The organism is Roseobacter litoralis Och 149, assembly GCF_000154785.2.
GTDB lineage: Bacteria > Pseudomonadota > Alphaproteobacteria > Rhodobacterales > Rhodobacteraceae > Roseobacter > Roseobacter litoralis.
The window spans coordinates 1,493,946-1,607,383 of sequence record NC_015730.1 but is presented as its reverse complement, the minus strand read 5'-3'; the positions used below and the strand labels follow the sequence as shown (position 1 = coordinate 1,607,383).

Here is a 113,438-nt window from a genome sequence, read left to right as displayed (position 1 = left end):
GCTGGCCGCTTTCGCGAGGCCTTCAATGCTCGCCCAGTCGTTTTGCGCAACCAAATTTGCGGGCGCGACCCAACTGCCACCAGCACAAAAGACATTCGGCAACGCCAAATAACTTTCCGCATTTGCCGGGCTGACACCGCCCGTCGGGCAAAATGAAATCTGCGGCAAGGGCGCGCCGATGGCCTTGAGCGCGGGTGCGCCACCCGATGCCTCCGCCGGGAAAAACTTGAGCATGTCGTAGCCCCGCGCCAACAGGCGCATCGCTTCGGTCGCCGTGGCAGCCCCTGCCAAAAGTGGTAGATCCAGCGCCTCACAGGCATCAATCAGGTCGTCCGTCGCCCCCGGCGAAACACCAAAGGTTGCCCCGGCCTCTTTCGCGGCGCGCACGTCATCCGGCGTGACAAGGGTACCTGCCCCGACCACACCGCCTTTGACCTGCGCCATTTCGGCGATCACCTCAAGGGCTGCGGGCGTTCTCAGCGTGACCTCAAGGGCAGGCAATCCGCCAGCGACCAGCGCTTCGGCCAATGGCCTCGCTTTGCTTGCATCCTCCACGACCAGAACGGGCACGATGGGTGCAAGGCTGCAGATTTCGCGGGCGCGTCTGCTTGCTTCCTGAGGGGTCATCAACGTCTTCCTTTCTTAGAACAATGTGCAGGCACCGGTATCGGCTGAGCCCACCTGACGGCGGAAATTGGCGAATAGCTCGCGCCCCAGACCGAAGTAGTTACCCGACATATCAGCCTGCGCAACTGCACGCTCCAACACGCCATCCGTCAGGATTTCTAGCACACCAGCAACCGCATCCACGCGCACAATGTCACCATCCTGCAGTTTCGCAATTGCCCCGCCATCCAGCGCTTCGGGGCTGACATGGATGGCAGCAGGCACGGAGCCCGAGGCACCGGACATCCGCCCATCCGTGACGAGGGCCACGTTAAGCCCTTTGGCCTGAAGGTTTTTCAAGGCGGGCGTCAGGCTGTGTAGTTCCGGCATCCCGTTGGCTTTGGGTCCCTGAAAGCGCACGACAATAATGGTGTCTTGCGTGATTTCACCGGCCCGACAGGCGTTTTTGACCGAGTCCTGATCATGAAAGACGCGCACCGGCGCCTCAACGATCTGATGTTCCGGTTTGACCGCCGAGGCCTTGATCACCGCGTTGCCCAAAGAGCCAGACAGCCGCTTGAGGCCCCCTGTTGCCTGAAACGGATCCGCTGCAGGGCGCACGATTTTCATGTTGAGGCTTTCTTCGGTCCCCTGTTCCCAGACGACCTCGCCCGCGATCAACTTTGGTTCCTGCGTGTAAAGCTCCAGCCCCCCGCCCGCGACCGTTTTTGTGTCCGCATGCAGCAGCCCCGCCCCAAGAAGTTCCCGGATCATATAGCCGAGACCACCCGCCGCGTGGAAATGGTTCACATCGGCCAGACCGTTCGGATAGACCCGCGCCAGGAGAGGCGTGACGTCCGAGATATCCGAGAAATCCTGCCAGTCCAGAATGATCCCTCCCGCACGGGCCATCGCAACAAGGTGGATCAGCAGATTTGTCGACCCACCGGTCGCGTTCAGCCCGACAATCCCGTTCACAAAGGCCTTTTCGGTCAGGATATCGCACACAGGTGTGTAGCTGTCGCCCAGATCGGAAATGGCCAAGGCACGTTTTGCCCCCGCTTTGGTCAGCGCGTCCCGCAGGCCGGTATTCGGCGTTACAAAACTGGTGCCGGGAAGGTGCAGCCCCATGAATTCCATCAGCATCTGGTTGGTGTTTGCGGTGCCGTAAAAGGTGCAGGTCCCCGGCCCATGGTAGGCGCCCATCTCGGCCTGCATCAATTCCGCGCGGCCCACTTCCCCGGCAGCGAACTTCTGGCGCACCATGCTTTTTTCGTCATTGGACAGACCCGAGGTCATGGGACCCGCGGGCAGAAAGAGCGTCGGCACATGGCCGAATGTTTGTGCTGCGATCACCAGCCCCGGCACGATTTTGTCACAAACGCCAAGATAGACGGCCGCATCAAATGTGTTGTGGCTCATCGCGACAGCAGTCGCCATGGCAATGACGTCGCGCGAAAACAGGCTGAGTTCCATGCCCGGTTCGCCCTGCGTCACCCCGTCACACATCGCCGGAACGCCGCCTGCGACCTGTGCCGTGCCGCCAGCTTCGCGCGCCGCTTCCCGGATCAGATCGGGGAAGCGTTCGAACGGCTGATGCGCGGACAGCATGTCGTTATACGTGGTGACGATGCCAAGATTGCCGGCACTCTGGTGAGCCAGCTTGCCCTGATCCTCACCCGCACCCGCGTAGGCATGCGCCTGCCCGCTGCAGCTCAGATGTGCCCGCGCCGGACCCTTGACCCGCGCCGCGTTCATACGCTCCAGATAGTCGCCCCGCGGGCCCTGACTGCGTTCGATTATACGCTGGGTAACGCGATCAATCGTATCGTTCAGTGACATTTCGCTTTCTCCAATGGCTGTGTCGTTCACACGACCGGCACGCGTCAGCTTTTGGCCAAGGCCGCCAGTTTGCGTCCGGTATCAATCATGCGATTGGCAAAGCCCCATTCGTTGTCATACCAGGTGACCACCCGTACCAGCCCGTCGCGCGTCACTTTGGTTTGCGGCGCGGCAAAGCAGGATGAGTGCGGGTCATGGTTGAAATCAATCGATACCATCGGGTCCGTTTCATAGGATAGAATTCCCTGCATGGGTCCATCAGCCGCGGCCTTGATCGCGGCGTTGATTTCTTCGACGGTTGTGTCTTTTTCCGGCATGAAGCTCAGGTCCACCAAGGATACATTCGGTGTCGGCACCCGCACGGCGGACCCTTCAAGACGCCCTTCGAGGCGCGGCAGAACCAGCGCGATGGCCTTGGCCGCACCCGTAGAAGTCGGCACCATCGACAAGGCCGCCGCCCGGCCCCGGTAGGGATCCTCATGGGCTGAATCGTGGGAGGGCTGATCGCCGGTATAGGCGTGGATCGTGGTCATATAACCGGTTTTGATGCCAACCGCCTTGTCCAGAACCGCCGCCACAGGAGCCAGACAGTTTGTCGTGCAGGAGGCGTTGGAGACGATCACATCATCCATGGTCAACTCGTGGTCGTTGACGCCAAAGACCACGGTGCGATCCGCATCCGCCCCGGGCGCCGAGATCAAAACCCGGCCCGATCCGTTCTTGAGATGCAGCGCGGCTTTGTCGCGCGCCGTGAAAAAGCCCGTGCATTCCATCGCGACATCGACATCGCCCCATGGCAGTTCCGCCGGGTCGCGCAATGCGCTCACCCTGATCGGCTTGCCATTCACGATGAGCGCGTCATCGCGCACCTCGACGTCACCCTGAAAACGGCCGTGCACACTGTCGTATTTCAACAGATGCGCCAGTGTTTCGGGGCTGGAAAGATCGTTTATGGCGACGACCTCCACATCAGAAACCTTGTTTTCGACCAATGCGCGCAGCACACCGCGCCCAATTCGTCCAAAGCCGTTGATACCTACCGTATGGGACATCCTATCCTCCTGAGACTGCATCTGCATTTGCTGGCAACCAGCATCGTATACTTGTTAGCGCTAACGATCACAAAACCAGCGGAATTTCAATGGCTATTTTGCAGGGGCCGCTTTGCCCCGTGAACATAGCTTGCCGCGTACGCCGTCAACAAACAAGGCGCGCCTACATAGCCGCTTGAACGACGCGCACCAAAACGGCTTGTGACAGGAGGCAGGGATTGGCCCGCATTGACGAGCTGGCAGCCGCATCCTGAGCAATCGTTTTCAGGCAAATATCAGGGGTAATCCAGCGCCCCAACCGCGCAAGGCCCCAGGCATCGAGCATACCTGCCCATGCGGTTGCATCGATTGGCGTCGTTACTCCCAAAGCACTGGACAGATGGTCCGTCACCTCTGAAAACCGGGCAGTCTCATGGTTCAACCGTGTCAACTCATCCCGGTTGGCTTGCAAGACACCGCCCAACAGCCTGCCGCAGATCAGACCATGTGGCGCACCAGTGCGCCCGCCTATCGCACCTGCGAGGCCATGCACCGCCCCCAGACCCGCGTTTGCAAGTGCTATGCCTCCACACAGGCTTGCGAAGGCCATGTCATCCCGCGCCTGCCGATCTTCGCCCTCAACAAGGCGCGCCAGTGCATGCGCGGCATTGGGAATCGCATCGCGGCACAAGGCATCGGTTATCAGATTGCTGCGATTGCTCAGATAGGGTTCGATGACCTGCACAAGCGCGTCCAAGCCAGAGGCCAGAGTGACCGATTGCGGCGCGCCGTCCATCAGGTCGGGATCAACAATTGCCAGACGCGGCAGCATCCTGTCATCGCGCAAACTGACTTTGCGGCCAGACTGAGGCACACCAATCACGGCGTTCTTGGTAACTTCTGATCCCGTTCCCGCCGTCGTTGGGACCGCTACAAAAGGCAGTGGCGGTGCTTGCAACGGCAGACCTTTGCCCACGCCTTCGAGGTGATCCATGAGGGGGCCTTTTCCCGGTGCAAGCGCTGCGAGCGCTTTGCCTAGATCAATGACGGACCCGCCACCGACCGCGACGACGACTTCAACCCGTGTCGCACGGATCTTGGCCAACGCAGCCTCCACAACAGAAATATCCGGCTCCGCCCGACACATGATTTGCGTCGTTGTGCAGCCCAATGCGGATAGCTCCTCCGCGAGGACCTCCACCCATGGCACGGACTGCCCGCGCACCAAACACACCTTGCTGCCTAAGGACGAAATATCATGTGCCGCTGAAGCACGCACACCGCGGCCGAAGGATATCCGACCTGCAGTTTGAAATGTGAAAGCTGGCTCTCCCATGCGCTGGATTAAAACCGTAAAGTGGCGTCCACCGCCCGTTTCCAGGCCGCGTATTTTTGATCACGATCCTCCGCGTTCATCTGAGGCTCAAAGGTCTTTTCCAGTGCCCAGTTTGCCGCAAACCCGGCCTGATCCGGGTAAAGTCCGGCGCGCTGCCCTGCCAGCCAAGCAGCCCCCAATGCGGTGGTTTCAAGCACTTTGGGCCGGTCCACAGGGGCATCTATGATATCTGACAAAAATTGCATCGCCCAATCCGAGGCCGACATTCCCCCATCCACACGCAATGTTGCGCGCGCACCGCTGCCCTGCCAATCGGCTGTCATCGCATCCAACAGATCGCGGGTTTGGTACCCCACGCTTTCCAGCGCGGCCTTGGCGAATTCATCAGGCCCGGAATTGCGCGTCAGCCCAAAAACCGCACCCCGACACTCAGCATCCCAATAAGGCGCGCCCAAGCCCACAAAAGCAGGCACCAGCACCACATTCTGGGTGGGGTCTGCGCGCTCTGCCATCGCTTGGGTTTCGCTCGCATTACGGATGGTTTGCAGCCCATCACGCAGCCATTGTACCACAGCCCCGGCGACGAAAATCGACCCCTCAAGCGCATAGGTCGGTTTGCCGTCAAACTGATAGGCAATCGTAGTCAGCAGCCGATTGCTGGAGGCCACTGCCGTGTCGCCCGTATTCAGCAAGGCGAAACACCCCGTGCCATAGGTCGATTTCAACATGCCCGGTTCAAAACACGCCTGCCCGATTGTCGCCGCCTGCTGATCACCCGCAACGCCGAGGATCAGCACCGGCCTGCCGAACAGATCAGAGCGCGTCACGCCAAAGTCCGCGGCGCAGTCTTTCACTTCAGGCAACATCTGTTGCGGAATATCAAACAGCGCGCAGATCGTCTGGCTCCAGCGTCCTTTGTGGATGTCATAAAGGGACGTGCGCGCGGCATTCGTGGCGTCCGTGACATGCGCCGCCCCGCCGGTTAGTTTCCAGATCAGAAAGGTATCAACCGTGCCGAACAGCAATTCACCCCGCATCGCGCGGTCCCTTGCACCTTCCACATTGTCCAATATCCACTTCAGCTTGGTCGCCGAGAAATACGGATCCGCCAGCAGCCCGGTGCGCGCCGTGATCATCTTGTCATGACCTTCATCGCGCAGCGTCTTGCAATAGGCCGCTGTGCGCCGGTCCTGCCAAACGATCGCATTGTAAACGGGCTGGCCTGTGGTTTTATCCCAAACCACCACCGTTTCGCGTTGATTTGTGATCCCGATGGCGGCGATGTCCTCAGGCTTCAGGCCTGCTTTTTCGATGGCCGCGCGACACGTTCCTGCCGTTGTCGCCCATAAATCACCGGGATCATGCTCAACCCAGCCGCTGTCGGGATAATGTTGCGTGAACTCTTCCTGTGCGGATGCGGTGATGTTCATCGCCCCATCAAAAATGATCGCACGTGACGACGTGGTTCCCTGATCAATGGCCAGAATATGGGTCATGCACCCCTCCCCGAAGTTATTGTGCAGCGTCAGAGCCTTCTTTTACCCTTTGTGCCTGCATAAAGTCATCCAGAACCGAAACCTCCTGCGGGCTCAAGCGCAACCCCAATTTGTTGCGCCGCCACACGATATCTTCGGCTGTTTGCGCATATTCATGGGTCATCAGCCAGAGCACTTCGCGCGCGCGCAACCCATGGCCGAAGTGTTCCCCCAATTCTTCAACCTTCTGCGCACCCGCCATGATGTCCCAGCTTTCGGTGCCATAGGCGCGCATAAGTCTGCGCGCGCAAAAATGCGAAAGGAAAGGAAAATCATCACGCAGTCGTGTGACAAGCATGTCGAAATCACCGACGGCGAAATCACCGCCCGGCAAGGGTACGCCCGCCGTCCAATGCCCTGAGGTGCCGGGAAAGAACGGCACGATCCGATCCATCGCATCCTCCGCCAGCTTGCGGTAGGTCGTGATCTTGCCGCCAAAGACATTCAGGATCGGCGCGCCACCTGCCTCATCCACTTTGAGGGTATAGTCCCGCGTGGCCGCCGTCGCACTGCTGGCCCCGTCGTCGTAAAGCGGTCGCACCCCCGAATAGGTCCAGACCACATCGTCGCGCGTGATCTCTTGAGCAAAGTACTGGTTGGCGAAATCAATCAGATAGTCACACTCCTGAGGCGTACATTCAGGCGACACCGACGGGTCAGGATGTTCTGCATCCGTCGTCCCGATCAACGTGAAATCCGTCTCATAGGGAATGGCAAAGATGATGCGCCCGTCCATGCCCTGAAAAAAGTAACACTTGTCATGATCATAGAGTTTGCGCGTTACGATATGGCTCCCACGCACCAATCGCACGCCTTCGGTGGAGTTTATCCGCACCTTCTGCTGGATGATATCGCCGACCCAAGGCCCGCCTGCATTGACCAACATGCGCGCCCGCAGCTTGCGCGTCTGCCCCGTTGTTACGTCCTGCAGGCTCACCTCCCACAGATCGTCGACCCGCGCGGCAGAAACCACTTTGGTGCGCACCATCACCGATGCCCCCCGCGCGGCAGCATCGCGCGCATTAAGCACTACGAGGCGGGAATCTTCGACCCAGCAATCTGAATATTCAAACGCCTTTTCGAACTTTTTCACCAAAGGCGCGCCCTCGGGAGAAGCCCGCAAATCCAACGTTTTTGTGCCCGGCAAGATGTCCCGCCCACCCAGATTGTCATATAAGAAAAGACCAAACCGGATCAGCCATGACGGGCGTCGCCCCTTCATCCAAGGCATGACGACGTTTAGAATGCGCGAGGTTGGGGTGCTGCCCTCAAACCGCATGTCGCGGTGATAGGGCAACACAAACCGCATGGGCCAGCTGATATGTGGCATCGCTTTCAACAGAACTTCACGCTCTGCCAAGGCATGTTTGACAAGATTGATCTCGAAATACTCAAGATAGCGCAGCCCGCCATGAAACAGTTTGGTCGATGCAGAGGATGTGGCCGAGGCCAGATCATTCATTTCGGCGAGTGCGACATGCAACCCGCGCCCGGCCGCATCGCGCGCGATGCCGCAGCCGTTTATGCCACCACCGATGATGAACAGATCATAAGGTTTCTCTGAATCCTGTGGCACAATAGTGTCTTTCCCGTCACCCAATAGGATTGCGCGTACCGCAGCCGTCATTCGCATTCAAGCATTTATCTTCGAAATTTTTCGTTTACTGTTCAAAAGAGGGAAAACGAACAATTTCAACCGCGCTCATTCCTGTTTCCTCGCCGGCAAATCCGCCTGAGGTTTCCGCAACACAGTTAAAGCAAGACACCCATGACACAGAACTTTCGGCACGCAGACATCCTGAACATCGCCCACAGAGAGGGTAAGGTAACCGTCGATGACCTCGCGGACCGCTTCGGCGTCACCCTCCAGACAATCCGCCGCGACCTGACCGAACTGGCGGCAGACAACAAGCTTGAACGCGTGCACGGGGGCGCGGTCTTGCCATCAGGCACCACGAATATCGAATATGACGAAAGACGGCGACTGAATGCCTATGCCAAAACGTCGATTGCACGCGCCTGTGCGGCCTGTATCGACGATGGCAGTTCGGTCTTTCTGAACATTGGCACCACGACCGAAGCCGTGGCCCAACATCTGCTGCATCACCAAAACCTCATGGTGGTGACAAACAATATGAACGTAGCCGGCATCATGGGTCACAACACCTCCAGCCAGACGATTGTGACTGGCGGGGCGTTGCGGCGCAGCGATGGCGGTCTGATTGGCCATGTGGCGGTCGAAACCATACGCCATTTCAAATTTGACGTCGCGGTAATTGGGTGCTCGGCATTGGATGTTTCCGGCGACCTTCTGGATTTCGACGTGGAAGAAGTCAGTGTCAGCCGTGCAATAATTGCGCAATCGCGCAAATGCTATCTTGTCGCCGACCACTCGAAACTCAGCCGGTCAGCGCCTGTGCGCATAGCTTCGCTGCGGTCGCTGACGGGTGTGTTCACCGATGCGCCGTTCCCGCCCACATTGGCGCAGCGCTGCGAGGACTGGGGGGTTGAAACAGTCTTAACCGGTTGACACTCCGCCTAAAACCTCACGCTCTGCCACAAACAGCTTTCGCCATGTCAGGAACAGCCCCATCGCGTGATCCATTGAACACAGGGCCACGATGGTTCGCCCCTCGTAATGCCCCAACACGACTGTGTTTTCTCCCAACGCCCCCCCTTGCCACAGGGTCACGCCGTGCTGCGGGCCGCTCGCGCCCGCAGTGATAGCGATGTGGCGCAACTGTTTTTCGCATCCGCGCGCGCCCCACTCCATTAACACGCCATTTGCAGCACTCAGAAGAACCGCAATCGCCTGTGATTTGCCAGCCTCGAACCCATCAACCAACGCCGCCGGCAGGCTTGTCGAGATACGTGCCGCGGCAAGTGCTTGATGCAACGCATGCGATGACAGCCCGCCAGACGCTGCACGTTCCGCCCCCTCGGGCAAGCGTGCTGCAACGAAAAGCGGCTGTCCCGAGGCGCAATAGGCCGCAATCAGGCTGGCCACGGCTGAGGCGTCCCGGTCTGCCAGTTTTCTGTTCAGTAGGTCATGGTGGTCCTGCATAAGAGCAGACGGCACCGCCAAAATTTCAGAGATACGCCTTTCAGCAACATCAAGTGACAAACTTTCACCGGGCTTTGTGGAAAAAACCAAATGACGTCGAAGGACGGTTTCATCTATTTCTCTCAGCAGCGCATGATCGGTTGATGCGCATGCCCCCTCAAGCGCACGGCCTTGCGGCGTCATTTTTTCCGGTGCTGCCGACAGCGATGCGACGGCCTGCAAGAGGCGTTCAGTATCTGCAGCGTTGTCCATCGTCACGCTCAACCCTCCGATACAAGTCGGGTGAGCAGGCCTTTGGCGGCATTCAACAAATCGTCGAACGCGGTGTTCTCGCCTGCGACAAAGCACAACATCTCAGGTGCAGGCAGCGGTGCCCTGACAAAGCACTTGATCCCACCCGCATCGGCATGCATTGCAACGCCAATCAAGCTTTGCGCACTGGTTGCAAAATGTGCCGAAACGGCCTGCGCCAGTTGCCCGCTCACCGCATCACGCCCCTCAAGACAAAGCGCATCAAGGGTTTCCTGAGTTGTTCTCACCGCAGCGCTGGCCCCCAAAACCATGCCGGTCGACGCATCAGCAAAGGTCATGACACTGCAGCCCGGGAACTGGCTGCGAAAAGCCGTCAACTCCTCATTGATCGTCATGCGATTCACCCGGTTGCGCGCGCATGGCTCACCTTGCCTTTTTCACAGATGCTTCTGCCTTAGACCCGGAAGGTGTTTGTCCGGTTAACGGGTCACGAGAATTTTGGCATGAATGCAAGCGATTGCGCTGTTGATGCATCCGACGCCGGGCGTTCGACCTTAACGCTGAGACGCAATTTAGGACGCCTTGGCACAATGGCATCCGCGGAGACATGGCCCGTGGCGCACTCGCCATCGATACTGGCCGCACGAGGCGTTTCAAGCACGGTGTCTGAACGCTCAACGCGCGCATCCTCAAGGCTGCTTGCCAAACCTTCCACCAGCGACAAGAACGCGAGCACAAACTCATCCGCGCCGCTTTCGTGCCATAACTCCTCATTGTCCATCGCGTCACGCGCTTGCGTTAACGACATCATGAGAATGTCCCGAAAGGCCGCATCAGCTTCTGATTTTACGCGCGTGATGACCCGCGCCTTGTCCCGTGCAGTCAGCAGCATATCAGCGCGCGTCAGCAGAAGGATGGAGTTTGCCTGAATTTTTGCGTCGACCCCTTCCCACACTGCCGCCTCGCTCTGACGCCAGGCTTGGGTTGCGGGACTGCACCACACCACGCCATCTGCAAATGGCATCATACGTTCCCAAATAATACTCGCCATGTTTGGGTCAGAAATTCCGGGCATATCAATCAGTTCACAGCGTTTGAGGATTTCCTCCTCGCAATAGAACTTGATAAAGGCCACGTCATCGAGGGACATGCCATTGAGCTCGTCCAGACGACAAGGCACTTCATTGCCCGCCAAATCGACGATCACTGACGGTTGCGATCCATATGCCATCCAGACCGGTGGCAGTTGCGTTGCGACCACCTGAACCGGCAAGGGATTTGCCCCAACCATCAAATTGACAAGTGTGCTTTTGCCCGCACTGAATTCGCCCATCAGCGCAATGCGCGGCAACCGCGGACCATGTGTACAGGGCCAAAAATCAGGTATCTCTGTGGGGGGGGCCTCTGTCATGATTCTGCATACTCGTTCAATGTTGCCATCACCCTTTCCAACAGCGCGCGTTTTTCCTGTGGGGCATGTCGGGCAATGTAGTCCGTAAGCTCTGCCGGGCTGGCAGTCTGCATACAGTCCAATCTCTCGAATACGGCCAGTTGTTCAGATAAGAACGCATCAAAAACCGCGATCGCCTCATCCCGAACCGATTGGGCAAGATCGTCCCGCAACTCTTTGATGACAGGGCTGGTTTCCGACTTGATCAGATCAAAAAAGCTCTCGGCATAGGCTTTATGACCCCGGCGCTGAAGCCACCAGCGCTTCCACCATCTGCCACTCAAATCCAGCGCGATCGTACGCCCCAAAGTGACGGGCGGCGGCACCAGCGGTGGCCGAGGGCGCGCGATGTCAAACGTATTGCCGCCCAGGTCAAAGGCCTGCGCATAGACGTCCATCACGTCCGCTGCTGCGGCCTTGGTTGCCTTGTCGAACGCGGACTGGCTGTTGCGCGCCAGCACTTTGTGTGACGCACTCAATAACGCGCGCAAGCCTGCCGGATCATAGTTCCAGATCGTCTGATCGCCGTGATGTTCGAGATGTTCAACAAGCGATGCGGTTGCACGGTCCAGAAAGCTGGCCTGCACCCGCTCCATACGCGCGTCAAAGGTCGACAGGATTGCGTCAAACTCTGCGCGCAACTCTGTTTTCCGGGTCTTGATGAGCGACGCCATTCGCGCTTGGGCCTCACAACTTTGGATGCGCGCCACAACGCGGCTTTCCTCAGGTTGGGCACCGATCTGGTTGGCTGCAGCAAGCCCAGATGCGAGGTTTTTGGCACTTGCTCCAATCCGCTGTAACAATGCGGTACCAATGCCCTGTGCAACGCGTTGCGAAATCGCATCCTGCAAAACGGGCAGTCCGGATAGGCGCCAGGCGGTTGTTTCATCCAGCACGCCAGTGCATGCATCATCATCGCACAGGGCCGCCCAATTGGCCAATGATGCCGCACTTGAGGCAGGCAGATCATCCAGCCGCATTTGCAAGGCGTAAGAGGCCCACAATGCGCTGCCAAAGATGATCTTGGCTTCTTTTGGGCCATTGTGCTTTTTTAACGTCGCGACAATGCTTTCCCGGATCTGCGGGATCTGAGCCGCCGGATCGGATAACTCATCCACGCGGTTGACAAAGATGATGATATCTCGGGATTTTACGAGAGATATCAACCGGATCAGCGCCATATCCGTCGATGACAATGCCTGATGCGCCGACAGGACGACGACACAAATTCGGCTGTCCCGGATGGCGCGGATCGTGATTTGTTCGCGCATCATGAACGTGTCGTTCACGCCGGGCGTGTCCCGTATGCAAAGCGGCATCGGCAGTGCCGCGCGCGTCATATGCAGATCTGCGGCCTTGGTAATATCAGCAAAATGCCCTTGCATGTTGCCGGATGTCTCATCGGCCTCATCTACCGCGTCACCGAGGCACACATAGCGTTCAATCAGGTCTTTATCAAAGTAGCCGTAATCGCGTTGCTGACCTAGCAGCATTTCGAAATTACGCCCCAATCGCAGCCGGGATTTCTCGCGCATCTGCGAAACTTGCAGCTTGATTTTCTCCAGCTCATCTTCAGCCCCTGCCCTGCTGGCAAGTTCACCAATGCGCCCTCCGCCAGAGATCAGGCGGTCCCACTCATCCTTGTCAAAAAACCGAAAAGTCGCGCGCTGCGTAAAACCGGGTTTTTCGGGGTGCAGATGCAGCGAAGTAACAACGGAGGTCCACGGGTTAACGTCCGAAGGTAACAGGTCGGGCGCCCCGATCAGCGCATTGACCAGTGAGGTTTTCCCGGATTTGATCTGCCCGATCATCGTGACGGAAGGCTCAAGCGCTTCGAGTTCGCGGGACATCCGTTCTACCCGCCGCGCGGCAGCTTCGTCGCCAAGGTCAGCCAACCCTCGCAATGCGGTTTGAACGCGATCAAATGACACTGCAAATGTACGCAACGCATCGAGGCCGCTGCCCAAGAGCTCGGCCTGTTTCGCCTCGACAAACCCGGCCTCGTTTGACGCATTGAGCGCGTTCATATTGGCCGCCCCGTCGCCGCGACGCAGCGGGGGCGTCGTTTCTCGCAGCCATATCTGTCAGAGTGTTGTGTCATTTTCCCGCCCAAGGTCCCAATACCCCAAAAGCTATCATGCGCGGGAATTGTGCCGTTGGTATGGCTTGATACGGGCGTAAAGGCTGCGCGTCGTTAAAGGTTTAACGAGCGCCCATATATTCGAGATCGCGGCGCAACTGTAACAGGATCGTCACCGCATCCGCAGCCGATCGAGTGTCATTCTCCGTTGTCATCAGCATAATCTTATCACTTGCGTCTTCGAAAATGGACGTCCATTCGTTCATGTCAGGGCTGACCTCAGACGACGCGCGCATGACATCCGCAAGCTCTTCACAGATCGCGCCACACTCTCCCAGCACGTCGGATATAGCGTCATCGGCGTCCCCAAGGCCAACCTCGGCAAGGTCAACGGCCCGCGCCATCACCGTATCATGCACCATCTGAAACGCAGTATGTGTCCTGTCCGCTTCTTGCGCAGGCAGGGCGACCGGATCGCAGGGCTTCAGACCCTGACGCTCAAGAAACAGTTGGGCGCTGTCCAAATCAGCGCGGTGACCAGCGGTTACAATTCCCGCCACCCTATCGATCAGCGCTTTCAGACCACTGGCCGCCAAATGCTGCTCGGTGACCTTTAAGCCCTGCGCACGCAGGGCGGAAATCTGTGACGTGGTGGTGGCAAAGAGGCTGTGGAATTCATCCATGACGGTGACTTGCAGCGCCGCAACACGCGCTTGCAAAACACCCGCCTCCGCCAGAAGGTCAGCTTTCGTCAGGACCAGAAAACTGCGGTCTTTCAACACGTCGGACGCGTGCGACCAAAGCAGCGCTTCGTCAGCCGAAAAGGACTGCGTGCACCATAAAACGATGTCAGCCGCATCAATCGCTTCAGCAGTGGTGGCCGCAAAACCGCTTGCGCTGCTTGAAAGCGATACATCAAAAACCAAGGCATGACCAAACGGGCCTTGGGGGATCTCATGCAGGGTTTTGTCACCGCTCAGCGGCACGGAGTCCGCAGCTGCCCCTGGCGGCGCGAAAACCCTTGTTGTCTTGGGTCTGGACCCGTCGTCGACACATCCCAGAATCGCGTTGCACAGCTCTGATTTGCCGACGCCATCCGGCCCAAGCAGTACAATGCGTGCGCCTTGCTCCAGCCGCGTGGCAAGCGTGTCCGCGCGTGATCGTGCGACCTCGCAAATCCGCCCGTCCACAGCCGCCGCGCGCAGGCGCGCCACGGTGTCTCGTGTCGACATGTCATCCAACACGGCGCATTTCCGGTCGTCGCTCTTGCTCTTTCAGCACCGCTGGTGCGCTCACGTCTTGAAAACACACCACGGAAAAGGAAACGTTGTCGAGATCCGGATCGTGAAGGCTGTCCACTTCATGAAGCAACACTTCCACGATATCAGCGCTGGGGCGATGCTGGTTCTGCCGCAGACATTCTTCGATCTGATCATATGTCAGGAACTGCAAACCGTCACTGGCCACAATCAGAATATCCCCCGCCCGCAGCGCCAAGGGTTCTTGGGGAGAGTCAATCATCGCCACGTCCCCCCCGAACAGAACCGACGTCAACGTATTGCGATCCGGGTGGTTCTCACCTTCATCCGCCCCAATCAGACCAGTCTTGACCATAAAATCGATCTGAGAGGCCATTGAGTGATCTTCGTTCAACTGCCGCAGTTTACCGTCGCGGAACAACAGGAGCGGCGAATCCCCGATGGAAATCCAATAGAGGTTGCGATTGATGATCACGGAGGCAACAAGGGTCGCCCCCATACCACGCGTGTCAGGATAGGCGGCCACATGCTCTTTCAGGCAGGTGTTTGCTTCCATCGCAGCGGTATGGAGCAGATCGGTGACATGCGGCTCCAACCCCGCTCCCTCGCCACGTTGAAACACCAGGGCGCTGTAGACTTCGGTGAGTACAATCTTGCTCGCCACATCCCCCGCTGCGTGCCCGCCCATGCCATCGGCAAGCACGATGAGGCCGACATCGCTCCCCCTTGCGAAATCTGCAATCACCGCGTCTTCCTGATAGCTGCGCTGCCCTTTGCTCAGCGCGCTGGCAGCATCGGCGTGAAGCCCGGGTTGCATTATTGCCCCCCTGCACCGTGCCATTGAAAGTCAGACCCGCAGAGCGCTACGAAGCGCATGGTCGTCTCTCCGATGCGAATAAGGTCCGCATGGTGCAGCTCTTCAGTGCTCAGAACAGGGCGCGCGTTGCGTCGAATGATATTCGATTTGCCACCGTGGCCGATGTAGAACTTGTTTTGCTCCTCGTCGTAGGCGACAGCGGCGTGATGGTGGCGCGAGATGGCATTGTCGCCAAAATCAAGGCGGATGACCTGATCCTCCCCCCGCCCAATCATGGAAGCGCCGGCAAAGATACTGAACGCGTGACCCAGCCCGGGACCCTCAACGATCACGAGCCACCCCACCGGAAACTTTTCGCGTTGCGCTGTCGCGGTCGCTGACTGTGCCTGTTCAAACGGATCAGTTTGATCTTCGGGTGCGTGGTTGAACCCCAAAAGCCGCGTCTTGACACGCCCTGCACGGCGGCCGCGTCCGGTTGCAGGGGATGCAAGGGCACCGCCTGACAAATCCAGTGGCTCAGACACCGTTTTGTCGGCATCCGCCTTGCGCTCCGTTTGCTGTTCAGCATCCCCCAAGGTGGCCATCTGACGCTGTGCAAAGGCTGCGGTGTCAAGCCCCTCTTCCTTGGTCCAGTTGGCAGCGTCAGTGCCGGTTTCAACACACACATCTGGTGCAAGGTGATCTGTTGACTCGTCAGAAACAACAGTATCGTCTGCGTCTTCCTTCACCTTGTGCGAAACCGGGGGTTCTGCAGCCAGCGCACGGTCGAGACGCGCGACGATATTCTCATCACACAGCGTATCGGGCGCATCCATGTCATGCTCCAGTGGATCGACCTCTTCGATGGCATCTGCGTCGAGCACATCCGCGTCCCACGCCATGTTTCGCCCTGCGTGAGCGTCCTCTGCCTCTGATGTATCGGTGATGTCATGCACCACGGCTTCCGGTGCGACGCCCGGTGCAACGTCGCCATCGTCCGATGGCAACCCATGCTGAAACGGATCGAGCACGAGCGGTTGCGCAGGCTTTGCCGTCTCCACAAATACACTGCGCAAAGCGGCCTCATCCAGCGCCTCATCTGCGGTGGCCGGGCGCGATTGGTTCTGAAAAACTTTCTTGAAGAGCGTCATTGGTCTGCCTTTCGATTGCGTCTTTGAAATTTGGGTCAGGCACAACCGCCCCCGCCCGCTGGGTATGAAACCTCTGTAAATGCCTTGCCCGTTCAATCCCCGAGCCCGCGTCGCACTGTGACCGGTGCCGGCTCGGAGGCTTTCCATCCCCCCAAGCCCTGCCCCCACATCAGCAGCGGTTGCAGCGTTGCGGCCTGCACCTGTTCATTCTTCAGAACCGTTTGGCCGTAGAGCAGAAAGGCGCAGAAAATCACCGGTGCCGTCACGGCGCGAATGATGCGTTCTCGCGTGAAAATTGGCGGCGCGGGCGGTTTGGGCATGTTCGCCGCTTCGACCGCTTTTGATGTCACGCGCGCATAGGGCGTTGGCTTTTCCGCCTCGGGGGCTGGCAGGTGCACCACATGGGCCGCGTCCTGCGCATCTGGCAATTCGCAACACGCCAAACCCGCCTCACTGTCCGCAGGGTCCGCCGGCATCGCATCCTCACCCAGATCGCGCAGGGTGTCGGGTTCGCCCGCTTCGGAAGCCGGCGCCGGGGCGGGGCCTTGTGCGGTGCGCCGCTCAACCGCGCCCTGTGCCCGCCGCTCGATCTGGACCGATGCCACGAGGTTCATGATCGTCTCATCAATCGACTTGTCCTGATCCGCCTGCGCGCGCGCACGCTCGACCCGCTTTCTGCGATCTATCTTCAGGGCCCAGTCTTCGGCTGATTGCAGCCGTTCAGCGGGAATGATGCGCATGGCTTGGTCTATGGACGCCAAAAATGCATCTTCATAAGCCGGAAAGCGCCCGAACAACGGCTGATAGGGATCGGGCTGATTGTTCGCCAGCGCCGCCAGCCGCGCCTGACTGTTGGGCGGCGCCTCGCCCGAGATCAGGTGCGACAAGGTTGCAGCCAGCGCATAAAGATCGCTGCTTGGCGACTGCTGGCTGCCTGCAACATAAAACTCCTGCGGCGAGTATCCATCCTTAACGACCAGCACCGCGGATAGAATGCGGCTTTTGCGGCTGGCTTCTTCGCGCGCGGCACCAAAATCGATCAGCACAGGGTGACCCCGTTGATCGAGCAGAATATTGTCAGGCGATATGTCCCGGTGTAACAGGTCCTGACTGTGCACGTGACCAATTGCATCCAGCAGTTTCAGCGTGATGCCATGGATTTCATCCGCTGAGAGTTTTGGCGTGCCGCTGTCAATGATGTCCAGCAGGTCTTTGCCCTTGATCAGATCCAGCGCCATATAGGCCGTCTCATTGTCCTCGAACACCTGATGCACACCGACAACGCCGGGGTGATCAAGGCGCGACATCGCATGCGCTTCGCGAATGAACAGCTTAACCGTGGCGCGGAATTCTTCTGCATAGCTTTGTGTCCGCGCCCGGACCGTTTTGTTCACGCGGCTGCAAAAGGCTTCGGGAAAGCACTCCTTGATGACGACGGTGCGGTTCAGGCTGTCGCGCGCCGTGTAGGTGATGCCAAAGCCGCCGCTGCTCAGATACTGCAATATCTCATATTGACCGCTCAGCAAGGTACTGCCAGGGGTCAGCGCGCCGCTGTTTGCGGGCTCAATCTGATGTGCATCGTCATCGCTCACGGCTCATCCACTCACTTCAAAAGCACTGTTCTGCAGTGTTCGCAAATGCAACGCACCGGCGAACGCAGGACAAGTCTTGAAGCAAGTGAACCGAAACCCTGTGTTCAAATCATGGCAAACAGGCGGAGCGGCCGTGTATTTCGCGTCAGCTTTTAAAGTAATTTTACGGAAGGATAAGAGAAACCTAACTCTACGGGTCAGACAACAACAGAGGCTTGCGTGACAAGCCCCTGTTGTGACGCAAGATCAAGACCCCGAAGGGTTCACAACGCGATACGCGTGGCTTTGCCCCGGCTTTCGGCTTCGCGTGCCGCAACGGATGCCACGGCAAGATCTTGCAAACCGACGCCTGTGCCGTCAAACAACGTAATCTCCTGATCACTGCTGCGCCCGGCGTGTGTGCCATTGATCACCGCCCCGATTGGCGTGATATCACTCTCTGACAGATGGCCCGATGCAACCGCGTGCTGCGCCTCACCGATGGTGATGGACTGCGCGATTTCGTCGGCAAATACGGTTGCGGATGCGAGCAGCTCCGGATCAACCTCCTGCTTGCCCTTGGTGTCTGTGCCCATACAGGCGATATGCGTTCCCGGCTTGATCCAGTCTTTCATCAAGAGCGGCTCAAAGGCCGAAGTGATGGTGATGATAACATCCGCCTGCGCGCCCAACTCTTCCTGAGTGACGGCCTCAAATTCCAGCCCAAGTTCCTCGGCGACAGCGCCGAGGCGCGGTAGCATATCGGGATGCGGGTTCCATGCGACGACTTTCTCGAAACTGCGTTGCTCTGCGGCGGCACGCAACTGAAACGTGGATTGGTGCCCTGCCCCGACCATACCCAGAACTTTAGCGTCTTTGCGCGCCAGATGCGCGATGGACACCGACGATGATGCCGCCGTTCGTACAGCCGTCAGATAGTTGCCCCCGACCAGCGCCTCAAGCATCCCAGTGTCCGGGTCAAACAGGAAAATCGTGGACTGGTGGTTGGTCAGACCCTTGTCCATGTTGCCCGGCCAGTATCCGCCGGATTTCACACCCAGCGTTTTGCCCGCCTTGTCGAACCCGGATTTGAATCCATAAAGTGCATCGGCATATCCGATCGCTTCGCGGATGACCGGGAAGTTATAGGCGTCTCCCTTCGCCATGGCCCCGAAAACGGCCTCGACGGCGGTGAAGGCATCGGCACTGCTGACGACCTCGGCACACATATCTTCGCCTACGATCAAAAGTCCTTTGGACATCGGGTATTCCTGTCTTTGTCTTTATTGTAAATCACGCCCGGGAGTGCCGGGCGTGCTGTTATTGCTGATGCCGGGTGCGGCTCAGTAGGCCTTGCCACGCGCCGATACCGGCCAAAGCGTTTCGACCTTGCCGCCGCGCACACCCACATACCAGTCGTGCACGTTGCAGGTCGGATCACAGTGGCCCGGGACCAGTTTCAGCTTATCGTTGACCTTGAGCACCCCATCGGGGTCGGCAACAACGCCATGCTCATCCGAGCATTTGACGTATTCAACGTCGGTGCGGCCATAGATCGTCGGCAGGCCGCTATCTACAGATTGCGCCTTGAGGCCCGCATCCACGATGGCCTTGTCAGCCTTGGCGTGGCTCATCACAGAGGTCAGGATAAACAACGCGTTTTCCCACTCGCCCTGATCGATGCGCTTGCCGTCTTTGTCGAGGATACGACCGTAATCCGCATCCATGAACGCATAGGACCCGCACTGCAGTTCGTTGAACACGCCCGAAGCGCTTTCGAAATAATATGACCCTGTGCCGCCGCCCCCGACGATGTCACATTCCAGACCAGCCGCCTTGAGCAGATCAACGCTTTCGCGCACCTGATCGATGGCAACCTGTGTCTTGCCCTTGCGGTCCTCATAGGAATCCATGTGCTGCATCGCGCCCTGATAGGCTTGGATACCTGCAAACTTCAGACCTTCTGCCGCGTCAATCGCAAGTGCGAGATCAACGACTGGCTGGCCGTATTGCACACCGCAACGGCCCGCGCCCACGTCAATCTCGACAAGGCATTCGATTTCCGTGCCGTGGCGCATGGCGGCCTCTGACAGGTCGGATACATTGTCGATGTCATCTACACAGCAAATCGCACGGGCGCCCAGTTTTGGCAGGCGCGCAAGGCGGTCGATCTTTTCGGGCTGGCGCACTTGATTGGAGACCAGCACGTCCTTGATGCCACCGCGGGCGAAAACTTCAGCCTCGGAGACCTTCTGACAGCACACACCGACAGACCCGCCAAGCTCTTCCTGCAGGAGCGCCACATCGACGGATTTGTGCATCTTGCCGTGGACCCGGTGCCGCATGCCATGACTTTTGGCAAAGTCGCCCATCTTTTTGATGTTCCGCTCCAGCGCGTCGAGGTCCAGCACGAGGCAGGGCGTCTGAATGTCGGCCTCATCCATGCCTATCGCTGCTGGAATGTCATAGCCGACCTCAAAGTCTTCAAAGTTTACTTGTTTGTTCATGTCAGTCTCTCCTCAGCCCAAGGTCCAGGGCAGTTTATCCAAATCCACATTGCCGCCTGTGATGACCACGCCCACACGCTTGCCCCGAAATACCTCAGGGTTGCGCAGGATCGTGGCCATGGGAACCGCACAGCTCGGTTCAATCACGATCTTCATCCGTTCCCACGTCAGCTTCATCGCGTCGATGATCTCTTGCTCGGAGGCGGTCAGCACGTCCGTGACAAAGCTGGATACAAAATGCCAAGTGTTCTCTTTGAGCGGCACTTTCAACCCGTCGGCAACGGTTACCGGCGCATCATCGGCAATTATATGCCCTGCCCGGAACGAACGTGCCGCATCATCAGCCTGATCGGGCTCGGCTGCATAAATTTCGATCTTGGGCGCAAGATTTGACAGGGTCAGACAAGTGCCCGAAATCATACCACCGCCCCCGATTGGGGCGATAACCGCATCCATGTTCTCAACCTGCGACAACATCTCAAGCGAACAGGTCGCCTGCCCTGCGATCACACGCGGGTCATTGTAGGGATGCACGAATTCTGCACCCGTGGCCGCTTGCACTTCGGCGAAAACCGCCTCACGGCTGGTAGTGGAAGGCTCGCATTCCGTGATGATCCCGCCGTATCCGCGCACGGCTGCTTTTTTTGCTTCTGGTGCCGTGCGTGGCATTACCACATGACAGGGAATGCCGCGCCGCCCTGCCGCATAGGACAAAGACAAGGCGTGGTTGCCCGACGAATGCGTCGCCACACCCTTTTCAGCCATCTCATCGCTCAGGCCAAAAACTGCATTGGAGGCACCGCGCACCTTGAAGGCACCGGCCTTTTGGAAGTTCTCGCATTTGAAAAACAGCTCCGCCCCCGTCAGCGCATTGAAATACGACGACGTCAGGATGGGTGTTTCGTGAATATAGGGTTTGATCCGATCATGTGCGGCGCGCACATCATCAATTGTCAAATCAGAACCGATCATGGAATCCAACATCTCGCCCTCCTTACGCTGCCGACTTGATAGCAGCACCGGTCTTTGAGCGAAAATGCTCTTGCGCTGCCGCAACACCGCTGCCGAGCTCAATTGGGTAATCAAGGTCAGCCATCGCCATTTCGATCGTCGCCAAGCCAGACAGGACCATCACATCCGTCAGGCTGCCAAGGTGACCAATGCGGAACGCCTTGCCATTCATTTCACCAAGACCTACGCCAAAGGACACGCCGTATTGATTGAACGCCTGATCCGTCAAAGCGTTGCTGTCAAATCCCGATGGCACATAGATTGCGCTGACAGTGTCGGAATAGAGATCCGGCGTCTGGGCAACCAGTTCAAGACCCCAGGCACCAACGGCACGCCGCACGCCCTCGGCAAGTCGGGTATGGCGTGCATAGACGTTGTCCAACCCTTCCTCGAGCAACATCTTGAGGCTTTCGCGCATCCCGTAGATCAGTTGCAACGGCGGCGTATACGGAAAACCACCCGACGCATTGGCCCCCATCATGTCTTTGAAGTCAAAGAACGTACGCGGCAGAGTGGCCGCTTCCATCGCAGCAAGTGCTTTGTCGCTTACGCCCAGAATGGCCATGCCCGTCGCCAGCATGAAGCCTTTCTGCGAACCCGACACAGCGATATCGACACCCCATGAGTCCATTTCAAAAGGCATGGAGGCGAGCGAACTTACACAATCCACAAACAAAAGCGCAGGGTGCGCGGCGGCATCCATCGCGCCACGTACCGCAGCCACATCGGACTTAACCCCGGTTGCGGTTTCGTTGTGCGTCACCAATACGGCCTTGATGCTATGTGACTTGTCCGCGCTCAACGCCGCTTCAAACTTGTCGGCAGGCGCGCCGGTGCCCCACGGACATTCGATCAGCTGAACATCCAGACCGTGCCGTTCACACATGTCGATCCAGCGGTGGCTGAACATACCGTAGCGGGCCACGAGTACCTTGTCGCCGGGGCTCAGCGTATTGCACAACGCCGCCTCCCAGCCGCCGGTTCCGCTGGCGGGGAAAGTGATGACCCGGCCCGATGTTGTGCCGAACACTTTCTTGGTATCCTCCAGAACAGGCGCGAAGGTCTCCACGAAGTCAGGAGCGCGGTGGTCGCGCGTCTGGACATGCATTGCGGCCCGCAAGCGGTCTGGTATATTTGTTGGCCCCGGAATAAACACTGGATTTTGGTCTGACATGGCTAAGTCCTCCTGATCTAGGGAGTCTTTTACACGACAAACCCTCCTTTTTCAATTTTCTCGAAATTGTTTTTCATTATGAACTGTAATTACTTATTTCACTGATATTGTTATATTTTATTCTTTTCAATTTTCACCTTAAACGTAAATTGAAAAATATTTTTATTTCACGTACTATATATTAACGAATAACCGAGGTCCCACAGATGAATACCCAGAAAAGACAGCGCGGGCGCCCCAAATCGCAGTTCAAGGAGAGCTCAGCGGGAACGATGCAGTCGTTGGATCGTGCCTTGGGCGTTCTCGTGGCGGTTGCGAAATCAGAACAGTCGACCCTGACCGATCTGTCACTTTCCCTCGGGGTGCCAACGGCAACCACGCACCGCATTTTGACAACTTTGCAAAAGCATCGATTTGTCATCTTCAACGAAGAACACCAAAGTTGGAGCATCGGGATCGAAGCCTATCGCACAGGTGCGTCTTTCATGAACCGGACCAGCCTGACCGAAGTGAGCCGCCCGATCATGCGCTTCCTGATGGAGAAAACAGGTGAGACGGCCAATCTTGCAATCCCCGATGGGGCCGAAGTCGTGTTCGTTGAACAAATCGAAACGCCCCACCCAATCCGCGCGTTTTTCGCACGCGGCGCGCGCACGTCTATGCACGCCTCTGGCATCGGCAAGGCCATTCTGTCGACGATGAGCGAGGATCATGTCAGGCGGCTGCTGATGTCATCAGGATTACAGGCTTTTACCGATAATACACTCACATCCCCGGCAACGCTTTTTGCAGACCTCGCCGAGACCAAAACGCGCGGCTATTCCTATGACCGCGAAGAGCGTTACCTCGGCATGTCCTGCATCGGCAGTGCTGTTTTTGACGAACGCGGCGAAGCCTGTGGCGGCGTATCCATTTCAGGGCCAAGCACACGGTTTGACAGTATGCGCGTTCCTGAACTGGGTGCCATCGTCGCAGAAGCGGCTGGTCAGATTTCGCAGTTGATCGGGGGACGCAGGCGCGAACCTCACGCAGACGATATTGCGCCAAACCCGACGGCAGATCCCGCGGGCTGATCGGTGCTCGCGGTGAAAATTCTGCGCCTTTGCACGTCTCAACCTCTTGTTTGCAAATAACGAATACCTAAATTGTATACAAACAAGCCTGTCACCAAAAAAACAAATGTAAGTCAGGGCGCAACATGGGAACCAAGCAAGCCAACCGGATTGCAGATGCTTTGGAGGAAATGGTTTTCACAGGCCAGTTCCAAGAAGGCGAGCGTCTGGACGAGATGCGTCTGGCGAAGAAGTTTGGCGTATCCCGCACCCCTGTGCGCGAGGCATTGCAGCGCCTTGTCGCGACGGACCTTGCAGAACAATTGCCCAGACGCGGCGTGTTTGTGCGCCAACCCAATTCGATCACGCTGATAGAGATGTTCGAGACCATGGCCGAGGTCGAAGGCGTCTGCGGTCGCCTTGCCGCGCAGCGCATGACAGCCGAAGGGCTTGCCACGCTTGAGACCCTCAATGGCTTATGTCTTGATGCAATCGAACAGGACGACACAGACGGCTATTCGCGCCACAACGAGAGCTTTCATCATTTGATTTACCGCTCTGCCGGAAATGCCTTTTTGGAAGGCGAAGCCCTGCGTCTGTATCGCCGTCTGAAGCCGTTCAGGCGCGTGCAATTCCAGATGCGCGGGCGCATGCAGGAATCTGTCAAGGAGCACGAAGCCCTGGTAGAAGCCTTCGCTGGTGGCCATGCGGAACGCGCCTGCGACATTCTGCGATCACATGTCGGAACCCAGGGCGAGCGGTTTTTTCACCAGATGGCGCAGCTGCGTCGCAACCCGGACATCCGGATCGCGAGCTAAAGCGTTTCGGGTTAGTCCTGAATAACTTGTTCGCGGCCTCTCCATGTGGTCGAACGCGAAACGTGATATGCAATACCTCAAGTTAAACTCGAAATGCTATAGATCACGCATCTTCAGTCCAGACGGACGGAGTCGCCTGTTGTCTGGGCCTGCGAAGAAAACCCCAATTCCGGCAAAACGTAGCTGGCCGTGAACGCGATCACGCCCATCGTCGCAAAGGCGAGGAAAATCTCTCTCATGACGACCTCCCCGCTTGCGCTTCCTTGGCTTTGACTTCTTCGACCCACAGGCTGTGGTGCTCACGTGCCCATTGCTCTTCTACTTCGCCGGACCCCATGGCGTCATAGGCACCTTCCATGCCGACCGACCCGATGTAGATATGTGCAATCACAATCGCAAAGAGGATGAAGCTGATGATAGAATGCCAGAGCTGCGCGTATTGCATTTCTGTATGCGGCGCGAGGTTTGTGTTCAATTCGCCCAACCCGATCAACTGAGGGATGCCAAAGTCATTCAGCTTGGCAAAAGTCGCGGCAAACATTGGCAACTCGAACGGGAACAACAAAGACAAACCGGAGGCTGAGATAGAGCCACCCAAGACGATCACTGACCAGAAAATGAACTTCTGGCCGGCGTTGAACTTTTTGGCCGGCGGATGCCCACCACCAAATATACCGCCACCCTTGCGCAGCCAGTAGATGTCTGAGCGGTGCGGCAGATTGTGCACGACCCAGAGGAAAAAGATCATCACGATGGCCAGCATAAAGGCCCATGACACGTTATTATGGATCCATTTCGCGCCGATCGCGATGGTCGAAAACGCCTCTGGCCCCAAGGCCGGGATGAGAAATTTGCGCCCCAAAAGCGATATCACTCCTGTAAGACCCAGGAGAATGAACGACCCGGCCAGAAGCCAATGGGCAAAACGCTCAATCGACTTGAAGCGCAGGATCGTTCTGCCCGTTTTTTCCCCGTCAATGCGGATGCGCCCACGGATCAGGTAGAACAACACCAGCGACGCCATGGTGACCAGTATCAGGCCAAAGCCGTAGGTCGACAGCGGCCCCTCACGAAACTGCAACCACCACATGCCGGTGTCCTGAATGAGAACCGTCGCTGCGGGGTGTTGCACCTGCGTGGTGATATCGGCGCTGTCAAAGCGCAACGCGCGCCACAGGTCAGGATCAGACGCGCCGCCAAGCGTGCCGAGCTGGTCCGTCGTCGGTTTTGCCGCAGCGGGGTTCCCGGTCAGACCGCTGCGGAATTCATTCCCGACTTTCTGGCCTTCCTGACGCTTCATGATGTCTTCGAGCGTTGTTGCCCCCCCGGTCGCAGAGCGGTCGGTTTCAGCAACAGGCGCTTCCTGTGCGAACGCAGGCAGGCAAAGGGAAAAAGTGATCAGCAAAGCGTAGATCAAACGCAGCATGTGTTTATCCTATCCAAGATAGCGAGGGGCGGCCCTCAAAAGAACCGCCCCCTGTAAGTTAGTGCGACAAAGGGGCCTATCAGCCGCCTTTTTGGTCGTATGCTGTTCCCCAGCCCCATGCGCCGGAGCCAAAGCCACGCGCCACGACACGCTCGCGGTAGATGCCCGCGACCACATCGCCGTCACCGGCCAGAAGCGCTTTGGTGGCGCACATCTCGGCGCAGATCGGCAGTTTGCCTTCCGCGATCCGGTTGCGGCCATACTTCTGGAATTCGGCGGTGGAGTGGTTTTCTTCGGGGCCACCGGCGCAGAAGGTACATTTGTCCATCTTGCCACGGGATCCGAAGTTGCCCGCCTGCGGGAACTGAGGTGCGCCGAAGGGGCATGCGTAAAAGCAGTACCCGCAACCGATGCAGAGGTCCTTTGAGTGCAGGACCACGCCCTCTTCGTTCTGGTAGAAACAATCCACCGGACAGACGGCCATGCAGGGCGCGTCCGAACAGTGCATGCAGGCAACGGAGATCGACCGTTCACCCGGCTTGCCGTCATTCAGGGTGACGACCTTCCGGCGGTTGATGCCCCACGGCACTTCGTGCTCGTTCTTACAGGCGGTAACGCAGGCGTTGCATTCAATGCAGCGTTCAGCGTCGACGAGAAATTTTGCTCTAGCGGCCATTGTTCATGTCCTCCTTATGCTGCCCAGATTTTGCAAAGAGTGGCTTTCGTCTCTTGCATCTGGGTTACGCTGTCATAGCCATAGGTCTGTGCTGTGTTGGTGGATTCACCCAATACATAGGGGTCGGCACCTTCGGGGTATTTGTCCCGCAGATCCACACCTTCCATATGTCCGCCAAAGTGGAATGGCATGAAGGCCACGCCGGATTCGACCCGTTCGGTGATCAGGGCCTTCACTTTGACCTTGCCCCCTTCGGGCCCCTCGACCCAAACGTCTGAGCCATCACGAATGCCAAGGTTGTTGGCATCACGCGTGTTGACCTCAACGAACATGTCCTGCTGAAGCTCAGCCAGCCATGGGTTGGAACGTGTCTCATCCCCGCCCCCTTCATATTCGACCAATCGACCGGAGGTCAGCACCATTGGATACTCCTTGGAGAAATCCTGATCCTGAATGGACTTGTACATGGTCGGCAGGCGCCAGAACTTTTTATCCTCATAGGTCGGATAATCAGCCACCAGATCGCGACGGTTGGTATAAAGCGCTTCGCGGTGGATTGGCACCGGATCGGGGAAGGTCCAGACGACCGCGCGGGCCTTGGCATTCCCGAAGGGCGCACAGCCATGCTTGATCGCAACCCGCTGGATGCCGCCCGAAAGGTCGGTTTTCCAGTTGGTTTTAGGCCCTGCCACGGCGTCGATGGCCGCACGTTCGTCTGCCGTGAGATCACCGTCCCAGCCAAGATCCATCAACATCTGCATGGTGAATTCGGGATATCCGTCCTGAATTTCCGCACCGGGGTTGGACACCCCTTCTGCCAGCAGGTTGTCACCGTCCCGCTCCACGCCAAAGCGCGCACGGAAGGCAAGACCGCCTTCGGCCACCGGAATGGACATATCATAGAGGTTCGCCGTTCCGGGGTGGTTCATCTCGGGCGTGCCCCAGCAAGGCCATGGCATGCCGTAGAAATCGCCATCTGCCGGTCCACCAACCGCACGCAGTGTTGTGCGGTCAAAGGTATGCTGGTTCGCCATGTGCAGTTTCAGGCGCTCCGGGCTTTGGCCGGTATAGCCGATGGTCCACATGCCGCTGTTGAACTCGCGGGTGATGTCTTCGATGATCGGTTCATTGCCTTCAAAACCGATGTTGCGGAAGATGCGGTCCTTGAACCCGAACTTTTCCGAGAACATCGCGATGATCTCGTGATCCGTCTTGGATTCAAACAGCGGTTCCATGATCTTCTCGCGCCACTGCAAGGACCGGTTGGACGCCGTGACAGAGCCGCGCGTTTCAAACTGCGTGGCCGCAGGCAGCAGATAGACGCCATCCTGACGGTCCTGCAAAACCGCAGACACGGTCGGGAATGGATCGACCACGACCAGCATGTCGAGCTTCTCCATCGCCGTCTTCATCTCTTTCATGCGGGTCTGGGAGTTTGGCGCATGGCCCCACAGAACCATGGCGCGGGTGTTGTCCGGCTGATCCATGTTCTCAGCATCTTCAAGCACGCCATCAATCCAGCGTGACACCGGGATACCGGTCTGGTTCATCATCTTCTTGCCGTCAAACTCGGCGTCCGAAAAACGACCCTTGAGCCAGTCCAGATCCTCATCCCAGACCCGTGCCCAATGCGCCCAGGACCCATCGGACAGACCATAGTAGCCCGGCAGTGTATTCGCCAGAACACCGAGGTCCGTGGCACCCTGAACGTTGTCGTGGCCGCGGAAGATGTTCGTACCGCCACCCGCTGTGCCCATGTTGCCAAGCGCAAGCTGCAGGATGCAATACGCACGCGTATTGTTATTCCCATTAGTGTGCTGCGTACCACCCATGCACCAGATCACGGTGCCGGGACGGTTGTTCGCGAGCGTCCGCGCAACGCGCTTGAGCTGGCTGCCGGGGGCACCGGTGACGCGCTCAACCTCTTCAGGGTTCCACTTGGCGACTTCTTTCTTGATCTCATCCATGCCCCAAACGCGGGTGCGGATGAATTCTTTGTCTTCCCAACCGTTTTCAAAGATGTGGTACAGGATACCCCAGACCAGAGCCACGTCAGATCCCGGACGGAAACGGACATATTCATCCGCATGGGCCGCCGTGCGCGTAAAGCGCGGATCGCACACGATCAACGGCGCGTTGTTCTGCTCTTTGGCTTTCAGCATGTGCAACAGCGACACAGGGTGCGCTTCGGCAGGATTGCCACCAATAAGGAACATAGCCCGCGAATTATGCATGTCGTTGTAGCTGTTGGTCATGGCGCCGTAGCCCCATGTGTTCGCCACACCTGCAACGGTCGTCGAGTGACAAATCCGCGCCTGGTGGTCGACGTTATTCGTGCCCCAATAGGCGGCAAATTTGCGGAACAGATAGGCCTGTTCGTTGTTGTGCTTGGCGGAGCCCAGCCAGTAGACAGAATCCGGTCCGCTTTCCTCGCGGATTTTCATCATGCCGTCGCCGATCTCGTTGATCGCCTGCTCCCAAGAGATTTTGACCCACTCGCCATTCTCTTTCTTCATCGGGTACTTCAGGCGACGCTCACCGTGGGCGTGCTCGCGTACCGCGGCCCCTTTGGCGCAATGCGCACCAAGGTTGAAAGGGCTGTCCCAGCCGGGCTCCTGCCCTGTCCAGACACCATTGGCGACTTCGGCGATGACCGTGCATCCGACGGAGCAGTGCGTGCATACCGATTTCTTCAGCTCAACAGCGCCTGTGACACTTGCTGCGGCGGAGGCCTGAGTGACAGATCCGCCCGTTGCGGATATGGCAGCCAGACCACCGATGGCGAGGCCTGAGCCGCGCAGAAACGCACGACGGTCTACAGATGATGAGGTTCCTTCAGCGAGGATGCTTGTGCGTCCCGCCCGCTGTCTGACCGAATTGGTCTTTTTCCTGAGCATTTTTCTCTCCCTTGCTGCCCCAAATAGGTGGCTGGGTTACTAGGTTTGTCGTGCATCCCGATGTGCGTGAAACTCACGCCGCACCGGAAAGCGCGATTTCAAAAGCGCGTGCTGTCGAGGTAAGCGCGCGTGTGTGCGGTGTCCTGAATTCTGTTCAGGTCAAGATCGGGCTCGGCGGCCTCGGCGGATGTTGCGCCGACCGCAGCCGCAGCAACTGCTGCCGGTGCTGCTGTCCCAGCCAGTTTCAGAAAATCGCGACGACTTGCCTCGCCTTCCGTTTTCTTAGCCATGTTTCACTTCCTTTCGTTTGTCTCGGGCAGCGTCCTGCCCAGTGGTGCAGGTTATCCTGCCGTCATGCGAAATGCTTCGCGTTCAATACTCATGAATTCACGCCCGACCGCGCCGACAGATGCGTAGAAAACCGACGACTTCGCGGCCTCCAGATCGGTAAAGAAATGCGTCGCCCAAGGGCCCAGATGGTTGTTATAAAACGTCTTTTGCTGATCCAAAGAGACCTTTGAACCAAAACGGCCGACGATCAAGCCACCCATGGTTTCCATCAAGGATGCGATACTATCCTCGGGCTCAAAGACATTGTCTGCGCGCGTCACCTGCAAAGACGCCATATCCTGACGCAACCGCGCCAGCGGCTTTTCATTCAGGAACCCGGTCAGATAGTAACTTGCGTAGGGCAGCAATTCGCCGCGCCCCAAACCGATGAACAGCGCATTGAATTCACGCTCAACACTCTTTGGCTTGCTTGCCTTTGCCACACGAGACAGCCCCGCAATCGCCTCGCCCAGCGGGCTTTCATCGCCACTCAATGCGGCCGTTTGTTCCAGCAGCATCTCATCCGCGGGACGTGCGAGCAGCAGACCGAGGAAGTTGTACAAATCCGCACGCAGGCGATCTTCGGCATCGACTTCAATGGGTTGGGCGGAAGCGGTCATGCGCTCGCCTCCTCAAACTGAAACCGCATGCGTCTTGGCGTGGGTGCCGCAGCTTCCGGTTCTGTAGGTTGCTCTTCTTGCACGCTTGATACTGGCGTGGCTTCTTCGCTGTCCACGATTGTCACGTCTGGTTCGCGCGCCTCGGCAATCAGTTCTTCTTCTTCTATTTCTGTTTCTTCTTCGGCAGAGTCCTTGGCGAGCTTGGCATCTGCCTGACGTTGCATTTCCTCGATATGCTTCGTCATGCCCTTGCCCACCTGATAGGCCGTCTTGATCGGTTCGTTCAAAAGCATCGCAGCACGGTAGTCGTCGTCGTATTCGTTCAGACCATCGACACAGGCCAGCACGGGGTTGCTGCGCCAAAGGGTGCGCAGCGCCTGACGGCGCAGATGTTCGGGCACATCACGGGCCATGAAAGCTGAAAAGTCATCGCCTTTTTGCATCCCGGCGGGATCGGGCAAGCCCATTTCCTCCAGAACCTCGGCGTCATCTCTCTCCGCCAAAGCTTCATCATGGGTTAGAACTTCGGCTTCCTCAACAGCGCGCAGTTCCGCATCTGCCTCGGCCTGAACGGCGGCGCGGCGGCGCGCCCAGAACGTTGTCTTGCCGCTCATTCTGCGGCCTCACGGGGTTGCGTGACGGGCGCTCGGTATACATCCGTTGCCTGCGCAATCCGTCGATCACCGATACCATCGTCTTTGCGATCCACCCGCTGCTTGTTGCGCCGCCGTTTCACAAAGGGCTCTTCGACATGGTATTTCTCAACGAAATCCTGAACCCACGCATGGACCGCTGGTGGCATCGCCACCTTCTCGACAATCTCCTCGCCCGAATCGCAGTAGTCCTGCGCCTCGTAGGGCGAAACGGTGACATGCATCACGTCCAACTGCCCGTCACCGGACGCCTTCGACGGGCGCAGCACAATGTAAATTGACGGCGTCTCTGTTCCGAACTCATGCGCGTAGGCCTCCGTGTCGGACACGTAAAGCCAAAGCTCCTTGGTTGCGGCATGATACTCGGTCACGTCCCCATCAGAGCGCAAACGCTTCCAATCGGCGTCTGCCGCACCCGGCAAGACCGCGATGGCCTTCCAAGACCACTTTACCCAGCGGGTCACGCCGGGCGCTTTTCTCATGACAACTCCCAGTCGCATTGACTGAGCGTTCGGATAGTTTACAAACAAAAGGGTACCTCGCACTGTTCCCTTGCCCTTACACCTTATCAAATCACGCCGCTGTTCCTAGGAAAATTTTGCATACGCGGGTACACAGAGGGTGATTTACCAAAGTCGGCCGTTTTTTGTTTTCAGCCAACAAATTGAAAACATTACGGTTTATAAATATTGCATTGAATCAAGTATTTTTGACGTACCCTGATTTTGCACAGCACCCCTCTTAAGTTCGTCAAAACACTTGGAATTCCGGTTTGCGCGCGGGGGTAATCCTGAGTAATCATGCCGCAGCGCGCGTCCAAAACAGCAATAATCAGCGCCCTGCGGAGGAAGACATGACCAAAACGCTTGTCGTATGCGACTGCCTTGGCAGCCAGTCTATTGATGTCACGGCTCTCGAAGCAGGGACCGGTTTTTCCTGCTCCAGAGTTTTTTCCGACGCATGCGGCAGCCAGATTGAACAGACCGCAAAGCTGATCACGTCCGGGGATGCTGTCATAGCGTGCCAGCAGCAGGCGCGGCTTTTTACGGAACTGGCCGAAGAATTGGAGGCAGAGACGCCGGGTTTTGTCGACATTCGCGATCGCGCGGGCTGGACCGCACCGGGTGAGAACCCTACCCCAAAGATGGCCGCTCTCGTAGCAGAGGCCCTCGTGCCGGTGCCGTCAGAAAAAACATTGGATATCGTATCTCACGGCACCTGTCTGGTGATCGGGGACAGCGAGGCGGCCTGGAGCGCAGCGCGCGATCTGAGCGCAACACTGGCGGTCACCCTTCTGACACCAACGGCAGGCGACGCCGAGCATGCGTCCGTCTTTGAGATTGTATCAGGGCGATTGGCACGGGCGCAGGGCAGTCTGGGCCAGTTTGATCTGCGGATCGACAGCTTTCAACAGATGATCGCGGGAGGGCGCGGCAGCCCGACCTGGACAGACCCCAGGGACGCCGCACGATCATCCTGCGATGTCGTTCTGGATTTGTCTGGTGGCACATCCCTTTTCCCCGCCCCCGCGAAACGGGACGGATACCTGCGTGCAGACCCCGGCAGCGCACCCGCCGTCGCCAAGGCTGTTTTTGCCGCAGCGCAACTTGTCGGGACCTTTGAAAAACCGCTTTACGTTCGACTGGAAGAACCAATCTGCGCCCACTCCCGGGCCGGTCAGTCAGCTTGTACAAAATGCCTTGATGTTTGCCCAACCGGGGCAATCACATCTGCGGGTGATCATGTCGCGATCGACCCGTTGATCTGTGCGGGCTGCGGTGCTTGTTCAGCACTCTGCCCGTCGGGTGCGATCACGTATGACGCGCCGCCCGTCGGATCGGTCTTCAGCAGACTGCACACGCTTGCCACCACCTATCGAAATGCTGGCGGACATGCACCGCGCTTGCTGGTGCATGATGATGAGTTCGGAACTGAGATGATATCCCTCAGCGCGCGCCATGGACGCGGGCTCCCTGCGGATGTGATCCCGTTGAACGTCTCAGCACTGGCAGGTTTCGGACACGCGGAAATGCTCGCGGCCCTCGCCACCGGCTTTACATCGGTGAATGTGCTTGTGGCCCCCACAACCGAAGGCGACGTGATCACCAGCGAAGCGGCCCTCGCCAATGCGGTTTCGGGTCAAGACAGCGTCCGTGTCCTCGACCTGTCGGACCCCGACGCATTGTCAGACACATTATACGCCGCCGAAAACGGCGTTGCCGTTGCGGACCCGATTTTGCCACTGGGCAGCCGCCGCCAGGTCGCGCGGCTTGCCGCCAAGGCCCTCAGACCAGAGGCGGAGGTGTTGGAACTGCCGGACGCGGCCCCCTATGGCGCGATACTGGTCGATACCGACGCGTGCACGCTGTGTCTGTCCTGTGTTTCTTTGTGCCCCTCTGGTGCGTTGGGCGACAACCCTGACAATCCGCAGCTACGGTTTCAGGAAGATGCCTGCCTGCAGTGCGGTCTATGCAGCAACATCTGCCCCGAACAGGCGATCACCCTCAAGCCGCAGTTTGACCTGACGGACGCTGCCTTCACCCAAAAGGTGGTGCACGAGGAAGAACCCTTTGCCTGTGTCGATTGCGGCAGCCTCTTCGGTGTGAAATCCACGGTTGAGCGGATCACGGAGAAACTGGCAGGCAATCACGCGATGTTTTCCAGCCCCGAGACGATCCGGATGATCCAGATGTGCGACAACTGCCGTATTCAGGCACAGTTTCACGCAACGGATAATCCCTTCGCAGGCAAAGAGCGCCCGCGCGTGCGCACCTCAGAAGACTATCTGAGCAAGCGCAAGGATCACTGATGCTTCAGAGGGGCCCCAAGATCAGCCGGCGCAATGCCGGACACATAGGCGAGGATTGCGTCCAGCTCCTCCGTTGTCATCGACATCGGCACCATGGGCGACGGGCGGCTTTCGTCAAAGGGCGCTGTGACGCCTTCGATCTGGGTAAAGCTGGGATGTGGCTTGAGCAGATGGAATGTCGCGAAACGGGTGTGCCAGTCTGTGAACGACCGCATCAGCGCAAAGGACGGGGTCGAACCCATACCCTTCATCCGGTTCGTTTCATTGACCACATGGCACCGACCACAAAGCGACAACGACAGTGCTTCACCAGCCAATACATCCCCGTCGAGAACAACCGCCTCAACCACTGCCACCTCTTCTTTGGGCACGGTGAACCCATCGCCCTGCGGGCTGGCGTAGCTTTCGATCGTGCGGATACCCACATCCGACTGAAGCCATGCAAGAAACCTTTCGGCCCGCCCGTCGCCTGCATGCGACAGATGCCACGTCTGGCCAAGCCCCTCAAAGACCGCAGTGCCTTGCGTCCCGAACTGCATGTCCGCATCATCCACAGCGGCATCGCGATCAATCCGAACGCCTGTCTTGAGCGAAAACCGCGGCAGCAGAAACTGCATGAAACCAGAGGCTTCCAGCACTTCTGGCACAGCCAGTCGCAGGTTGCTTTCCTGTGCAACCGCACCGAAGGCCAACATCATACTGACACAAAACGACCCAAGAATGGCTTTCAAATGGCTGTTCCTTTGGCTTTCCCTCTGGGTTCCATCTAAAAGCCCCCTTACACAACCGTCAAGCATTCCAGCCCGACCAAGGAGAGATAGAATGAACGAAGATTTCAACATGTCCATGCGCAAATTCCTCAAACAAGTTGGCGTGACCTCGCAGCAGGCCATTGAAGAAGCCATGCGAAATGCGGGCGAAACTGCCGGAAAAACCTATGAAGCCAAAGTTGTGCTGACGGTTGATGGTCTGGACATTGAGCATGTGGTGAGCGGTCAGATCACGGGCGCTTCAGACTGATGAGCCTGACACGTGATGCGGTGCTGGCCGCTTTGAAAACAGTGTCGGACCCCATATCCGACAGCGATATCGTGGCCGCAGGTCTGGTCAAGGCGCTCACCGTTGATGACAAGGGGGCAGTACGCTTTGTGATGGAGGTCTCCCCCTCACAGGTAAAGACTTACGAAGCGGTAAAGGATGCGGCCGAGAAAGCCGTGCAGGACCTCGGTGCATCCGCTGTTCAGGTCTTGATGACCGCACATAGCACGCCCGCAGCCCCGCCCGACCTCAAACCGCAACGGTCTTCTGAACCGTCCGGGCCACAGAAGATTCCGGGTATCGACCGCATTCTTGCCATCGCGTCGGGCAAGGGCGGCGTTGGTAAATCCACGCTGTCGGCGAATATCGCCTGCGCGCTGGCGGCAGAGGGTCGCCGCGTGGGCTTGCTGGACGCCGATGTCTATGGGCCATCCCAGCCGCGCATGCTGGGTGTGTCGGGCAGACCCGCCTCACCCGATGGCAAAATTATCCTGCCCATGCGCAACTATGGCGTCACGATGATGTCCATTGGCCTGATGCAGAACGAAGACCAAGCGGTCGTCTGGCGCGGGCCGATGCTGATGGGCGCGTTGCAGCAGATGATGAATCAGGTGCAATGGGGTGCGCTTGACGTGCTGATCGTGGACCTGCCGCCGGGCACCGGTGATGTGCAGATGACGCTGACGCAAAAGTTTCAGGTGGATGGCGCAATCGTCGTCTCAACCCCGCAGGACGTGGCTTTGCTGGATGCGCGCAAGGGCATTGACATGTTCAACCAGTTGGGCACGCCGATACTGGGCATGATCGAAAACATGTCGACACATATCTGCTCGAACTGCGGTCACGAAGAACATGTGTTCGGGCATGGCGGTGTCGCCAGAGAAGCCGAAAAAATTGGCGTGCCGCTCTTGGCTGAGATACCGCTGCACCTTGATATCAGACTGGCGGCAGATGGCGGCGCGCCCATCGTCGTCTCGAAACCCGACAGCCCGCAGGCCACTGCCTTTCGCGACGTTGCCAAGCGGCTTATTGCTGACGGAAAAGCATGACACCTCTTTCATTTCCACCCCTGTTTACCGGCGAGGACACCCGGGGCGAAGATCCGCTGCACTTTGCCTGCGCCCGCGCACAGGCCGGGTGCGACGCCGGGTTGGTCGCTTATGATTTGCGCGCCGATGTCCTGCACGCAGCGCTTGTGTTTGCCCCTGAGGTCCCCCTGCGAAAGGCTGCGATCATGCTGCCGATTTGCGGTATCGGGTTTCAGAATGCACTCGGCGCGCTGGCCCCCCCGGAGATCGCTGTGCATCTGGACTGGACCGGCGGCATAAGGATCAACGGTGGCACGGCGGGACTGCTCAAGATGGTTGCCTCGCCCGCCAGTCCTGATCAGGTGCCGGACTGGATGGTGGTTGGCCTTGATCTGGCCATCTGGCCCGCCAGCGCCGAAACCGGCAATACGCCCGACGTGACGGCGCTCATTTCCGAAGGGTGCGGCGATGTGGAGGCCCCTGCCCTGCTCGAAGCATGGGTGCGCCACACATTGGTCTGGATCAACCGCTGGAGCGAGGATGGCCCGCGCGCTATCCACAGCGAATGGTCCGGACTTGTTCACGGTCTGGAAAAAGAAGCACAAGTGCGTGACATCGCGGGTGTTTTCAAAGGCGTTGACGAAGACTTCGGGATGATCTTGCACAATGACGACGGCAATCAGATCATTGCGATCACTGATATTCTGACGGAGGTTCCATGAAACTCGCACGCGCCATCCATTTTGACGAAAGCGATACCCGCGTCTTTCACAGCCCGGCCCGAACCGGCGAGTGGTGCCTGTCCGGCGGCTTTGAATTCTCCAACTGGTCGGATGGGGATATGGTGGGCAAGGCCCGCCAAGCCTTTACCAATGGCTGGATGGGGCTTGAGACCTTCGGGCGCACGACCTTTGTGGCCGTCGCACCGCTCGAGCCTTTTGAACGCGACGCGCTGGCCAAATCGCTGGCACAGCACTTTGTCAGTATTTACGGCGCGCCCTCAGTCGAGGCCGCGATGGGCACAGCCTTTGATGAAATCGATCAGATGATCGAGCTTTGCGAAGATCAACCGCCCAACACGTTGCTCACCATCACGCGCGAACTGACCCCCGCAGGGGTCAAGGAAAGCTATGGGATGATCGAGCCGCAAGATGCCGGCATAGACCAGTTTGCCGTGCACGGCTCCCTCGATGAAGAGCCGCACCAGCACTAAAGCCTATTTCGCTCGCGCGTTGAATGTGAACAGCGTTTCACCGTTGATCATATAGCCGTTGATCAGGTCCGCTGCGCGCGGGCTGGTCAGCCAGCCCTCAAGCGCCATAGCAAGATCGTTGCGTATGTGGGCGTGTTTCTCAGGGTTCACAGGCAGATAGGCATATTGGTTGAACAACACCGGATCGCCTGCATAAAGCAATGCCAGATCCGCCTTGTTGCCAAAGTTCAGCCAACTGGCGCGATCCGCAAGAATATACGCCCCGAGACCGGCAGAAGTGTTCAGGCTCGCGCCCATACCGGCACCCACTTCGCGGTACCAATCACCGAAGGTTTCAGCGTCAAACCCGGCATCACGCCACAGGGCGAGTTCCTTTTTATGCGTCCCGCTGTCATCGCCCCGGCTGACGAAGGCAGGTTCGGTGGTGGCGATGTTCTGCAGCGCCTCAACGGCCGAAGCCGCATTGCTGATCGCCGCCGGATCGTCAGAGGGGCCGATCATCACAAAATCATTATACATGATTTCCCGGCGATGCGTGCCATAGCCATCCGCGACAAAAACCTCTTCGGCAGAGCGAGAATGCACCAGTATCGCATCCACATCCCCGGCCTCTCCCAGCCGCAATGCCTGCCCGGTGCCAACCACCAGCAATTGCACGTCCAGATCAAGATCTTCCTTGATCGCGGGCAACAAAACATCCGACAATCCTGAATTTTCAAAGGAGGTCGTGACGGCCAGTTTCATCTCTTCTGCCATGCTGGTGCTGGCCATCATCACGACGCTTATTGCACATAAGACCCGATGTATCATCCGATGATATCCCCTCTGAAAAATGCTTGTAATTCAGGCGTCTGCGGCGTTTCGAAAAATGCCTGCGCCTTCCCGGATTCTCTTACGGTGCCATTCAGCATAAAAATCGCATCACTCGCAAGCCTCTTTGCCTGACCAAAGTTATGCGTCGTCATGATGACCCGCGTGCCCGCCTCCTGCGCCTCCAGCAACAGGGTTTCGATGTCGCGGGTGGAAGGGCCATCAAGGTTGGCACAAGGCTCATCCAGAAACAGAACTTCGGGGCGGCGGATCAGGGCCCGACCCAAGGCGAGCCTTTGCTTTTCACCACCAGAAAGCCGCGTCGCGGGAAGCGTCAGCCGATCCTCCAGCCCGGTCCTGCGCGCCCAGTCGCTGACCTGTTCTTCGATCACGGCGCGTGGGGTTTTGCGCAATTGCAACGGATAGCGCAGATTGTCCCCCACGGAGCGACGCAGCATGATGGGTGTCTGAAACACATAGCCCTGATGGTGCTGCGCTTCGCGGTCCGGCACCGCCCATGCGACCGCGCCGCTGCTGATGCGTTCCACGCCGTGCATGACTTTCAACAGGGTGGTTTTGCCACTTCCATTGGGACCCAGAATGATCGTGCAACCCCCCGGTGCAAGCGACAGACTAACTGGCCCAAGCAGCCGCTTTCCACGGCGCCGCACGCAGACCTCTTTGAGCACAAGTGGCAGGATCGTATTTACCATTGGCCCTCACGCTCCGTCCGGGACAGCCAGTGAATGCTGATGTTGATGCCAATCGCCAGCGCAATCAGCACGAACCCAAGCGCCAGCGCGAGGGCAAAATCACCCTTGCCCGTCTCAAGTGCGATAGCCGTGGTCAGCACCCGCGTGGCATGATCGATGTTGCCCCCAACGATCATGATCGCACCCACCTCTCCGATCCCGCGCCCGAAACCTGCAAGGGACGCCGTCAACAGATTGCGTCGACCATCCCAGATCAGCGTCTTGATACGTTGCCATTGCGACGTATCGAGCGAAATCAGCAGATCGTGGTACTGCGCCCATAACTCGCGCATCGCCTGATGGGTGATCGAGGCGATCAGGGGCGTGATGATGATCACCTGAGCAATCACCATCGCCGTGGGTGTGAACAACAAGCCCAAAACGCCAAACGGACCGGAACGCGACAACAGAATATACACGATCAACCCGACCACGACCGGCGGCAAGCCCATCAGCGCATTCAACACCGAAATCACCAGACGCCGATACCGAAACCGGCGGATCGCCAGAAATGTCCCCAGCGGCAACGCAATGACAGAGCCGATCACCAGAGCGGTCAACGTCACTTCCAAAGAGCGCAAACTGATTTCAATGAGATCCGGGTCAAGCGTCACAACAAGCCAGAAAGCGGCGGACAAGCCCTCGAAAATATCGTTCATCTTACGCGTAATGCCCATGCTCGCTTCGGTTTGCCGAGACTATGGTATGCGCCGCGCGACTGCAATCATTCGCCCCTGCACTGCCGCCAGTTTTTACAAATGCGCTTTCGCTGACTCCACAGTTCTGCCAAGGAGACTGAGCCCTACACCAAGTTTGGAAACCCATTGAACCCTGCATCGCCCTATGTGTCTGCGCGCCCGCCCGCGACCCATATCCGCAGTATGAAAACGCACCCCGATGATGCGTCCGCGCTTTTGAGTCATGCCGGGGCGATAAAACACCATGACAGGTGAACAGGTCTTTTACATCGTTCTTGGGGCTGCTGCGGGCGGCTTTATCAATGGGCTTGCCGCTTTTGGTACGGCCCTGTTTGCCCTTGGCTTCTTCCTGACGGTGATGACACCTGTTCAGGCTGTGACCGTCACCGTAACGCTCACTATTTTCAGCGGGTTGCAAGGTGCCTGGGTCGTGCGCCATGCAATGCTGGAAAACACCGCCCGTCTGGCGCGTTTCATTGTACCGGGATGTTTCGGCGTACCGTTGGGTGTTTGGTCCCTGCACCTGATCGACGTGAGCGTGCTCAAACTGGTCATTGCCTTCTTCTTGATCCTCTATGGGGGATACTTCACATGGCGCAGTAACCTGCCAAAAATTCGCGAAAAAACACCAATCATTGATGCGACGGTGGGGTTTTGTGGCGGTGTTCTGGGCGGCGCGGCGTCGCTTTCAGGTGCATTGCCGACGATGTGGTGTTCGGTCCGGGGTTGGCCAAAAATGGAAACGCGCGCGGTGCTGCAACCCTTTAATCTGGTCATCCTTGCAGGCACTGCGGTCATGCTTGGCCTGCGCGGGGCCTTCACTGCGCAAACGCTTGCGTTCCTGCTATTGGCAATTCCTGTTTCAGTAATCGCAGCACAGATCGGTATTCAGGTTTTCCGCCGCATAAGCGATGTTTTTTTCCGACAACTGCTGATCAGCCTCACACTCGTATCCGGATGTGTCCTGCTGATCCGCGAAATCCTGTAGATCACGGCACAACGCACCGAAGCCTCTTGCACCTCGCACCCTGCTGCGGGAAGACTGGCACATGTCTGACATTTTGCGGCGCATCTCTTTGGTATTGGTGACCTTACTGTGGTCTGCAGCGAGCCTGCCTGCCGCCGCAGAGCAAATCACGGTTTTTGCGGCCGCGAGCCTGAAGGAAGCGATTGACGAGATTTCATCCGACTTCACACGCGCCACAGGTATCGATGTGGCGGCGTCCTATGCCGGGTCTTCCGCGCTGGCGCGGCAGATCGGGTTTGGTGCCCCGGCTGATGTTTTTATATCCGCCAGCACCGACTGGATGAACCATCTTGAGGAAAATAACTGGATACAACCGGCCACACGCTTTGATCTTGTGGGTAACCGGCTGGTTTTGATTGGCCCGTCGTCAGATGCAGCAGCCTTTGACATCGCCGCCGATACCGATCTGATCGCAATGCTGGCAGGTGGCAGACTGGCGATGGCGCTGACCGATGCGGTCCCGGCGGGGATATACGGAAAGGCTGCGTTACAAGCGCTGGACCTGTGGGACGACGTCGCCCCCATGGTCGCGCAAACCGACAACGTGCGCGCTGCCTTGTCGTTGGTGTCGCTTGGCGCAGCTCCGCTGGGCATTGTCTATGCCACGGATGCGCTGGCCGATGACAAAGTGAGCGTGCGCGCCATTTTCCCGTCCCACGCGCATCCACCGATCATCTACCCTGTTGCGCTCACAAAAAGGGCGACATCCCCGCAGGCCGAGGCTTTTCTTGACTATCTCAACGGTGACGCGGCAGATAAGGTATTCAGGGAATTGGGTTTTCTATTGGAGGCAGACTAGAGCGTGCAATGGACTGGTTAAGCCCGCAGGAATGGAGCGCCGTGGCACTGTCGCTGCGTGTCGCTTTCTGGGCCACGCTGTGCAGCCTGCCCTTTGCCCTGCTCACGGCCCATCTGCTGGCGCGCGGCAGTTTTCCCGGCAAACAGCTCTTTAATGGCATCGTACATCTGCCCTTGATCCTGCCACCCGTCGTGACAGGATATCTTTTACTGCTCACATTCAGCATTCAGGCCCCTGTCGGCCATGCGCTGTCCCAGATCGGAATCGTCTTTGCGTTTCGCTGGACGGGTGCGGCGCTCGCGGCGGCAATCATGGCGTTTCCGCTGATGGTGCGCGCCATCCGCCTGTCCATCGAGGCCGTGGACCCCAAGCTCGAAGAAGCCGCAGCAACCCTTGGGGCCTCGCGGATGTGGGTCTATCTGACCGTCACATTGCCCCTGATCCTGCCCGGTGTTCTGGCGGGTAGCATTCTCGCCTTTGCCAAGGCCATAGGAGAGTTCGGCGCTACGATTACTTTCGTGTCCAACATTCCCGGCCAGACACAAACCCTGCCCTCAGCCGTCTATGCCTTCTTGCAGGTTCCGGGGGCTGAAGGATCAGCGTTTCGGCTGGTCGTGATTTCGATCGTCATCGCAATGGGCGCTCTTTTGCTGTCGGAAATCCTGTCACGCAGGGTCGCCGCCCGGATCGGCGCATCATGAGCTTGGCTGTCTCGCTCAAGCATGCCTTTGCGGGGTTTACCCTTGATGCATCCTTCGAGGCACCCAACGGAATCACCGTGTTGTACGGGCGATCAGGATCAGGAAAAACGACCATTGTCAACGCATTGGCAGGCCTTCTTCATCCAAATCAAGGCCATATTTCCATCGGGGCGCAAACCCTGTTTGACAGCCAGACCGGGCAGCATTTGCCCGCCAGCAAGCGGCGCATCGGCTATATCTTTCAGGAGGGACGGTTGTTTCCGCATCTCTCCGTGAGGCAAAACCTGAAATACGGCCAGTGGTTTGCGCCGAAATCAGCCCCAAAAAGCGATTTTGATCAGATTGTCGAAATGCTGGGGATCGCCGCTCTTCTCGACCGGCGCCCAGTCCGGCTCTCCGGCGGTGAAAAACAACGCGTTGCCATTGGCCGCGCCCTGCTGTCCAGCCCGCAGATGATCCTCGCGGATGAGCCTTTGGCGGCGCTGGATGACGCCAGAAAAGAAGAAATCATGCCCTATTTCGAGCGTCTGCGCGACGCGTTGGGCATCCCGATCCTATACGTCAGCCATGCAGGCACCGAAGTTGCCCGGCTCGCCACCACAATCGTGGTGCTGCAAGACGGGCGTGTCGTGCGGCAAGGGCCCGCCGGCGAGGTTCTCAGCGATCCCGACGTCACTCCTTTGGGGGCAACAGCGGCGGGGGTCATGGTGCAGGCGCGTGTGACGGCCCAGCACAGTGACGGGCTGACGGAGGTGTTAACCGGTGGCCTGCCCTTGCTGGTGCCTGCCGCCGCCTATCCTGTCGGCAGCACCTTGCGCCTCAGGATCGAAGCGCAGGACGTGATGCTGGCCACGGAAAAGCCCAATGCCATATCCGCCCTCAACATTCTGCCCGCCACGGTTGCCACGCTGCGTCTTGGCGATGGTCCCGGCGCGCTTGTGCAGATCAAGGCGGGCGAAAACCTGCTTTTGGCGCGGATTACGCGCAGGTCCGTCGAGGCGCTGAACCTAAAAGTGGGCACGCCCGTCTATGCAGTTCTGAAGGCGGTCTCTATTCCGCGCGGCGCGATCGGCGATCAACATCCGACCCTATAGGAACGCCCCCTACAGGTAATCTGAAACCAGCAGGTGCAACGGTTCTTCGTCCTCCTCCACGTTGGAAAACCGACCAATTGGCATCTCAAACACATTGTCTGTGCGGTCATCATTCACAGTTGAGACCTCACCGATGAGACAATCGCCTTTCTCCGCCCAGAATGCGTGCCAGATGCCAGGCATCAGCGTCACGCTCTCTCCCGGTTTGAGGCGCAAATGCGCGCCCGGTAAAAAGCTGCGCGATATGCCATCGCAGGGCACGGTGAAGGGGCTATCGCGGTCAATGCCGCCCTCTGGGTCAGACTGGAAAAGCTCGATCACCAGATCACCCCCGCCGCGGTTGATGATATCTTCGGCCTTGATGTTATGGCGATGCATCGGCGACAGCTGCCTGTCGCGCGAAATCATGATCTTTTCGGCGTATAGCATGCCGCTGCCCTGCGCCAAATCCGCTGCCGTACCGTTCCGGGTGGTAAACAGAAACAACCCCAGTTCGTCAAAACGGCCCTGACCGTAATCGGTGATGTCCCACCCGAGCCCCCGCGCGCGCAGGATTTGTGCCGCGTCACTGCGCATCTGCTCCGGCGTCCAATAGGCAAAGGGTGGCAGGGTATAGCCAAAACTGCGGATGAAGGCATCACTGTATTTCACGATTTCATTGACATCAGAGCGTTTCATCACCGGGGTCTCCGTTCAGGGCGTAAACATGCAAAAGCTGCAGGCGCGTCATACACCCTGCATAAACCCGGTTTCCAGCAAAAGCTGCGCTTAGGGGGTATCAATCAGTTCAAGCAGCTTGCGGCGCTGAATTTTCCCGGACGGGCCTTTGGGCAAATCATCCAGAAAATGCACATGATCCGGTGATTTGAACGGTCCAAGACGCGCTTGGCACAACTGTATCAGATCCTCAGACGACAGCTGCGATCCTGCACGCACTTTGACCGCAGCCTCCACCGTTTCACCATAGCTTTGACACGGACGGCCAAACGCCGCTGCCTCAATAACATCGCCATGCGCGTAAAGCGCTTCATCTATTTCGCGCGGCGCAATGTTTTCCCCGCCCTTGATGATCAATTCCTTGAGGCGACCCGTCACGAAAAAATACCCATCCGCGTCCATGCGGCCCAAATCACCAGTGCGCAGCCAATCGCCCGCAAAGGTTTCCTGTGTTGCCTGCGGGTTCTTCAGGTATTCCAGCATGACATTTGGGCCTCGCACCGCGATCTCACCTTCGACACCGGGGGCGCAGGGTTTGTGCGCAGAATCCAGAACAGCAACCTGATTTCCATAAGCGCACCCCGGTGAGCCGATTTTGCGCACCCCCGGCGGCAAGGGGTTCGACAGAATTTGCGCCGCCGTTTCGGTGAGCCCCATCGTCTCGATGATCGGCACCTCAAAGCGCTGTTCAAAAGCCGTCTGCACTTCCGGCGCCAGCGCTGAGGAGGCGGAGCGTCCGAACCTCAGGCGCGTTTTGGTATCCGCATCCGGTTCGGCCGGGCTGTGCAGCAAATGGCTTATGATGGTCGGCACCACGGAAAACCATGTCGCCTCGGCGCGCGCGGCGTCCTCCCAGAAACTGCGCGCCGAGAAACGGGGGCACACCGCCAGTGACCCGCCAGATACCAACGCACCCATCACGCTGACGCACAGACCATTGATATGATAAATCGGCAAAACACAAAGGCCCCGGTCATGCGGGCTGAGGTCATGGGCCACGGTGGCCGTCCAGCCCCCGGCCAAAAGGCTTGCATGGGTGTGCACAACCCCCTTGGGCTGGCCCGTCGTCCCGGAGGTGTACATCAAAAGCGCATGATCGCTCGCGCAGATGCTGTGAAGCTGTGTACCAGGCGGATCCGCGTTCAAATCAACCTGTTCAATCCCGTCAGGGCGGGCGAGGTCAAACAGCGCTTGTGCCTCCTCGTGAACCAAGGCGAAACGCGCTTCAGAATGCTCAAGCGCATAGGAGATGGCATCGCGGCCAGCCACAAGATTGACCATGGTCGCGCGAAACCCGCCATATAAAGCGCCATAAAGAGCGATCAGCCCCGTGCGCCCGTTCGGATGCAGGATCGCGATGCTTTCCCCTTTGCGCGCCCCTTTGCGCGTCAAAACCCATGCCACCCGCAAGGCTTCTGCCCGCAACGCGCGCCACGACAGAACCGTTTCATCCTGTGAAAACACCAAGGCAGTGCCTGCCTGCGTCGCGCGATGATCAAGCCAGTTGCGCACCGTCCCGGCAGGCGGCGCTTCGAGGTCCGTTTTCATGCGCCAGCGGCTTTCCAATACTCGCCAAAAATTTCCGCCACGCTGGGTTCCCGCGCGGGGATTTCGCGGATGACTTTTGCCGTCTGCATGAAGTGCTTCCAGTGCAGATTGTCGTCAATGGAATTGCCGCCCCAAGACCCGCATCCCATCGAGAGGGAAAAAGGCATGCCGTTGTTAAAAGCGCCCCCGGTTGCAAAGCAATGCGCCTGATTGACGATCACCCGACAGGTCGGCAAGGTTGTTGCCAATTCAATCGCGCGGGCATCCTGCGCCGAATGCAACCCAACCGAATGCCCTGCCCCCTGATGCGCCAGAATTTGTGCCGTTATTTCGCAAGCCGACGCAAAGTCGTCAGCCCGATAAAGCGCCGCGACGCGTGACAGCTTTTCCCCGGACAACGGGTGCTCAGGGCCAATGCCAGTGGTTTCGACCAGAATGAACTGCGTGTCTGCTGGCACATCTCCCTCAAGACCCAAAGCGGCGATTGTTTGTGCCGCATCCTGCGCAATCACCGCGCGGTTGAGATGACCGTCGGGCCAGAGCTTTTGCACAATGCGGTCTTCGTCACGGATCAGCGCGCCGCCAACTTTTGCAAGTTCGATCATGAAGGCGTCATAGATGGCATCGACCACCACAAGCGCATTTTCAGAGCTGCAGGAGGTGGCATTGTCAAAGGTCTTTGAGCCCGCGATTTTTCGCGCTGCCGCCGTTAAATCTGCGGTTTCATCGACAATGACCGGAACGTTGCCCGCACCAACGGCCAATGCAGGCGTGCCGCTGGTATAGGCGCGCCTGACGTTGTTTTGCGATCCCGTCACCACGATCAGATCGCTGATCTCCAGCAGCCGTTGGGTTTTTTCCTTGGATCCCGGTGCTGAGACCATCTGCACCAAATCCGAATTTTCACCGATCTTTGCGAATTCTGCATGGACGTATTCAAGCAGCGTTTCACAGGCGGGCACCCCTTTGGGCGACGGCGACAACACAATCGCGTTTCCGCATTTCAGCGCATTGATGATGTTGTTTGCAGGCGTTGCAGCAGGGTTCGTCGACGGCACCACCGCCCCCACCACTCCAATTGCGCGGGCGATCTCAGTGATCCCCGTTTCCGGACTGTGTGTAACCGCGCCAAACGTCTTTACACCCGCAATGTCCCGCATCAAACCCAACGTTTTGCGATGGTTCTTGGTGATCTTGTCGGCGACATTCCCAAGGCCCGTGGTTTTCACAGAGAGTTCAGCGAGGTGGCGGTTGCGCGCAGGCTCCATAATGGCCCAGGCGGCGGCTTGGGCTGCCAGGTCATAGCGCGCTTGCGAGCCCTTCGCCTCATACTCCTGCTGGGCGGCACGCGCGCGCGCCACCGTTCTTTCGACTTCTCCAATGTCTTCATGGGCATTCATCTTGGACGTCCTGCTGGTGTATAAGATCCGCGCCTCAGACAAGAGGCGCGGACAGTCGTTTTCAAAGTCCGGCGAGCAATTCTGCCAGCGTCTCCTGACGCTGCGCCCACATCTCGAGCACCTCGTCACGGGTCATGACATTCATGGGCGAGCCGCCAGCCTGCATCTTACCCTGCACACGGCTGTTTTCGAACATGGCGGGGACTGTTGCCGCCAGCTTGTCGATGATCGGCTGCGGTGTACCCTTTGGGACCATCACGCCCCGAAAATTGACCGAAGCGTTATCCACATCAAGTCCTGCTTCCATCATCGTCGGCACATCGGGCAGAAACGCGTTGCGCTCCAGATCAGCGACCGCAAGGATCTTGACGTTGCCCGCTTCGCGCGCACGGAATGCGTCAGACAGGTTGTTGATGCCCGCCATCACTTCGCCTGCGATCACGGCTTTCATTGCCGCCGCGCCACCGCCTTTTGTTGGGATATAGGCCAGCTTCATGTCACCGGCTTTTTCCATTTGCAACGCGGCGATATGGTGGCCGACGAAGAGCCCGGCACCGGAGGTTGTCAGCTTGCCCGGATTGGCCGAGGCGAAATCAAAAACGTCCTGCAACGTGTTGAATTCACTGTCTGCACCGACCACCAGCACCGCCGGGTCCGCCCCCCAGTTTGCAATCGGTTCAAAGCTGTCCACGCTGTAGGAGACACCGCCCTTGATAGACTGCGCGATAAAATGCGGCACGTTGTAAGCGCCCAATGTGTAGCCATCCGCATCCGCCTGCGTGGCCAGCCAGTTCCAGCCCACGCGCCCCCCGGCACCCGGCTTGTTCAGGATCGCAATCGGCATCCCGAGCGCGTCCTCGTTCCCCGACGTCATCGTCACGATACGCGCCTGAAAGTCCGTCGCTCCGCCTGCGCCGTAACTCACCATCATCATCACCGGACGGTCGGGGTAGTTTTCGTGCCCATCCGCAAGCGCGGCCCCCGTCATTCCCATCAGCGCGATTGCCGCACCTGCCAGTAGCTTCTTCATTCTTCAATCCTCCCTAAAGGTTATGTGATCCGCGTGTTTGTCGTTAGAAAAAGACCTCACGCGGTGTGTAGACTTTCAAAAGAACGGCAAAGAGGCCGTACATGACTGCAATGAAGCAGCCGGTGGCGAAAATGCGCTTGACCCATGACTTGACCTGCGAATGCGGCGCCGGGTCGTAAAGGGTGAACAGCAGGAAAAAGGCGATGGCCGTGGCCGTGTAGAACCCCAGCGTTTTCGCCGCCCAGAAGATATAGACAATCGCGACGATGAGGCCCGGCAGCATGCGGATAAAGGCATCCCCCGAGACACCCGCCCCGACCTTGGTCCACCCGAGGCAGGCCTTGACGAATGTCCAAATGGCCAGCACGGCAAAGACGGTTGAAATCAGCCGTGGAAACAGAAAGGCCTCAGCCGGTTGTTGTGTATAGCTCAGGAATGTGACCCACAGGCCCACCACCACGACGCAGCCAGATGCGACGATATGCTGGACACGCGGCAGATTGATGTCGCTCATACCATGATCTCCTCTTTCGAGACATATCGACGCTTGCGGACCTCCATCCATGCGGAATAAGCGATGGATGCAATCACGGCGGCGATCAGGAACAGGTTCAGCGGACCGCCCAGGAAATAAGGCCCCAGCCCATCGGTGGCATTGGCAATCATCGACCCTTGGATAAAGTTGGATTCAGCAATCGGACCAAGGATCAGACCCAGCACCAGAGGGGCCGCCGAAAAGCCGAACCGCTCAAGAAAATACATCATGATGCCCAACGCGGCCATGACATATACATCGCCCATGCTGGACTGCACCGAATAGCTGCCAAAGAGCGCAAGCCCCAGAACGACCGCCGCCATCAGCGACTGCGGCACCTGAGCGACACGCGCCGCAAGCCCCGCAACATAAAGGCCAAAGATGCACATCAGCACCTGCCCGATCAGCATCGAATTGATGAAGGTCCACGCGACATCGGGGTGATTGTCAAAAAGGTCCGATCCAGGGAAAATCCCATGGATCAGCAGACCGCCCAAAAGCACCGCAGCGGTGGGTGAGCCGGGAATAGACAAGGTCAACAGTGGCACGAGCGAGGGGCCGACCATTGCATTGTTGGCAGATTCAGCCGCAATCACGCCTTCGGGGTGGCCCTTGCCGAATTTCTCACGCTCCGGCGAAAACTTCTTGGCCTGATCATAGGCAACCAGCCCGGCGATCTGCCCGCCGACGCCGGGGATCAGGCCGATGATCGACCCCGTGGACATGCCGATGAACATCGCACGCGGGTATTTCAACAAGGCGCGCATGGCCTCTACTACGGAATGCTTTTGCACTTGCAGCACTTCGGTGCCGTCATCCCGCCGCCCCTTTGCAAACATGGTGATGACCTGCGGGATCGCGAAAAGCCCGATCAGCGCGGCGATAATGTTAATCCCGCCCCCAAGCGCATCATGAAAAATAAAGCGCTGCGCGCCCATGATATCGTCAAACCCGATGGTCGCCAGCCACAGGCCAATACAGCCCGACAACAGTCCTTTGACCACGGATTTACTGTCGAGCGTGCCGATGACAGTGACCCCCAGAATGGCCAGCCAGAACAGATGCGAAGGCCCGAACGCCAGGGCCCATTTGGCCAGAACGGGCGTGAGAAAGATCAACAGCAGGACCCCGAAAATGCCCCCCACTGCAGAAGACAGAAAACTAAGTTGCAGGGCTTTGGTCCCCTCACCATTCTGCGCCATCGTGTGGCCGTCCAGCGTGGTGGCAATATTGGCAGGTGCGCCGGGAATCTTGAGCAAGATCGCCGAAACTGCCCCGCCTGCAACGGTTGATGTATAGGCTGCGCCCAGCAAAATCAGACCCTGCGTCGCGTCCAGATGAAAGGTGAAGGGGATCAGCAAGGCAACGGCCATGGTCGGGGACAAACCCGGCGTGGCCCCAAGCACAAGCCCGCCAATCGTGCCCAAGAGTAACAACGCAAAGTTGACCGGCGTGAATACATCACCGAAATAATAGATAAACTCCATTCAGGCCCCCCTCCCGTCAGGACGTTCTTGACCTTTCAGGCTAAGGCATGAAAATAGTTTTGCAAATGTTTTCATAAAATGCATGAATTAGGCACTGTATATGGCTGATAAAAAACCAAAAAATGCTGACATTGTGGCGGTTGCAAATGCCGCGAAGGTCTCGATTTCCACTGTGTCGCGCAGCTTCAATCACCCCGGGTTAGTCAATCCTGCGACTCGTAAAAAGATCGACCGCGCCGTGCGCAAACTGGGCTATATCCGCAACCGCGCTGCGCAGACCATGCATGGCATTCGCAGTGGCACAATAGGGCTTGTACTGCCGACCATCGACAATACGATTTTCGCCGAAGTGATACAGGCTTTTTCCGAAAGCGTGGATGCGCATGGGTTCACGATCCTTGTCGCCTCCCATGGCTATGATCTCGAACGCGAATATGCGGTGCTACGCAAGTTTCTGGAACACCGCGTGGATGGCGTTGCCCTGATTGGGCTGGATCACAGCGACGAAACCTACCAATTGATCAACAGTCAGGCCATTCCGGCGATCACCATTTGGAACTATGATGCGGCCTCCCGGCTTTCCTGCGTTGGGGCGGACAATTGGCAGGCGGGCCGTTTGGCAGCACAGCACCTCATCGATCTGGGGCATCGCGAAATCGCCGTGGTTTTCCCCCCTGTTGCCGGTAATGACCGGGCGCGCGCCAGACATGACGGCGCGCTTTCGGTCCTGTCCCTGCACTGTTCCGACCTGCCCCCGTCCTGGACCCAACAGGCGCGTTATAGCATCGCCGATGGCAAGGACGCCGTGATCAATCTGCTGTCTGCCGACAGACGCCCCACGGCCATTTTATGTGGCAATGACGTCTTGGCCCTTGGGGCCATCCATGCGGCACGACGCCTGAACCTATGTGTTCCAGAGGATTTGTCGGTCATCGGAATAGGCGATTTCAAAGGGTCAAAAGAAATGGAACCGGCCTTGACCACCATCAGCCTGCCCGCGCGCACAATCGGGCAGATTGCAGGCGAACAACTGGCCCAATCCATCATCCAGTAAGACCGCCAGATCCGCCGCACGGATTGTGCTATTTCGCTGGCAAAGCGTGACACATGTCAGGTCTGTACGACCTAGCAGCGTTTCAAAAACCCGCGCACATCAGGCGCGACCGATCCTCGGCCAATCCCATGGACAGCAGCACAGGATCCGTTCGCTGGCGGGTTTGGAAGTCTTCCTTGCTGGTCAGCCCCTGCCACTCGATCGAGATCAGCGCTTGCGCGACCGCCCCGCCCAGCGTGGTGCCCGGACCTGTGATGATAAAGACGTCAGGGGCAAATGTATGGGCTGCAACTGTGATTGCGCGGGTGAAATCGTAGGGGGCTACCACCTGATGGCCAAGGGTATAATCGCGAAGGTCTTCTGTTGTGCACGACTTTGGATACCAGACTGCCCCACGCCCATCGATGATCGGACCCTGCGGCGGCTGGAAAAGTCCCGCGCTGAGGGCTGCGCGCCCCTGCGCCGCGACAGGTTCCTGCAGGGCGGTATGAAACGCGGCGTGATTTGGAAGCCGCATCGGATAACGCCCCTGCACAGGTGTAACACTTTGTTCAAATGCGGACAGACCGGCTTCATTCCCTGCGACGACCAGCATACCGCCCAGATGAATTGAAACCGCAAGACTGTGATCAGGGCGCCGCCCGATCTGCGCGACCTGCTCCAGCAACGTGTCACGCAGCCCCCGTATCTGCTGCCAATTCTCATCCACAAACGGATAGAGACACTGCCCGCCGATCATGCTGTCTTGCATCAGCGTGCCCATTGTGTTGACAATCCTGAACGCATCGACTGGTTTCGCGGCCCCCGCAACGGCCAGTGCCGAATACCACCCCATCGAATTTCCGGTCACACCGACCACTTCGATCTGCTCCGGTATTTTCTGCGCATCCAGAAACGACGCGGTATAAATCAGGGCCGAAGCGTGATCGCCCCGCGTGTGAAAGGCCTGCTGATAGCGCGCAGCACCATCGAGTTCGGCCAGCGTCTGCTGTCCCAGCGCGGTTCTTTCGCGGTCAAACGCCGCGAGGTGGTCCAAGGCATCGCTGTGATGGCGCGCAAGATATCCCAGTTCGCTTTTCGTATAGGTGCCGCGACCGGGGCAAATCACAACTGCGGTTTTGCTCATGATGCACCCTGCGCCAGTCCGAGTGCCGCAGACACGATACCCTCGACCGAGGGAAGCGTCGCCGCATAGGCAGGCCCGGTTGCGATAAAACAATCCTCTGCGGTGAGGCGCGCCACCCGGGTCCGCCCCGCTTCGGCAAAAAGGCTCAGCAAAGCCTCGGACTGACTGCCCGTGCGGCGGCACTCATCGACGATCAGCACCGAAGCACAATCCTGCGTGGCCGCAAGGATCGCCGCATCGGGCTGCGGGGCCAGCCAGCGGATATCAATCACGCGGGTCCCAACACCCTTTTCTGCCAACACCTTGGCCGCTTTTTCGGACAGATACCGCCCGTTGCCATAGGAAACCAGCGCGATATCCGTGCCATCCCCAACCACGCCCACATCGCCAAGATCGATCCGCTGATCCGGTGCGGGGTAGTGGTGCAGCCATCCGCCGTCGCCCGCTACGTGCAGATCGCGCATCGGGTAAAGCGCGATCGGCTCGATAAAGACCACCACGCGCTGTTCTTCGCGCGCCAGCCGCACCGCTTCGCGCAGCATCATCGCCGCATCCGCCCCATTGGACGGACATGCGATCACAAGCCCCGGAATGTCGCGCAGAACGGCAAGGCTGTTGTCGTTGTGAAAATGTCCGCCAAATCCCTTTTGATACCCCAACCCCGCAATCCGCAGCACCATCGGGTTGGTAAACTGACCATCCGAGAAAAAACTGAGCGTCGCAGCCTCACCACGTAGTTGATCCTCGGCATTGTGCAGATAGGCGAGGAACTGGATTTCCGGGATCGGAACAAAACCGTTGTGCGCCAGTCCCAACGCGAGGCCCAGAATGGATTGTTCATCCAGCAGCGTATCAATAACCCGGTCCGGGCCAAATCGCGCCTGCAGCTTTTGCGTCGCACCGTAAACGCCACCCTTGCGACCGACATCTTCGCCAGCAACGATAACCTCGCCGTGCTCAAGCATCAGATCAGCCAGCGCCCAGCTGATCAGCCGCCCCATGGGCTGTGGCTCTGCCATGGCGCGCAAGTCACTACCGAAAAGCGCGTCGCGTTCGCTGGCATCCGGCCCGTTGCTGGGCACGACCTGCCGCGCTGGCGGGATCAGGCTGGCGGCGACGTCTTCGCTGGTTTTCAGGCGCGGTCGCGTCACCGCTTGTGCGGCTAGTCGCGTGCATTGTGTGCCCGCGTTTTGATAGATTTCCAAGGCTTCTTGGGGCCCGCAGGCCTGCCGTTCGTGCATCAGCCGGACACTGTGCAACAAGGGGTCATTGGCTTCATCTGCCGCAATGGCCTGTGGGCTGCGATAGGTCGCCTCAACATCTGACCCTGCATGACCATAAAGACGAATAGTGCGCAGATGCAAAAACGCAGGCTTGCGATGGCGCCGCACATATGCCGCCGCAGCCCCCGCAACAGCGAGGGTTTCGGTCATATCGAGACCATTGCAGGCAAAATAGCGCAGGCCCGGACGGTGCGCGAAATTGGCCGCAATCCACCCCTCAGGCGTTGGGGTCGAAATGCCGATGCCATTGTCTTCACAGACCAGCAGCAGTGGCATGGGCACCGATTGATAACTGCTCCAGCAGGCCGCGTTGATTGCGCCCTGCGCCGTGGAATGATTGGCCGATGCATCGCCAAATGAACACATGACCACCGCATCATGGGGCAGCGTGGACTGGTCAGGTTTCAGGCGACGCGCCAGACCAATCGAATAAGCGGCCCCCACCGCCTTGGGCATATGGCTTGCAATCGTCGAGGTCTGCGGCGGGATGTTGAGCGCCTTGGACCCCAGGACCTTGTGCCGCCCGCCTGAGATCGGATCATCGCGCGACGTGGCAAAACTCAGCAGGATATCCCATGCCGGCGTCTGTCCCGGCACCTGTGCCGCGCGTTGGATCTGAAAAGCGGCGTCGCGGTAATGCAAAAAGGCCATATCTGTCGGGCGCAGGCTTTCAGCAACCGCCGCCATGCCCTCATGCCCGCTGGAGCCGATGGTGTAATACCCCTGCCCCGCCTTTTGCATTGCGCGGCTCGTCCGATCAAGCTGGCGCGACAGACATTGCGCGCGGAAAACCTCAACCATTTTTTCCTGCGGCACATCACGCCGCGCGGCGGACCCATCCGGAAAATCATGCGCCGCGACGCGTTTCAGAAAGTTCTCGTGAACGATCCCAGCACGATCCATTTTCGTCGTCCTCAGTTCCGGCTACAGGCACTCATTTTGCCGGTTGGACGGTGCTGGGATTCGGGGCAATTGTCCATGCACATTGCGCGCCAATAACAGCACTGCATTGCTGCCATGATGTCAATCAGCCGTCGCGCCGACACCTTTCAAAGCGACCAAAGCCGTTTTGGCCAATTCGATCCCACGCTCAATGTTCAGATCTTCAAACATACGGCGTGTGACCGCGTAGGCCTGCGCAGCTTCCTTATGTTCGCCTTTAGCAGCAAGGACATGCCCATTGACCAGATAGGACCATGCCAGATCACATTTGCACTGACGTTCTGTCTGGATTTGGATGGCCGAGGTGATCGACGCCTGCGCGGCAGAAATATCCGGCGTACTGCTCGCGATCTGCACCTCGGTGGCCACGCGCAACGCGATGGAGCGCGGCCAGGTTTCGCCGCTTTCGGTGGCCGTCACGACCGCCGCCTCACTGAGCCGCATTGCCGTATTGATGTCACCCTTGGACAAAAGCGCCTTCGCCAGAAAAGCCTCAAACGCGCCGCGGTGAAAAGACGTGCCCAGCGTGGCCCCCAGTTCAAGGCATTGTTCCAGATGATTGCGCGCAGCGACGATTTCTCCTGCGACAAGGCAGGCTTCTCCGCGCCATCCCAAGGTCAGGTATTTGCGGAAAACATCACCCGATTGTTCGCAGATATAGAGGCTTTGTTCAAAATCAGGCGTGGCGTCTGACAGATGGCCAAACCATCCGTTCACCAGCCCGCGAAACATCAGACAGGCCGCTTCTGTCGGCAGATGTGCAACCTCACGTGCCAGCGCCACACCGTGATTGGCCGCATCCATCGCTTGCTGGTATTGACCATGTTGTGCGAGCGCAAAGGCCAAAACACCCGCAACGGCCGCTTCCTCAAGGTGGTCGCCTACATCGTGCATCTGGCGCACGCTTTGCGAGGCATAGTTGATCGCCGCCACGGGCTCTCCGAGCAGGCAATGTACACGCGCCAGCAGGTTGACGGGTCCGGTCTTCATCCGCTCGTCGGTATCACTCAGCTGTTCGGCCAGTTCCAGTGCCTGACGGGCCAGATCAGCCGCCAGCGCAAACCGGCCCAGCACATAATACGTCCGACCCGTCCAATACTGTATCTGACACAAACGGATCTTGTGGTCTATTTTCTCAGCCAGCGTTCGCGCCATGCCAAGATTGCCAAGGTTGCGCTCGAATTGGTCGCGTGACGAGGCGACATTCGCAAGTTTCAGGATCGCACGGATTTGCAGCTTCGCGGACAATTCGTCCGACGGAATGGATTTGGCCATATCCAATGCGGACTGGTAATGCGCGGAGGCCTCGGTTGACGCATAGCGCGCCGCCGCCGCATCCCCGGCGCGAAAACTGAAGGGGATCGCTTTTTCCACATCACCCGCAGCCTTGTAATGATAGGATAAAACTTCCGGGCTGCGCTCGCTCACCTGCGGGAACCGCCCCTCCAGAACCTCTGCGATGTCCAGATGAAGCTGGCGTCGCTTGCTGTGCAGCAGGCCTTGATAGGCCGCATCCTTGATCAGCGCATGTTTAAATTCATAGACGACCTCGGGGGCCAACCCGCGCCGATAGAGCAGTTCTGAATCCACAAGGCGCGTCAACGCGACATCCAGCGCATCCTCGCTCTTTTGTGTCACCGCCAAAAGCAGCGCGTGGCCAAAGGTGCGCCCCAGCACCGACGCAAGCTGTGCTGCCTCTTTCGCCGATCCGAGGTGATCCAGACGCGCCATCAACGAATCCTGCAACGAATCCGGGATGGCCGTCGCCCCGAGCGGCCCCGTCAACTCATACCGCCCGTTCACGAGCTTGAGCAGGTCCATCTCGAGAACCAGCTTGGTCAATTCCTCGATGAACAGCGGCACGCCGTCCGTCTTTGAACAGATATGATCCAGCACCTCATCAGGCAGCGGCCGACCGCCCGTCACCCCTTCGATCAACTCGATGCTCTCAGGACGGCTGAGGTGGCGCAAACGCAACACCGTCAAATGCGGCTGCTTGCTCCAGAGCGGTTCGAAATCAGCACGGAACGCGGGGACAACCAGAATTCGGGACGTGCGCACATGCTCGACCAAAAGTCCCAGAAACTCGCGGGTTGAATGATCCGCCCATTGCAGGTCTTCGACAAGGATCAGCAACGGAGTTTTTTCGGACAGCGCCTTGGCAACGGACACAAGCGCTTTGAGTGTTTGTTTTTTCTGGTCCTCAAGCGTCAGAACCGGAGTGTTGTATCGCCCTGCGGCGGGCAAACTAAGCATCGCGGCCAGCAAGGAGCCGTACTCCGCCACGTCAAACCCCAGCTCGGCCAGATACGCGTCCAGCTTATCCAGCATGGCCGTAGGCGCGTTATCCGCCTCAGATTGAAGGGTGCGTTCAAAGAAATCAATCACGGGGTGGAACGGCGTGTCCTGCCTGTAATTCGAACAGACAAAACTGATCGCCGTGCAATTCTGGGCCAGCAGCTGCATCTGAAAATGCTGCAAAACGCGTGACTTACCGACGCCCGGCTCGCCTGACACAAGAACGATCTGCCCGTCGCCGCCCTTGGCCTGATCCCACCTGTTCACAAGCAGGCTCAGTTCTTCTTTGCGCCCCGCCATTGGGGTCAGACCCCGCTGCAATTTTGCTTCAAAACTGCTGCGCGCCTCGGTACTTTCGCAGACGCGGAAAACTTCGATCGGGTCTGAAACGCCCTTGAGAGACTGCGCACCAAGCGGCTCGCAGATAAAAAGACCCTCAATCAGGCGGTGGGTGCGCCGGCCGATCACGACGGTGCCGGGTTCCGCGAGGGACTGCAAGCGGGCCGCAATATTGGGTGTGTCCCCCACAATCGCCATCTTTTCGCGCTGCTCACCGGCACCAATATCGGCCGCAACGACCAGCCCCGTATTCACCCCGATCCGCACATTCAGGCAGACGTCAGGTGCGGAGAAATCCTTGTTCAGCGCTTCAACAGCGGAAATGATGGCAAGACCTGCGCGGATCGCCCGCTGCGGGTCATCTTCATGCGCTTGCGGGTATCCGAAGTAGATCAGCAGCCCGTCGCCCATGAAATTTCCGATGAAACCGCCGAATTGTTCGACGACTTCGGCACAGGCCACACGGTAGGCTGTCAGCAAGCCGGTCATCTCTTCGGGGTCCAACTGCTCCGAAATCACTGTCGAGCCAACGAGGTCGCAGAACATCACCGTAAGCTGGCGGCGGTCCCCTTCGAAGGCGTATGGTTTGGCCGGATCAACAGGGGATTGTCGGCGGGCTGGAACAGGCGCAGAATTACTCTGCACGATCGCAACACCGCAGCCCCCACAAAAGGCATCATCAGGTTCATTGGAGAACCCACAAGAGGCACAGGCAACCGGAAGCGCGGTTCCGCAACTGCTGCAAAAACGCCGCCCCGCACGATTTGCGGTGTCGCAATTCAGACATTCAATACTCATGCGTCCGTTCCCTTGGCGGCGCTTGATCGCACCTTTTTATACTCAACGGTTTTCCCCTATATCCCTTAGGGTAGCAAAGCGCGCTCTATTTGTCTTTGCTTGCCGTCGATTGTTTTTTAGCGTTTTTTTCCGGCCCATAGGATTGCTCGAACATCTGCGCCGCATATGAGAATGCGGTGATCAGGTCCTTGTCGTTTTCCTTGCCTTCAGCCTTGGCCAGTTTCTCGAACTGCTTTTTCAGTTCCGACCCTTTGGCCGGGGCGGCGCTCTTCTTGGCAGTTTTGACGATATCCATCATCTCCTTGCCCATCCCTTTTTTCGCAATCGTCTCAATGGTGTTCTTGGGTGTCTTTACGTTGGTGGCCTCGAGCTTGGCTTTGTGCGTCTGTGCAAATTCCGTTCCGGTCTTATACCCGATGTCAAACAATGTGGACATGTTTGAGTAGGACCAGTCCAGCACCTTGGGCCATTGCTCTTCGGAGATATTGTCACGAAACGGCATGCGCAAAACATCGATCCCTTCAAGCTGGGAGCCCGTGGTTTCATAGTTTGCCGAATCCATTTCAGCGATCCGCGTCAGTGGGTTGATGATGGAATGCACCCATGCATCATAAAGGTTGTCAGGCTCGGCAATCAGCTTTCTCTGGCCCAGGATATCGAAATAGATAACCGTATCCACAAGATTGCGGCTCATCACATTGCCCGGGCTAAAGGCCAGTGTGTCAAAGGCCGATCCTTCAAGATATGTTTTGCCGTCCATTTTATAGGGCGCATAAATTAAGGGCATCGCCAAGGCCGCCTTGAAATGGTCGGATGTAATTTCCTCCTTGGCAAATGTCACTTCTGCTTCGTCTTCGATGCAGTAGGCAGACATCAGAAACTCGCCATCAAAATCAGTAAGCTTGTCAAAATCCACGACCAGATCAATCCATGGCGGTGGCTGGCACATCCCGTTTTGTTTGGGGTTCATATCGCTTGGACAAAAGGCCGCGACCCAGAATTGCGTGATATCCGACATGAAACGCTGCGCTTCGTTCTCGCGTGGCATGGCCGCCAACCATGTCTGATGAAATTTCGTATAGGCCTCGGCCATGGGACCGGCCTTGTGGAAGATTTTGTAATTGACCGGGAACATATTATAGATGCTGTCATGCACACCCATTTCGCGGGTTGCCTGCAACGTTTCCTTGCGCGTACCGTTTCTTGGTGCCGCATACAGCAACCCGATCAGCATCCCCGCGCCGGTTGTTGAAACCACGTCAAATTCGATGCCTGCATCATCCAGCGCCAATAGAGCACCCGACATCAACGGAAGGTTGGGCGCACCGCCCCCCAAGACAAGTCCAATAGCCATCTAAAATATCCCCAATATGCTTGGCGCAATCGTTCCGTCATGCGTGTCTCCCTGTCAAGCCCGCGCACTGTGTGACAAGTGCTGCCTAAACAAGCGCCATTGCCTGCACAGCAACTGCGCCCCACCGCCGCCGTACGTTCAATACTTGACCATAGCGGCGCAGCTACCTACTCATTCAGATGTGTTTTTGTGCCACCGGTCGGGGTAACACGTGTTCCCTTGGCCTGCATAATGGGCCGGGTGATAGGCTGAAGCAAAAAAATTGGATCAGCGCTTAAAAATGAGGCGCTTGGATCTTAAAAACGGGAGTTATCGATGAAATTCAAGACATTCACAGCCGGACTATGTCTGTCAGCGGGTATGACGGCAGGTGCCGCCTATGCTGACTGCGGTGCCGTTTCGATCACGGAAATGGACTGGGCGTCTGCCTCCGTGGTCACATCAGTTGCCAGTTTTTTGATGACCCAAGGCTATAGCTGCGATGTAACTGTCGTGCCCACAACAACGGTGCCGGCGATGACATCCGTCGCGGAAACCGGCCAGCCGGATATCCTGACCGAACTCTGGACAAGCTACACCGAAGTCTATGAGGAACTGGTTGCTGAGGGCAAACTTGTTGAAGTGTCCAAGGTGCTGTCTGATGGTGGTGTCGAGGCATGGTGGATCCCGCAGTACCTTGCGGACGCGCATCCCGAACTGAAAACCCTTGACGGTATCAAAGCCAACCCAGACCTCGTTGGCGGGCTTTTTCATGACTGCCCGTCGGGCTGGGGCTGTGACATCACGAACAACAACAATTTCAAGGCGTCCGGTCTGGCCGATGCAGGGGTTGAAAGATTTCAACACGGCTCTGGTGAGACGCTCGCCACGGCCATTGCAGCCGCATATGAAGCGGGAGAGCCTTGGTTTGGATACTATTGGGCGCCCACATCCGTGCTTGGGAAATACCCGATGGTTCAGGTTGAAATGCCTGCCTACGATGAGGCCACGCACACCTGCAACGGGCTGGAAGATTGCGCGACACCCGGCCTCTCCGCCTACCCCACATCGAATGTTGTGACAGCGGTTACCACGACCTTTTCGGAACGCGAACCAGATGTCGCGGAAATGCTCAGCAAGATGAGCTTTACCAATGCGCAGATGGGCGAAGTGCTGGCATGGCAGGAAACAAACAACGCCTCAAACGAAGAGGCCGCCGTCTATTTCCTGACCACCTATAAAGACACATGGGCTGCGTGGCTCAACGACGATGCCAAGGCAAATCTGAGCGCCATTTTGCAATAAGCTGCACCATCAAAAGACAGTGCAGCGCTCGGAGAACGGGCGCTGCACATTGAAACAAAAGGGCATTTAATGGCGTATTACGACGGTCTCTTTGATACATTGGGTCTGCGCGCGTGGTGCGATCAAAGCGTCGAAACCGCGCCCACGTCGATGCAGGCATTGCTTGGCCAGTTGGGCGGTGACGACACAGAGCGGTCATTTGGCAGCATCCCCTTTCCCTCTCTCGATACGCTGCATGAGTCCTGCACGCAGATCCCGCAAACCCGCGACATGACCGCAGGTGTCGAAAACGCCTTTCTGGCCGCACGCGAAAGCCTCAAACTGGTGCTGGACCCGATCACGCAACCGCTGTCGTGGATGCTTGATGGTGCCTTGTGGCTGTTCACGACGACGCCGTGGTTTATCATCGTACCCCTGCTTGTGGCCCTGACGTGGTACGTCGCGCGATCCATCGGCGTCACCGTTTTCGTTGCCATCTCGTTCTTGTTTCTGGGGCTGATTGATCATCTGGATGTGGCGCTGCAAACTCTGTCGATCATCTTTGTCTGCACTGGGCTGTCGGTTGCCTTGGGCGTGCCGATAGGGATTGCCATGTCGCGCTCCAACACCCTGCAACGCATCGTCGTGCCGATCCTTGATCTGCTGCAGACCCTACCCACATTCGTTTATCTCATCCCTCTGATCTTTCTGTTTTCCGTCACGGAATCAAAGCTCTACGGGATCGCGATCATCCTTTACGCCATTGTCCCGGTGATCCGCCTGACCGACCTTGGCATCCGACTGGTGGACCCGGACGTGATCGAGGCCGCAGACGCCTTTGGCATGACGAAACACCAGAAACTCTGGGGGGTGCAATTGCCACTGGCGCTGCCCAATATCATGGCGGGCGTCAATCAGACCATCATGATGAGCCTCGCAATGGTTGTGATCGCGTCGCTTGTCTCTGCCCCCGGTCTTGGGGTGCTGGTGCTGCGTGGCATCCGCAATCTGGAACTGGGCGTCGGTATTGTGGCAGGCTTTGGCATCGTGTTGCTGGCCGTCATCCTTGATCGCGCTTCAAAAGCGGCGCTCGGTCGTATCGACAAGAACAAGAATGCGCATTGAGACCAATGAAATGAAGCCCGAACCCAAAGTCATATTGCGCGGTGTTTACAAGATATTTGGCCCGCGCAGCACGCAGATGATGACACAGGTCCGAAATGGTCTGGACAAGGAAACCCTGCTTGCAGATCACGGTCATGTTCTGGGGCTACAGGATATCAATGTGGACATGCAGGCGGGCGAAATCACCGTCGTCATGGGGCTGTCAGGGTCGGGGAAAAGCACGCTGATCCGGCATCTCAATCGCCTGATCGACCCAACCGCTGGCGAAATCCTTGTGGATGGCGAGGATGTCACCAAGCTCAGCGACAGTGACCTGCGGGCGCTGCGCCAGACGAAAATGGCGATGGTCTTTCAGAAGTTTGCCCTGTTGCCGCACCGCACGGTTCTGCAAAACGCCGCCACGGCCCTCGCGGTTCAGGGCGCGGATGGTGCGACGCAGGACAAAGAGGCACGGCGCTGGCTCACGCGTGTGGGCTTGGGGGGGTATGAGGACCGGTATCCGTCGCAACTTTCGGGGGGCATGCAACAACGGGTGGGCATTGCGCGCGCACTGACTGCCGGGACGGACATCATGCTGATGGATGAGGCGTTTTCCGCGCTGGACCCGCTGATCCGGACGGACATGCAGGATTTGCTGCTCGAACTACAGGTCGAGCTGAAAAAGACGATCGTCTTTATCACGCACGACCTTGATGAAGCTCTGAAACTGGCGGACCATCTCGTGATCCTCAAGGATGGCGCTGTCATCCAACAGGGGGAGCCGCAAGGCATCCTGCTGAATCCCGCCGATCCCTATATCGAAGACTTCGTCAGCGACATCAACCGCGCCCGCGTCCTGCGTGTCCGCTCGGTGATGAAACCGCTCACCGATATGCCCTTTGCCGGTGATGTTGCGGCGGATGATACGCTGGAGCATCTGATCGCGCGGTCCGGGGGGGACACCACCCTCACGTATCGGGTGATGCAGGATGGCGTTCCAGTTGGTATTCTGGACATGAAAGAACTGGTCAGGGCACTGGTGCCCCGCGTGTCCACTCAGGCCTGATCTGCGCCTTTAACATATTCAGCAACAGCTCCGGCTGCGCCCTTCGACACCAGCGTTTCATATGCATTGCACACTGCCTGTCTGAAATCCGGGTTTGAAGAGAGCTCATCATCAAAGACGTCACGGACCCCAAGCAGCGCGTCCACTTTTCCGGATGATGTTTCAGCACTGTTCGAGGCCGCTTTCAGCGTTTTGGCCAAGGGATCGCGCACATCTATCGCTGCGCCTTTTTCATCCACGCCCCCGACATACCGCATCCAACCCGCCACGGCGAGGCACAGCCCATGCGGCGCGCGCCCTGCCCTGTACCCGTCCGCAATGTTGCCAAGAATGCGTTGAGGCAGCTTTTGTGAGCCATCCATTGCGATCTGCCAAGTCAGATGCCGGATTGCAGGGTTTTGATATCGCGTGAGCAATGCTGCCACATAGGCCTGCAAATCTTCCCCTTCGGGCACGGGCACGGTCGGAAGGATCTCATCATGCCAGAGCGTGTTGCACAGTGAGGCAAAGGACGCATCAGCCACGGTTTCGGCAATTGTTTCATAGCCTGCCAGATAGCCCAGATATGCCAGCGTCGAATGGGTGCCATTAAGGCACCTCAGCTTCATCGCTTCATGCGCGGTGACGGAGCCCACAAATTGCGCATCCGCTTTTTCCCACGCCGGTCTGAGACCATCCACGAAGTCGTCTTCAATTACCCACTGGCGAAACCCTTCATGCCGCACGAGCGCCGCATCATAGTACCCGCTGCGCGCCGCCAGTGCGTCAATGTCACCTTGTGTCGTTGCCGGGGTGATCCGGTCGACCATCGTGGATGGAAAACGTGCATGTTCTGATATCCATGCGGCCAGTTCGGGATCACGTTTCTGCGCGAATTCAAGAATGATACGCCGTGTCGTCGCCCCATTCTCCGGCAGGTTATCACAGCTCAACACGGTGAACGGTCTGACATTCGCCTGTTTGCGCCGTGCCAGCGCCTCCACGATCAGGCCGGGCGCGGTTTTGGAAGCCGCCGGAGTGTTCAGATCATGTTGCACATCCGGGTTTTCCACGTTCAAACCACCTGAGGTCGGATGACGGCAATATCCTTTTTCTGTGATTGTGAGGGAAACAACTTTAACCTCGTCTTGCGTCATCGCTTTCAACACCGCCTCCGGGTTCAGCGGGGCAACCATGACGCCCGAAATGGCATTCACGACACGCGCGGTTTCTCCCTCAGGCCCCATTGAAACGGATGTATAGACGCAGCCCTGCGGCTCAAGTTCCTGCTGGGCGCGCGCGCTTTGCAAGCTCACGGCAAGGATGCCCCAATCGCCCCCGTCGATGGCCATCGCCTCATCCGTGTAGATGGCGTTGAAAGCACGAAAGAAAGCGCCGGGGCCGAGGTGCACCATACCAATGACAGGGGCGTCGGTCTGGCGCTGCAAACGCGGGAAATTACTCACAATCTATACGCCTCTTTTGCCAAACGATAAGACAGGTCATGCGCCAGTTCAAAGGCTTCGGCCTCGCTTAACCGGCCGGTCCTGACCAGCGTCGCAAGGTAGGCGCAGTCCGAGCGGCGCGCCACATCATGACGCGCCGGGATCGAGCAGAAGGCCCGCGTATCGTCATTAAAGCCCGCCGTGTTATAGAACCCGCAGGTTTCGGTTGTGGCTTCTCGGAACTTTTTGATGCCTTCATAGCTGTCAAAAAACCACCAGGGCGGCCCGAGTTTCAACGCCGGATAAGCCCCCGCAAGCGGGGCAAGTTCGCGCCCGTATGTGGTCTCATCCAATGTGAACAGGATAATATTCAGCGCGGGTTCCATTCCGACCGCATCCAGCAAGGGGCGCAGATCCTGCACGTAATCCGTCCGACCGGGGATATCGAACCCTTTGTCACGGCCAAAGCGCGCGAACATCTGTGCGCTGTGATTTCGCCGTGATCCCGGATGGATTTGCAACACAAGACCATCTTCAAGGCTCATGCGCGCCATCTCGGTCAACATATGGCCGCGGAACACATCCTCCTCCTCTGGGGAACAGGTGCCGCGCAACGCTTTTTGAAACAAATCCGCCGCCTCGGCCTGCGACAGATCGGCCGTGCGTGCCGAGGGATGCCCATGATCTGATGCCGTCGCCCCGAAGGATTTGAAAAAAGCCCGGCGCGCCGCATGCGCGTTCAGATAGCCCTGCCAGCTGCTGGTATCCTCGCCGGTCAACGCACCCAGTTGGGACACGTTTTCCGCAAATCCTTCAAAGCTGGGATCGACCACCGCATCCGGTCTGTAAGTCGTTACAACCCGGCCCGACCAACCGCTTTCGCGGATTTGGCGATGCCAGCGCAGGTCATCCAGCGCCCCTTCGGTGGTGGCGAGCATTTCAACATTGAAGTCTTCAAAAAGGGCGCGCGGCAGAAACGCATCTGTCTGCAGCATCGCTTCAATATGATCGTAACAGGCATCTGCTGTCTCAGCACTCAGGGGCGTGTTCAGACCAAACACATGCTCAAACGAGTGGTTGAGCCACATCGCCGAAGGGGTGCCCCGAAAGAGATGGAAATGCTGCGCAAACAAGCGCCATATCTTGCGCGGATCCGTTTCGACCTGCCCTGCGTCAACACGCGGTATTCCCAGATCTTCGGGCGCGACACCCTGACTGATCAACATGCGAAAAACGTAATGATCCGGAATAACGAACAAAGCCGCGGGGTTTTCAAATCGCGCGTTTTCAGCGAACCAGCGCGGATCACAATGACCATGCGGGCTGATGATCGGCAGATCACACACCGACGTGTGGAGATCGCGCGCCAAGGCCCGTGCTGATGGCTCAATCGGAAACAGGCGATCCGGGTCTGTCAGGCTCATGGGTTGGTCCTCAATAGGTTTAACGCGGCAGTGATAGGTCAGTTTGCAGACTTTAGAAAGAGTCCTTGCTGTCTGCCAAAGACTGGAAAAAATACCTTTGGAAAATGATGATCAAAATGAGCGGCGGCACGAGCGTCAGGACAGCGAGCGCCATGCCGGGGCCACTCTCCAATCCGATGAGGCGGATGCCGCGCACAACGGTATAGGTGGTTTCATCCGTGCTGAGCATCAGCGGCCAGAGGTATTGATGCCAGCCGATCATGAAGGACACCACGAAAATCGCCCCGCCCCGACGGCCTGCCAACGGTACGATGAAATCGCGGAAGAACAACACAGGCCCTGCGCCATCCAGCTTGGCCGCCTCAAGGTATTCATTCGGGAAAGACAGCAACAACTGACGAAAAAACAAAGTACCCAAAGCCAGCGCAAGCGCGGGCAGGATCATGCCCAGTTGTGTGTTGACCAACCCCAGCATAGCGGCCACCTGAAAGGTCGTCACAAAGCGGCTTTCCAAGGGCAACAGCAGCGTGGCCATTGTAAGCCAGAACAAAAAGCCCGCCAAAGGCATCCGGAAATACACCAATGCGTAGGCCGCAAATAACGAGAACACCGTTGTCAGGCTGGCAAGCCCCGTCGCCACGATCAAGGAATTCTTGAGCATCGCGATCGCGCTGATCTGATCGGTAAACCCTGCCTTGAGGCTGATCACTTCGGTATAGTTTTGCGGTGCGTCAAAACCCGGTACCACATGCAACCCACCGACATTAAGCTCAAGACTGCTGTGGGTGGACGCGACAAACAGCAAGAACATCGGCAGGATCATGAACCCTGTGCCTGCAATCAAAATAAGATGGTCGAATGCCGTCCGCCGCGCGCTGGTGCCGTGAACCATCAGATGGTCATTTGAGCCGCTCACCCGTGTCAGTCCGGAAAACAAAAGCGACATCAGCATCGAATCGCAATTTCAGCTTATCATCCGCTTTGGGCAACAGGGTTTGCGAACCCTTGAGGCAGATTTCCTGCGGCTCCCCTTCGGCTGAGGTCACGCCGTCGATGGTCCCATAGATCAGGTTTTCACCGCCATGCTGCTCGACAATGTCGACATTCATGGTGACCTGTCCCTCGGGGTCAATCGTCATGACGTCCGGGCGCACACCGAGCATCAGATCCGTGTCCGTCGGCAGGTCGGAAAAGCCGGTAATTCTCAGATCGCCATTCACAATCGCCGTGCCATCGAACGTCACCGGGATCAGGTTGATCTGCGGCGCGCCAATGAAAGAGGCCACAAACAAGGTGCGCGGATTTGCATAAAGTTCCATTGGAGCGCCCATCTGCTCCACCTGCCCCTCGTTGATGACCGCGAGCCGGTCCGCAAGGGTCATCGCTTCGGTCTGATCATGCGTCACGTAGATCGAGGTCACATTCATGCGGCGCTGCAGTTTCTTGATTTCGATCCGCATCTGCACGCGCAACTTGGCGTCCAGGTTCGATAGTGGCTCGTCAAACAGGAACACCTGCGGGTTGCGCACAATCGCGCGTCCCATGGCGACACGCTGGCGCTGCCCGCCCGAAAGCTGGTTGGGCTGGCGATCCAGATATTGATCGATCTTGAGCATCGTGGCCGCATCCATGATGCGGCGTTCGATTTCTTCCTTGTCCATTTTGCGGTTTTTCAACCCATAGGACATGTTTCCGCGGACCGACATATGCGGGTACAGCGCATAGTTCTGGAACACCATCGCCACATCACGTTCGGACGGTGAGACGTCGTTGATCAGCCGATCACCGATCAGAATCTCCCCTGACGACACAGACTCCAACCCGGCAACCATCCGCAGCAAGGTTGACTTGCCACAGCCAGAGGGACCGACGAAAACGATCAACTCGCCATCGTCAATTTTCATATCAACCCCAAAGATCGCCTCGGCACCATTGGGATATGTTTTGCGGACTTGTTTAAGTTCTACCTGAGCCATTATTTCTCACTCTCGACGAGGCCCTTGACGAACCATCTTTGGAAAATCAGCACAACCATCACAGGGGGTAAAGTCGCCAGAATGGTCAGTGCAAATGCTTTTTGGAATTGAGGCAGTTCGCCCCCCTCATTGAGGACCTGATAAATCTGCTTGATGCCGATCACCAGCGTGTAGTTTTCCTCTTTCGTGGTCATGATGAGCGGCCAAAGGTACTGGTTCCACCCTACCACAAACATGATGATCAGGATCGCGGCAATCATCGTGCGGCTAAGCGGCACGAGAATGTCCTTGAAGAACCCCCAGGCCGTGGCGCCGTCCAGACGGGCCGCCTCAAGCAGCTCATCCGGGACAGATCGAAAGAACTGTCTGAAAAAGAACGTCCCCGTGGCAGAGGCAATCAGTGGCAGGATCAGCCCCGTTTGCGTGTCCAAGAGCCCCATATTCGCGACCACCTCGTAAGATGGGATAATCCGCACCTCCAGCGGTAAGAGCAGCGTCATGAAAATGATCCAGAACAGCGGCACGCCCAACCGGAAGCGGAAATATACAATCGCATAGGCCGCCAGCATCGAAATGATGACCTTGCCAATGGCAAAGCCGATGCCGAGGATCATGGAGTTTTTAAGCATCGTTGTCGCCGTGACCTGTTTCATCACGCCGCCTTCAACAAACAGAACTTCGTTGTAGGTCTCGATCAAATGCGGGCCGGGCCAGAATTGCAGCCCCTCGCGCAGGATCGTCTCGGGCGCATGGGTCGAGGTTGCAAAGGCAACCCAGACCGGTAACGTCATGAACAGCGCACCAATGATCAGGATGATGTGGGTGGAGATCGGTGTACGGTCCATCAGTAATGCACCTTTCGCTCAATATAGCGGAACTGGATCACCGTAAGGGCCAGCACCATGATCATGAGCACAACGGATTGCGCAGATGACCCGCCGATGTCCGCCCCCCGGAAACCGTCCTGATAGACCTTATAGACCAGCGTTGCGGTGGAGCCACCGGGCGCACCCTGCGTTGTCGTGTCGATGATCCCGAAGGTTTCAAAGAAGGCATAGGTGATGTTGATGACCACCAGAAAGAATGTCGTCGGCGCGAGCAGCGGAAAGGTGATCGTCCAGAACCGCCGGGTGGAACTGTTGCAATCCATCTTGGCCGCTTCCTGCACGGATTTGGGAATACCCTGCAGACCCGCAAGGAAAAAGATGAAGTTGATACTGATCTGTTTCCAGACCGAAATCAGAATGACGACAAAACTGGCATCATAGGCATCCAGTTTGTGATCAAAATCGAACCCGATGAAGTTCATGAAGTTATACAAATCACCGATCAGCGGATTGAACATCAGGTTGCCCATCAAGCCCGCGACGGGCGGCGCAATCGCATAGGCCCACATCAGCATCGTTTTGTAGGTGCTTGCACCATGGATCACTTCGTTGGCTTTGACCGCCAGCAGCAGCGCCAGTGCGAGGGACAGAAACGTCACCAGAGACGAGAAAACCAGCGTGAAGCCTGCGGCCTGAAGCCATGAGGAATTCAGGATTGTATCACTGTAGTTCTTGAACCAGACGAACCTCGAAGACAGCCCGAAGGCATCTTCCAGCAGGAACGACTGGTAAATCGCCTGCGCAGACGGCCAGAGGAAAAAGATAGCGATAATGATAATCTGCGGCGCAATAAACAGATAAGGAATGGCGCTGTGCTCAAATTGAACGCGCTTCATACATTCCGACCCCTTTGGTTTTTATGATTGGGCCAGCAGGCTGTATCGCCTGCTGGCCTTTCTTTACAAGCGCTTAGTTGACGGTCGCGTGGAACCGGGCAAGCAAGGCGTTGGCTTCTTCTTCCATGGTTGCAAAGGCTTCATCAACCGTTGCTGAACCGGAAAAGATGTCTTCATAGGCATTGTACATCGCTTCACGGATCTGGACGTAGAAACCCAAACGGTAGCCTTTGGTCCATTCGCCTGATGGCTGGTTCAGTTGCAGAACACCGACCTCAGCATCTGGCGTGGAGTCGTAGTACCCATCCGACTTGGCCAGTTCATAGGCTGCGTTCGTGATAGGAACATAGCCTGTTTCCTTGTGCCAGAAATACTGCACTTCAGGGCTCGCAAGGAAGTTCAGGAAGTCAGCAGTTGCGGCGTTCTCTTCGTCGCTTTTGCCGGCCATCGCAAACAAGGCAGCACCACCAATGAATGTGGCTTTGGGCTCGTCAATGATCGCTTTCCAATATGGCAGATAGGTCGTGCCGAACTCAAATTCCGTGCTCGCTTTCAACCCACCAAATGACCCGGAAGACCCAAGCCACATTGCAACTTTCTGCTGCACGAATGCGTCCTGGTTGTCACCCCAGCCACGACCGTAGAAGCCATAATACCCAGCATCAAGCCATTCCTTGACCTTGGTCCAATGCGTTTTCATCGCATCGTTATTGTACAGGATTTCTACATCCGTGCTGTCATACCCGTTGTTGCCTGTGGCAAGTTGCAGGTTATGACGGCTGTGGAAGTTCTCGGAGAAAATCCAGGGGCTGTGGCTTTGCGCCAGTGCCTGATACCCGGCCTCTTTGATGGTCGGTGCCATCGCCTCAAACTCTTCCCATGTGGTGGGCGGTGCGTCGATACCGGCCTTGGCAAGAATTTCCTTGTTATAATAGAGCAGCGGTGTGGAAGAGTTGAACGGCATGCCGATCATCTTGCCTTCGCTGTCGGCATAGAAGTTGCGAACGCCCTCGATATAATCGCTCGCGTCAAAGCCGCCCTCGTACTGCGTCAACAGATCAGCGACCGGAATCGTCGCGCCCGGTGCGTTGATGATCGTTGCCGCACCAGCGTCAAAAATCTGAATAAGGTTTGGTTGCTGGCTGGCGCGAAACGCCGCAATACCAGCGGTCATCGTATCCTCGTATCCACCTTTGTAAGTGGGCACGATCACGTAATCGGTTTGGCTGGCGTTATATTTTTCTGCAACTTCTTCAACGACTTCGCCAAGACGGCCGCCCATGGCATGCCAGAATTGAATTTCTGTCTGTGCCCATGCGCCGGTTGCAAAGGTGGCAAAACCTGCTGTGAGCAAGGTAATAGATTTCATCGGATACTCCCTAGTTGGAACTGCTTCATACAGTTTTGGTTCTTATGATCTTATGGTGACGCTTCCATGACAGGGCAAGGTCACGCAACAATCCAAGTCACCGCGCAGAGAATGACCCAAAACCCGCGACTGTCAACCAAAACGCTCAAACAAACCCATGTTCGCGTTTCTGAGACGGCACTCTATTTCAGTCGTTCGATGTGAATCGCGCGCCACTCCTCGATCGCAAGCTCTTTGGCCGAGCGAACAACCCTGATTTCGTTCAACGTTATCCTTTTGCCAACAAAGCGGTGGGACATTTCGTGCACGGCCTGTTGTCCCGGTTCACCAGCGGGCAAACCATAGGCAAGGCTCAGATGCGGTCGAAAAGGCTGCGGCAAAGGAACGGCGAGGCGCGCCGCCAAATCCTCCCGCGCAGATGCAACGGAACTTTCAATGTCGAGGTCAAGAAACAGTGACATGAAAAAATCTGCCGTTTGCGATACGCGACTGATACGCGCGGACGATTTTGGCAATGTCGCCAACAAGGAACGGCAAGCCGCCACAGTCGCTTTTGGCGCACCGCGCACATCCCCCAACAGCGTCAGATGCGGTTCAAAAACAGGTGCGGCGAAGCGTTCCGCGTATCGGGCGATCTCGTCGGTGAGGGATGGTCCCTGCCCTGTATCCGGACACAGCCAGACCGAATGCGGCGTTGATCTTTCGTGATCCAGTTTCTCTTCCTCCGAGGCTGCGTTGTCGCCAATCTCGATTGGTTTTTATCAAGGCGTGAAAGCCGGCCCCGTCTATGCCATAGTAACACGACAACGCACAGCCAAGGCCAGAGCAATCCTGTTTTGAGATACGCGCCTGGCTGGCGGCATACCATGGGAGAGCACAAAGATGTCAGCAGATCAAATCCGTCAGACAAAAGGCCGGGGCCAGCTTTATGACAGCGTTCTTGACACGATCGGGAACACCCCCGCCATTCGGATCAACCACCTCGCCCCTGAACATGTGACGATCTATGTGAAGGCTGAATTTTTCAACCCCGCGGGGTCGGTCAAGGATCGTCTCGCGGTGAACATCATCGAAGCGGCGGAGCGTGCAGGCACGTTAAAACCCGGACAAACGGTGGTCGAGGCAACAAGCGGGAACACCGGGATCGGCCTTGCGATGGTCTGTGCGCAGAAGGGCTATCCGCTGGTGGTGACCATGGCGGAAAGCTTTTCGGTGGAACGGCGGCGTTTGATGCGCATGCTTGGGGCGAAGGTCATTCTGACCCCCAAGAGTGAAAAAGGCTTTGGGATGTATAACAAAGCAGTCGAACTTGCGCAAAAGAACGGCTGGTTTCTGGCGCATCAATTCGAAACGGGCGCCAACGCAGACATCCATGAAAACACGACCGGGCCGGAAATCGTCGCCGATTTTGCAGGCGAGCGGCTCGATTACATCGTAACGGGCTATGGAACCGGGGGCACTGTGTCGGGTCTTGGGCGCGTGATCCGCAAAGAACGGCCAGAGACAAAAATCATCCTCACCGAACCCAACAACGCGCAGCTTTTGGGCAGCGGTCATGCGCAGGAACGCAACGCCGACAACTCCCCCGCCGTCAGCCATCCGGCGTTTGAGCCGCATCCCATCCAAGGCTGGACTCCGGATTTCATCCCGGCCGTACTGCAAGAAGCCGTCGATGGCGCGTATTATGACGATCTGCTGCCCGTGGCGGGCGCTGACGGCGTGAAATGCGCAAGGCTATTGGCACAGAAAGAAGGCATCTTTACCGGTATTTCAGGTGGGTCGACCTTTTCCGTCTCGCTGGAAATTGCCAAAACGGCAAAACCCGGCTCGGTGATCCTGTGCATGCTGCCTGATACCGGCGAGCGCTACCTTTCCACCCCGCTTTTTGAAGGCATCGGTGAGGAGATGGACACCGAAGAGCAGGCGATCTCGCACTCCACACCTGGCTATCAATTGGGCTAATCCGGCATGCGCGCTGATGGCAAAAGGACTTACTGGATCATGGCATTGACCCATTCGGCCAAAAACCCTCTGCTTTTGAGAGCATCCAGATAGGTCAGCAAGGCGGGGCTCAGCTCAATCATGGCCTGCCCCGCCGCATCACCGTCCAATTCCAGTATCGGCAACAACGCGCGTGATCCCGGCACGGGCTTGGTCGATGCACCCAAAAGATGCCGCATGAATTCCCTCGACACCTCGGGGTTTGCTGTCTGCGCAGAAATCAGGGCGGTGCGCATCATGATGGTCTGAAAATCACTCGGGAAGACGATCTCAAGCTGGTGTGCCAAATCCTCGCGCGCAGCCGCGTAGCTGCCCAGTACGTTATAGGCCAGCAAGATCTTACCTGCTGCGACATCCTCAATCATCGCCCCTGAACAGCAATAAAGCTGTACCTCCAGATTGCCCATCACCTCCATCAGACGCCAGTAGGTCTCGGACGTGCGCGCATCCTGCGTTGCAAACAGATATCCAAGGCCCGATTGGCGCACATCATAAGTGCCGACACGCCCGCGAAACTGATCGGGGCTTTCGCGCAGCACCCGGATCACGGCCTGCCTCGTTTGGGGCACATCACGTCCGTCAAAGGCCTGCCGGTTCAGGACAATCGCCGCCGGTTCAGATGTGAAGCCAAAAAGCGTGTGCCGCCAATGCGCCCAGTCAGGGTAGCCCAGCATTTCCATAGGTTGCGCAAACCCGTCGTTCGCCAATTTGAACTGCAAATCCATCGCGCTGGAGATAACAACATCATAGGCGTTCGGGGACTGGCGGAAGATGCTGTTCAAATCCGCCGTCCCGGCCACAAAATACTCAATCGCCACGCTGTCGCGGCCTGCGACAAATGCCGCAAGGACGGGCGCAAAAAGCGCTGTATCCGTGCTTGAGAGAATATGGAGCGTTGTTGACGCATCCGCGGCGCCGAAACGCTGCCTGTCTTCCCATTCCTGCCCAGATGCCGCGTCGCCGCACAGAATAAGAGCGAGGATCAGAACGAGAGTATGACGCATGCGCCTCCCTCCTTTCGATTGCTGAGGGTCAACGCTCCGCCATGGGCCTGTGCCACATCCTGCGCAATGGTCAGCCCCAACCCGGAGCCTGTGATCCCAGTCGCATTGCGTCCGCGTGCAAAGCGATCCACCAAGCTCGCCATCTCATCGGACGGAAAACCCGGGCCCTGATCACAGATCGTCACACGGCCGGCGGCTTCCTGATCAACGCGGATTGTAATCTCGCTTTCAGCGGGCGCGTATTTCAATGCATTATCAATCAGGTTTCGAATGGCGTTTTGCACCAAAATCGGATCGGCCAGAACGATAACCTGCGGGTCCGTTTCCAGGTGAAATGCGATGTCTTTCATCTCTGCGACAGGTTCAAGGCGGCTGACCAGTTCAATCACAAGCTCCGTCAAATCAAGGCTTTGTCGTTCCAGATGATCCGCCCGAAACGTGATCATCGCATGATCCAGCAGTTGCCCCGCCGCACGCGAGCTTTCGTCAATCGCCCGCACCATTGAGCGCAGCGCTTTGCGGTTTTCTTCCTTTTCGACGCGCTGCAGGGTTGCTTCGGCGTGCGAGCGCACCGTGGCCAGCGGCGTGCGGACCCGGTGCGCGGCTTCAGCGATGAAATCCTCGGAACGTTGCAGTGATTGGTCCAGTCGGCTCATCAGGTTGTTCAAGGAAGACACCAGCGGCACCATTTCCTTGGGCACCGGCTTTTCCACCGGACTGAGGTCTTGCGGGCCGCGCCGCGTGATGGACGACGTCAGACGGTTCAGCGGCCTGATGGTTGCCGAGGACGCCCAAAAGGATAACGCGGCCGCCAGCGCAAAAAAACTGACCCCAAACAGAGCAACCGTGTTCGAGATATCGCGCAACGTTTCCGACAAAGCATCCTGCGTCTGTGCCATGGAAACTGAAATTACGGTTTGTCTGTCCGTCGCAAAAAGCCTGCGCGCGTCCGAAGTGATACGCACAGCGGCGCCGTTGAACTCATCCGTCCACGATATGGCCTCAACCCCATCCGGCGCACGGCGCGGCAGCAGCGCATAGCCCGATAGCAGCGCATCATCACGGTAAATCGCATAAAACACACGGTCATCCAGCTCAGTGTTCAACATCGCCAGAGCCGCATAGGGAAAGTCGATCTCCAGATTACCATTTCGAATGACCGCTGAGTCGAGGATGGATGAGACCGACGCATTCAGGATGTTGTCCTGCCCCTGCTGGGCAATCTGCGTGGCATAAGCGCGCGTGAACAGATAAATCAAAACGGCCAATACCGCCGCCCCGCCGATCAACCCCACAGTCAGTCGGCGGCGCAATGAGGCGGATGAACGTACCACCTCAGACATGTTCCAGACTGTACCCCAAACCGCGCGACGTTCTGATCCGCAATTGTGACGGCTCAAGGTGTTTTCGAAGCCGCCCGACATATACCTCAATGGCATTGTCAGAGACGTCCTCGTCGTAGGAAAACAGCCGGTCCACCAGTTTCTGTTTCGAGAAAAGCTGCCCCGGCGCGTTGATAAACAGCTCAAGCAGCCGCAACTCGCGGTTTCGCAGTTTTACGGATTGGCCCGCCACGCTCAGACTGCCCCGAACCGGGTCAAAGATCACATCGCGCAGCTGCGTGACCGTCTGCGCCGACCCCACCCGACGGCGCAGCACCGCACGGCAGCGCGCCTCCAGTTCCGCATGATCGAAGGGTTTGGTGACATAGTCATCCGCGCCCAGATCCAGCAGGGTGATTCTGTCTGAAACCTGTGAGCGCGCTGTCAGAATGATGACCGGCGTGTCCTTCTGGCCTTGACGATGGTGTTGCAGAAAATCGCGCCCGTCGCCATCGGGCAACATGATATCAAGCAGGATCAGATCATAGTCGCCCACCTGCGCATAGGCCATGGCGTCCTCAATTCTCTCAGCATGATCAATCACATGGCCATCCAGACGCAAACGCGCCAACAGCGCCTGCGCCAATTCAATGTTGTCTTCTACCAAAAGAAATTTCATCGTTGCATTTCGCATGAGGCGGCCGCGTGACAGGTCCATGTCAGGTTGCCATGTTTGAGTGCAATCAACTGAGCCGGAACCGGTACAGTTGTCAAATGGGAGGAACACATGAGTACTTTGAAACTGGGCCGTCGCGCCCTGATGGGAGCGGCTGTGGCCGCGATGAGCCTTGGCGCACCAGCCTTTTCGGACGGTCATCAAGCCGTTGAGAGCATCCATTTCCTGATCCCCGGTGGTGCTGGCGGCGGCTGGGATGGTACGGCGCGCGGCACGGGCGAAGCACTGACAGCCGCCGGTCTGGTCGGCACAGCGTCATATGAAAACATGTCGGGCGGCGGGGGCGGCAAGGCCATCGGTTACCTGATCGAGAACGCAGACAGCAATCACGGCACCTTGATGGTGAACTCCACACCCATCGTGATCCGGTCCCTGACGGGCGTTTTCCCGCATAACTTTCGGGATTTGACGCTGGTTGCGGGAACAATTGGCGACTATGCCGCCATCGTTGTTGGAAAAGACAGCCCTATCAACAATATGGAAGACCTGTTGGCCGCATATGATTCTGATCCGTCGGCAACTGCCTTCGGCGGCGGTTCAGTTCCGGGTGGCCTTGATCACCTTGTCGTTGCAATGGTGATGGAGACAAGCGGACGCGATCCCTTGTCAGCAAAGTACATTCCCTATGATGCAGGCGGCAAAGCCATGGCTGCTCTTCTATCCGGTGAAATCGCCGCGCTTTCAACAGGTTTTGGAGAAGCGGTAGATCTTGCGAATGCTGGAGAAGCAAAAATTGTAGGCGTAGCCGCTCCTGAAAGGCTTGATACGTTCCCAGACGCTCCAACTTTAAAAGAGCAGGGTATTGATACCGAATTTGCAAATTGGCGGGGATTTTTTGGCGCACCCGGATTACCTGCCGAGCAAGTCGCAATCTATCAAGATGCCATCGCAAAAATGTATGATACGCCCGAATGGGAAGCTGTCCGGTCACGCAATGGATGGGTCAACATCCACAACAGTGGCGATGATTTCAAAGCCTTTTTGGAAGAACAGGAACAAATCATCGGCGATTTGATGAAAAAGCTGGGCTTTTTGTAAAAAGGACCGCTGACTTGGCGCCTGCGGCCCCGCGCGCGCCAAGTCGTTTTACGTTTTGAATGCTGGGAGGGTGTAATGGCGCTGGATCGCTGGATCGGACTTGTGTTGCTCGGTGTGTGCCTTGTTTATGGCTACACTGCGTGGTTCACGATGGATGGCGGGCTCGCCCCCTTTATGCAGCGCAACCCCATATGGCCGTCAACCTTTCCCAAAGTACTGTCCATCATGGGCATTATCGCATCCCTGATCATTGTGCTGGGGTTTGAAAAGGGTGAGGCAAAGATCGGCGACATCGATTACCGGAAACTCTGGGAATATAATCTGGGTCAGGCCCTGCTGCTTCTGGTGCTGATGGCGGCCTATGCGCTCTTGCTGCGCCCGGCGGGTTTTCTGATTTCGACCTCAGGATTTCTCATCCTTGGCTCGGTCATTCTGGGCGAGCGCAGGATCCTCCTTACCCTGATCATTGCCGCCGTCGCCACAGGTATCGTGTGGTATCTGGTGCAGGTCGTTCTTGGGATTTTCCTGCGGCCACTACCGCTTTTTCTAGGAGCCACATGATATGCTCGAAGGACTGCTAATCGGCCTTCAAACGGCCCTGTCGATCCAAAATCTTCTGATGGTCATCGGTGGCTGCCTCATCGGGACGTTTATCGGGATGCTGCCCGGCCTTGGCCCGATGTCCATCATCGCGATCATGATCCCGGTTGCCATATCATTGGGCGATCCCTCTGCGGCGCTCATCCTGCTGGCAGGCGTTTATTACGGCGCGATCTTTGGCGGCTCAACCTCGTCGATCCTGCTGAATGCACCGGGCGTTGCGGGTACTGTGGCAAGCAGTTTTGACGGCTTTCCCATGGCCCGGCAAGGCAAGGCGGGCAAGGCACTGACCATCGCGGCGATTGCCAGTTTTGCAGGCGGGACAATCGGTGCCATCCTTTTGATGGTCTTTGCGCCGATGCTGTCATCCGTCGCCTTGTTGTTTCATTCAGCTGAGTATTTTGCGTTGATGGTCGTCGGTCTGTCCGCCATCGCCGCCTTTGCAGGCACGGGTCAGGTGGCCAAGGCGATCATGATGACCGTGCTCGGCCTGATCATGGCAACCGTTGGCGAAGGCGCGCTGTTTAATATGCCCCGCTTCACTATGGGGCTGATGGACCTGCAATCAGGCTTCGGCTTCATCACGCTGGCCATGGCGATGTTCGCGCTGCCCGAGGCGCTGTTTCTGGTGCTCAAGCCCCGCGAAAACAAAGAAAGCGATGGCGACATCAAAGACCTGCGCATCACACGTGCAGAGGCGCGGGCCATCGCGCCCGTGATCGGACGTCAATCCGTGCAGGGCTTCTTTATCGGTGTTTTGCCCGGTGCGGGAGCCACAATCGCGTCCTTTCTCGGCTACGCGGTGGAGCGTAACATCGCCACCAAGGCAGAACAGGAAGAGTTCGGCAAAGGATCGATCAAGGGCCTCGCCGCCCCTGAAACAGCCAATAACGCGGCCTGTACCGGGTCATTTGTTCCCTTGCTCACGCTCGGCATTCCGGGCTCGGGCACGACAGCGATCCTGCTGGGTGCCTTGATCGCGCTGAACGTGACACCCGGGCCACGATTGATGATCGACGCACCCGAGGTTTTCTGGGCCGTCATCATGTCGATGTTCATCGGCAATCTGGTCTTGCTGGTCCTGAACCTGCCCCTTATCCCCTACATCGCCAAGGTCCTGTCCATCCCGCGCAATTTCCTGATCCCGTTTATTCTGTTTTTCACGCTGATGGGGGCCTATATCGGGCAGAATAATGCAACCGAGCTGTTGTTGTTGGTCGGTTTTGGCATCTGCGCGACCATTTTACGATTTGCTGACTATCCGCTTGCTCCCCTTCTGATCGGCTTCATCCTCGGCGGGATGCTGGAGGATAACTTTGCCCGTTCCATGCAGCTTTATGATGGTATTTCCTTTGTCTGGGAACGCCCGATGACGCTGGGCCTTTTGATCGTTGCGGCCATTCTTATCATCCTGCCAAGCTACCGCGCACGCCGCGCAAGATTGCGCGCGGATGGGATTGCAGACGGGGATTGAAACAGAAAAACCTTGTCCGCTGAAAGTGTTCAGGGTGCCCAGACAGTGGCAACGCGCAGGTTACCCCTCTGACTCGACACATGCGTTCCGCCACTCCTTGTCTTACAACGCCGCCCCTTGGCAATGTGTATTGAAGCCCTGCAAAGCGGCGATCTCAACAAACAACTGGTCAGCGCGATGAAGCCTCATCGTTGCTGTTCACTTTACCGGCGGGTCGGAGCGGACATAGGACCTGAATAAAATCTGCCGTACCTCGAACAGCCGAAATGAAAGATGCTGTCGTCAAATCGCCAGTAACCGCTCCATTGTTACCGCGGTGATTTAGCCTTGATGCGGGCGACAAGTTCGGCGTCATCTACGAAGTCATCAAGGAATTCATGCCAGGTTTTGGTGATTGCGCGGGCGTCGCCGATCATGTCCTTCAGCTCCGTGATGCCGTCGTCGGTCAGTGCGGAGACGGTTTCGTCAGCGCCGGCATATACGCTGACGATGTTGCCATATGTGAGGTTGTCGTCGTTGGAGATGATCGCTTCGAGAAGCTCGACGTCCTCGCTCAGCATTTTGGCGACATAGTCGATGGTGCAGACATGTGTCACCGCAGCCATCAGGCAGCCTCTGAATGGGTCGCGTTCAGCGGTGCCCAGTTCCACGGCAGCAACTCATCCAGCCGGTTGACCTTATGATCGTGAATGCGGTCGAGAATGTCAGCAAGATAGGCCTGCGGGTCGAGACCGTTGAGCTTGGCCGTTTCAATGACCGTCATGGCGCGTGCGAGAGTTTCTGCACCGGTATCCGCCCCTGCAAATAGCCAATTTTTTCTGCCGATTCCAATCGGGCGCAGGGCACGCTCGGCGGGATTGTTGTCGATGGCCACACGACCGTCAGTCAAGAACAGGCTGAACGCATCCTTGCGGCTCAACCCATACCTGAAGGCTTTGGCCAGATCACTTTTGCCGGGAATGCGCAGGAGTTGTTGTTCAGACCAGGCAAAGAAGGCCGTGACCTTTGGCTTGCTCAACTTTTGCCGCGCGGCATGACGGACGTCAGCGGGTTGACCGTTGATGTCACGCTCAATGTCGTAGAGCTTGCCGATCCGGTCGAGCGCCTCGCGGGCGATCTCGGATTTGGTCGATGCCCAAAAATCATGGAAGTCACGCCGCAGATGCGCCCAACAGGCCGCTTCGCGTAAACGCGGCACGCCACCCGGTTCAGGCACGTAGAGTTTGGCATATCCCTTATAGCCGTCGGCTTGCAGAATGCCGCGCGCGTCAGCCAGATGGCTAAGGACATGCTCTTCCTTCCAGTCTGGCGCAAACCGATAGACGGCACCGGGTGGTGAAGTCCCCGCCCAGGGGCGTTGGTCCCGCACATAGGCCCAGATCCGGCCTTGTCTGACCCCTTTTCCAAGACCCTTGTCGCGCTTTGACCGATCCAGCACCCGGATCGGCGTATCGTCCGCATGCAGCAGATCGCTGCCCATGATGTCGGCCTCGATCCGCACTATAAGCCGCGACAGGGTTTTCATTGCCCGCCCACACCAGCCAACAAGCGTGCTTTCTGGGATGTCGGCACCCATGCGGGCAAATATCTCGTGCTGACGATAGAGGGGAAGGTGATCATCAAATTTGGAGACCAAAATGTGGGCCAGCAGGTTTGGTCCCGCCATGCTGCCCGAGATCGGGCGGCTCGGTGCGGGCTCCTGCACCATCTTTTCGCAACGACGGCAGGATTTCTTGATGCGGGCGATCTGGATGACTTTCATCTGCGCCGCGATCATATCCAGCAACTCGCTGACATCCTCTCCCACCACGCGCAGATCACCACCACAGTCAGGACAGCACGTGCCAGGATCAAGCTCATGGCGCTCCCGCAGGGTCGTATCCGAGACGCGCGGGCGGCGGCGCAAAACGGGCGCATCGGCAGCCTCTTGCGAGGGTTCGTCCAACCCTTCATCGATGGGCGCATCATCGGTTTCGGCCACGGCAACCAGCAAGTCTTCGAGCGCCAGTTCAAGTTGCTCGATCTCGCGTTCAATCTTTTCCGAGGACTTGCCGAAAGCCAGCTTCTGGAGTTTAGCGATCCGTAAACGAAGCGCCTGGACCAGCTGATCATGGACCCGCAGCGTCGCCGAGATTTTGGCGTTTTCAGCCTGTAGTTCTGCGATCATCGCCCTCAATACAGCAGGATCATCGGAGAGGTTTTCAGCGGGTTTCGACATGCGTCTGATTACCAAAAAGCAGGCTGAGGCACCATATAAATAACGCCCATACAGACGTAAATCACCCTACACGCGCGGGCGGAGCGCCCCAATCCGGACGTCGCCAGTCGATCCCTTCCCAGAGCATCGCAAGCTGCGCAGAGGTCAACCGCGCAGAACCATCTTTGGCGCTTGGCCATGGAAATCGGCCGCGCTCTAGAACCTTGTAGTACAGGCAAAACCCTTGGCCATCCCAATACAGCAACTTCAGCCGATCACCTCGCCGCCCCCGGAAAGCGAACACCGCACCACCCGCCGGTTTCTGACGCAGCACATCCTGGGTCAAAGCCGAAAGGCCCGCGATGCCTTTCCTCATATCCGTGACGCCACAAGCCAGATAGACCCGAACCCCAGTTCCCGGACCAATCACGCCGCGTCTACCGCGCGGATCAGTCGTGTCAGCGCGGCGGCGTCCACGGCAGTGTCAAATCGCAAACAACGTCCATTGCTCAAGCGAAGCTCCACAGCAGATGGCGGCGTGGGCTCAGGCGGTGGTGTCACAGCCTCTGCAATATGGAAGTCAATTGGCAGAAAAACTGCACCCTCGCCGGTGGGCCACAGCCCCTTCTTCTTAAGCTCATGTCGCCATCTGTAAATCTGCTGGCGCGTCACATCGTGCCTATGCGCAACATGCGTGACAGTCGCCCCGTCAATTCCGACGGATGAAACAATCGCCAACTTGTCATCGTCATTCCAGCGACGCCGACGCTCAACACCTAAAACCTCACCGCGCATGACACCCTCCACATAAGACACGTCACTAACGACGTCGTTATGCACGTGTCTTAACGCAACAAGCCAAAATCAGGCAGGCGGTACCAATCGCGCGGTTACAATCGCCAGTGTTTAAGTTCAGCTTATCTAACATCGCTGAACGGGCCATCCAGCTTGATCCAATAAAAAAGGCGCGCCACTGAGGCGCGCCTGTCATACTTCGATTTTGAGAACTCAATGCGCCGTTGCACTATCATTCGTCTCAGGTGCTGGTGCCAAGGCAGCAGCGGCAGCGGCATCTTCTGCCTCTTGGTCCCACTCAATGCCCTCAGGTTTCCTGATCAGGGCGTGCTCAAGCACCTCGGACACATGTGACACCGGGATAATGTTCAACCCTTCTTTCACGTTGTCGGGAATCTCCGGCAGGTCCTTGGCGTTCTCTTCGGGGATCAGCACAGTCGTGATCCCACCGCGCAAAGCCGCAAGGAGCTTTTCCTTCAAACCGCCAATCGGCATCGCATTGCCCCGCAAAGAGACCTCGCCAGTCATTGCAATATCCTTGCGTACAGGGATCTGCGTAAGCACAGACACGATAGATGTCACCATTGCCAGACCAGCCGACGGGCCATCCTTGGGCGTGGCCCCATCGGGAACGTGCACGTGAATATCGATCCGATCAAATTGCGGAGGCTTCACCCCGATCTTTGGGCTGATGGAACGCACGTAGCTTGATGCGGCATCAATGGATTCCTTCATGACATCACCCAACTTGCCCGTGGTCTTCATCCGGCCTTTTCCGGGCAATCGCAGCGCCTCAATGCTCAAAAGCTCGCCGCCAACCGAAGTATACGCCAGCCCCGTCACCACCCCGATTTGGTCTTCCTTTTCGGCAAGCCCATAGCGGTACTTTTTGACCCCCAGAAAATCATCGATGTTCTCGTCGGTGACCGAAACAGTTTCAGCCTCCTTTTTGATAATTTTTGTCAAGGACTTACGGGCGACTTTGGCGATCTCACGTTCCAGATTCCGAACACCCGCTTCTCGGGTGTAGGTACGGATCATCTCGCTCAACGCACTGTCTTGCAGCTCGAATTCCTTGGATTTAAGTCCATGATTCTTGATTTGCTTCGGAATCAGATGCTGCTTTGCAATCTCACGTTTTTCATCCTCAGTATATCCGGCCAGCGGTATGATCTCCATCCGGTCGAGCAGCGGGCCCGGCATATTATAGCTGTTGGACGTGGTCAGGAACATCACGTTTGACAGGTCGTATTCGACCTCGAGATAGTGATCCACGAAAGTGGAGTTTTGTTCCGGATCCAACACCTCAAGCATTGCAGATGCAGGATCACCACGGAAATCCTGACCCATTTTGTCGATTTCATCCAGAAGGATAAGCGGGTTGGTTGTTTTGGCCTTTTTGAGGGCCTGGATAATTTTGCCGGGCATGGAGCCAATATAAGTCCGCCGGTGACCCCGGATTTCGGATTCGTCGCGTACACCGCCAAGGCTGATGCGAATGAACTCACGCCCCGTAGCGCGCGCCACGGATTTACCGAGCGACGTTTTCCCGACACCGGGCGGTCCAACCAGACACATGATCGGGCCCTTTATCTTGGTCGATCGCTGCTGCACCGCGAGGTATTCCACAATACGCTCTTTGACCTTTTCCAAGCCAAAGTGATCATCGTCCAATACTTTTTGCGCACGTGTCAGGTCTTTTTTGACACGTGATTTCTTTCCCCAAGGGATCGAAAGCATCCAGTCTAGATAATTGCGAACGACGGTTGCTTCCGCTGACATCGGGCTCATGTTCTTGAGCTTTTTAATCTCGGCATCGGCTTTCTCGCGCGCTTCTTTACTCAGCTTGGTATCTGCAATCTTTGCCTCGAGTTCGGCAACTTCATTCTTGCCGTCCTCTCCATCGCCGAGCTCTTGCTGAATCGCTTTCATCTGCTCGTTCAGATAGTATTCGCGCTGTGTACGCTCCATCTGCGATTTGACGCGCGTCTTGATTTTCTTTTCGACCTGAAGCACGGACATCTCGCCCTGCATCAGCCCGTAGACCTTTTCAAGCCGCTCAGACACGCTCAGCGTTTCAAGCAAATCCTGCTTTTGAGCGACTTCAATGCCCAGATGGCCAGCAACGAGATCTGCAAGCTTGGCAGGTTCGGTTGACTCGCCAACGGCCGAGAGGGCTTCCTCCGGCACATTCTTTTTCACTTTGGCATAACGCTCAAATTCATCTGTGACCGTGCGCAAAAGTGCCTCAGTCGTGGCCAGGTCACCGGGCATTTCGGTGAGATACTCCGCCCGCGCTTCAAAAAAGCTATCGTTATCGAGGTATTCAGTTATCCGAACTCTCGCTTGCCCCTCGACCAGTACCTTAACCGTTCCATCGGGCAGCTTTAACAGTTGCAGCACATTGGCGAGAACGCCTGCCTTGAAAATTCCGTCGCTGTCTGGGTCATCTTCGCCCGGATCGATCTGGCTCGACAGCAGAATCTGTTTGTCATCTGACATCACCTCCTCAAGGGCGCGCACTGACTTGTCGCGCCCCACAAAAAGGGGAACGATCATATGTGGAAAAACCACGATGTCGCGCAGCGGCAATACTGGATATGAGGCGTTAAGAGGCTCTTGCATGCTCTTTCCTTGTTTTTGGCAAGATGGAACCGGTCCCGCCTAGGCAGCAACACTTGTCCATCTCCGTTTCACGAAAGTTAAAATGGGGCGCTCTGCCCCTGAAATCAACCTAGGTGCCGATCTGGTGAACAGAATGGCTTTAGAAAATCCAAATCACAAGGTGCTCAACGCACTTTTAGTTTTATGCCGCATCGCGGGTCAGGACAGTTGATCTGTCAACGAGACCGACAGCGAAGAAACACGGGATGACAAGGTTTTCACCTCATCTGCGATGACGGTAAATCCTTTTCCAGCATCTCCGGCACGGGCCGCTTCGATAGAGGCATTGGTCGCAACCATGTTGATGACCCGTCCAATTTTCCCGATCTCAAGCGCAATCTTGTTGGTTTTTTCCATCGTCTTCGATTTGTCGGCTTCGGTCAGCTCCAGAAAGAACCCTGCCAATTCGCTCGTAAGCTTGTTGAGACCTTTCGCCACCCGCGTACAACATAGATCATACATGTCCTGCGAGGGGTTGAACCCGCGAATGCCGTCTGATTCGCAGGGGCTGCACCGCTCAAGCGTCCGTGTCAGTTCCGCCAAATCCCTTGTGACGTGCTGCACCCTTTTGGATATCGATTCGGGCAACTCGATCTGCAGTGGCTTGAGATGCTCAACCTCCATTTTGCCAAGGCTCTGGTGGGCTCTCTTCACATCACTGAGCGCCTGCATCAACTCGTCGGGTGCGACCACTTGTGTTTCTGCCTTGTCACCTTGCATGTGGAACACGAGGACTTGCATTGCAGCGACGCGCGCGGCGGCGACACTGTCCCGGATATCGTGCAGTGTTTTTTCCAGCGAAACAGACTCTTCTGCGTTAAATTGAGCGGTAACCGCGTTCATCTGCTCTCTCCCGATGCGTTTGTTCGCGCCTGTGTACAATCAATTGGTTTAAGCACAGGTTAATCGCAGCTGAAATCCGGGCGGACAGGCGGAAAACCGACACGTCGTGTGATTACACCGGCTCGATATCACCTTGAGCACGCTCAGTCGCGAAAGCCGCTGTCCATTCTACGAATGTACCTTGCGAAATTGCGGCACGCATATCTGACATAAGCTCTTGATAATAATGCAGGTTATGCCACGTTAAGAGCATCGAACTGATAATCTCCTGCGACCGGAAAACGTGGTGCAGATAGGCCCGGCTATAACTGCGGCACGCAGGGCATGTGCAATGTTCATCCAGCGGCCTCGGATCATCGGCATGGCGCGCGTTCTTGATGTTCACAACACCCCGACGCGTAAACACCTGCCCCGTTCGACCTGAGCGGCTGGGCAAAACACAATCCATCATGTCGATGCCGCGCGCCACGGCACCCACGATATCATCGGGCTTGCCCACCCCCATCAGATACCGGGGCTTTTCATGCGGTAACTGTTCCGGTGCATAATCCAAACAGCCAAACATCGCCTCTTGCCCTTCGCCAACCGCCAGCCCGCCGACCGCGTAGCCATCAAATTCAATGTCGCGCAGGGCCGCCGCACTTTGCGCGCGCAAATCTTCTTCCAGACCACCCTGCTGGATACCGAAAAGCGCATGCCCCGGGCGGTCACCAAAAGCGTCCCTGGACCGTGCAGCCCAGCGCATGGACAAATGCATGCTTTTCTCAATGGCAGCCCGGTCTGCTGGCAAGGCAGGGCATTCGTCAAAACACATGACGATGTCAGACCCAAGCAGCCGTTGGATTTCCATGGAACGCTCCGGCGTCAACATGTGTCGCGAACCGTCAATGTGGCTTTTGAAACTGACGCCCTCTTCAGTCAACTTGCGCAAAGCGGCGAGGCTCATGACTTGGAAACCGCCCGAATCCGTTAAAATCGGACGGTCCCAATCCATGAACTTGTGCAAACCTCCAAGACGCTCAATCCGTTCCGCGGTCGGGCGCAGCATCAAATGATACGTATTTCCAAGCAGGATATCCGCACCAGTCTGACGCACGGATCCCGGCAGCATCGCCTTGACGGTCGCGGCGGTGCCCACGGGCATAAAGGCAGGGGTGCGAATATCGCCCCGCGGCGTCGAAATCACGCCTGTGCGTGCGCGACCATCGGTGGCCTGAAGGTCAAAATTGAATCTCATTTTGTCGGTGTGACGCAAATCCCCCCCCTTTCCAAGCCCTTGGCGCTGTGTTTTCCCGGCGCCCCCCTTTAAGGCCGCGTGGAAACACCAAAGCGCCCTAACGCAGCAGATTTATTCAGTGACTTGGTGCGCAACCCGCTTTGGGCACGCAACAGGGTTACTACCGGGCGGGAGCTTGGGCAATACTGCGCCGCGCGCGCAATCGAACGGGGACGTTGATCAGTAAGAACTTTTTCAATTCTTGCATTTGTGGCTGCAAATGCGCACATCTGTGTGGCATGACTGAAAGGACCGCTCGCATGGATATCGAAACCCTGATCGTTGATCTTTTATCTGGCAATATCGTCTTGTTGCTACTGGCGGCCTTGCTAATCATTGTTGTGGTCAAGGGCGTCAAAATCGTGCCTCAGTCCGAGCAATATGTGATTGAGCGTTTTGGCAGGCTGCGCTCGGTGCTTGGACCCGGCATCAACTTGATCGTCCCTTTTATTGATCGGGTTGCGCATGAAATATCCATTCTGGAACGCCAGTTGCCCAACGCCAGTCAGGACGCAATCACCAAGGACAATGTGCTTTTACAGGTGGAAACGTCGGTTTTTTATCGCATTACGGAACCCGAGCGCACAGTTTATCGCATCAGGGATGTGGATGCCGCAATCGCCACGACCGTTGCAGGCATTGTGCGCGCCGAGATTGGCAAGATGGATCTGGATGACGTGCAGGCCAATCGCGCGCATCTCATCACGACGATCAAGGCACTGGTTGAGGAGTCGGTGGATAATTGGGGCATTCAGGTCACCCGCGCTGAAATTCTCGATGTGAATCTCGATCAGGCGACCCGGGATGCCATGCTTCAACAGCTCAATGCAGAGCGGGCACGCCGCGCTCAGGTGACAGAGGCCGAAGGGTCAAAGCGCGCCGTCGAATTGGCGGCCGATGCTGAACTATACGCATCTGAGCAGACGGCAAAGGCGCGCAGAATATTGGCGGATGCGGAAGCCTATGCAACACAGGTTGTCGCGAATGCAATCAACGAAAACGGCCTTGAAGCCGCGCAATACCAGATTGCGTTGAAGCAAGTCGAATCCCTGACGGCGCTGGGGGCTGGCTCTGGTAAGCAGACCATCGTGGTGCCGGCGCAAGCGATCGAAGCCTTTGGGGATGCCTTCAAGCTGCTAAAGGGGCGTGGCGTATGATCGGCGCACTGGGTCTTTGGTGGGTCTGGCTGGCCGCAGCCTTGGTCCTTGGACTGGCCGAAGTGCTGCTGCCAGGGTTCATCTTTTTGGGCTTCGCCATCGCGGCCGTACTTATTTCTGGCGTGGTCCTCATCGCGCCGGAACTCGGCGCGCCTGCCCTGCTCGCGGTCTACGGCGGCGGCGCGTTGATCTGCTGGATCGGCTTACGCGTTGTGTTCAGGAACCAGTCCAGCGGCGCGCGTATCGTCACCAAAGATATCAACGACAACTGATCAGGCCGTCTTTCGGTTGAGGTCGCTGGTACCACCTGCTACCCAAGGGTTCATTTTCGGCTCGGGGGAACAGCGATGGACAAGCTTACATTCGGTTGGGAGGAATGGGTATCTCTGCCCGACCTCGGTTTGCCTGCTATTAAGGCAAAAGTCGACACAGGCGCGCGCACCTCGGCCCTGCATGCCCACGACATCGAAGTCTTTGGCCCGGCCAAGACGCCAAAGGTCCGCTTTAATGTCCATCCGGTTTCAGGACGGGATGATATTTCCATCACCTGCTCTGCACCGCTTGTTGACCGCAGGGAAGTCACGTCCTCAAATGGCGAGGCGGAACAGCGTTTCGTGATATCTTCAGAGCTGCATGTCGGGGGGCAAACCTGGCCGATAGAGATTACGCTCACCAATCGCGCCTCGATGAATTCCCGTATGCTTCTGGGGCGACAGGCATTGAATGATCATATTTCAATATCGCCGACCGAACGTCACCTGCAACCTGAACTCAGCTATGAGGATTATCACAGCGCGTCCCTGAAAAAGGGCGCACCAAAACGCGCGCTGCGCATTGCTGTTCTCAGCCGCGAAGACAACTATTCAACGCGGCGCCTCGTAGAGGTTGGTGAAACACGCGGCCATGTTGTTGAAGTTATCGACACAACCCGTTGTTATATGGCCATTAATACCATGTCACCCGAAGTTCACTACGATGGCAAACGCCTGCCACGCTACGATGCAGTCATTCCTCGGATTGGCGCATCTGTAACGCCCTACGGCACCGCTGTAATCCGTCAGTTCGAAGCTATCGGGACCTACTGCGTGAACGGCTCTGCCGGGATCACCGCGAGCCGCGACAAACTGCACGCGCATCAGGTTTTGGCCACAAAACGGATCGGGATGCCATCGACCGCCTTTGCGGCTTCCCCTAAGGATACGTCCAACCTGATGGCATTGGTGGGTACGGCTCCGCTGATCGTCAAATTGCTCGAAAGCACGCAAGGCAAAGGCGTTGTCCTTGCCGAAACCAAGAAAGCCGCGGAATCCGTGATTGATGCGTTCCGGGGTCTCAAGGCAAATTTTCTGGTGCAGGATTTCGTCAAGGAAGCCGCAGGCGAAGACATCCGTTGTCTGGTGATCGCAGGCAAGGTGGTCGCGGCGATGAAACGCACCGGGGCGGAGGGCGATTTTCGCTCCAACTTGCATCGGGGTGGTTCGGCGAAAGTCGTGCGCATAACCAAAGAAGAACGCGACACAGCGGTTCGCGCCGCACGGGCGTTTGGCCTCGGCAAAGCAGGTGTTGATCTATTGCGCTCCACGTCCGGGCCAAAGGTGCTGGAGGTTAATTCCTCCCCCGGGTTTGAAGGGATCGAAAAAGCGACCGGCAAAGACATTGTCGGCAAGCTCTATGATGAGATCGAAACCCGCGTGCGCCCACAACCTGCGCGCAAACGTAGGTCGTAGTCAGACCCAAAGTTCTTTTGAAACGCTCAGCACACAGGCGAAACCGCCATTCGCGCAGCGATGGACGCTATCGATTGAATGGACGCCATGCTGCTGCCCCCACTTCGTGAGCAGGCACCGGTGCGCGATTGTTTTTCGCAGGGCACTGAAACGAGAATGCCGCATGGCTGTAATAAGACACAAATTACTGCTGTAACCGGAAGAGGGCCGAAGAACCCGGAACAATGCGGGTGAAGCCATAAAAAAAGCGTTTGGTCTGAGGCGTGAAAAAATTGTCTGGTGTTCTGAGTGGCTTTCAGTAAACGCGAAATCGGCGATTTCCGACCAAGTTGGCAAATTCTTTACATTGATAATTGCAAAAGGGCATCGGTGTTCGAACGCCCGTCAAAATAGGGTTTAAAAGGCACTCTGGCGCGGGCGGTGGGCACCGAATGAGGCGAAATCATGCGGGAAAATTAGGAAGTGCGCTTCCCAGTTTGCTCTAAACTTCCCCGAACTTGAACAAGCTGTCTGACGTCAGCTCTTAAGGGACCAATTAGGGCAATTTTTTAAGAGAGCTTTTGTTGCTCATCGTGGCCACCGATGAGTGGACGATGAGAAAGACAACGAAGAGCCCTGGCGAGAAGATCGTCAAAGATATAAAGCGGGCGACCCGCAAACATTACTCGTCCGAAGAGAAGATCCGGATCGTGCTGGATGGGCCGCGCGGCAAGGACAGCATTGCTGAGCTGTGCCGCCGCGAAGGCATCCACAGGGCATCTATTACAAGTGGTCTAAGGACTTCATGTAAGTTGGTAAGAAGCGGTTGGCGGGCGGTACAGCCTGTTCTGCTAACACCGATGAGGTCAAAGATCTGCGCCGTGAAGCCCGTGATCTGAAAGAGGTCGTGGCAGAACAGACGCTCGAACTCCGCTTGCTCAAAAAAAGCATGTACGATGGTGGGAGCGACCACGACTGAGATATCCTGCAACTGAGAAGCTGGAGATCATTCGTTTGATTGAGGGATCGCATCTGTCGACCCGTTTCACACTGGCTAAACGGGGCAGGAGATGATGTATCTGCGCAAGGAGGCTCAGGCACGGGCGTTTCTGGCGCAGGCGGTCACGCCCACCGATCTGACCGACTATCCCTTGATTGCAGCAGAAATCGGCATCACGGCACAGAGCGCCACGCAGGTCGCACAGGTCTACATCAATCTCGCCTTTCAGTGGGAGAGCGTGGGCGCGGCCCTCGAGACCGTCCGGCTGGGAGCCATCAACACCATCGAAACGGCCACGAACGCCTCCCAGATCACCCAGACACTCACGTCATTTTTTACAGCAATGGAGGCTTTCAATGCGCCTGCTTGATCCCGAGACCTTTGCCGACCAGCCCTATGTGGCGGGCCTGAACCAGGGCGGTCATATGATCGCCGGAGCAGCTCTTTTTGCCGGGGCCTTCACGCTGCTGGGAATGGACTGGGGTATTGCCCTTGCTCTGGTGATCCCGCTGGCGCTGGAGGCGTGGCAGTACGTAGCGCGCGATGCGGTCTGGTGGGACTGCCTGCTCGATCTGGCGTTCTGGCAAGTCGGAGCCCACGCATGGCTGCTGGCCGTCCTTATGGGGGACGTCTCGGGTCCTGCCATTCTGTTCCCGCTGTGGAGCCTACTCATCATGGGTGCGGTCGTGGCGGTGTTCACCATCTTTAAAGCCCGTTCGAAAGGGGATTCATAATGCCGACCAAGACGACTGAAATCAACGGCCCGACCCTGATCGCCTCCGGTGAGCAGAGCGTGACGATCTGCTTTGTTAAATCAGGTGTCGGCTCCTTCTTTGTCGACGAAACCACCACCCTTCCCGCCGCCAGCGATGTGGGAGCCTATCTGGGCGCACAGCCCGAAAGCATGAGCCTTGAGGCGGATCAGCACCTGTTTGTCACGGGGGCCGGGACACTGGTCGTCATCGCCCGCACGCCGGTCGTGTGACATGAGATTGCTGGATGGTCATGGTTTTGCGTCGCGCAGTCTGCTGGTCACCGGCCACGGGCTGTTTGGTGAAGTACGGCTCGCCGCGCGCATCACGGGGCTGACCAGCAACGCTACATTTGGGGCCACTGCCCAAAGCGGGGCGAGCCTCGGCTTTGCTGTCTCGGGCCTGCCGGACGGCGTGACGGTCACCGGCCAGTCATGGCGCACGTCATCGGCAGGTGAACTGGCGACGACAGCAACCTACGCACCTGATGCCAGCACAAATGACCTTGAGAACCTCTTTGTTGTTCTGACCTTGTCGGATGGAGAGAGCATCCAGACACCCGCCAGCATCATCCGGCACCCCGCCCCGGTGGCAGGCACACTTGCGCCGGTGCTGGAGGTGCAAGGCAACGGCACCCCATCCGTCAATCTGGCCGCCGGGTTCACCGGCGCTGATCTGAGGTATTCAGCCAGCCCCGCATGGATCACGATCAGCGGCAGCACCGCCACGATTGCAGATGCGCTGCGCTCGGAGGTGGTGGCGATCACCGCGACGAACTCCGGTGGATCGGTGACGGTTGATCTGGCGGTGAGTATTGCGGTACGCGCACCTGTTGAAGTTCAGGTCTCGCCCTCGGGCAACGACACGACCGGCGACGGCACCGTGCTGGCCCCCTTTGCCACGCCGCAGGCCGCACAGGCGGTCATGATCCCCGGTGACACGCTGATCCTGCGCCCCGGTGTCTATGATCCATTTGAAGTACTTTTGAATGGCGGAGCCGCGAGCCGGATCACCGTCGCAACCCTGCCCAGCGAGGTGGGTCAGGCGATCATCCGGGGCGATCTGCAGCAGCATGTGGCCTATGGCGGCCCCGGTGTTGCCCAGGACAATGCGACCCGCGATGGCATTCGCATCGATGGTAAAAGCTATATCACCCTGCGCGGGCTGACCATTGAATACGTCTGGCGCAACGGCGTGTTCATCAAAGGGGCGGGTCAGAACACGGTCACCGGCAACCACATCGTCGAGGACTGTCTGGTGCGCCACACCGGCCTCAGTGGCATCATGGCCTGCGGCGAGCGGCCCGAGCTGGCCGTCGGCGCGAATGATGCGTTCCGCACGCGCTATGTCACGATCCGAAACAACGAGGTGACCCAGACCAATGTAGTCACCGATTACAATGACACGGTCACGAACTCCTTCGGCGAACCCGGCGGAGTCGGCGAGGCGATCACCCTCGCCAACAGCCTGCGCTATGCCTACGTTTACAACAATTACATCCACGACAGCCGCCAGTACGGCATCGACTTCAAGAACCACGTGGTCGACGGAGAAATCACCGGCAACCGGATCGAGGACGTCGTCCGGTACGGCATCTATCTGGATGCGGGCGAAACGGATGTGCGCCGCATTCTGGTGGATGGCAACATCATTCAGCGGTGCCGTGCAGGCATCGTGATCGCGCGCGAGGAAGACGGCAACGACAGTGGTGACAACCTGATTGTCGAGGACATTGATCTGGTCAACAACACGCTGGCCAACCTGTCTCGTGTCGGCATCCATTATCAGCGACATCCGAACAAGGATCAGCAGGACATCGGGTACTTTCGCCGCGTCCGGGCGCGGTTCAACACGCTCTACAACACCAACACCGATGGCAGCTATCGCGACATCAGCATCGATGGGATCGCAACCTTTGGTGTCAACCGGGCGGGCCAGCAGATCGTGTCGGGGATCGAGTTGATCGGCAACCTCGCCTGGAACCCGGACGGGCAGATGCGCATGGCCACGGATGTGGCGGGCGATCCCCGCTTCACGGTTGCGCAAAACCACAATGTCCGGAACGGCGCGTTCGTCGGCGATGACCCGCTGTTTGTTGATGCGGCCAATGGTGACTTCAACCTGCGCGCCGGATCCCCGGCGCGCGCCAAGGTCACGACGGCTGCGTATATTGCCGGTCTGTATGCCAAGGATAGCAATGGCACCGCGCATGTATTGCCGACCTCAGCGGGCGCTTACTATGCCGCTGCCTAGGTCGTCGCGTCCGGCACCGTCCTTACGGTCAAAAATGCCGGGCGGGTCCAACGACCTTCCGGTGATCGTCAGCGATGGCTTTCAATCCGATTCTGCATTCTTGCCCGCGGAGCGTTCCCGTTGATGCAGTGGCATCGGGGAGCGTACAGCTCGCAGCGGACCTTGGATTTGGGCGTCCATTGACGGGTAAGCGGACGAAGTTGGCTTTCGCTGCGACCGCACGAACGACCGCTTTAATCAGTCGCCCGTTGTGTCGCGGTTTGCCTGAGCCACGATGCCCAGATGGCGAAACCCAAGCCCAATCCGGATGCCGCGAGCATCAATGTAAGGAGCGTTTGCGCGCCATTGGTTTCCGTCACCGCGGCGCCTGTCGCCGCAGTCAAAATGGCACCTCCAGCAACGATCAACGCGCCACTTAGCCCTGCGGCACTGCCCGCAAGTTCCGGTCGCACGGACATCGCGCCAGCATTGCTGCCGGGCATTGTGATCCCATTTCCGAGGCCCACGAATATCGTGCTGGCAAAGAAGGTTTCTGGCGATGTGATGCCCAAAGCCAAGACGAGCAGACCCCCAACAAGACCGATGCAGGCTATGATCCGGCCCGCAATCATCATGGTTGTCGGCTCAAAGCCTTTGCCAAAACGCCCGGCAATGAAGCCGCCCAACATGAACCCGACCGTTATTGTTCCTATGTAGAATCCAAGCTCCGCCGTCGAAATTTCAAAGACGCTTTGAGCGACAAGCGGAGCGCCCGTTAGGAAAATGTAGAACGCACCAACCGAGAACGTGCCGCAGAGTGCGTAAGCCCAGAACTGCGGCTCGCGCAAAAGGGATGTCGTGTCAGGCACCGGCGTGCCAGGATCGCTGTCCTGGTCCCGCTTGGTCTCGCCCAAGTCCAGCCAACATAAGATAAGCAGACCAAACCCGCACCCGGCATAGAACATAAAGATGGATCGCCATCCCAGAAAGGTGTCCAACACACCTCCTAACATCGGACCAACCATCGGGGCGATTGCCATGGTCATGCCGATGTAACCGATCAAACTCACGGCCTCTCGCTCTGATCTCGTGTCCCGGACGATGGCGAGAGACAAGGCGTATCCGCCGATTATCCCGCCTTGAAGCATCCGGGAAAACAAAAACACCTCAACGCTTTGAGCAAGAGCGCAGCCCACCGATGCAAATGCAAAGACCAGCAACGCTCCTAATAGGACTGGCCGTCTGCCAATCCGGTCTGACAGCGGGCCAATGACCAGTTGGATTATGGCAGTTATCGCTAGATACCCAGAGACCGCCCAGCTCACCGTTCCATAGCCTGTTTCGAGATCGACGGCGATGTTCGCTAGCGAAGGCAAGAACATATTGAGAGACATAGGCGAGAACCCAGTCAGGAGGATCAGAGTGATCAAATGCGGTGGTGTTTTTGGGCGGTACATTTTAAATGTTCTCAGCTCTAGAAACAAAAAAGCCCCCGAAGATTTCGGGGGCACATGGAAACAGATATGGGAAACCCTTATCGGACCATGCACCTCTTGCTTACTACGACGACGAATTTAACGGTCATGGTTTTCTCCTCTGATGTTTAGCGTAGTCAGACAGTTCTACCTTGGCAATCCGAAAAGCTGCCGTTCTTGAAAGATGCAGCATCGGACACTTTGGGCTCCAAGCGGACATCACGATAACGCACCTCGCGCGGAAAGTGGACCTTCGCTGCGAGCGCGAAGTGTTCGATATTCCTAGTTTTCTCGCCAGAAAAACGGCGATCCTTTTATGAATTGCACGTCAGGGAAGAAATTCAGCCCGGCTTGCTGTAGAGAATTCGCCGATCTAAGGTCCAAGGATTACAGATTTGAAGTCGACAACAAATACTTTGGCTCGCCAATAGTAATCCTTAACGGTGCTGTACCCAGTACCGTTATTCTTACCGTGAGCAATCTGGTCTCTTAGCGTCTTCAAGCTGTCGACGGCTGCTATATTCGCAGCATTGGTTTGAGCTTCAATGGTTGGCCACCAATCTTTGTCAAATTGACGTAGCACCTTTTCTATCTTCTCGCAGTTTAACGAGTTCTGTCTGGCGACATTCTTGCCAATATAACGCGCTATTCGAATGTCACCACGAGTGCGCCCGTATTCTGCAAGCACGACTCCCACCGCAGCCTCAACATAGCCGGATGCCGATAGAACGACTTGGCTAGAATAGACATTCTGGATGCGTGGTTGAGCATCATCAACCAATTCATCCATCATAGCAACTAAGTGATCTATGCGCCCAATTTCTTGGGTTAAGCTAAGCGGCAGCATGAAGCGTCGAAACCGCCAAGTCTATCCGACCCTTTATGTTTCCTTCGTCAGAAGTAGCGTCGCTAGTCATACGGATAAACTCCTCATTGCCTAAGAGTTCTATATAGGCCTGCCCGATGTCCTCTGGCGAAGCCGCAGGACACTCAGCGATTGCCACCATCACAGCATCATAGACAGCAACGTTCATAGCCCTCTGCGGTCGAAATGCTCGCTTTCCAATGCCAGCATGTGCTCTCTGGATGGTGCCTGCGAATTGGGTGGCGAACTTGGCTTTGTCATCAAGGCTGATTTCTCGATGTGCTCCCATGAAGGCGTTGAGGAAAGCTTTCATCGGTTTTTGATAATTCTGCCGATTGTTAAGAAGAGCTAGGAAGCGAAGGATTAGCTCTTGATCCTTTGAGCGTTTGTGAGCACCGCCAAAAATTTCACGCCAAATAATGTTCATATTTAGCGTACCAAGTAATTCTTGGAACGAACCATGGTAAATAGCGGCTCTCATCTCCTGAGGTTGAAGGGGCGTCCCGTTTGAATTCAACCTGTCAAAGATATGAAAAACTGAACTGTTGTCATTGTCAGGAGATGTTTGCTGGATTATCATTGCATGGATCACTGCATCCTCAAATCTCCGTTTGTCTTCTTCCTCTAATTCCTCGTGGGTGCGGCCCTCAAAGCGTTTCTTCACATCCTTCAATCGGAACACTTTGTCATTATGTCGGAACCGCCCCTTAAAGAATGCATGGAGGGTTGTAAGGCGTTGCAGCCCATCGACGATCAAATGCTTTTGGGTGCTTTCCTCGCGGTAAAGAAATACACTTGGTATTGGCAACCCGAGCAAGATGGATTCGATAAACTTTGAGGCTTGAGGCAGAGTCCAGACAAAATTTCGCTGAAATTCGGGCCTGTATATGTCACCACGGTCGAATCGCTTCACCAAGCCATCTACTGTGAAATCAGCACCGAAGGTATTGATATTGTAGACAACATCTTCATCGTTCAGATCCTCACTAACGTCGCCTTCGATCTGATCAGCGGCCATCAGGTCGTTGTTTACTGGATTGATATCTGTCGCCATGATTGCGAGCCTCTAATCTGTTGTGACCCGACACAAACATAAAACACAAGGCAATGCCAACTCGAGCCACTCAGAATGGAGTCGAAGAGCGTCTTTTCTGTCGAAAGTTCGACTTTGACGAAAAATTTCGCCATGAAAGTCGACGGGAGACAATAGTCTAGGGATGGCCCTCCCAAATGCTGCCTATGGCCAGTTCTGTAAAGCTGCACCGCAGCGCCGTGTTCTTTGACCAACGGTAGCTTTGGGCCGTTCTACCTCACAGAACAGTCAGCCCTTCTTTTTGTGATCTTTGGCGACAATGATGCCCGCCTTGCCCAAGACAACAACAAGAAGGCCACCAATCCAACCTGCTACAACCGAATTTATTGCGACAGCTGTGCCCATCAAAGCCAGTCCCATGTTACCAACCAGCAATGTGAGAGTCACGGCACTTAGCATAGGTACGACCAAAAGGAGCTGTACGAAGAGCGGGTAGCTTCGGAACCGTTTCCAAATAGCGGCGGCAACAGGTTTTGTGCGTTCGAACATTCGGCGCTTTCCAATGATCTAGTTCGAGGATGAGTGCAACTATTGGGCGTTCGAAGTCAATGACTACTGAAGGTAGAGTGGCCCTCGGCGCGCAACAAGTCTAGCAGTTTGAGTGAATGTCCCCTTTGACGGGCGCACCGCAGCATTGAGACACGATACCCAATGACGGTTATGGGCCGTCCTCACTTCTGTTGATGAGGCTTGATTTTCGGATGCTGCACTTGCACCGATGTTGGCAGCGAGCCCAAATCCAACCGATGCTGCGGTCTGTACGAAGGTCATACTACTTACGTTTTGAGGCCAAATAGTCTTGGACCCAATTGGGCAGTCGATATGTCCAGTCTGTAGCTTAGGCCGTCGCTATCAACGGCGGGTTGAAACAGTCAGAAAAATCCGTCACAAACATTCGAATGCAAGAAAGTGGGCGCTAGGGAGACGACTCGATGGAAGACGCTACGGACCGAGAAGGCACCGGATCGTTTGCCGAGGAGTCTCCAACGGAAGTGCTCATCAAAAACCTTACCCGTCTGCGCGATGCCCTTGGACTATTTTTGGGGATATCGTACCAACTTCGCTTCTTCGACGACAGTACTCAGTCGGCTGGATGGCCCGAGAGTCTCTTTGATCGAATTTCCGGAAACGATCCTTATAGTACTCTCTCGAACAGGTTTCTTGATGAATTCTCTCGTCTCAGAGTTAGTCACAACGTAATCCTAAGCATCCCCAACTACGAAGAAGAAATAATGGCATTGAGCTTCAATGACTTGTCATTTTTTGAAGACATGGACGAGGATCTACTGAGAGATTTTCCGAACAGTTTTAAGTACTTCGAGCGTACTGATTTGCTCCCGAAACATTGGCGGCTACTAGTTGAAAGCCTAGAGACTCCCTTACGCGAAGCAATAGTTGTTGCTCAAGTTATTATGGGGACAGAAGACACTGTCGTTGAGGAAGCCAACATAATAGATGGCAACGTTGTCCGTTCCAACGGCAGCACTTCCAATAGAGCATCTTCTGCAGCTTCTGAAATTCATTCAGACGTCTTCAAGATTGTGAATGATTTAGCGATCTGCCGGGAAAAGCAGCTGATGGGTAGATGGGGTTGCTCAGCTATGTTTTTACTCGCGATTTCTGATCTACTGATCAAGAGAATTTCGGAGGTAACAACGATTGTGAAAACCGACTAAAAATGGTCCCATTTTACTAACGATCTCTGAGGCTGCATTTATACGACGCTGAGTTTTTCTGCTCCCTTGGCACCAGCCGAACGAGCATCGTAACAGATCAAACACTGTATCAGTAGGCGAGGTTATTCCACATTTACGCTTATTTCAACACAACCACCAGTGGCGGTTGAAGCGGCCATTGAAAAGGCGACGATCAAAGACCGCGTTGTCCGCAGTCCGATAGTTCGACCCTGTCACGTATTTGTACTTGCAGCGAATGGCAGGAAAGCGGGCTGCGGCCGCAGAAACTCAAAGGCGCGGTGAAAGGCAGCAGTGGGCCGATGTAGAAACTTTGCAAAGTTTGCTTTGCTCAACAACCTGAACGACAAGGAGGCTCCGTGGATTGCCGCCCCAAGACACTCCTGAAACTGGTTCTGGTTTGAACCCTCTTCAAAGGTATATTCAAAGCGGCCTTTGCAAAACACGTTTGCTGCAATTATCAATGTCATTCACTGCAATTATCAATGTCCAGCTACATCCGGCTACAAACAACAATCAATGTCCCGCTACAGCGCTGGCTCTTTACGGGTCAGCCCATAATCCCTATATAAACGATCAGGAACAAAATTGAGGCCTGATATGAACAACGTGCCAGAACCGCTCGAGGGAGCGCCCCTAATCGCGCCGTCAACGACGGATCACCCTTTGTATGAGCAGGTGGTGGAGGCATGCCGCTCCGTTTATGATCCCGAAATTCCGGTGAATATCTACGAGCTGGGTCTGATTTACACGATTGATATCAATCCTGAGAATGCCGTTGCGATCAAGATGTCCCTCACCGCTCCGGGTTGCCCTGTTGCGGGCGAAATGCCGGGATGGGTTGCGGACGCAGTGGAGCCGATCCCGGGGATCAAGCAGGTCGATGTCGAGCTGGTCTGGGAACCCCCTTGGGGCATGGATATGATGTCTGACGAAGCGCGTCTTGAACTCGGGTTCATGTAGACCTGCGCTGTCATGACATGCGAAAAAGACAAGATGATTTCTGGTGCGTTTTACCAACCCGGTGACCCTCAATTGGTGCGCGAGCGGGCACGCAATCAGGAACTGCAACGTCGCTATAATGCCACAACCGTTTCAGATCAGGACACGCGGATTACGATCTTGGATGAATGGCTTGGCGGTCGGGGTGAAAACTGCGCGCTGCGCACACCCTTCTATGCTGATTATGGCTACAACATCCATCTGGGCGACAATGTCTTCTTCAACTACGGCTGCGTCGTTCTGGATGTCTGCGAGGTGCGGATCGGTGATATGACGCAAATCGGACCCTATGTGCAAATCCTGACGGCAGACCACCCCAGAGATGCGGCCAGTCGTGATGCGGGTCTTGAGTTTGGCCAGCCCGTCAAAATCGGTAGAAATGTCTGGATTGGCGGCGGTGCGCTCATCTTGCCCGGCGTTGAGATTGGGGACGATGCGATTGTCGGTGCGGGCGCTGTTGTCACGCGCAATGTTGCGCAGGGTGTCACGGTCGCAGGAAATCCCGCCCGACCGCTTGTTCCGCACGCGTGAAGCAACTAGATTAACCGCAAAGGAGACGTCCTATGTTTGGTATTCCCGGCAAACCCCCGGTCACATTGACCCCGAAAGCCTGCGCGCAAGTTGCGAAGCTTATGCAGTCTGCGGGTCATGCCGGCTTGCGCATTGGCATCAAGAAAGGTGGTTGTGCGGGTATGGAATACACGATGGAATACGTCGAAGATACCGACCCGAACGACGAAGTGGTCGAACAGGACGGCGCGCGCGTGATGATTGCGCCCATGGCGCAGATGTTTCTTTTCGGCACTGAAATCGACTATGAAACCAGCCTGCTGGAGTCCGGGTTCAAGTTCAGAAACCCAAACGTGACCGAAGCATGCGGCTGCGGTGAATCCATCAAATTCGGCTAGGGCAACGCGCCCGGTCGCGAAAACGGCGGTACGTGCCTGTCAGCGCCGGGCTTTTCAGGCAACAAACCGAACGCAGGGAAGTTAAATCGCACTTCTTTTGACGCATGATGCGCGGATATGTCTTTTTGGCCATCTCTGCGCACCAGATTTTACGCGTCACGCCTTTGGGTCATACCCCCGCCGTAACGACATGAAACGGTCAGGTACCCGCCACATTATCACAACAGCGTTTGCCCAGTTGCATCAGGGCTGCTAGCAAGAGACATCACAAATCTGGAGAGTAAGATGCAGCGCAAACTGGCGGCGGGAAACTGGAAAATGAACGGCGCACGCGCGGACCTGTCCATGATCGACAGGTTGAACACCAGCCATCCGAGCCCCGACTGTGACATTTTGCTTTGCCCTCCTGCACATCTCGTGTCGCAAGCCGTCGCGCAGGCGGCGAAGGGCACCTTAAAAATTGGGGCGCAAAACTGCCATTCCGCCGAAACCGGTGCCTATACTGGCGATATCTCTGCGGGGATGTTCGCGGAAATTGGCGCAAGCCATGTGATCGTTGGCCATTCCGAGCGGCGGGAGGGGTATGGCGAAACCGATACAGATGCGCGCGCGAAGGCCACAGCCGCTCAGGCAGCAGGCTTGATCCCCATCGTTTGCCTTGGCGAAAGCCTCTCACAACGCGACGCCGGGGATGCGCTGAACGTTATTCTGACGCAGTTGGCAGGGTCTGTTCCCGCTGACAGCGAGGCTGATACGCTCGTTGTCGCCTATGAACCGATCTGGGCCATCGGCACCGGCAAAATCCCCACGATGGATGAGATTGCCGAGGTGCACCAAGCCCTGCGTGCAAACCTGATTGACGCCTTGGGCCAAACCGGGGCCGCAGTTCCCCTACTCTATGGCGGATCGGTCAAGCCGGCCAACGCCGCCGGTATTTTCGCGTTGGAACATGTGAACGGGGCGCTGGTCGGTGGCGCAAGCCTGACGGCGCAGGATTTTTCTCCGATCATACAAGCGCTGTCGGATAGTTGATTTTCATCGGATCGGACGCACCGGCAAACCACCAAAGTTGAAATCCGGCGCAGTCCCCCTTTCCCATACACTGTCAACTGGCCTTAAAGACGGATATGCAACACCTTATCCAATCCCCGCTGGACCCCACCTTTGTGCAAAACCCCTATGCGCTTTACGCAGAAGTTTTCACCGGGGACACGATCCGCTACTGGCAGGACTATGAAATGCCAGCAATCTTTGATGCGGCCAACGTGCAGTCGGTGTTGCGGGACCGTGGTTTTGGGCGCGCGACCCCAGCCGATCAGATCGAGCCGCTACGCCCGCATCTTGCTGCGTTCAACGCTGTGGAAGCTGTGTCCATGCTTGATCTGGAACCCCCGGATCACACCCGGTTGCGCGGCCTTGTGCTGCGCGCCTTCACCTCTCGTAAAATCAAAGCGTTGGCGCCTGATATTCATGACATATGCGACACATTGATCGCTGCACTGCCCCGGCATGGATGTGACCTGATTCCGGCGTTTTGCACGGCTCTGCCCGTGCGCATCATTGCTCGGCTGTTGGGCGTACCCGAAGACATCAGCGGTGATTTACTGCGGTGGTCCAATGCGATGGTGGCCATGTATCAGGCCGGGCGCACACTGCAGACCGAACAAGCGGCCAACGCAGCCGCCATCGAATTCACCGCATTTCTGTCCGATTATATCGACATCAAACGTCGTAACCCACAAGATGATCTGATCAGCCAGCTGTTGCGCGCCGAGGATAACGGTGAAAAGCTCAGCCGGGACGAATTGATCGGCACATGTATTCTTCTGCTTAATGCCGGACATGAGGCGACCGTGCACACGATGGGAAACGCCGTCAAAGCCTTGCTGGAACACGAAACTCCTGCCTACGCCCTCACCGATCAAAACATCGCCACAACGGTCGAAGAAGTGCTCAGGTTTGACCCACCTTTGCACATGTTCACGCGCTACAGTTACAAAGATACTACCATAGGCGGCCATATTATCCGCAGCGGCCAGCAGGTCGCTCTGGTGCTCGGCGCGGCAGGTCGCGATCCGACCCTTTGCAAGGACCCGGATGTTTTCGACCCTTTCCGTGCGCCCGTCGCACACGCGGCGTTTGGCGGCGGATTGCATTTTTGCGTCGGTGCACCGCTGGCAAGGCTTGAACTTCAAATCGGGCTGCAACGGCTCTTTGCCGCCTGCCCTCATCTCGCCCTCAGCCGCTCCCCCGAATTTGCCAATGCGTACCACTTTCACGGCCTCAAGCGCCTGGACGTCACCTACTGACGCCGCCTATTGCGCCTAAGGGGCTCACGGCGCTACAAATCCCAGAATGGAATGCAGCGCAGCCGCGCCCTTGGATCAAGTTACAATGGCAGCATCGTGGTTGATTTGATCTCTTCCATAGACAAGAGCGCCGTTACATTGTGGACGCGCACCTCCGAGATCAGCGCCTGATAAAAGGCATCATAGGCGCGCGCATTCTTTACTCTTACTTTCAGGATATAATCGATATCTCCTGCCAGCCGATGCGCCTCCTGCACCTCTGGCCGTTCGCGCAACGCTTTCAGAAACGCCGCCTGCCACTCCGCCTCATGTTCCGACGTGCGGATCAGCACGAAAAAGCACGCCTCAAACCCCAGCGCTTCCGCATCAAGCACGACCGTTTGCTGGCCAATGACCCCCGCCTCCCGCAACTTGCGAATCCGGTTCCACACCGGTGTCTTTGAAGACCCGACTTTTGCCGCGATTTCATCCAGAGACTGGCTCGCATCCTGCTGGAGCGCTCCAAGAATTTTCCGGTCTGTCTCATCAATCCGAACTGACATTCCAAATACACGCCCCATTGTGTTTCACTGTTCTCCCACACAGCATAAAGAGAACATTCGTTCTTTTCAAGCATCCTATATGGCGCATATTTGGAATTTTATTCTATATTGAGGGTAAGAACTTTGAGGTATCAATATGGATCATTTTCCTGTTTTTCTCCGCGTGCACGGCCGACGCATCGTGGTTTCGGGCGGTGGCGAGGCTGCTTTAGCAAAACTGCGGCTGCTGCTCAAAACCACCGGACACATCACTGTGTTTGCCGAGACGGCCGCCCCGGAAATCCAAAAATGGGAGGAGGAAGGAAAGCTGACGCTGAACCGCCGGGCTCTGGCTCCTGGTGATACCCTCTGTGCCGCGTTGTTTTATGCCGCGGACGAAGATAACGCAGAAGATGCGCGCACATCGGCCATCGCGCGGGCTGACGGTGCACTGGTCAATATCGTGGATAATCTGCAGGACAGCCAGTTCATCACGCCGGCGATTGTCGACCGGGATCCCGTCACCATCGCCATCGGCACTGAAGGCGCCGCCCCCGTTCTGGCCCGCGCCATCAAGGCGGATCTGGAAAGCCGCCTGCCCGTCTCCCTGGGGTCGCTGGCAAAAATCGGCAAATCCTTTCGCAAAGCGGCAGATGCACTCCCCTTTGGCCGCCCACGCAGGGATTTCTGGCGCGCGTTTTACTTTGAAACCGGCCCCGAAACGATCAAACAAGGCGAGGTTGCTGTTCGCCATGGCTTGGACGGCCTGCTTGCCGATCATCTGAACCGCAAGGCGCGCCCCGGTCATGTGCATTTCATTGGTGCCGGTCCCGGCGATCCCGACCTGCTGACCATTAAGGCGCAACGCGCTCTCGATGAAGCGGATGTGGTGATCTATGACCGCCTGATCAGTCAGCCCATTCTTGAGCTGGCCCGCCGGGAAGCCATCATGATTGATGCGGGCAAGGAAGGTTTCGGCCCCTCCACCCCGCAAGAGGACATTAACGCGCTGCTGGTGAAGCACGCGCGGACCGGGGCGCAGGTTGTCCGCCTCAAATCCGGCGATGCCACCGTGTTTGGGCGGCTGGACGAAGAGATTGACGCGGTTGATGCGCATCATATCAGCTGGGAGATCGTGCCCGGTATCACCGCAGCCTCGGCAGCCGTGGCCGCCATCGGTCAGAGCCTCACCAAACGCGGGCGCAATTCTTCGGTGCGATTTCTCACCGGGCACAACATTGCCGGGTTTGCTGATCACGACTGGGCTGCTTTGGCCCGCCCCGGCGAAGTAGCCGCGATTTACATGGGCAAGAAGTCTGCGCGCTTCATGCAGGGTCGGCTGATCATGCACGGCGCAGACCGCCACACCCCTGTCACTTTGGTTGAGAACGCATCCCGCCCCGATCAGCGGATCGTTGAAACGACGCTGGATGCACTGCCCGCCGCCCTGTCGGCCGCAGAAATGTCCGGCCCTGCCCTGACATTTTATGGATTGTCCAAACGCAAGGCAGCCACTGCGGTGACGGATCTTGCACCCTCGCTGATTTCTCACACCCCGCCCGCACATGCACAGGAGGCGCTCTGATGCCCAAAGCGTTCAATCCCAAAGTCGTCACCGCAAATCACTTGCTGAAAGGCGACGTAATCTATCAGACGGCCACCGGCTGGACACGCGATCTGGCCGAGGCCGAAGTTCTGACGGACGAAGCGGATGCAGACCTCCGCCTGATTGATGCCGCCCAACAAAACTCAGTGGTGGTCGGCGCTTATTTGGCGGACATCGATCCCAACGAGGACACCCCAAAGCCCATCCATTTTCGCGAAGATTTCCGCGCACGCGGCCCCTCCAACTATGCCCATGGCAAGCAAGAAGGATTGAGCAATGTATAGCTATACCGATTTTGACAGTGCCTTCATCAAGGAGCGCAACGCGCAGTTCCGCGCGCAGGTGGAGCGTCGCATTGACGGATCGCTTACCGAAGATGAGTTCAAACCCCTGCGCCTGATGAACGGGCTCTATCTGCAACTGCACGCCTATATGCTGCGGGTCGCCATTCCCTATGGTACGCTGAACGGGCGTCAGATGGACAAGCTGGCAGATATTGCGGACCGCTGGGACAAGGGCTACGGCCATTTCACCACGCGGCAGAACATCCAGTACAACTGGCCTGAATTGCGCGACATACCGGACATGCTGGACGCGCTTGCCGAGGTGCAGATGCATGCCATTCAGACGTCCGGTAACACCATTCGAAACGTGACGGCAGATCATTTCGCCGGGGCCGCAGCAGACGAAATTGCTGACCCGCGCCCGGTTGCTGAGCTGATCCGGCAATGGTCCACCGACCATCCGGAATTCCAGTTCCTGCCCCGCAAATTCAAAGTCGCCGTGACCGGATCCCCCAATGACCGCGCAGTGACCAAGGCGCATGACATCGGGTTGCGCATGCTGGAACGCGACGGCGTGGCCGGGTTCGAAGTTATCGTCGGGGGCGGCCTTGGGCGCACACCGATGATCGGCAAAGTGCTCAAGGATTTCCTGCCGCGCGAAGACCTGCTGCCCTATCTCGAAGCCATTGTAAGCGTCTACAACCTGCTGGGACGGCGTGATAACAAATACAAAGCGCGCATCAAGATCACGGTCCATGAAAACGGCATCGATGATTTCCGCGCGCGGGTCGAAGAGCGCTATGCACTGATCCGTCCGCAATTTGGTGGTATTGACCAGCAGCTTCTGGCCGGGATCGAGGCGGATTTCGCAGCACCAAAGTTCAAAACACAGTCTCTGGCGGCGTTCGAAGCGGCCTATACCAACGATCCGGTCTTCCGGTCTTGGGCCGACACCAACCTGACGGACCACCGCGCGCCGGGGTATGCGATTGTTTCGATCAGCCTCAAGGCACATGCCGCCACACCCGGCGATGCCACGTCAGCACAGATGCGTGTCATGGCAGATCTCGCGCGGGACTATGGGCATGACGAATTGCGCATCAGTCATGAACAGAACGTCATCCTGCCGCATGTGCATAAATCCGACCTGCCCGCACTGCATGCACGGCTGAAAGAGGCGCAGTTGGCCACGGCTAACATCGGGCTGATTTCGGACATCATCGCCTGCCCGGGGATGGATTATTGCGCGCTGGCCACGGCCCGTTCGATCCCGATTGCGCAAGAAATCGCGACCCGGTTTGATGACCTCAAGCTTGAGCATGACATTGGACCGCTCAAGATCAAGATATCGGGCTGCATCAATGCCTGCGGCCATCACCATGTGGGCCATATTGGCATTCTGGGCCTTGATCGTGCAGGGGTCGAAAACTATCAGATCACGCTGGGTGGCGACGGATCAGAGGACGCGACAATCGGCGAGCGTGCAGGCCCCGGTTTCTCGGCCGAAGAGATCACCTCCGCGGTCGAGCGGATCGTGATGGCCTATCTTGAATTGCGCCACGCACCCGAGGAAACCTTCCTCGAAACCTATCGCCGCATCGGTCTCGCCCCTTTCAAAGCGGCCCTTTACCCAGAGGTGCAGGCTGATGCCGCTTGATGAGGCGCAGCCATTAGACCAGCGCACCGACCTTGCCGATGGCCTGCAGACGCTTGTGCAGGATTTGAACACGCGCATGCGCCATCATGGGGCGGTGGATGTCTTGCGGGTGGCTCTGGCCGAAATCACACCGCTCAGCCTCGTGTCGAGCTTTGGGGCGGAATCGGTGGCCTTGTTGCATCTGGCCTCCATGGTGGATCGCAACATACCGGTGATCTTTGTGGACACAGAAATGCTGTTCACGCAGACGCTGGTCTATCAGCAGGAACTTGCGGAGCGTTTAGGCCTGCGCAACCTGCGGATTGTGCGCAGCGCCGATATCGCGCAACGCGACCCAACTGGCACGATGCACCTGCATGACCCGGACGGATGCTGTGCCTTGCGCAAAACCGAACCGTTGCAAAAGGCGTTGGCCGGCAGCAATGGCTGGATCACCGGGCGCAAACGCTATCAATCCGGCCAACGTGCAGCACTTGAACATTTCGAGATCGAGGCGGAGACCGGCCGCATCAAGGTGAACCCGCTCGCCTATTGGCAAGCCGGGGACGTGGCCGATTACATTGCTGAAAACCGTTTGCCCCGGCACCCGCTGGTCGCGCAAGGCTACCCATCCATCGGTTGTGCGCCCTGTACTTCACCGGTACGCAGCGGCGAAGACGCGCGCGCCGGACGCTGGCGCAACACCGAAAAAGACGAATGCGGTATCCATTTTGTGAACGGCAAAGCGGTCCGCCAAGGAGATATGATATGACTGTCATCGTGACTGATACCGGCTTTGCCTCGGACGACTGGACCGAGGGTTTTGTGGCTCTTGGTGCCGCCAATGACGCCGAAGCGCTGGATGTGCCCTCGGATGCAGATCCAAACCAGATCCCGATTTGTGACGGCCTTCACATGGTGCGCATTGATTTTCCCTCCTCGGCGGACGGGCGCGGTTTTACGATTGCGCGCGCCTTGCGTCTGCGCGGCTACACCGGGCGGCTGCGGGCGCGTGGACATGTGCTCGCGGATCAATATGCGATGGCGCGGCGTGCCGGCTTTGATGAGGTCGAGATTGACGCAAACCTTGCAAAACGCCAACCTGAAGAGCAATGGCAGTTCCGTGCCAACTGGCAGGCGCATGACTATCAAAACCGTCTGCGCGGTACAGCCACCGGGTAACGCGGCAAAGCGTCCTGCTTCAATATTCCGAAAACACTTTCTAAAAAGGTGCGGCAGGTGTAAGCCTGCCTTGACATATTTATGACTGAGCAAGCTACCGTGAACAAAGAAACTGCCACCAAAGTCCCCACCCTGCCCGACGCGCAAACCGTGACCGCTGTGCAGCACTATACAGACCGCCTGTTTTCATTTCGCGTGACGCGCCCTGCGTCATTGCGGTTCCGGTCCGGCGAGTTTGTGATGATCGGCCTGATGGGCGACCCTGACCCCAAGACCGGCAAACAAAAGCCTTTGATGCGGGCCTATTCGATCGCCTCCCCGTCTTGGGACGATGAGTTGGAGTTCTACTCCATCAAGGTGCAAGACGGCCCGCTGACCTCACGGTTGCAGCACATTCAGGTCGGTGACGAGATCATCCTGCGTCCCAAACCAGTCGGCACTTTGGTGCATGATGCCTTGCTGCCCGGCAAACGTATCTGGTTCTTTGCCACCGGCACCGGCTTTGCCCCCTTTGCGTCGCTTTTGCGCGACCCGCAGACCTATGAAGATTATGACGAGGTCATCATCACCCACACCTGCCGCGAAGTCGGCGAACTGCAATATGGTGCCGATCTGATCGAGAGCATCAAAGCCGATGAATTACTGAACGAGTTGATCGGCGAAGATTACCTCAAGAAATTGCGCTATTATCCGACAACCACCCGCGAAGAAAGCCCGAAGATGGGGCGCATCACCGACCTGATGCGCTCGGGCGATGTCTTTGCGGACCTCGGGGTTTCCCCGATGTCCCCAGAGACGGATCGTGCCATGGTATGCGGCAACCTTGCGTTCAATCTGGAAATTAAAGACCTGCTCGAAGGCTATGGCCTTGAAGAAGGGGCAAATTCGAAACCAGCGCAATATGTGGTTGAGAAAGCCTTTCTTGACTGACTATCCAAGCTGTCTGTCGATGTCAGCCAGCCAAAAACGGACGGTCCGGGGGTGACAGCGCTCGCCGACCTAAAAAGTGGGTTTGCAACATCAAAGCGAGATGCTAAGCGAACTCAGGTCGCTTTTCATCCACTTGTCCTGCATTTGCAGCTTGAAGTAGCACCGACCTGCGTCTAATTTATGAGCGCAGTTTCGTTGAACAATTGAAGGAAGAACATCATCGCTCGCAGACCACACAACGCGCCGCCGCAACGGGAAACCGGTCCACGCGTGAACGAAAAAATCCGAGGGTCAGATATCAGACTGATCGGGGCCGAAGGTGAAAACGTCGGCGTTGTCACACCCGAACGTGCCATGGAAATGGCGAATGACGCCGGGCTGGATCTGGTCGAAATCTCGCCAAATGCCAACCCGCCCGTGTGTAAGATCATGGATTTCGGCAAGTTCAAATATGAACAACAAAAGCGAGAGAGCGAAGCCCGGAAAAAGCAAAAGATCATCGAGATCAAAGAGGTCAAATTCCGGCCCAATACCGACACCAATGACTATGATGTCAAAATGCGCAATGTTTTCAAATTTCTGGAAAACGGCGATAAGGTAAAGATCACATTGCGGTTCCGGGGACGCGAAATGGCGCACCAGAACCTTGGTCGCGAGTTGCTGGAGCGTGTCGCCGAAGACACCAAGGAAGCGGGCCGCGTGGAGAACTTCCCCAAGATGGAAGGCCGCCAGATGGTTATGCTGATCGGGCCACTTCCGAGGTAGCCGACCCTCACACACGCTATTCAAACCCAACGTCCTGTCCCAACGGTCAGGGCGTTTTGCGTTGGGGCGGCAGGAACAAACGATCAAGAGCGGTTTTCAACCAGGCGCGCATTGAGCCTCAAAGAAAAAGTTCAGCCAAAAAAAGCACTGCACCTATCGGCACCGAAATCACCGCAGCCAGCAACGCAGCGCCTAATGGCGTCGGACGCACAGCAGGAGCCAGTATTCCGGCGACGGATTTGAAACGTGTCTTTTTCATCAAGGACATTAACCATGTTTTAGGTTTCCAGAGCCTTAATGGATTGATGGAAATGCCCCTTCAACAACATCCAATCTTTGGCGAAGCCCTCAAAAGGCTTGGTACGAACGTTCAAAGGATCAGCATCAGCGGTGCTGCCCCAACGCAGATGATTAAACGCTTTGGGATTGCTTTTGCACCACGCGGGCCCCTCTGGAATGTAGAGGATGCAGACGCTTTGCGCCGCTCCCCCCTTCGGATCATAAACGCGGAATACCCGAGCGACATTTACTATGAGGCCGGGTTTCGCCGCATCATGACGCCCGCACATGTCGCGGAACTCAACCTATGCGACACGGGTTGGCTGACAAAGGCCACTGGGAAGTGGCGAAATGCGTGGCGCAAATCGCAAAAATCCGCGCTCAAGCTGCAACACGCATCTTTCGATCAGACCGTGCATGACTGGCTGTTGACGGAAGATCGCCTCCAACAACGTCAAAAAGGGTTTCGCGCTCTTCCTCATAGCATTATTCATGCCTATGCGGCGACAAACCGGGACAAAGTGATTTTGTTCACGGCCAGGCAAAAAGACAACCCCGTTGCAGCGATGCTGTTCCTGGAACATGGTCCTGTGGCAACCTATCATCTGGGATGGACCAGCTCTGCTGGCCGCGGCGCCAATGCCCATTACGCATTGTTGATGCACGCCGCAGATTACTTCGCCGAAAGATCCGTCACACGACTGGATATTGGCACTGTTGACACCGAAAATGCGCCGGGCCTTGCCCGTTTCAAAATTGGCAGCGGGGCACAGGTGCGGGCCTTGGGCGGTACGTGGATCCGTATGCCCGGTATGTGACAGGTCCGAATCACCACTAATCCTTGACGCAAACACGCCAACTGCACCAACACCGCCCTGATCAAAACGTGCCGGTCAGGATAGGTTGCAAGTCCGCGTTTTTTGGCCGTTCTGAAACTTCGCCACCGATCAGGTTCAAGGATATTTTCAGCAACAAACGCTGCGCATCGGCTTATGTTGGACACTCGGTGCAGCAGCCCGCCGCGCGACGGCACGGACTGCTGCGGATAGACTTCACGACGCGTTCGCAACAGCTCTTTTCGTCATAACGGCAACAATATGCGCCCGGTAGGCTGCGGTGCCGTGCAGGTCGTTGATCATATCGTCGCTGTCCGCCGTCAGACCGTCCAGCGCTTCGGGCGCAAAATTCGCCGACAGGGCCGCTTCGGCCTCCGTCCAGCGGAACACACCATCGTTGCTCGCGCCGGTTACGGCAACACGCACACCATCGTTGGTTTTGGCGACAAACACGCCCACGAGCGCAAACCGCGAGGCCGGTTGCAGGAACTTCTGATAGTTTGACGCCTCGGGGATCGGGAAGCGAACCTCAGTGATGATTTCGCCCTCTTCAAGGTCGGTGGTGAACATCCCCTGAAAATAGTCATCCGCTGCGATCTCGCGGGCGTTTGTCACGATAGTCGCCGCGGCACCCAATGCTGCCGCAGGATAGCAAGCCGCCGGGTCATTATTGGCAAGGCTGCCCCCGATCGTGCCACGATTGCGCACGGCAGGGTCGCCGATATGACTGGCCAGTCCCGCGAGGCCGGGAAAGCTGGCCGCCGCGTCGCGCGCCACGGTGGCATGGGTGGTCGCCCCGCCGATACACAGCAGGCCATCATCATTTTTGCACACGCCCTTCATCTCAGCGATGCCGCTGAGGCTGACAAGAACGCTCGGGCTTGCGAGGCGTTGTTTCAGCGTCGGGATCAGCGTCTGACCGCCCCCCAGAGCCTGCGCATCTTCCTTGCCCATTGCAGCGACCGCGTCGCCAACACTGGCAGGCATTTCCACATCGAAGTTATACATTGTCTTTCCTTTCCAAAGCCGGGAATCGCAATCCGTTTCCCTGACCTAAAACTCCCTGAAACGGGCGAGAGGCAGCACCCCTCACCCCTTTCAGCGGGATCATCCTTGCATTGCCGCCCATACCCGCGCCGGTGTAGCGGGCATGTCGATATGTGTGATGTCATGTCCGCCGGAGCGCAACGCATCCACGATAGCGTTGATCACCGTCGGCGGGGAACCAATCGCGCCCGCCTCGCCGCAGCCTTTCACGCCCAGTGGATTGTGCGTGCAGGGCGTCTGACAGGAGTGATCCACGGTGTAATGGGTCATCTCCGGCAGATCATCCGCGCGCGGCATCGTGTAATCCATATAGGACGCCGTCAGCAGCTGACCGTTTTCGTCATAGGCACAGTTTTCCAAAAGCGCCTGACCGATGCCCTGCGCGATCCCGCCATGCACCTGACCTTCCACGATCATCGGGTTGATGACGTTGCCGAAATCATCCGCAGAGGCGAACCGCTCGATGGTCGCAACACCCGTCTCCGGGTCCACTTCCACTTCGCAGGTATAGGCCCCGGCCGGATAGGTGAAGTTTGACGGATCATAAAACGCGGTCTCTTCGAGGCCCGGTTCGATGTCTTCCAGCGGATAGTTATGCGGCACATAGGCGGCCAGCGTCACATCCCCCCAGGCTACGGATTTATCCGTACCTGCGACCGAAAACGCCCCATCCTTGAGCTCGATATCCCCCTCAGAGGCTTCGAGCAGGTGGCTGGCGATCTTCTTGGCCTTGGCGATGATTTTCTCGGTCGCCCGCACCATGGCAGACCCGCCGACGGCGATGGAGCGCGAGCCATATGTGCCCATGCCCATCGGCGCGTTTGCCGTATCACCATGGACGATCTCGACCATGTTTTCGTCAATGCCGATCATATCGGCCACCACCTGCGCAAAGGATGTTTCGTGCCCCTGCCCGTGGCTGTGACTGCCCGTCATCACCACGAGACCGCCGGTCGCGTTGACCCGCACAGTCGCGCTTTCATAGAGACCCGCGCGGGCGCCCAATTGCCCCACAAGGTTCGACGGCGCAATGCCACAGGCCTCGATAAAGCAGTTGATCCCAAAGCCGCGCAGCTTGCCACGCGCCTCGCTCTCCTTGCGGCGCGCCTCGAACCCGGCGCGGTCCGACATCTCGAGCACCTTGTCCATCGTTGCGTGGTAATCACCGGTGTCATATTCAACGGCGACGGGCGTGGCGTAGGGGAATTCCGTGATGAAATTCTGACGCCGCAATTCCACCGGATCGACTTTAAGCTCAAGTGCTGCCTTGTCGATGACCCGCTCCAGCTGGAACGTCGCCTCGGGGCGGCCAGCGCCGCGATAGGCATCCACCGGCACGGTGTTGGTGAACACGGCCTTGACGTTCACATAGACCAACGGCGTCTTGTAATTGCCCGCCATCAACGTGCCATGCAGCCACGTCGGGATAGAGGGTGCAAACGTCGACAGATAAGCGCCCATATTGGCGAATGTTTCCGTACGCACAGCGGTGAAGTTGTTGTCCGCATCCAGCGCCAGCTCAATCTTGGTCACGTGGTCGCGCCCATGAGCATCCGACATGAATGCCTCTGAGCGGCTCGAGGTCCATTTCACGGGTCGGTTACAGGCTTTGGCGGCGAAGGTGCAGAACGCCTCTTCCTGATAGTGAAAGATCTTTGTGCCGAAACCACCGCCCACGTCGGGCGCGACGACACGCAGCTTATGCTCCGGTATGCCCAGCACGAAAGCGCCCATGAGCAGGCGGATCACATGCGGGTTCTGCGATGTGGTATACAGCGTGTGATCACCGGTGCCGCGGGAATAATCGCCGACGGCCACGCGCGGCTCCATCGGGTTGGCGACC

The 113,438-nt window shown here is 57.2% G+C and carries 106 protein-coding genes and 3 pseudogenes (2 of these 109 cut by a window edge); 42 read left to right on the top strand and 67 right to left on the bottom strand.

What is annotated here, in order from left to right:
• The 6 genes from eda to glpD all read right to left on the bottom strand — a co-directional run.
• Nucleotides 1–627, bottom strand: the 5' portion of a protein-coding gene (eda, locus tag RLO149_RS07565) for a bifunctional 4-hydroxy-2-oxoglutarate aldolase/2-dehydro-3-deoxy-phosphogluconate aldolase (protein ID WP_013961491.1). The gene continues 15 nt to the left of window position 1, outside the view; only the first 627 of its 642 coding nucleotides appear in the window; its start codon is at nt 625–627; the stop codon falls past the left edge of the window.
• 15 nt (nt 628–642) lie between these two features.
• On the bottom strand, nt 643–2,448 hold the full coding sequence (gene edd / locus RLO149_RS07560; protein ID WP_013961490.1) for a phosphogluconate dehydratase: 1,806 nt from the start codon (nt 2,446–2,448) through the stop codon (nt 643–645).
• A gap of 44 nt (nt 2,449–2,492) precedes the next feature.
• Nucleotides 2,493–3,500, bottom strand: a complete 1,008-nt coding sequence (gene gap / locus RLO149_RS07555; protein WP_013961489.1) for a type I glyceraldehyde-3-phosphate dehydrogenase — start codon at nt 3,498–3,500, stop codon at nt 2,493–2,495.
• A 163-nt stretch (nt 3,501–3,663) separates the two neighbouring features.
• On the bottom strand, nt 3,664–4,815 hold the full coding sequence (locus RLO149_RS07550; RefSeq protein WP_013961488.1) for an iron-containing alcohol dehydrogenase: 1,152 nt from the start codon (nt 4,813–4,815) through the stop codon (nt 3,664–3,666).
• A gap of 8 nt (nt 4,816–4,823) precedes the next feature.
• Complete coding sequence (gene glpK, locus RLO149_RS07545) at nt 4,824–6,311, bottom strand: glycerol kinase GlpK (RefSeq protein WP_013961487.1); 1,488 nt, start codon at nt 6,309–6,311, stop codon at nt 4,824–4,826.
• A 16-nt stretch (nt 6,312–6,327) separates the two neighbouring features.
• On the bottom strand, nt 6,328–7,977 hold the full coding sequence (glpD, locus tag RLO149_RS07540) for a glycerol-3-phosphate dehydrogenase (RefSeq protein ID WP_245538137.1): 1,650 nt from the start codon (nt 7,975–7,977) through the stop codon (nt 6,328–6,330).
• A gap of 141 nt (nt 7,978–8,118) precedes the next feature.
• On the opposite strand from glpD, the gene RLO149_RS07535 reads away from it, so the two are divergent.
• A complete protein-coding gene (locus RLO149_RS07535) occupies nt 8,119–8,880 on the top strand; it encodes a DeoR/GlpR family DNA-binding transcription regulator (RefSeq protein ID WP_013961485.1) in 762 nt (253 codons plus the stop codon).
• On the opposite strand, the gene RLO149_RS07530 is transcribed toward RLO149_RS07535, so the two are convergent.
• The 12 genes from RLO149_RS07530 to bhcA form a co-directional block, all read right to left on the bottom strand.
• The gene (locus RLO149_RS07530; RefSeq protein ID WP_013961484.1) at nt 8,869–9,666 is read right to left on the bottom strand and encodes a hypothetical protein; all 798 of its coding nucleotides are present in this window, start codon (nt 9,664–9,666) and stop codon (nt 8,869–8,871) included. The genes RLO149_RS07535 and RLO149_RS07530 overlap by 12 nt on opposite strands.
• An 8-nt stretch (nt 9,667–9,674) precedes the next feature.
• Nucleotides 9,675–10,061, bottom strand: coding sequence for a hypothetical protein (locus RLO149_RS07525; RefSeq protein ID WP_013961483.1), 387 nt, complete (start codon nt 10,059–10,061; stop codon nt 9,675–9,677).
• Between the two features lie 92 nt (nt 10,062–10,153).
• A complete protein-coding gene (locus tag RLO149_RS07520; RefSeq protein ID WP_013961482.1) occupies nt 10,154–11,077 on the bottom strand; it encodes a dynamin family protein in 924 nt (307 codons plus the stop codon).
• On the bottom strand, nt 11,074–13,143 hold the full coding sequence (locus tag RLO149_RS07515) for a dynamin family protein (RefSeq protein ID WP_013961481.1): 2,070 nt from the start codon (nt 13,141–13,143) through the stop codon (nt 11,074–11,076). Before RLO149_RS07515 ends, RLO149_RS07520 begins: the two co-directional genes overlap by 4 nt.
• 175 nt (nt 13,144–13,318) lie before the next feature.
• Complete coding sequence (locus RLO149_RS07510) at nt 13,319–14,428, bottom strand: GTPase domain-containing protein (protein WP_013961480.1); 1,110 nt, start codon at nt 14,426–14,428, stop codon at nt 13,319–13,321.
• A gap of 1 nt (nt 14,429) precedes the next feature.
• Nucleotides 14,430–15,272 (bottom strand): PP2C family protein-serine/threonine phosphatase, encoded by an 843-nt coding sequence (locus RLO149_RS07505; protein WP_013961479.1) that lies wholly within the window; start codon nt 15,270–15,272, stop codon nt 14,430–14,432.
• Complete coding sequence (locus RLO149_RS22870; protein WP_013961478.1) at nt 15,272–16,402, bottom strand: FHA domain-containing protein; 1,131 nt, start codon at nt 16,400–16,402, stop codon at nt 15,272–15,274. Before RLO149_RS22870 ends, RLO149_RS07505 begins: the two co-directional genes overlap by 1 nt.
• A 92-nt stretch (nt 16,403–16,494) precedes the next feature.
• A complete protein-coding gene (locus RLO149_RS22865) occupies nt 16,495–17,994 on the bottom strand; it encodes a serine/threonine-protein kinase (RefSeq protein ID WP_013961477.1) in 1,500 nt (499 codons plus the stop codon).
• Between the two features lie 263 nt (nt 17,995–18,257).
• Entirely contained in the window at nt 18,258–19,235 is a 978-nt protein-coding gene (gene bhcD, locus RLO149_RS07490) for an iminosuccinate reductase BhcD (RefSeq protein WP_013961476.1), read from the bottom strand.
• Between the two features lie 81 nt (nt 19,236–19,316).
• The gene (gene bhcC, locus RLO149_RS07485) at nt 19,317–20,480 is read right to left on the bottom strand and encodes a 3-hydroxy-D-aspartate aldolase BhcC (RefSeq protein WP_013961475.1); all 1,164 of its coding nucleotides are present in this window, start codon (nt 20,478–20,480) and stop codon (nt 19,317–19,319) included.
• Between the two features lie 12 nt (nt 20,481–20,492).
• Entirely contained in the window at nt 20,493–21,464 is a 972-nt protein-coding gene (gene bhcB / locus RLO149_RS07480; protein WP_013961474.1) for a beta-hydroxyaspartate dehydratase BhcB, read from the bottom strand.
• A gap of 10 nt (nt 21,465–21,474) precedes the next feature.
• Nucleotides 21,475–22,665 carry an L-aspartate--glyoxylate aminotransferase BhcA gene (bhcA, locus tag RLO149_RS07475; protein WP_013961473.1) on the bottom strand — a complete coding sequence of 397 codons (1,191 nt, stop codon included), beginning with the start codon at nt 22,663–22,665 and terminating at the stop codon, nt 21,475–21,477.
• Nucleotides 22,666–22,871: 206 nt separating this feature from the next.
• On the opposite strand from bhcA, the gene RLO149_RS07470 reads away from it, so the two are divergent.
• Together RLO149_RS07470 and RLO149_RS07465 are read left to right on the top strand one after the other, a co-directional pair.
• On the top strand, nt 22,872–23,738 hold the full coding sequence (locus RLO149_RS07470; protein WP_013961472.1) for an IclR family transcriptional regulator: 867 nt from the start codon (nt 22,872–22,874) through the stop codon (nt 23,736–23,738).
• A gap of 125 nt (nt 23,739–23,863) precedes the next feature.
• Entirely contained in the window at nt 23,864–24,535 is a 672-nt protein-coding gene (locus tag RLO149_RS07465) for a GntR family transcriptional regulator (RefSeq protein WP_013961471.1), read from the top strand.
• 113 nt (nt 24,536–24,648) lie between these two features.
• Here RLO149_RS07465 and RLO149_RS24350 read toward each other — a convergent pair whose 3' ends face one another.
• The 8 genes from RLO149_RS24350 to RLO149_RS07430 all read right to left on the bottom strand — a co-directional run bounded on the left by RLO149_RS24350 (nt 24,649) and on the right by RLO149_RS07430 (nt 31,619).
• Nucleotides 24,649–24,774 carry a hypothetical protein gene (locus RLO149_RS24350; RefSeq protein WP_281015722.1) on the bottom strand — a complete coding sequence of 42 codons (126 nt, stop codon included), beginning with the start codon at nt 24,772–24,774 and terminating at the stop codon, nt 24,649–24,651.
• Complete coding sequence (locus RLO149_RS07460; RefSeq protein WP_013961470.1) at nt 24,771–25,961, bottom strand: formate dehydrogenase subunit gamma; 1,191 nt, start codon at nt 25,959–25,961, stop codon at nt 24,771–24,773. The genes RLO149_RS24350 and RLO149_RS07460 overlap by 4 nt, the downstream gene beginning before the upstream one ends.
• 79 nt (nt 25,962–26,040) lie before the next feature.
• Nucleotides 26,041–26,637 carry a formate dehydrogenase FDH3 subunit beta gene (fdh3B, locus tag RLO149_RS07455; RefSeq protein ID WP_011569036.1) on the bottom strand — a complete coding sequence of 199 codons (597 nt, stop codon included), beginning with the start codon at nt 26,635–26,637 and terminating at the stop codon, nt 26,041–26,043.
• 14 nt (nt 26,638–26,651) lie between these two features.
• A complete protein-coding gene (locus RLO149_RS07450) occupies nt 26,652–29,534 on the bottom strand; it encodes a formate dehydrogenase subunit alpha (protein ID WP_013961469.1) in 2,883 nt (960 codons plus the stop codon).
• A gap of 98 nt (nt 29,535–29,632) precedes the next feature.
• Complete coding sequence (locus RLO149_RS07445) at nt 29,633–29,824, bottom strand: hypothetical protein (RefSeq protein ID WP_011569038.1); 192 nt, start codon at nt 29,822–29,824, stop codon at nt 29,633–29,635.
• 51 nt (nt 29,825–29,875) lie between these two features.
• Nucleotides 29,876–30,484 carry a TorD/DmsD family molecular chaperone gene (locus RLO149_RS07440; protein ID WP_013961468.1) on the bottom strand — a complete coding sequence of 203 codons (609 nt, stop codon included), beginning with the start codon at nt 30,482–30,484 and terminating at the stop codon, nt 29,876–29,878.
• Nucleotides 30,481–31,098 carry a DUF3306 domain-containing protein gene (locus tag RLO149_RS07435; protein WP_013961467.1) on the bottom strand — a complete coding sequence of 206 codons (618 nt, stop codon included), beginning with the start codon at nt 31,096–31,098 and terminating at the stop codon, nt 30,481–30,483. Before RLO149_RS07435 ends, RLO149_RS07440 begins: the two co-directional genes overlap by 4 nt.
• Nucleotides 31,095–31,619: a DUF3305 domain-containing protein gene (locus tag RLO149_RS07430; RefSeq protein ID WP_013961466.1), complete on the bottom strand. Its 525-nt coding sequence runs from the start codon at nt 31,617–31,619 to the stop codon at nt 31,095–31,097. Before RLO149_RS07430 ends, RLO149_RS07435 begins: the two co-directional genes overlap by 4 nt.
• A gap of 371 nt (nt 31,620–31,990) precedes the next feature.
• Here RLO149_RS07430 and RLO149_RS07425 point away from each other — a divergent pair, with 371 nt between their 5' ends.
• Complete coding sequence (locus tag RLO149_RS07425) at nt 31,991–33,946, top strand: 4Fe-4S binding protein (protein WP_013961465.1); 1,956 nt, start codon at nt 31,991–31,993, stop codon at nt 33,944–33,946.
• Here RLO149_RS07425 and RLO149_RS07420 read toward each other — a convergent pair.
• On the bottom strand, nt 33,940–34,677 hold the full coding sequence (locus RLO149_RS07420) for a hypothetical protein (protein ID WP_013961464.1): 738 nt from the start codon (nt 34,675–34,677) through the stop codon (nt 33,940–33,942). The genes RLO149_RS07425 and RLO149_RS07420 overlap by 7 nt on opposite strands.
• A 91-nt stretch (nt 34,678–34,768) precedes the next feature.
• On the opposite strand from RLO149_RS07420, the gene RLO149_RS07415 reads away from it, so the two are divergent.
• The 4 genes from RLO149_RS07415 to RLO149_RS07400 are packed head-to-tail and all read left to right on the top strand — an operon-like array spanning nt 34,769 to nt 37,225.
• Nucleotides 34,769–34,966, top strand: a complete 198-nt coding sequence (locus RLO149_RS07415; protein WP_013961463.1) for a DUF6494 family protein — start codon at nt 34,769–34,771, stop codon at nt 34,964–34,966.
• Nucleotides 34,966–36,033 (top strand): Mrp/NBP35 family ATP-binding protein, encoded by a 1,068-nt coding sequence (locus RLO149_RS07410; protein WP_013961462.1) that lies wholly within the window; start codon nt 34,966–34,968, stop codon nt 36,031–36,033. Before RLO149_RS07415 ends, RLO149_RS07410 begins: the two co-directional genes overlap by 1 nt.
• On the top strand, nt 36,030–36,734 hold the full coding sequence (locus tag RLO149_RS07405) for a biotin/lipoate--protein ligase family protein (RefSeq protein WP_013961461.1): 705 nt from the start codon (nt 36,030–36,032) through the stop codon (nt 36,732–36,734). Before RLO149_RS07410 ends, RLO149_RS07405 begins: the two co-directional genes overlap by 4 nt.
• Entirely contained in the window at nt 36,731–37,225 is a 495-nt protein-coding gene (locus RLO149_RS07400; RefSeq protein ID WP_013961460.1) for a DUF6505 family protein, read from the top strand. The genes RLO149_RS07405 and RLO149_RS07400 overlap by 4 nt, the downstream gene beginning before the upstream one ends.
• A 3-nt stretch (nt 37,226–37,228) precedes the next feature.
• Here RLO149_RS07400 and RLO149_RS07395 read toward each other — a convergent pair whose 3' ends face one another.
• The 3 genes from RLO149_RS07395 to RLO149_RS07385 are packed head-to-tail and all read right to left on the bottom strand — an operon-like array spanning nt 37,229 to nt 39,446.
• Nucleotides 37,229–38,035 (bottom strand): ABC transporter substrate-binding protein, encoded by an 807-nt coding sequence (locus tag RLO149_RS07395; RefSeq protein ID WP_013961459.1) that lies wholly within the window; start codon nt 38,033–38,035, stop codon nt 37,229–37,231.
• A complete protein-coding gene (locus RLO149_RS07390; protein ID WP_013961458.1) occupies nt 38,032–38,748 on the bottom strand; it encodes an ABC transporter ATP-binding protein in 717 nt (238 codons plus the stop codon). The genes RLO149_RS07395 and RLO149_RS07390 overlap by 4 nt, the downstream gene beginning before the upstream one ends.
• On the bottom strand, nt 38,742–39,446 hold the full coding sequence (locus RLO149_RS07385) for an ABC transporter permease (RefSeq protein WP_044025571.1): 705 nt from the start codon (nt 39,444–39,446) through the stop codon (nt 38,742–38,744). The genes RLO149_RS07390 and RLO149_RS07385 overlap by 7 nt, the downstream gene beginning before the upstream one ends.
• Before the next feature lie 283 nt (nt 39,447–39,729).
• On the opposite strand from RLO149_RS07385, the gene RLO149_RS07380 reads away from it, so the two are divergent.
• The 4 genes from RLO149_RS07380 to modC all read left to right on the top strand — a co-directional run bounded on the left by RLO149_RS07380 (nt 39,730) and on the right by modC (nt 43,106).
• Nucleotides 39,730–40,473 (top strand): sulfite exporter TauE/SafE family protein, encoded by a 744-nt coding sequence (locus tag RLO149_RS07380; protein ID WP_013961456.1) that lies wholly within the window; start codon nt 39,730–39,732, stop codon nt 40,471–40,473.
• A 61-nt stretch (nt 40,474–40,534) separates the two neighbouring features.
• Nucleotides 40,535–41,311: a molybdate ABC transporter substrate-binding protein gene (gene modA / locus RLO149_RS07375; protein ID WP_013961455.1), complete on the top strand. Its 777-nt coding sequence runs from the start codon at nt 40,535–40,537 to the stop codon at nt 41,309–41,311.
• A gap of 8 nt (nt 41,312–41,319) precedes the next feature.
• On the top strand, nt 41,320–42,012 hold the full coding sequence (gene modB / locus RLO149_RS07370; protein ID WP_013961454.1) for a molybdate ABC transporter permease subunit: 693 nt from the start codon (nt 41,320–41,322) through the stop codon (nt 42,010–42,012).
• Complete coding sequence (gene modC / locus RLO149_RS07365; protein WP_013961453.1) at nt 42,009–43,106, top strand: molybdenum ABC transporter ATP-binding protein; 1,098 nt, start codon at nt 42,009–42,011, stop codon at nt 43,104–43,106. The genes modB and modC overlap by 4 nt, the downstream gene beginning before the upstream one ends.
• 9 nt (nt 43,107–43,115) lie before the next feature.
• On the opposite strand, the gene RLO149_RS07360 is transcribed toward modC, so the two are convergent.
• The 6 genes from RLO149_RS07360 to RLO149_RS07335 all read right to left on the bottom strand — a co-directional run bounded on the left by RLO149_RS07360 (nt 43,116) and on the right by RLO149_RS07335 (nt 49,823).
• The gene (locus RLO149_RS07360) at nt 43,116–43,784 is read right to left on the bottom strand and encodes a D-lyxose/D-mannose family sugar isomerase (protein WP_013961452.1); all 669 of its coding nucleotides are present in this window, start codon (nt 43,782–43,784) and stop codon (nt 43,116–43,118) included.
• Between the two features lie 90 nt (nt 43,785–43,874).
• Nucleotides 43,875–45,371, bottom strand: coding sequence for an AMP-binding protein (locus RLO149_RS07355; RefSeq protein ID WP_013961451.1), 1,497 nt, complete (start codon nt 45,369–45,371; stop codon nt 43,875–43,877).
• On the bottom strand, nt 45,368–46,771 hold the full coding sequence (gene sauS / locus RLO149_RS07350; RefSeq protein WP_013961450.1) for an acylating sulfoacetaldehyde dehydrogenase: 1,404 nt from the start codon (nt 46,769–46,771) through the stop codon (nt 45,368–45,370). Before sauS ends, RLO149_RS07355 begins: the two co-directional genes overlap by 4 nt.
• 61 nt (nt 46,772–46,832) lie before the next feature.
• Nucleotides 46,833–47,801, bottom strand: coding sequence for a tripartite tricarboxylate transporter substrate binding protein (locus tag RLO149_RS07345; RefSeq protein ID WP_013961449.1), 969 nt, complete (start codon nt 47,799–47,801; stop codon nt 46,833–46,835).
• Nucleotides 47,802–47,844: 43 nt separating this feature from the next.
• A complete protein-coding gene (locus RLO149_RS07340) occupies nt 47,845–48,315 on the bottom strand; it encodes a tripartite tricarboxylate transporter TctB family protein (RefSeq protein WP_013961448.1) in 471 nt (156 codons plus the stop codon).
• Entirely contained in the window at nt 48,312–49,823 is a 1,512-nt protein-coding gene (locus RLO149_RS07335; protein WP_013961447.1) for a tripartite tricarboxylate transporter permease, read from the bottom strand. The genes RLO149_RS07340 and RLO149_RS07335 overlap by 4 nt, the downstream gene beginning before the upstream one ends.
• A 100-nt stretch (nt 49,824–49,923) precedes the next feature.
• Here RLO149_RS07335 and RLO149_RS07330 point away from each other — a divergent pair, with 100 nt between their 5' ends.
• A complete protein-coding gene (locus tag RLO149_RS07330) occupies nt 49,924–50,877 on the top strand; it encodes a LacI family DNA-binding transcriptional regulator (protein ID WP_013961446.1) in 954 nt (317 codons plus the stop codon).
• A gap of 82 nt (nt 50,878–50,959) precedes the next feature.
• Here the strand turns inward: RLO149_RS07330 and RLO149_RS07325 are convergent, their stop codons facing one another.
• From RLO149_RS07325 to RLO149_RS07310, 5 genes and pseudogenes are all read right to left on the bottom strand, one after another.
• Entirely contained in the window at nt 50,960–52,003 is a 1,044-nt protein-coding gene (locus RLO149_RS07325) for an ACP S-malonyltransferase (protein ID WP_013961445.1), read from the bottom strand.
• Nucleotides 52,000–54,189: a thiamine pyrophosphate-dependent enzyme gene (locus RLO149_RS07320; RefSeq protein WP_013961444.1), complete on the bottom strand. Its 2,190-nt coding sequence runs from the start codon at nt 54,187–54,189 to the stop codon at nt 52,000–52,002. The genes RLO149_RS07325 and RLO149_RS07320 overlap by 4 nt, the downstream gene beginning before the upstream one ends.
• 120 nt (nt 54,190–54,309) lie before the next feature.
• Nucleotides 54,310–55,185 (bottom strand): annotated as a pseudogene (locus RLO149_RS24480) (adenylate/guanylate cyclase domain-containing protein); the annotation flags it as partial.
• 1,089 nt (nt 55,186–56,274) lie between these two features.
• A pseudogene (locus RLO149_RS24475) lies at nt 56,275–57,663 on the bottom strand (AAA family ATPase); the annotation flags it as partial.
• Nucleotides 57,664–57,748: 85 nt separating this feature from the next.
• The gene (locus tag RLO149_RS07310; protein WP_013961442.1) at nt 57,749–59,017 is read right to left on the bottom strand and encodes a patatin-like phospholipase family protein; all 1,269 of its coding nucleotides are present in this window, start codon (nt 59,015–59,017) and stop codon (nt 57,749–57,751) included.
• Between the two features lie 315 nt (nt 59,018–59,332).
• On the opposite strand from RLO149_RS07310, the gene RLO149_RS07305 reads away from it, so the two are divergent.
• From RLO149_RS07305 to RLO149_RS07295, 3 genes are all read left to right on the top strand, one after another.
• Nucleotides 59,333–60,301: a glycine betaine ABC transporter substrate-binding protein gene (locus RLO149_RS07305; RefSeq protein WP_013961441.1), complete on the top strand. Its 969-nt coding sequence runs from the start codon at nt 59,333–59,335 to the stop codon at nt 60,299–60,301.
• 69 nt (nt 60,302–60,370) lie between these two features.
• The gene (locus tag RLO149_RS07300) at nt 60,371–61,405 is read left to right on the top strand and encodes an ABC transporter permease (protein WP_013961440.1); all 1,035 of its coding nucleotides are present in this window, start codon (nt 60,371–60,373) and stop codon (nt 61,403–61,405) included.
• A gap of 10 nt (nt 61,406–61,415) precedes the next feature.
• Complete coding sequence (locus RLO149_RS07295) at nt 61,416–62,450, top strand: quaternary amine ABC transporter ATP-binding protein (protein ID WP_013961439.1); 1,035 nt, start codon at nt 61,416–61,418, stop codon at nt 62,448–62,450.
• On the opposite strand, the gene RLO149_RS07290 is transcribed toward RLO149_RS07295, so the two are convergent.
• From RLO149_RS07290 to RLO149_RS23520, 8 genes are all read right to left on the bottom strand, one after another.
• On the bottom strand, nt 62,441–63,895 hold the full coding sequence (locus tag RLO149_RS07290; RefSeq protein WP_013961438.1) for a mannitol dehydrogenase family protein: 1,455 nt from the start codon (nt 63,893–63,895) through the stop codon (nt 62,441–62,443). The genes RLO149_RS07295 and RLO149_RS07290 overlap by 10 nt on opposite strands.
• On the bottom strand, nt 63,892–65,298 hold the full coding sequence (gene uxaC, locus RLO149_RS07285) for a glucuronate isomerase (RefSeq protein ID WP_013961437.1): 1,407 nt from the start codon (nt 65,296–65,298) through the stop codon (nt 63,892–63,894). Before uxaC ends, RLO149_RS07290 begins: the two co-directional genes overlap by 4 nt.
• Before the next feature lie 52 nt (nt 65,299–65,350).
• Complete coding sequence (locus tag RLO149_RS07280) at nt 65,351–66,214, bottom strand: ABC transporter permease (protein ID WP_245538136.1); 864 nt, start codon at nt 66,212–66,214, stop codon at nt 65,351–65,353.
• A complete protein-coding gene (ugpC, locus tag RLO149_RS07275; RefSeq protein WP_013961435.1) occupies nt 66,198–67,274 on the bottom strand; it encodes a sn-glycerol-3-phosphate ABC transporter ATP-binding protein UgpC in 1,077 nt (358 codons plus the stop codon). The genes RLO149_RS07280 and ugpC overlap by 17 nt, the downstream gene beginning before the upstream one ends.
• Nucleotides 67,274–68,119: an ABC transporter permease subunit gene (locus RLO149_RS07270; protein ID WP_013961434.1), complete on the bottom strand. Its 846-nt coding sequence runs from the start codon at nt 68,117–68,119 to the stop codon at nt 67,274–67,276. Before RLO149_RS07270 ends, ugpC begins: the two co-directional genes overlap by 1 nt.
• On the bottom strand, nt 68,119–68,997 hold the full coding sequence (locus tag RLO149_RS07265) for an ABC transporter permease subunit (RefSeq protein ID WP_013961433.1): 879 nt from the start codon (nt 68,995–68,997) through the stop codon (nt 68,119–68,121). The genes RLO149_RS07270 and RLO149_RS07265 overlap by 1 nt, the downstream gene beginning before the upstream one ends.
• A gap of 73 nt (nt 68,998–69,070) precedes the next feature.
• The gene (locus tag RLO149_RS07260) at nt 69,071–70,366 is read right to left on the bottom strand and encodes an extracellular solute-binding protein (RefSeq protein WP_013961432.1); all 1,296 of its coding nucleotides are present in this window, start codon (nt 70,364–70,366) and stop codon (nt 69,071–69,073) included.
• 182 nt (nt 70,367–70,548) lie between these two features.
• Entirely contained in the window at nt 70,549–71,043 is a 495-nt protein-coding gene (locus RLO149_RS23520; RefSeq protein ID WP_281015729.1) for a 2'-5' RNA ligase family protein, read from the bottom strand.
• A 205-nt stretch (nt 71,044–71,248) separates the two neighbouring features.
• Here RLO149_RS23520 and RLO149_RS07245 point away from each other — a divergent pair, with 205 nt between their 5' ends.
• On the top strand, nt 71,249–72,328 hold the full coding sequence (locus RLO149_RS07245) for a PLP-dependent cysteine synthase family protein (RefSeq protein ID WP_013961430.1): 1,080 nt from the start codon (nt 71,249–71,251) through the stop codon (nt 72,326–72,328).
• A gap of 29 nt (nt 72,329–72,357) precedes the next feature.
• Here RLO149_RS07245 and RLO149_RS07240 read toward each other — a convergent pair whose 3' ends face one another.
• The 3 genes from RLO149_RS07240 to RLO149_RS07230 are packed head-to-tail and all read right to left on the bottom strand — an operon-like array spanning nt 72,358 to nt 75,372.
• Nucleotides 72,358–73,371, bottom strand: coding sequence for an ABC transporter substrate-binding protein (locus tag RLO149_RS07240; RefSeq protein ID WP_013961429.1), 1,014 nt, complete (start codon nt 73,369–73,371; stop codon nt 72,358–72,360).
• A complete protein-coding gene (locus tag RLO149_RS07235; RefSeq protein ID WP_013961428.1) occupies nt 73,350–74,714 on the bottom strand; it encodes a sensor histidine kinase in 1,365 nt (454 codons plus the stop codon). The genes RLO149_RS07240 and RLO149_RS07235 overlap by 22 nt, the downstream gene beginning before the upstream one ends.
• The gene (locus RLO149_RS07230; RefSeq protein WP_044025569.1) at nt 74,707–75,372 is read right to left on the bottom strand and encodes a response regulator transcription factor; all 666 of its coding nucleotides are present in this window, start codon (nt 75,370–75,372) and stop codon (nt 74,707–74,709) included. The genes RLO149_RS07235 and RLO149_RS07230 overlap by 8 nt, the downstream gene beginning before the upstream one ends.
• A 108-nt stretch (nt 75,373–75,480) precedes the next feature.
• Between RLO149_RS07230 and RLO149_RS07225 the strand changes: the two genes are divergently transcribed.
• From RLO149_RS07225 to RLO149_RS07215, 3 genes are all read left to right on the top strand, one after another.
• Nucleotides 75,481–76,467, top strand: a complete 987-nt coding sequence (locus RLO149_RS07225) for a Bug family tripartite tricarboxylate transporter substrate binding protein (RefSeq protein ID WP_013961426.1) — start codon at nt 75,481–75,483, stop codon at nt 76,465–76,467.
• Nucleotides 76,468–76,542: 75 nt separating this feature from the next.
• Nucleotides 76,543–77,028 carry a tripartite tricarboxylate transporter TctB family protein gene (locus RLO149_RS07220; protein WP_013961425.1) on the top strand — a complete coding sequence of 162 codons (486 nt, stop codon included), beginning with the start codon at nt 76,543–76,545 and terminating at the stop codon, nt 77,026–77,028.
• A gap of 1 nt (nt 77,029) precedes the next feature.
• On the top strand, nt 77,030–78,541 hold the full coding sequence (locus RLO149_RS07215; RefSeq protein WP_013961424.1) for a tripartite tricarboxylate transporter permease: 1,512 nt from the start codon (nt 77,030–77,032) through the stop codon (nt 78,539–78,541).
• 308 nt (nt 78,542–78,849) lie between these two features.
• Here the strand turns inward: RLO149_RS07215 and RLO149_RS07210 are convergent, their stop codons facing one another.
• The 7 genes from RLO149_RS07210 to tgt form a co-directional block, all read right to left on the bottom strand.
• Nucleotides 78,850–79,146 (bottom strand): hypothetical protein, encoded by a 297-nt coding sequence (locus RLO149_RS07210; protein ID WP_013961423.1) that lies wholly within the window; start codon nt 79,144–79,146, stop codon nt 78,850–78,852.
• Complete coding sequence (tnpC, locus tag RLO149_RS07205) at nt 79,146–80,759, bottom strand: IS66 family transposase (RefSeq protein WP_013961422.1); 1,614 nt, start codon at nt 80,757–80,759, stop codon at nt 79,146–79,148. The genes RLO149_RS07210 and tnpC overlap by 1 nt, the downstream gene beginning before the upstream one ends.
• Before the next feature lie 61 nt (nt 80,760–80,820).
• Nucleotides 80,821–81,168 carry an IS66 family insertion sequence element accessory protein TnpB gene (gene tnpB / locus RLO149_RS07200; protein ID WP_013961421.1) on the bottom strand — a complete coding sequence of 116 codons (348 nt, stop codon included), beginning with the start codon at nt 81,166–81,168 and terminating at the stop codon, nt 80,821–80,823.
• On the bottom strand, nt 81,165–81,533 hold the full coding sequence (gene tnpA, locus RLO149_RS07195; protein WP_013961420.1) for an IS66-like element accessory protein TnpA: 369 nt from the start codon (nt 81,531–81,533) through the stop codon (nt 81,165–81,167). The genes tnpB and tnpA overlap by 4 nt, the downstream gene beginning before the upstream one ends.
• A 213-nt stretch (nt 81,534–81,746) precedes the next feature.
• Nucleotides 81,747–84,158, bottom strand: coding sequence for an endopeptidase La (lon, locus tag RLO149_RS07190; protein ID WP_013961419.1), 2,412 nt, complete (start codon nt 84,156–84,158; stop codon nt 81,747–81,749).
• Between the two features lie 198 nt (nt 84,159–84,356).
• A complete protein-coding gene (locus RLO149_RS24345) occupies nt 84,357–85,040 on the bottom strand; it encodes a methyl-accepting chemotaxis protein (RefSeq protein WP_013961418.1) in 684 nt (227 codons plus the stop codon).
• 112 nt (nt 85,041–85,152) lie between these two features.
• Nucleotides 85,153–86,277 carry a tRNA guanosine(34) transglycosylase Tgt gene (tgt, locus tag RLO149_RS07180; protein ID WP_013961417.1) on the bottom strand — a complete coding sequence of 375 codons (1,125 nt, stop codon included), beginning with the start codon at nt 86,275–86,277 and terminating at the stop codon, nt 85,153–85,155.
• 299 nt (nt 86,278–86,576) lie between these two features.
• On the opposite strand from tgt, the gene RLO149_RS07175 reads away from it, so the two are divergent.
• The 8 genes and pseudogenes from RLO149_RS07175 (at nt 86,577) to RLO149_RS07140 (ending at nt 93,184) form a co-directional block, all read left to right on the top strand.
• On the top strand, nt 86,577–87,473 hold the full coding sequence (locus RLO149_RS07175) for an SPFH domain-containing protein (protein ID WP_013961416.1): 897 nt from the start codon (nt 86,577–86,579) through the stop codon (nt 87,471–87,473).
• Nucleotides 87,470–87,745 (top strand): hypothetical protein, encoded by a 276-nt coding sequence (locus RLO149_RS07170; protein ID WP_013961415.1) that lies wholly within the window; start codon nt 87,470–87,472, stop codon nt 87,743–87,745. The genes RLO149_RS07175 and RLO149_RS07170 overlap by 4 nt, the downstream gene beginning before the upstream one ends.
• Before the next feature lie 75 nt (nt 87,746–87,820).
• Nucleotides 87,821–89,200 (top strand): 30S ribosomal protein S6--L-glutamate ligase, encoded by a 1,380-nt coding sequence (gene rimK / locus RLO149_RS07165; protein ID WP_013961414.1) that lies wholly within the window; start codon nt 87,821–87,823, stop codon nt 89,198–89,200.
• Between the two features lie 593 nt (nt 89,201–89,793).
• Nucleotides 89,794–90,244: pseudogene (locus RLO149_RS24095) on the top strand (transposase); the annotation flags it as partial.
• Nucleotides 90,245–90,249: 5 nt separating this feature from the next.
• Nucleotides 90,250–90,549 carry a hypothetical protein gene (locus tag RLO149_RS07155; protein ID WP_013961413.1) on the top strand — a complete coding sequence of 100 codons (300 nt, stop codon included), beginning with the start codon at nt 90,250–90,252 and terminating at the stop codon, nt 90,547–90,549.
• The gene (locus tag RLO149_RS07150; protein WP_013961412.1) at nt 90,536–90,913 is read left to right on the top strand and encodes a hypothetical protein; all 378 of its coding nucleotides are present in this window, start codon (nt 90,536–90,538) and stop codon (nt 90,911–90,913) included. Before RLO149_RS07155 ends, RLO149_RS07150 begins: the two co-directional genes overlap by 14 nt.
• A complete protein-coding gene (locus tag RLO149_RS07145) occupies nt 90,913–91,164 on the top strand; it encodes a hypothetical protein (protein WP_013961411.1) in 252 nt (83 codons plus the stop codon). The genes RLO149_RS07150 and RLO149_RS07145 overlap by 1 nt, the downstream gene beginning before the upstream one ends.
• Before the next feature lies 1 nt (nt 91,165).
• Entirely contained in the window at nt 91,166–93,184 is a 2,019-nt protein-coding gene (locus RLO149_RS07140; RefSeq protein ID WP_013961410.1) for a right-handed parallel beta-helix repeat-containing protein, read from the top strand.
• Between the two features lie 233 nt (nt 93,185–93,417).
• On the opposite strand, the gene RLO149_RS07135 is transcribed toward RLO149_RS07140, so the two are convergent.
• The 4 genes from RLO149_RS07135 to RLO149_RS07120 all read right to left on the bottom strand — a co-directional run bounded on the left by RLO149_RS07135 (nt 93,418) and on the right by RLO149_RS07120 (nt 97,085).
• Nucleotides 93,418–94,620, bottom strand: a complete 1,203-nt coding sequence (locus RLO149_RS07135; protein WP_013961409.1) for a multidrug effflux MFS transporter — start codon at nt 94,618–94,620, stop codon at nt 93,418–93,420.
• Nucleotides 94,621–95,011: 391 nt separating this feature from the next.
• Nucleotides 95,012–95,485, bottom strand: coding sequence for a HEPN domain-containing protein (locus RLO149_RS07130; protein ID WP_044025246.1), 474 nt, complete (start codon nt 95,483–95,485; stop codon nt 95,012–95,014).
• Nucleotides 95,472–96,557, bottom strand: coding sequence for a DUF262 domain-containing protein (locus tag RLO149_RS07125; protein ID WP_013961407.1), 1,086 nt, complete (start codon nt 96,555–96,557; stop codon nt 95,472–95,474). Before RLO149_RS07125 ends, RLO149_RS07130 begins: the two co-directional genes overlap by 14 nt.
• A 267-nt stretch (nt 96,558–96,824) precedes the next feature.
• Nucleotides 96,825–97,085 (bottom strand): hypothetical protein, encoded by a 261-nt coding sequence (locus RLO149_RS07120; RefSeq protein ID WP_013961406.1) that lies wholly within the window; start codon nt 97,083–97,085, stop codon nt 96,825–96,827.
• A 443-nt stretch (nt 97,086–97,528) separates the two neighbouring features.
• On the opposite strand from RLO149_RS07120, the gene RLO149_RS07115 reads away from it, so the two are divergent.
• The 6 genes from RLO149_RS07115 (at nt 97,529) to RLO149_RS07085 (ending at nt 102,509) form a co-directional block, all read left to right on the top strand.
• Entirely contained in the window at nt 97,529–98,272 is a 744-nt protein-coding gene (locus RLO149_RS07115; protein WP_013961405.1) for a hypothetical protein, read from the top strand.
• Between the two features lie 618 nt (nt 98,273–98,890).
• Nucleotides 98,891–99,253: an SUF system Fe-S cluster assembly protein gene (locus RLO149_RS07105; protein ID WP_013961403.1), complete on the top strand. Its 363-nt coding sequence runs from the start codon at nt 98,891–98,893 to the stop codon at nt 99,251–99,253.
• Between the two features lie 12 nt (nt 99,254–99,265).
• Entirely contained in the window at nt 99,266–99,823 is a 558-nt protein-coding gene (locus RLO149_RS07100; protein WP_013961402.1) for a sugar O-acetyltransferase, read from the top strand.
• Between the two features lie 32 nt (nt 99,824–99,855).
• Entirely contained in the window at nt 99,856–100,200 is a 345-nt protein-coding gene (locus RLO149_RS07095; protein WP_013961401.1) for a HesB/IscA family protein, read from the top strand.
• Between the two features lie 285 nt (nt 100,201–100,485).
• Nucleotides 100,486–101,232, top strand: coding sequence for a triose-phosphate isomerase (gene tpiA, locus RLO149_RS07090; protein ID WP_013961400.1), 747 nt, complete (start codon nt 100,486–100,488; stop codon nt 101,230–101,232).
• 95 nt (nt 101,233–101,327) lie between these two features.
• Nucleotides 101,328–102,509 (top strand): cytochrome P450, encoded by a 1,182-nt coding sequence (locus tag RLO149_RS07085; protein ID WP_013961399.1) that lies wholly within the window; start codon nt 101,328–101,330, stop codon nt 102,507–102,509.
• An 80-nt stretch (nt 102,510–102,589) separates the two neighbouring features.
• Here RLO149_RS07085 and RLO149_RS07080 read toward each other — a convergent pair whose 3' ends face one another.
• Nucleotides 102,590–103,051, bottom strand: a complete 462-nt coding sequence (locus RLO149_RS07080; protein WP_013961398.1) for an Lrp/AsnC family transcriptional regulator — start codon at nt 103,049–103,051, stop codon at nt 102,590–102,592.
• A 136-nt stretch (nt 103,052–103,187) separates the two neighbouring features.
• Here RLO149_RS07080 and cysG point away from each other — a divergent pair, with 136 nt between their 5' ends.
• The 7 genes from cysG to infC all read left to right on the top strand — a co-directional run bounded on the left by cysG (nt 103,188) and on the right by infC (nt 109,433).
• Nucleotides 103,188–104,615: a siroheme synthase CysG gene (gene cysG, locus RLO149_RS07075; protein ID WP_013961397.1), complete on the top strand. Its 1,428-nt coding sequence runs from the start codon at nt 103,188–103,190 to the stop codon at nt 104,613–104,615.
• Entirely contained in the window at nt 104,615–104,920 is a 306-nt protein-coding gene (locus RLO149_RS07070; protein WP_013961396.1) for a DUF2849 domain-containing protein, read from the top strand. Before cysG ends, RLO149_RS07070 begins: the two co-directional genes overlap by 1 nt.
• Nucleotides 104,913–106,577 (top strand): nitrite/sulfite reductase, encoded by a 1,665-nt coding sequence (locus tag RLO149_RS07065; RefSeq protein WP_013961395.1) that lies wholly within the window; start codon nt 104,913–104,915, stop codon nt 106,575–106,577. The genes RLO149_RS07070 and RLO149_RS07065 overlap by 8 nt, the downstream gene beginning before the upstream one ends.
• On the top strand, nt 106,567–107,328 hold the full coding sequence (locus RLO149_RS07060; RefSeq protein ID WP_013961394.1) for a phosphoadenylyl-sulfate reductase: 762 nt from the start codon (nt 106,567–106,569) through the stop codon (nt 107,326–107,328). The genes RLO149_RS07065 and RLO149_RS07060 overlap by 11 nt, the downstream gene beginning before the upstream one ends.
• The gene (locus RLO149_RS07055; RefSeq protein ID WP_013961393.1) at nt 107,325–107,738 is read left to right on the top strand and encodes a DUF934 domain-containing protein; all 414 of its coding nucleotides are present in this window, start codon (nt 107,325–107,327) and stop codon (nt 107,736–107,738) included. The genes RLO149_RS07060 and RLO149_RS07055 overlap by 4 nt, the downstream gene beginning before the upstream one ends.
• An 81-nt stretch (nt 107,739–107,819) precedes the next feature.
• A complete protein-coding gene (locus RLO149_RS07050) occupies nt 107,820–108,668 on the top strand; it encodes a ferredoxin--NADP reductase (protein ID WP_013961392.1) in 849 nt (282 codons plus the stop codon).
• Nucleotides 108,669–108,938: 270 nt separating this feature from the next.
• The gene (gene infC, locus RLO149_RS07045) at nt 108,939–109,433 is read left to right on the top strand and encodes a translation initiation factor IF-3 (protein ID WP_013961391.1); all 495 of its coding nucleotides are present in this window, start codon (nt 108,939–108,941) and stop codon (nt 109,431–109,433) included.
• Between the two features lie 118 nt (nt 109,434–109,551).
• On the opposite strand, the gene RLO149_RS24020 is transcribed toward infC, so the two are convergent.
• Entirely contained in the window at nt 109,552–109,692 is a 141-nt protein-coding gene (locus tag RLO149_RS24020) for a hypothetical protein (protein WP_217517513.1), read from the bottom strand.
• A 52-nt stretch (nt 109,693–109,744) separates the two neighbouring features.
• Between RLO149_RS24020 and RLO149_RS07040 the strand changes: the two genes are divergently transcribed.
• On the top strand, nt 109,745–110,530 hold the full coding sequence (locus RLO149_RS07040; protein WP_158308141.1) for a GNAT family N-acetyltransferase: 786 nt from the start codon (nt 109,745–109,747) through the stop codon (nt 110,528–110,530).
• A gap of 234 nt (nt 110,531–110,764) precedes the next feature.
• Here the strand turns inward: RLO149_RS07040 and RLO149_RS07035 are convergent, their stop codons facing one another.
• Together RLO149_RS07035 and RLO149_RS07030 are read right to left on the bottom strand one after the other, a co-directional pair.
• Nucleotides 110,765–111,556: an FAD binding domain-containing protein gene (locus RLO149_RS07035; RefSeq protein WP_013961389.1), complete on the bottom strand. Its 792-nt coding sequence runs from the start codon at nt 111,554–111,556 to the stop codon at nt 110,765–110,767.
• A gap of 99 nt (nt 111,557–111,655) precedes the next feature.
• Nucleotides 111,656–113,438, bottom strand: partial view of a xanthine dehydrogenase family protein molybdopterin-binding subunit gene (locus RLO149_RS07030; RefSeq protein ID WP_013961388.1) — the 3' portion only. Its footprint extends 590 nt past the window's final position; only the last 1,783 of its 2,373 coding nucleotides appear in the window; the start codon falls outside the window, past its right edge — the gene reads right to left on this strand; it ends in the stop codon at nt 111,656–111,658.

What these genes read in the sequence shown, in the direction of transcription:
- edd (WP_013961490.1), bottom strand. Translation starts at nt 2,448, where the DNA reads ATGTCACTGAACGATACGATTGATCGCGTTACCCAGCGTATAATCGAA.
- gap (WP_013961489.1), bottom strand. Translation starts at nt 3,500, where the DNA reads ATGTCCCATACGGTAGGTATCAACGGCTTTGGACGAATTGGGCGCGGT.
- RLO149_RS07550 (WP_013961488.1), bottom strand. Translation starts at nt 4,815, where the DNA reads ATGGGAGAGCCAGCTTTCACATTTCAAACTGCAGGTCGGATATCCTTC.
- glpK (WP_013961487.1), bottom strand. Translation starts at nt 6,311, where the DNA reads ATGACCCATATTCTGGCCATTGATCAGGGAACCACGTCGTCACGTGCG.
- glpD (WP_245538137.1), bottom strand. Translation starts at nt 7,977, where the DNA reads ATGACGGCTGCGGTACGCGCAATCCTATTGGGTGACGGGAAAGACACT.
- RLO149_RS07535 (WP_013961485.1), top strand. Translation starts at nt 8,119, where the DNA reads ATGACACAGAACTTTCGGCACGCAGACATCCTGAACATCGCCCACAGA.
- RLO149_RS07530 (WP_013961484.1), bottom strand. Translation starts at nt 9,666, where the DNA reads ATGGACAACGCTGCAGATACTGAACGCCTCTTGCAGGCCGTCGCATCG.
- RLO149_RS07525 (WP_013961483.1), bottom strand. Translation starts at nt 10,061, where the DNA reads ATGACGATCAATGAGGAGTTGACGGCTTTTCGCAGCCAGTTCCCGGGC.
- RLO149_RS07520 (WP_013961482.1), bottom strand. Translation starts at nt 11,077, where the DNA reads ATGACAGAGGCCCCCCCCACAGAGATACCTGATTTTTGGCCCTGTACA.
- RLO149_RS07515 (WP_013961481.1), bottom strand. Translation starts at nt 13,143, where the DNA reads ATGAACGCGCTCAATGCGTCAAACGAGGCCGGGTTTGTCGAGGCGAAA.
- RLO149_RS07510 (WP_013961480.1), bottom strand. Translation starts at nt 14,428, where the DNA reads ATGTCGACACGAGACACCGTGGCGCGCCTGCGCGCGGCGGCTGTGGAC.
- RLO149_RS07505 (WP_013961479.1), bottom strand. Translation starts at nt 15,272, where the DNA reads ATGCAACCCGGGCTTCACGCCGATGCTGCCAGCGCGCTGAGCAAAGGG.
- RLO149_RS22870 (WP_013961478.1), bottom strand. Translation starts at nt 16,402, where the DNA reads ATGACGCTCTTCAAGAAAGTTTTTCAGAACCAATCGCGCCCGGCCACC.
- bhcD (WP_013961476.1), bottom strand. Translation starts at nt 19,235, where the DNA reads ATGTCCAAAGGACTTTTGATCGTAGGCGAAGATATGTGTGCCGAGGTC.
- bhcC (WP_013961475.1), bottom strand. Translation starts at nt 20,480, where the DNA reads ATGAACAAACAAGTAAACTTTGAAGACTTTGAGGTCGGCTATGACATT.
- bhcB (WP_013961474.1), bottom strand. Translation starts at nt 21,464, where the DNA reads ATGTTGGATTCCATGATCGGTTCTGATTTGACAATTGATGATGTGCGC.
- bhcA (WP_013961473.1), bottom strand. Translation starts at nt 22,665, where the DNA reads ATGTCAGACCAAAATCCAGTGTTTATTCCGGGGCCAACAAATATACCA.
- RLO149_RS07470 (WP_013961472.1), top strand. Translation starts at nt 22,872, where the DNA reads ATGAATACCCAGAAAAGACAGCGCGGGCGCCCCAAATCGCAGTTCAAG.
- RLO149_RS07465 (WP_013961471.1), top strand. Translation starts at nt 23,864, where the DNA reads ATGGGAACCAAGCAAGCCAACCGGATTGCAGATGCTTTGGAGGAAATG.
- RLO149_RS24350 (WP_281015722.1), bottom strand. Translation starts at nt 24,774, where the DNA reads ATGAGAGAGATTTTCCTCGCCTTTGCGACGATGGGCGTGATCGCGTTC.
- RLO149_RS07460 (WP_013961470.1), bottom strand. Translation starts at nt 25,961, where the DNA reads ATGCTGCGTTTGATCTACGCTTTGCTGATCACTTTTTCCCTTTGCCTG.
- fdh3B (WP_011569036.1), bottom strand. Translation starts at nt 26,637, where the DNA reads ATGGCCGCTAGAGCAAAATTTCTCGTCGACGCTGAACGCTGCATTGAA.
- RLO149_RS07450 (WP_013961469.1), bottom strand. Translation starts at nt 29,534, where the DNA reads ATGCTCAGGAAAAAGACCAATTCGGTCAGACAGCGGGCGGGACGCACA.
- RLO149_RS07445 (WP_011569038.1), bottom strand. Translation starts at nt 29,824, where the DNA reads ATGGCTAAGAAAACGGAAGGCGAGGCAAGTCGTCGCGATTTTCTGAAA.
- RLO149_RS07440 (WP_013961468.1), bottom strand. Translation starts at nt 30,484, where the DNA reads ATGACCGCTTCCGCCCAACCCATTGAAGTCGATGCCGAAGATCGCCTG.
- RLO149_RS07435 (WP_013961467.1), bottom strand. Translation starts at nt 31,098, where the DNA reads ATGAGCGGCAAGACAACGTTCTGGGCGCGCCGCCGCGCCGCCGTTCAG.
- RLO149_RS07430 (WP_013961466.1), bottom strand. Translation starts at nt 31,619, where the DNA reads ATGAGAAAAGCGCCCGGCGTGACCCGCTGGGTAAAGTGGTCTTGGAAG.
- RLO149_RS07425 (WP_013961465.1), top strand. Translation starts at nt 31,991, where the DNA reads ATGACCAAAACGCTTGTCGTATGCGACTGCCTTGGCAGCCAGTCTATT.
- RLO149_RS07415 (WP_013961463.1), top strand. Translation starts at nt 34,769, where the DNA reads ATGAACGAAGATTTCAACATGTCCATGCGCAAATTCCTCAAACAAGTT.
- RLO149_RS07410 (WP_013961462.1), top strand. Translation starts at nt 34,966, where the DNA reads ATGAGCCTGACACGTGATGCGGTGCTGGCCGCTTTGAAAACAGTGTCG.
- RLO149_RS07405 (WP_013961461.1), top strand. Translation starts at nt 36,030, where the DNA reads ATGACACCTCTTTCATTTCCACCCCTGTTTACCGGCGAGGACACCCGG.
- RLO149_RS07400 (WP_013961460.1), top strand. Translation starts at nt 36,731, where the DNA reads ATGAAACTCGCACGCGCCATCCATTTTGACGAAAGCGATACCCGCGTC.
- RLO149_RS07395 (WP_013961459.1), bottom strand. Translation starts at nt 38,035, where the DNA reads ATGATACATCGGGTCTTATGTGCAATAAGCGTCGTGATGATGGCCAGC.
- RLO149_RS07390 (WP_013961458.1), bottom strand. Translation starts at nt 38,748, where the DNA reads ATGGTAAATACGATCCTGCCACTTGTGCTCAAAGAGGTCTGCGTGCGG.
- RLO149_RS07385 (WP_044025571.1), bottom strand. Translation starts at nt 39,446, where the DNA reads ATGAACGATATTTTCGAGGGCTTGTCCGCCGCTTTCTGGCTTGTTGTG.
- RLO149_RS07380 (WP_013961456.1), top strand. Translation starts at nt 39,730, where the DNA reads ATGACAGGTGAACAGGTCTTTTACATCGTTCTTGGGGCTGCTGCGGGC.
- modA (WP_013961455.1), top strand. Translation starts at nt 40,535, where the DNA reads ATGTCTGACATTTTGCGGCGCATCTCTTTGGTATTGGTGACCTTACTG.
- modB (WP_013961454.1), top strand. Translation starts at nt 41,320, where the DNA reads ATGGACTGGTTAAGCCCGCAGGAATGGAGCGCCGTGGCACTGTCGCTG.
- modC (WP_013961453.1), top strand. Translation starts at nt 42,009, where the DNA reads ATGAGCTTGGCTGTCTCGCTCAAGCATGCCTTTGCGGGGTTTACCCTT.
- RLO149_RS07360 (WP_013961452.1), bottom strand. Translation starts at nt 43,784, where the DNA reads ATGAAACGCTCTGATGTCAATGAAATCGTGAAATACAGTGATGCCTTC.
- RLO149_RS07355 (WP_013961451.1), bottom strand. Translation starts at nt 45,371, where the DNA reads ATGAAAACGGACCTCGAAGCGCCGCCTGCCGGGACGGTGCGCAACTGG.
- sauS (WP_013961450.1), bottom strand. Translation starts at nt 46,771, where the DNA reads ATGAATGCCCATGAAGACATTGGAGAAGTCGAAAGAACGGTGGCGCGC.
- RLO149_RS07345 (WP_013961449.1), bottom strand. Translation starts at nt 47,801, where the DNA reads ATGAAGAAGCTACTGGCAGGTGCGGCAATCGCGCTGATGGGAATGACG.
- RLO149_RS07340 (WP_013961448.1), bottom strand. Translation starts at nt 48,315, where the DNA reads ATGAGCGACATCAATCTGCCGCGTGTCCAGCATATCGTCGCATCTGGC.
- RLO149_RS07335 (WP_013961447.1), bottom strand. Translation starts at nt 49,823, where the DNA reads ATGGAGTTTATCTATTATTTCGGTGATGTATTCACGCCGGTCAACTTT.
- RLO149_RS07330 (WP_013961446.1), top strand. Translation starts at nt 49,924, where the DNA reads ATGGCTGATAAAAAACCAAAAAATGCTGACATTGTGGCGGTTGCAAAT.
- RLO149_RS07325 (WP_013961445.1), bottom strand. Translation starts at nt 52,003, where the DNA reads ATGAGCAAAACCGCAGTTGTGATTTGCCCCGGTCGCGGCACCTATACG.
- RLO149_RS07320 (WP_013961444.1), bottom strand. Translation starts at nt 54,189, where the DNA reads ATGGATCGTGCTGGGATCGTTCACGAGAACTTTCTGAAACGCGTCGCG.
- RLO149_RS07310 (WP_013961442.1), bottom strand. Translation starts at nt 59,017, where the DNA reads ATGGCTATTGGACTTGTCTTGGGGGGCGGTGCGCCCAACCTTCCGTTG.
- RLO149_RS07305 (WP_013961441.1), top strand. Translation starts at nt 59,333, where the DNA reads ATGAAATTCAAGACATTCACAGCCGGACTATGTCTGTCAGCGGGTATG.
- RLO149_RS07300 (WP_013961440.1), top strand. Translation starts at nt 60,371, where the DNA reads ATGGCGTATTACGACGGTCTCTTTGATACATTGGGTCTGCGCGCGTGG.
- RLO149_RS07295 (WP_013961439.1), top strand. Translation starts at nt 61,416, where the DNA reads ATGAAGCCCGAACCCAAAGTCATATTGCGCGGTGTTTACAAGATATTT.
- uxaC (WP_013961437.1), bottom strand. Translation starts at nt 65,298, where the DNA reads ATGAGCCTGACAGACCCGGATCGCCTGTTTCCGATTGAGCCATCAGCA.
- ugpC (WP_013961435.1), bottom strand. Translation starts at nt 67,274, where the DNA reads ATGGCTCAGGTAGAACTTAAACAAGTCCGCAAAACATATCCCAATGGT.
- RLO149_RS07270 (WP_013961434.1), bottom strand. Translation starts at nt 68,119, where the DNA reads ATGGACCGTACACCGATCTCCACCCACATCATCCTGATCATTGGTGCG.
- RLO149_RS07265 (WP_013961433.1), bottom strand. Translation starts at nt 68,997, where the DNA reads ATGAAGCGCGTTCAATTTGAGCACAGCGCCATTCCTTATCTGTTTATT.
- RLO149_RS07260 (WP_013961432.1), bottom strand. Translation starts at nt 70,366, where the DNA reads ATGAAATCTATTACCTTGCTCACAGCAGGTTTTGCCACCTTTGCAACC.
- RLO149_RS07245 (WP_013961430.1), top strand. Translation starts at nt 71,249, where the DNA reads ATGTCAGCAGATCAAATCCGTCAGACAAAAGGCCGGGGCCAGCTTTAT.
- RLO149_RS07240 (WP_013961429.1), bottom strand. Translation starts at nt 73,371, where the DNA reads ATGCGTCATACTCTCGTTCTGATCCTCGCTCTTATTCTGTGCGGCGAC.
- RLO149_RS07235 (WP_013961428.1), bottom strand. Translation starts at nt 74,714, where the DNA reads ATGTCTGAGGTGGTACGTTCATCCGCCTCATTGCGCCGCCGACTGACT.
- RLO149_RS07230 (WP_044025569.1), bottom strand. Translation starts at nt 75,372, where the DNA reads ATGAAATTTCTTTTGGTAGAAGACAACATTGAATTGGCGCAGGCGCTG.
- RLO149_RS07225 (WP_013961426.1), top strand. Translation starts at nt 75,481, where the DNA reads ATGAGTACTTTGAAACTGGGCCGTCGCGCCCTGATGGGAGCGGCTGTG.
- RLO149_RS07220 (WP_013961425.1), top strand. Translation starts at nt 76,543, where the DNA reads ATGGCGCTGGATCGCTGGATCGGACTTGTGTTGCTCGGTGTGTGCCTT.
- RLO149_RS07215 (WP_013961424.1), top strand. Translation starts at nt 77,030, where the DNA reads ATGCTCGAAGGACTGCTAATCGGCCTTCAAACGGCCCTGTCGATCCAA.
- RLO149_RS07210 (WP_013961423.1), bottom strand. Translation starts at nt 79,146, where the DNA reads ATGGCTGCGGTGACACATGTCTGCACCATCGACTATGTCGCCAAAATG.
- tnpC (WP_013961422.1), bottom strand. Translation starts at nt 80,759, where the DNA reads ATGTCGAAACCCGCTGAAAACCTCTCCGATGATCCTGCTGTATTGAGG.
- tnpA (WP_013961420.1), bottom strand. Translation starts at nt 81,533, where the DNA reads ATGCGCGGTGAGGTTTTAGGTGTTGAGCGTCGGCGTCGCTGGAATGAC.
- lon (WP_013961419.1), bottom strand. Translation starts at nt 84,158, where the DNA reads ATGCAAGAGCCTCTTAACGCCTCATATCCAGTATTGCCGCTGCGCGAC.
- RLO149_RS24345 (WP_013961418.1), bottom strand. Translation starts at nt 85,040, where the DNA reads ATGAACGCGGTTACCGCTCAATTTAACGCAGAAGAGTCTGTTTCGCTG.
- tgt (WP_013961417.1), bottom strand. Translation starts at nt 86,277, where the DNA reads ATGAGATTCAATTTTGACCTTCAGGCCACCGATGGTCGCGCACGCACA.
- RLO149_RS07175 (WP_013961416.1), top strand. Translation starts at nt 86,577, where the DNA reads ATGGATATCGAAACCCTGATCGTTGATCTTTTATCTGGCAATATCGTC.
- RLO149_RS07170 (WP_013961415.1), top strand. Translation starts at nt 87,470, where the DNA reads ATGATCGGCGCACTGGGTCTTTGGTGGGTCTGGCTGGCCGCAGCCTTG.
- rimK (WP_013961414.1), top strand. Translation starts at nt 87,821, where the DNA reads ATGGACAAGCTTACATTCGGTTGGGAGGAATGGGTATCTCTGCCCGAC.
- RLO149_RS07155 (WP_013961413.1), top strand. Translation starts at nt 90,250, where the DNA reads ATGATGTATCTGCGCAAGGAGGCTCAGGCACGGGCGTTTCTGGCGCAG.
- RLO149_RS07150 (WP_013961412.1), top strand. Translation starts at nt 90,536, where the DNA reads ATGCGCCTGCTTGATCCCGAGACCTTTGCCGACCAGCCCTATGTGGCG.
- RLO149_RS07145 (WP_013961411.1), top strand. Translation starts at nt 90,913, where the DNA reads ATGCCGACCAAGACGACTGAAATCAACGGCCCGACCCTGATCGCCTCC.
- RLO149_RS07140 (WP_013961410.1), top strand. Translation starts at nt 91,166, where the DNA reads ATGAGATTGCTGGATGGTCATGGTTTTGCGTCGCGCAGTCTGCTGGTC.
- RLO149_RS07135 (WP_013961409.1), bottom strand. Translation starts at nt 94,620, where the DNA reads ATGTACCGCCCAAAAACACCACCGCATTTGATCACTCTGATCCTCCTG.
- RLO149_RS07130 (WP_044025246.1), bottom strand. Translation starts at nt 95,485, where the DNA reads ATGCTGCCGCTTAGCTTAACCCAAGAAATTGGGCGCATAGATCACTTA.
- RLO149_RS07125 (WP_013961407.1), bottom strand. Translation starts at nt 96,557, where the DNA reads ATGGCGACAGATATCAATCCAGTAAACAACGACCTGATGGCCGCTGAT.
- RLO149_RS07120 (WP_013961406.1), bottom strand. Translation starts at nt 97,085, where the DNA reads ATGTTCGAACGCACAAAACCTGTTGCCGCCGCTATTTGGAAACGGTTC.
- RLO149_RS07115 (WP_013961405.1), top strand. Translation starts at nt 97,529, where the DNA reads ATGGAAGACGCTACGGACCGAGAAGGCACCGGATCGTTTGCCGAGGAG.
- RLO149_RS07105 (WP_013961403.1), top strand. Translation starts at nt 98,891, where the DNA reads ATGAACAACGTGCCAGAACCGCTCGAGGGAGCGCCCCTAATCGCGCCG.
- RLO149_RS07100 (WP_013961402.1), top strand. Translation starts at nt 99,266, where the DNA reads ATGACATGCGAAAAAGACAAGATGATTTCTGGTGCGTTTTACCAACCC.
- RLO149_RS07095 (WP_013961401.1), top strand. Translation starts at nt 99,856, where the DNA reads ATGTTTGGTATTCCCGGCAAACCCCCGGTCACATTGACCCCGAAAGCC.
- tpiA (WP_013961400.1), top strand. Translation starts at nt 100,486, where the DNA reads ATGCAGCGCAAACTGGCGGCGGGAAACTGGAAAATGAACGGCGCACGC.
- RLO149_RS07085 (WP_013961399.1), top strand. Translation starts at nt 101,328, where the DNA reads ATGCAACACCTTATCCAATCCCCGCTGGACCCCACCTTTGTGCAAAAC.
- RLO149_RS07080 (WP_013961398.1), bottom strand. Translation starts at nt 103,051, where the DNA reads ATGTCAGTTCGGATTGATGAGACAGACCGGAAAATTCTTGGAGCGCTC.
- cysG (WP_013961397.1), top strand. Translation starts at nt 103,188, where the DNA reads ATGGATCATTTTCCTGTTTTTCTCCGCGTGCACGGCCGACGCATCGTG.
- RLO149_RS07070 (WP_013961396.1), top strand. Translation starts at nt 104,615, where the DNA reads ATGCCCAAAGCGTTCAATCCCAAAGTCGTCACCGCAAATCACTTGCTG.
- RLO149_RS07065 (WP_013961395.1), top strand. Translation starts at nt 104,913, where the DNA reads ATGTATAGCTATACCGATTTTGACAGTGCCTTCATCAAGGAGCGCAAC.
- RLO149_RS07060 (WP_013961394.1), top strand. Translation starts at nt 106,567, where the DNA reads ATGCCGCTTGATGAGGCGCAGCCATTAGACCAGCGCACCGACCTTGCC.
- RLO149_RS07055 (WP_013961393.1), top strand. Translation starts at nt 107,325, where the DNA reads ATGACTGTCATCGTGACTGATACCGGCTTTGCCTCGGACGACTGGACC.
- RLO149_RS07050 (WP_013961392.1), top strand. Translation starts at nt 107,820, where the DNA reads ATGACTGAGCAAGCTACCGTGAACAAAGAAACTGCCACCAAAGTCCCC.
- RLO149_RS24020 (WP_217517513.1), bottom strand. Translation starts at nt 109,692, where the DNA reads ATGAAAAAGACACGTTTCAAATCCGTCGCCGGAATACTGGCTCCTGCT.
- RLO149_RS07040 (WP_158308141.1), top strand. Translation starts at nt 109,745, where the DNA reads ATGCCCCTTCAACAACATCCAATCTTTGGCGAAGCCCTCAAAAGGCTT.
- RLO149_RS07035 (WP_013961389.1), bottom strand. Translation starts at nt 111,556, where the DNA reads ATGTATAACTTCGATGTGGAAATGCCTGCCAGTGTTGGCGACGCGGTC.